The organism is Pantoea eucrina (genome assembly GCF_020079945.1).
Lineage (GTDB): Bacteria > Pseudomonadota > Gammaproteobacteria > Enterobacterales > Enterobacteriaceae > Pantoea > Pantoea eucrina.
This window is the reverse complement of sequence record NZ_CP083448.1, coordinates 1,150,605-1,265,947: the sequence shown is the minus strand read 5'-3', so window position 1 is coordinate 1,265,947 and position 115,343 is coordinate 1,150,605. Positions and strand designations below refer to the sequence as shown.

The 115,343-nt window shown below is 56.3% G+C and carries 97 protein-coding genes, 5 tRNA genes and 1 pseudogene (2 of these 103 cut by a window edge); 42 read left to right on the top strand and 61 right to left on the bottom strand.

The window, feature by feature from the left end:
• The 4 genes in view from LAC65_RS05895 to LAC65_RS05880 are tightly spaced (at most 11 nt apart) and all read right to left on the bottom strand, a layout consistent with a single transcriptional unit that may run on beyond the window.
• Positions 1–26, bottom strand: partial view of an efflux transporter outer membrane subunit gene (locus LAC65_RS05895; RefSeq protein ID WP_039383739.1) — the start only. 1,348 nt of this gene lie to the left of the window's left edge; the window shows 26 of its 1,374 coding nt (coding positions 1–26); its start codon is at positions 24–26; the stop codon falls past the left edge of the window.
• The gene (locus LAC65_RS05890; RefSeq protein WP_039383736.1) at positions 23–1,114 is read right to left on the bottom strand and encodes an HlyD family secretion protein; all 1,092 of its coding nucleotides are present in this window, start codon (positions 1,112–1,114) and stop codon (positions 23–25) included. The genes LAC65_RS05895 and LAC65_RS05890 overlap by 4 nt, the downstream gene beginning before the upstream one ends.
• An 11-nt stretch (positions 1,115–1,125) precedes the next feature.
• Positions 1,126–2,796: an MFS transporter gene (locus LAC65_RS05885; protein WP_039383734.1), complete on the bottom strand. Its 1,671-nt coding sequence runs from the start codon at positions 2,794–2,796 to the stop codon at positions 1,126–1,128.
• 2 nt (positions 2,797–2,798) lie between these two features.
• Positions 2,799–3,230, bottom strand: coding sequence for a MarR family winged helix-turn-helix transcriptional regulator (locus tag LAC65_RS05880; protein WP_039383731.1), 432 nt, complete (start codon positions 3,228–3,230; stop codon positions 2,799–2,801).
• 430 nt (positions 3,231–3,660) lie between these two features.
• Between LAC65_RS05880 and LAC65_RS05875 the strand changes: the two genes are divergently transcribed.
• Together LAC65_RS05875 and LAC65_RS05870 are read left to right on the top strand one after the other, a co-directional pair.
• Complete coding sequence (locus LAC65_RS05875) at positions 3,661–5,160, top strand: SulP family inorganic anion transporter (protein ID WP_039383728.1); 1,500 nt, start codon at positions 3,661–3,663, stop codon at positions 5,158–5,160.
• A gap of 176 nt (positions 5,161–5,336) precedes the next feature.
• Positions 5,337–5,507: a hypothetical protein gene (locus LAC65_RS05870; protein WP_039383726.1), complete on the top strand. Its 171-nt coding sequence runs from the start codon at positions 5,337–5,339 to the stop codon at positions 5,505–5,507.
• Positions 5,508–5,609: 102 nt separating this feature from the next.
• Here LAC65_RS05870 and LAC65_RS05865 read toward each other — a convergent pair whose 3' ends face one another.
• The 7 genes from LAC65_RS05865 to uvrY all read right to left on the bottom strand — a co-directional run bounded on the left by LAC65_RS05865 (position 5,610) and on the right by uvrY (position 12,406).
• Positions 5,610–8,405 carry a hypothetical protein gene (locus LAC65_RS05865; RefSeq protein WP_203025467.1) on the bottom strand — a complete coding sequence of 932 codons (2,796 nt, stop codon included), beginning with the start codon at positions 8,403–8,405 and terminating at the stop codon, positions 5,610–5,612.
• Positions 8,406–8,866: 461 nt separating this feature from the next.
• Positions 8,867–8,952, bottom strand: a tRNA-Leu gene (locus LAC65_RS05860).
• A gap of 11 nt (positions 8,953–8,963) precedes the next feature.
• Positions 8,964–9,037 (bottom strand) — tRNA-Cys (locus tag LAC65_RS05855).
• A gap of 42 nt (positions 9,038–9,079) precedes the next feature.
• A tRNA-Gly gene (locus tag LAC65_RS05850) sits at positions 9,080–9,155 on the bottom strand.
• A 149-nt stretch (positions 9,156–9,304) separates the two neighbouring features.
• Positions 9,305–9,853, bottom strand: a complete 549-nt coding sequence (gene pgsA / locus LAC65_RS05845; protein WP_039383718.1) for a CDP-diacylglycerol--glycerol-3-phosphate 3-phosphatidyltransferase — start codon at positions 9,851–9,853, stop codon at positions 9,305–9,307.
• Between the two features lie 68 nt (positions 9,854–9,921).
• Complete coding sequence (gene uvrC / locus LAC65_RS05840; RefSeq protein WP_039383716.1) at positions 9,922–11,754, bottom strand: excinuclease ABC subunit UvrC; 1,833 nt, start codon at positions 11,752–11,754, stop codon at positions 9,922–9,924.
• On the bottom strand, positions 11,747–12,406 hold the full coding sequence (uvrY, locus tag LAC65_RS05835; protein ID WP_224144846.1) for a UvrY/SirA/GacA family response regulator transcription factor: 660 nt from the start codon (positions 12,404–12,406) through the stop codon (positions 11,747–11,749). The genes uvrC and uvrY overlap by 8 nt, the downstream gene beginning before the upstream one ends.
• Positions 12,407–12,807: 401 nt before the next feature.
• Between uvrY and LAC65_RS05830 the strand changes: the two genes are divergently transcribed.
• On the top strand, positions 12,808–13,035 hold the full coding sequence (locus LAC65_RS05830; RefSeq protein ID WP_039383713.1) for a DUF2594 family protein: 228 nt from the start codon (positions 12,808–12,810) through the stop codon (positions 13,033–13,035).
• A 29-nt stretch (positions 13,036–13,064) separates the two neighbouring features.
• Here LAC65_RS05830 and LAC65_RS05825 read toward each other — a convergent pair whose 3' ends face one another.
• The 4 genes from LAC65_RS05825 to LAC65_RS05810 all read right to left on the bottom strand — a co-directional run bounded on the left by LAC65_RS05825 (position 13,065) and on the right by LAC65_RS05810 (position 16,823).
• The gene (locus LAC65_RS05825; protein WP_071668718.1) at positions 13,065–13,676 is read right to left on the bottom strand and encodes an acyl-homoserine-lactone synthase; all 612 of its coding nucleotides are present in this window, start codon (positions 13,674–13,676) and stop codon (positions 13,065–13,067) included.
• Between the two features lie 123 nt (positions 13,677–13,799).
• Positions 13,800–14,522, bottom strand: a complete 723-nt coding sequence (sdiA, locus tag LAC65_RS05820; protein WP_039383708.1) for an autoinducer binding domain-containing protein — start codon at positions 14,520–14,522, stop codon at positions 13,800–13,802.
• Positions 14,523–14,887: 365 nt separating this feature from the next.
• A protein-coding gene (locus LAC65_RS05815; RefSeq protein WP_223429336.1) for an IS1 family transposase occupies positions 14,888–15,585 on the bottom strand; the annotation gives its coding sequence in 2 pieces (ribosomal slippage) (positions 14,888–15,336 and positions 15,336–15,585; 699 coding nt in all).
• A 539-nt stretch (positions 15,586–16,124) separates the two neighbouring features.
• Positions 16,125–16,823: an extensin-like domain-containing protein gene (locus tag LAC65_RS05810; RefSeq protein ID WP_039385784.1), complete on the bottom strand. Its 699-nt coding sequence runs from the start codon at positions 16,821–16,823 to the stop codon at positions 16,125–16,127.
• A gap of 286 nt (positions 16,824–17,109) precedes the next feature.
• On the opposite strand from LAC65_RS05810, the gene cycA reads away from it, so the two are divergent.
• On the top strand, positions 17,110–18,501 hold the full coding sequence (cycA, locus tag LAC65_RS05805; protein ID WP_039383706.1) for a D-serine/D-alanine/glycine transporter: 1,392 nt from the start codon (positions 17,110–17,112) through the stop codon (positions 18,499–18,501).
• Between the two features lie 41 nt (positions 18,502–18,542).
• Here cycA and LAC65_RS05800 read toward each other — a convergent pair whose 3' ends face one another.
• Positions 18,543–19,517, bottom strand: a complete 975-nt coding sequence (locus LAC65_RS05800; RefSeq protein ID WP_039383703.1) for a metal-dependent hydrolase — start codon at positions 19,515–19,517, stop codon at positions 18,543–18,545.
• A 19-nt stretch (positions 19,518–19,536) separates the two neighbouring features.
• Positions 19,537–20,172 (bottom strand): HTH-type transcriptional regulator RutR, encoded by a 636-nt coding sequence (gene rutR / locus LAC65_RS05795; protein WP_203025468.1) that lies wholly within the window; start codon positions 20,170–20,172, stop codon positions 19,537–19,539.
• Between the two features lie 292 nt (positions 20,173–20,464).
• Here rutR and rutA point away from each other — a divergent pair, with 292 nt between their 5' ends.
• From rutA to rutG, 6 genes are read left to right on the top strand one after another with little or no spacing between them, the layout of a single operon-like run.
• Positions 20,465–21,556, top strand: coding sequence for a pyrimidine utilization protein A (gene rutA, locus LAC65_RS05790; protein ID WP_039383699.1), 1,092 nt, complete (start codon positions 20,465–20,467; stop codon positions 21,554–21,556).
• Positions 21,556–22,269: a pyrimidine utilization protein B gene (rutB, locus tag LAC65_RS05785; RefSeq protein WP_039383697.1), complete on the top strand. Its 714-nt coding sequence runs from the start codon at positions 21,556–21,558 to the stop codon at positions 22,267–22,269. The genes rutA and rutB overlap by 1 nt, the downstream gene beginning before the upstream one ends.
• Before the next feature lie 25 nt (positions 22,270–22,294).
• Complete coding sequence (gene rutC / locus LAC65_RS05780; protein WP_039383696.1) at positions 22,295–22,690, top strand: pyrimidine utilization protein C; 396 nt, start codon at positions 22,295–22,297, stop codon at positions 22,688–22,690.
• Positions 22,690–23,493, top strand: a complete 804-nt coding sequence (gene rutD / locus LAC65_RS05775) for a pyrimidine utilization protein D (RefSeq protein ID WP_039383693.1) — start codon at positions 22,690–22,692, stop codon at positions 23,491–23,493. Before rutC ends, rutD begins: the two co-directional genes overlap by 1 nt.
• 16 nt (positions 23,494–23,509) lie before the next feature.
• Entirely contained in the window at positions 23,510–24,031 is a 522-nt protein-coding gene (gene rutF, locus LAC65_RS05770; RefSeq protein ID WP_039383691.1) for an NADH-dependent FMN reductase RutF, read from the top strand.
• A gap of 45 nt (positions 24,032–24,076) precedes the next feature.
• Positions 24,077–25,402, top strand: a complete 1,326-nt coding sequence (gene rutG / locus LAC65_RS05765; protein WP_039383688.1) for a pyrimidine utilization transport protein G — start codon at positions 24,077–24,079, stop codon at positions 25,400–25,402.
• Here the strand turns inward: rutG and LAC65_RS05760 are convergent.
• Positions 25,399–26,313 (bottom strand): DMT family transporter, encoded by a 915-nt coding sequence (locus tag LAC65_RS05760; RefSeq protein ID WP_039383685.1) that lies wholly within the window; start codon positions 26,311–26,313, stop codon positions 25,399–25,401. The two genes, rutG and LAC65_RS05760, sit on opposite strands and share 4 nt — an antisense overlap.
• A gap of 269 nt (positions 26,314–26,582) precedes the next feature.
• On the opposite strand from LAC65_RS05760, the gene wrbA reads away from it, so the two are divergent.
• The 3 genes and pseudogenes from wrbA (at position 26,583) to LAC65_RS05745 (ending at position 28,857) form a co-directional block, all read left to right on the top strand.
• Positions 26,583–27,182 (top strand): NAD(P)H:quinone oxidoreductase, encoded by a 600-nt coding sequence (gene wrbA / locus LAC65_RS05755; protein ID WP_065649652.1) that lies wholly within the window; start codon positions 26,583–26,585, stop codon positions 27,180–27,182.
• Between the two features lie 18 nt (positions 27,183–27,200).
• Entirely contained in the window at positions 27,201–27,431 is a 231-nt protein-coding gene (locus LAC65_RS05750) for a YccJ family protein (RefSeq protein WP_039383674.1), read from the top strand.
• A gap of 53 nt (positions 27,432–27,484) precedes the next feature.
• Positions 27,485–28,857 (top strand): annotated as a pseudogene (locus tag LAC65_RS05745) (NAD-dependent succinate-semialdehyde dehydrogenase).
• Positions 28,858–28,906: 49 nt separating this feature from the next.
• Here the strand turns inward: LAC65_RS05745 and agp are convergent.
• From agp to LAC65_RS05730, 3 genes are all read right to left on the bottom strand, one after another.
• The gene (gene agp / locus LAC65_RS05740; protein WP_082032653.1) at positions 28,907–30,544 is read right to left on the bottom strand and encodes a bifunctional glucose-1-phosphatase/inositol phosphatase; all 1,638 of its coding nucleotides are present in this window, start codon (positions 30,542–30,544) and stop codon (positions 28,907–28,909) included.
• Between the two features lie 223 nt (positions 30,545–30,767).
• Positions 30,768–30,855 (bottom strand) — tRNA-Ser (locus LAC65_RS05735).
• A 34-nt stretch (positions 30,856–30,889) separates the two neighbouring features.
• Positions 30,890–30,977, bottom strand: a tRNA-Ser gene (locus LAC65_RS05730).
• 223 nt (positions 30,978–31,200) lie between these two features.
• Between LAC65_RS05730 and yccA the strand changes: the two genes are divergently transcribed.
• Together yccA and LAC65_RS05720 are read left to right on the top strand one after the other, a co-directional pair.
• Positions 31,201–31,857, top strand: coding sequence for an FtsH protease modulator YccA (gene yccA, locus LAC65_RS05725; protein ID WP_039383670.1), 657 nt, complete (start codon positions 31,201–31,203; stop codon positions 31,855–31,857).
• Positions 31,858–31,957: 100 nt separating this feature from the next.
• Positions 31,958–32,284 carry a TusE/DsrC/DsvC family sulfur relay protein gene (locus LAC65_RS05720; protein ID WP_039383668.1) on the top strand — a complete coding sequence of 109 codons (327 nt, stop codon included), beginning with the start codon at positions 31,958–31,960 and terminating at the stop codon, positions 32,282–32,284.
• On the opposite strand, the gene yccX is transcribed toward LAC65_RS05720, so the two are convergent.
• Entirely contained in the window at positions 32,285–32,563 is a 279-nt protein-coding gene (gene yccX, locus LAC65_RS05715; protein ID WP_039383666.1) for an acylphosphatase, read from the bottom strand.
• 85 nt (positions 32,564–32,648) lie between these two features.
• Between yccX and rlmI the strand changes: the two genes are divergently transcribed.
• Entirely contained in the window at positions 32,649–33,839 is a 1,191-nt protein-coding gene (rlmI, locus tag LAC65_RS05710; protein WP_039383665.1) for a 23S rRNA (cytosine(1962)-C(5))-methyltransferase RlmI, read from the top strand.
• A gap of 59 nt (positions 33,840–33,898) precedes the next feature.
• Positions 33,899–34,216, top strand: coding sequence for a heat shock protein HspQ (gene hspQ / locus LAC65_RS05705; protein WP_039383664.1), 318 nt, complete (start codon positions 33,899–33,901; stop codon positions 34,214–34,216).
• Between the two features lie 38 nt (positions 34,217–34,254).
• Here hspQ and LAC65_RS05700 read toward each other — a convergent pair whose 3' ends face one another.
• Entirely contained in the window at positions 34,255–34,671 is a 417-nt protein-coding gene (locus LAC65_RS05700) for a CoA-binding protein (protein WP_039383662.1), read from the bottom strand.
• 177 nt (positions 34,672–34,848) lie between these two features.
• Here LAC65_RS05700 and LAC65_RS05695 point away from each other — a divergent pair, with 177 nt between their 5' ends.
• Entirely contained in the window at positions 34,849–35,469 is a 621-nt protein-coding gene (locus LAC65_RS05695; protein ID WP_039383659.1) for a YccT family protein, read from the top strand.
• A gap of 28 nt (positions 35,470–35,497) precedes the next feature.
• Here LAC65_RS05695 and helD read toward each other — a convergent pair whose 3' ends face one another.
• Positions 35,498–37,552: a DNA helicase IV gene (helD, locus tag LAC65_RS05690; RefSeq protein WP_039383656.1), complete on the bottom strand. Its 2,055-nt coding sequence runs from the start codon at positions 37,550–37,552 to the stop codon at positions 35,498–35,500.
• A 123-nt stretch (positions 37,553–37,675) separates the two neighbouring features.
• On the opposite strand from helD, the gene LAC65_RS05685 reads away from it, so the two are divergent.
• Positions 37,676–38,119 (top strand): YccF domain-containing protein, encoded by a 444-nt coding sequence (locus LAC65_RS05685; RefSeq protein WP_039383653.1) that lies wholly within the window; start codon positions 37,676–37,678, stop codon positions 38,117–38,119.
• An 11-nt stretch (positions 38,120–38,130) separates the two neighbouring features.
• A complete protein-coding gene (yccS, locus tag LAC65_RS05680; RefSeq protein WP_039383651.1) occupies positions 38,131–40,266 on the top strand; it encodes a YccS family putative transporter in 2,136 nt (711 codons plus the stop codon).
• Between the two features lie 23 nt (positions 40,267–40,289).
• Here the strand turns inward: yccS and LAC65_RS05675 are convergent, their stop codons facing one another.
• On the bottom strand, positions 40,290–40,892 hold the full coding sequence (locus tag LAC65_RS05675; RefSeq protein ID WP_039385776.1) for a TfoX/Sxy family DNA transformation protein: 603 nt from the start codon (positions 40,890–40,892) through the stop codon (positions 40,290–40,292).
• A 221-nt stretch (positions 40,893–41,113) separates the two neighbouring features.
• Between LAC65_RS05675 and sulA the strand changes: the two genes are divergently transcribed.
• Together sulA and ompA are read left to right on the top strand one after the other, a co-directional pair.
• Positions 41,114–41,605, top strand: coding sequence for an SOS-induced cell division inhibitor SulA (sulA, locus tag LAC65_RS05670; RefSeq protein WP_039383649.1), 492 nt, complete (start codon positions 41,114–41,116; stop codon positions 41,603–41,605).
• A gap of 349 nt (positions 41,606–41,954) precedes the next feature.
• Positions 41,955–43,028, top strand: a complete 1,074-nt coding sequence (ompA, locus tag LAC65_RS05665) for a porin OmpA (protein ID WP_039383647.1) — start codon at positions 41,955–41,957, stop codon at positions 43,026–43,028.
• Positions 43,029–43,083: 55 nt separating this feature from the next.
• Here ompA and matP read toward each other — a convergent pair whose 3' ends face one another.
• Positions 43,084–43,548 (bottom strand): macrodomain Ter protein MatP, encoded by a 465-nt coding sequence (gene matP, locus LAC65_RS05660; RefSeq protein WP_139074201.1) that lies wholly within the window; start codon positions 43,546–43,548, stop codon positions 43,084–43,086.
• Positions 43,549–43,618: 70 nt separating this feature from the next.
• Here matP and LAC65_RS05655 point away from each other — a divergent pair, with 70 nt between their 5' ends.
• Together LAC65_RS05655 and fabA are read left to right on the top strand one after the other, a co-directional pair.
• On the top strand, positions 43,619–45,463 hold the full coding sequence (locus LAC65_RS05655) for an AAA family ATPase (protein ID WP_052246479.1): 1,845 nt from the start codon (positions 43,619–43,621) through the stop codon (positions 45,461–45,463).
• 67 nt (positions 45,464–45,530) lie between these two features.
• Positions 45,531–46,049, top strand: a complete 519-nt coding sequence (fabA, locus tag LAC65_RS05650; RefSeq protein WP_039383641.1) for a bifunctional 3-hydroxydecanoyl-ACP dehydratase/trans-2-decenoyl-ACP isomerase — start codon at positions 45,531–45,533, stop codon at positions 46,047–46,049.
• 60 nt (positions 46,050–46,109) lie between these two features.
• Here fabA and rmf read toward each other — a convergent pair whose 3' ends face one another.
• The 6 genes from rmf to rlmKL all read right to left on the bottom strand — a co-directional run bounded on the left by rmf (position 46,110) and on the right by rlmKL (position 54,056).
• Positions 46,110–46,277 carry a ribosome modulation factor gene (rmf, locus tag LAC65_RS05645; protein ID WP_071668711.1) on the bottom strand — a complete coding sequence of 56 codons (168 nt, stop codon included), beginning with the start codon at positions 46,275–46,277 and terminating at the stop codon, positions 46,110–46,112.
• Positions 46,278–46,544: 267 nt separating this feature from the next.
• On the bottom strand, positions 46,545–47,111 hold the full coding sequence (gene pqiC, locus LAC65_RS05640) for a membrane integrity-associated transporter subunit PqiC (protein ID WP_039383640.1): 567 nt from the start codon (positions 47,109–47,111) through the stop codon (positions 46,545–46,547).
• On the bottom strand, positions 47,108–48,751 hold the full coding sequence (gene pqiB, locus LAC65_RS05635; protein WP_039383639.1) for an intermembrane transport protein PqiB: 1,644 nt from the start codon (positions 48,749–48,751) through the stop codon (positions 47,108–47,110). Before pqiB ends, pqiC begins: the two co-directional genes overlap by 4 nt.
• Positions 48,723–50,009 carry a membrane integrity-associated transporter subunit PqiA gene (pqiA, locus tag LAC65_RS05630; RefSeq protein ID WP_039383638.1) on the bottom strand — a complete coding sequence of 429 codons (1,287 nt, stop codon included), beginning with the start codon at positions 50,007–50,009 and terminating at the stop codon, positions 48,723–48,725. Before pqiA ends, pqiB begins: the two co-directional genes overlap by 29 nt.
• A gap of 16 nt (positions 50,010–50,025) precedes the next feature.
• The gene (locus tag LAC65_RS05625) at positions 50,026–51,933 is read right to left on the bottom strand and encodes an ABC transporter ATP-binding protein (RefSeq protein WP_039383636.1); all 1,908 of its coding nucleotides are present in this window, start codon (positions 51,931–51,933) and stop codon (positions 50,026–50,028) included.
• A gap of 5 nt (positions 51,934–51,938) precedes the next feature.
• Complete coding sequence (gene rlmKL / locus LAC65_RS05620) at positions 51,939–54,056, bottom strand: bifunctional 23S rRNA (guanine(2069)-N(7))-methyltransferase RlmK/23S rRNA (guanine(2445)-N(2))-methyltransferase RlmL (protein WP_039383634.1); 2,118 nt, start codon at positions 54,054–54,056, stop codon at positions 51,939–51,941.
• Positions 54,057–54,152: 96 nt separating this feature from the next.
• Between rlmKL and LAC65_RS05615 the strand changes: the two genes are divergently transcribed.
• The gene (locus tag LAC65_RS05615; RefSeq protein ID WP_039383631.1) at positions 54,153–55,262 is read left to right on the top strand and encodes a YcbX family protein; all 1,110 of its coding nucleotides are present in this window, start codon (positions 54,153–54,155) and stop codon (positions 55,260–55,262) included.
• Positions 55,263–55,265: 3 nt separating this feature from the next.
• Here LAC65_RS05615 and LAC65_RS05610 read toward each other — a convergent pair whose 3' ends face one another.
• The 4 genes from LAC65_RS05610 to LAC65_RS05595 form a co-directional block, all read right to left on the bottom strand.
• On the bottom strand, positions 55,266–55,802 hold the full coding sequence (locus LAC65_RS05610) for a cell division protein ZapC (RefSeq protein ID WP_039383627.1): 537 nt from the start codon (positions 55,800–55,802) through the stop codon (positions 55,266–55,268).
• Between the two features lie 151 nt (positions 55,803–55,953).
• Positions 55,954–56,964 carry a quinone-dependent dihydroorotate dehydrogenase gene (gene pyrD, locus LAC65_RS05605; protein ID WP_039383626.1) on the bottom strand — a complete coding sequence of 337 codons (1,011 nt, stop codon included), beginning with the start codon at positions 56,962–56,964 and terminating at the stop codon, positions 55,954–55,956.
• A 120-nt stretch (positions 56,965–57,084) separates the two neighbouring features.
• Positions 57,085–58,083 carry a glycosyltransferase family 2 protein gene (locus LAC65_RS05600; protein ID WP_039383623.1) on the bottom strand — a complete coding sequence of 333 codons (999 nt, stop codon included), beginning with the start codon at positions 58,081–58,083 and terminating at the stop codon, positions 57,085–57,087.
• 2 nt (positions 58,084–58,085) lie between these two features.
• Positions 58,086–59,606, bottom strand: a complete 1,521-nt coding sequence (locus tag LAC65_RS05595; RefSeq protein WP_039383621.1) for a lipopolysaccharide biosynthesis protein — start codon at positions 59,604–59,606, stop codon at positions 58,086–58,088.
• A gap of 357 nt (positions 59,607–59,963) precedes the next feature.
• On the opposite strand from LAC65_RS05595, the gene ssuE reads away from it, so the two are divergent.
• Genes ssuE through ssuB form a run of 5 tightly spaced genes read left to right on the top strand, consistent with a single transcriptional unit; the run spans position 59,964 to position 64,227 of the window.
• The gene (ssuE, locus tag LAC65_RS05590; RefSeq protein WP_039383618.1) at positions 59,964–60,515 is read left to right on the top strand and encodes an NADPH-dependent FMN reductase; all 552 of its coding nucleotides are present in this window, start codon (positions 59,964–59,966) and stop codon (positions 60,513–60,515) included.
• A gap of 12 nt (positions 60,516–60,527) precedes the next feature.
• A complete protein-coding gene (locus LAC65_RS05585; protein WP_039383615.1) occupies positions 60,528–61,478 on the top strand; it encodes a sulfonate ABC transporter substrate-binding protein in 951 nt (316 codons plus the stop codon).
• Positions 61,479–61,492: 14 nt separating this feature from the next.
• Complete coding sequence (gene ssuD / locus LAC65_RS05580) at positions 61,493–62,638, top strand: FMNH2-dependent alkanesulfonate monooxygenase (RefSeq protein ID WP_039383611.1); 1,146 nt, start codon at positions 61,493–61,495, stop codon at positions 62,636–62,638.
• 9 nt (positions 62,639–62,647) lie between these two features.
• Entirely contained in the window at positions 62,648–63,439 is a 792-nt protein-coding gene (ssuC, locus tag LAC65_RS05575; protein WP_039383609.1) for an aliphatic sulfonate ABC transporter permease SsuC, read from the top strand.
• Positions 63,436–64,227: an aliphatic sulfonates ABC transporter ATP-binding protein gene (ssuB, locus tag LAC65_RS05570; RefSeq protein WP_039383607.1), complete on the top strand. Its 792-nt coding sequence runs from the start codon at positions 63,436–63,438 to the stop codon at positions 64,225–64,227. Before ssuC ends, ssuB begins: the two co-directional genes overlap by 4 nt.
• A gap of 43 nt (positions 64,228–64,270) precedes the next feature.
• Here ssuB and zinT read toward each other — a convergent pair whose 3' ends face one another.
• Both zinT and pepN read right to left on the bottom strand, forming a co-directional pair.
• Positions 64,271–64,912, bottom strand: a complete 642-nt coding sequence (gene zinT / locus LAC65_RS05565; protein WP_039383604.1) for a metal-binding protein ZinT — start codon at positions 64,910–64,912, stop codon at positions 64,271–64,273.
• Positions 64,913–65,093: 181 nt separating this feature from the next.
• Positions 65,094–67,709: an aminopeptidase N gene (pepN, locus tag LAC65_RS05560; RefSeq protein WP_039383602.1), complete on the bottom strand. Its 2,616-nt coding sequence runs from the start codon at positions 67,707–67,709 to the stop codon at positions 65,094–65,096.
• Between the two features lie 270 nt (positions 67,710–67,979).
• Between pepN and pncB the strand changes: the two genes are divergently transcribed.
• From pncB to LAC65_RS05540, 4 genes are all read left to right on the top strand, one after another.
• Positions 67,980–69,185, top strand: a complete 1,206-nt coding sequence (gene pncB / locus LAC65_RS05555; RefSeq protein ID WP_039385774.1) for a nicotinate phosphoribosyltransferase — start codon at positions 67,980–67,982, stop codon at positions 69,183–69,185.
• A gap of 212 nt (positions 69,186–69,397) precedes the next feature.
• Positions 69,398–70,798: an asparagine--tRNA ligase gene (gene asnS / locus LAC65_RS05550; RefSeq protein ID WP_039383599.1), complete on the top strand. Its 1,401-nt coding sequence runs from the start codon at positions 69,398–69,400 to the stop codon at positions 70,796–70,798.
• Between the two features lie 300 nt (positions 70,799–71,098).
• A complete protein-coding gene (gene ompC, locus LAC65_RS05545; RefSeq protein WP_071668705.1) occupies positions 71,099–72,208 on the top strand; it encodes a porin OmpC in 1,110 nt (369 codons plus the stop codon).
• 200 nt (positions 72,209–72,408) lie between these two features.
• Positions 72,409–73,599: an amino acid aminotransferase gene (locus LAC65_RS05540; protein WP_039383594.1), complete on the top strand. Its 1,191-nt coding sequence runs from the start codon at positions 72,409–72,411 to the stop codon at positions 73,597–73,599.
• 55 nt (positions 73,600–73,654) lie between these two features.
• Here LAC65_RS05540 and LAC65_RS05535 read toward each other — a convergent pair whose 3' ends face one another.
• The 7 genes from LAC65_RS05535 to cmoM all read right to left on the bottom strand — a co-directional run bounded on the left by LAC65_RS05535 (position 73,655) and on the right by cmoM (position 84,314).
• Positions 73,655–74,284: an MBL fold metallo-hydrolase gene (locus LAC65_RS05535; protein ID WP_039383592.1), complete on the bottom strand. Its 630-nt coding sequence runs from the start codon at positions 74,282–74,284 to the stop codon at positions 73,655–73,657.
• Positions 74,285–74,320: 36 nt separating this feature from the next.
• On the bottom strand, positions 74,321–74,872 hold the full coding sequence (gene mepK / locus LAC65_RS05530; RefSeq protein WP_039383591.1) for a peptidoglycan L,D-endopeptidase MepK: 552 nt from the start codon (positions 74,870–74,872) through the stop codon (positions 74,321–74,323).
• A 187-nt stretch (positions 74,873–75,059) separates the two neighbouring features.
• Entirely contained in the window at positions 75,060–76,871 is a 1,812-nt protein-coding gene (gene ldtD / locus LAC65_RS05525) for a L,D-transpeptidase (protein WP_039383589.1), read from the bottom strand.
• A gap of 154 nt (positions 76,872–77,025) precedes the next feature.
• A complete protein-coding gene (gene mukB, locus LAC65_RS05520; RefSeq protein WP_039383586.1) occupies positions 77,026–81,492 on the bottom strand; it encodes a chromosome partition protein MukB in 4,467 nt (1,488 codons plus the stop codon).
• Entirely contained in the window at positions 81,489–82,229 is a 741-nt protein-coding gene (mukE, locus tag LAC65_RS05515; protein ID WP_039383583.1) for a chromosome partition protein MukE, read from the bottom strand. Before mukE ends, mukB begins: the two co-directional genes overlap by 4 nt.
• A complete protein-coding gene (mukF, locus tag LAC65_RS05510; protein WP_039383581.1) occupies positions 82,210–83,532 on the bottom strand; it encodes a chromosome partition protein MukF in 1,323 nt (440 codons plus the stop codon). Before mukF ends, mukE begins: the two co-directional genes overlap by 20 nt.
• Positions 83,533–83,543: 11 nt before the next feature.
• Positions 83,544–84,314, bottom strand: a complete 771-nt coding sequence (cmoM, locus tag LAC65_RS05505; protein ID WP_039383578.1) for a tRNA uridine 5-oxyacetic acid(34) methyltransferase CmoM — start codon at positions 84,312–84,314, stop codon at positions 83,544–83,546.
• A 124-nt stretch (positions 84,315–84,438) separates the two neighbouring features.
• Between cmoM and elyC the strand changes: the two genes are divergently transcribed.
• On the top strand, positions 84,439–85,224 hold the full coding sequence (gene elyC, locus LAC65_RS05500; protein ID WP_039383576.1) for an envelope biogenesis factor ElyC: 786 nt from the start codon (positions 84,439–84,441) through the stop codon (positions 85,222–85,224).
• 64 nt (positions 85,225–85,288) lie between these two features.
• Here elyC and kdsB read toward each other — a convergent pair whose 3' ends face one another.
• The 10 genes from kdsB to serC form a co-directional block, all read right to left on the bottom strand.
• Positions 85,289–86,038, bottom strand: a complete 750-nt coding sequence (gene kdsB / locus LAC65_RS05495; RefSeq protein WP_039383573.1) for a 3-deoxy-manno-octulosonate cytidylyltransferase — start codon at positions 86,036–86,038, stop codon at positions 85,289–85,291.
• Positions 86,035–86,217 (bottom strand): Trm112 family protein, encoded by a 183-nt coding sequence (locus LAC65_RS05490; protein WP_039383570.1) that lies wholly within the window; start codon positions 86,215–86,217, stop codon positions 86,035–86,037. The genes kdsB and LAC65_RS05490 overlap by 4 nt, the downstream gene beginning before the upstream one ends.
• A gap of 62 nt (positions 86,218–86,279) precedes the next feature.
• On the bottom strand, positions 86,280–87,263 hold the full coding sequence (gene lpxK, locus LAC65_RS05485) for a tetraacyldisaccharide 4'-kinase (RefSeq protein WP_039383567.1): 984 nt from the start codon (positions 87,261–87,263) through the stop codon (positions 86,280–86,282).
• Positions 87,260–89,008: a lipid A ABC transporter ATP-binding protein/permease MsbA gene (msbA, locus tag LAC65_RS05480; protein WP_039383565.1), complete on the bottom strand. Its 1,749-nt coding sequence runs from the start codon at positions 89,006–89,008 to the stop codon at positions 87,260–87,262. The genes lpxK and msbA overlap by 4 nt, the downstream gene beginning before the upstream one ends.
• Before the next feature lie 34 nt (positions 89,009–89,042).
• Entirely contained in the window at positions 89,043–91,301 is a 2,259-nt protein-coding gene (locus LAC65_RS05475) for a DNA internalization-related competence protein ComEC/Rec2 (RefSeq protein WP_039383562.1), read from the bottom strand.
• 202 nt (positions 91,302–91,503) lie between these two features.
• A complete protein-coding gene (gene ihfB, locus LAC65_RS05470) occupies positions 91,504–91,788 on the bottom strand; it encodes an integration host factor subunit beta (RefSeq protein ID WP_010618275.1) in 285 nt (94 codons plus the stop codon).
• An 88-nt stretch (positions 91,789–91,876) separates the two neighbouring features.
• Positions 91,877–93,550, bottom strand: a complete 1,674-nt coding sequence (gene rpsA / locus LAC65_RS05465; protein ID WP_052246478.1) for a 30S ribosomal protein S1 — start codon at positions 93,548–93,550, stop codon at positions 91,877–91,879.
• Positions 93,551–93,671: 121 nt separating this feature from the next.
• Positions 93,672–94,352, bottom strand: coding sequence for a (d)CMP kinase (cmk, locus tag LAC65_RS05460; RefSeq protein WP_039383556.1), 681 nt, complete (start codon positions 94,350–94,352; stop codon positions 93,672–93,674).
• 198 nt (positions 94,353–94,550) lie between these two features.
• Positions 94,551–95,837, bottom strand: coding sequence for a 3-phosphoshikimate 1-carboxyvinyltransferase (aroA, locus tag LAC65_RS05455; protein WP_039383554.1), 1,287 nt, complete (start codon positions 95,835–95,837; stop codon positions 94,551–94,553).
• Positions 95,838–95,916: 79 nt separating this feature from the next.
• Positions 95,917–97,002: a 3-phosphoserine/phosphohydroxythreonine transaminase gene (gene serC / locus LAC65_RS05450; RefSeq protein WP_039383552.1), complete on the bottom strand. Its 1,086-nt coding sequence runs from the start codon at positions 97,000–97,002 to the stop codon at positions 95,917–95,919.
• Between the two features lie 312 nt (positions 97,003–97,314).
• Between serC and ycaO the strand changes: the two genes are divergently transcribed.
• The 4 genes from ycaO to pflA all read left to right on the top strand — a co-directional run bounded on the left by ycaO (position 97,315) and on the right by pflA (position 103,428).
• Positions 97,315–99,078 (top strand): 30S ribosomal protein S12 methylthiotransferase accessory factor YcaO, encoded by a 1,764-nt coding sequence (gene ycaO / locus LAC65_RS05445; RefSeq protein ID WP_039383551.1) that lies wholly within the window; start codon positions 97,315–97,317, stop codon positions 99,076–99,078.
• Positions 99,079–99,335: 257 nt separating this feature from the next.
• On the top strand, positions 99,336–100,196 hold the full coding sequence (focA, locus tag LAC65_RS05440) for a formate transporter FocA (RefSeq protein WP_039383550.1): 861 nt from the start codon (positions 99,336–99,338) through the stop codon (positions 100,194–100,196).
• A gap of 61 nt (positions 100,197–100,257) precedes the next feature.
• Positions 100,258–102,540 carry a formate C-acetyltransferase gene (gene pflB, locus LAC65_RS05435; RefSeq protein WP_039383547.1) on the top strand — a complete coding sequence of 761 codons (2,283 nt, stop codon included), beginning with the start codon at positions 100,258–100,260 and terminating at the stop codon, positions 102,538–102,540.
• A gap of 147 nt (positions 102,541–102,687) precedes the next feature.
• Complete coding sequence (gene pflA / locus LAC65_RS05430; RefSeq protein WP_039383546.1) at positions 102,688–103,428, top strand: pyruvate formate lyase 1-activating protein; 741 nt, start codon at positions 102,688–102,690, stop codon at positions 103,426–103,428.
• Positions 103,429–103,467: 39 nt separating this feature from the next.
• On the opposite strand, the gene LAC65_RS05425 is transcribed toward pflA, so the two are convergent.
• Positions 103,468–104,619 (bottom strand): MFS transporter, encoded by a 1,152-nt coding sequence (locus LAC65_RS05425; RefSeq protein WP_039383545.1) that lies wholly within the window; start codon positions 104,617–104,619, stop codon positions 103,468–103,470.
• A gap of 13 nt (positions 104,620–104,632) precedes the next feature.
• Here LAC65_RS05425 and LAC65_RS05420 point away from each other — a divergent pair, with 13 nt between their 5' ends.
• On the top strand, positions 104,633–104,779 hold the full coding sequence (locus tag LAC65_RS05420) for a hypothetical protein (protein ID WP_158249855.1): 147 nt from the start codon (positions 104,633–104,635) through the stop codon (positions 104,777–104,779).
• 158 nt (positions 104,780–104,937) lie between these two features.
• Here the strand turns inward: LAC65_RS05420 and serS are convergent, their stop codons facing one another.
• The 5 genes from serS to lrp form a co-directional block, all read right to left on the bottom strand.
• Entirely contained in the window at positions 104,938–106,230 is a 1,293-nt protein-coding gene (gene serS, locus LAC65_RS05415; protein WP_039383543.1) for a serine--tRNA ligase, read from the bottom strand.
• 96 nt (positions 106,231–106,326) lie between these two features.
• Positions 106,327–107,673 (bottom strand): replication-associated recombination protein A, encoded by a 1,347-nt coding sequence (locus LAC65_RS05410; protein WP_039383540.1) that lies wholly within the window; start codon positions 107,671–107,673, stop codon positions 106,327–106,329.
• A gap of 7 nt (positions 107,674–107,680) precedes the next feature.
• Entirely contained in the window at positions 107,681–108,292 is a 612-nt protein-coding gene (gene lolA / locus LAC65_RS05405; RefSeq protein ID WP_039383538.1) for an outer membrane lipoprotein periplasmic chaperone LolA, read from the bottom strand.
• Between the two features lie 178 nt (positions 108,293–108,470).
• A complete protein-coding gene (locus LAC65_RS05400; protein ID WP_039383536.1) occupies positions 108,471–112,049 on the bottom strand; it encodes a DNA translocase FtsK in 3,579 nt (1,192 codons plus the stop codon).
• A 119-nt stretch (positions 112,050–112,168) separates the two neighbouring features.
• Positions 112,169–112,663 (bottom strand): leucine-responsive transcriptional regulator Lrp, encoded by a 495-nt coding sequence (gene lrp, locus LAC65_RS05395; RefSeq protein WP_006118610.1) that lies wholly within the window; start codon positions 112,661–112,663, stop codon positions 112,169–112,171.
• A 519-nt stretch (positions 112,664–113,182) separates the two neighbouring features.
• Here lrp and trxB point away from each other — a divergent pair.
• Entirely contained in the window at positions 113,183–114,148 is a 966-nt protein-coding gene (gene trxB / locus LAC65_RS05390) for a thioredoxin-disulfide reductase (protein ID WP_039383533.1), read from the top strand.
• A 143-nt stretch (positions 114,149–114,291) separates the two neighbouring features.
• On the top strand, positions 114,292–115,343 hold the 5' portion of the coding sequence (gene cydD / locus LAC65_RS05385; RefSeq protein WP_039383531.1) for a heme ABC transporter permease/ATP-binding protein CydD. Its footprint extends 730 nt past the window's final position; the window shows 1,052 of its 1,782 coding nt (coding positions 1–1,052); the start codon lies at positions 114,292–114,294; its stop codon lies beyond the right edge, outside the window.

The window sequence follows — 115,343 nt, the reverse complement described above, 5'->3', positions numbered from 1 at the left end:
AGTGATAAAGGTAGCAGCGGCTTCACGGCGTCTCCTTCGCCGGCTCTGCGGCAGTATCGATGCTGACCTCCACTGACATGCCCGGACGCAGCAGCTGCTGCGCATCGGGATCAAGGCCGATCCGTACCGGAATGCGCTGCGCAATCTTCACAAAGTTTCCGGTGGCGTTGTCGGGGGAGATGGCGCTGAACTCTGAGCCAGCCGCAGGAGAGATAAACTCTACTCTGCCGCTGAAGCGCCGGCCATTAAGCGCATCAACGCTAAACGTCACCGGTAAGCCCGGGCGAATATGCGCCAGCTGCGTCTCTTTAAAATTGGCAATCACCCACTTTTTATCCGGCACCACCGAAGTGAGACGCGTACCGGCGGTAACATAGGTTCCTTTACGCACGGAGAGCTGTCCCAGCTGACCACTATCAGGCGCCACAATCCGGGTGTTAGCAAGGTCGATATTCGCCAGCTCCAGCGCCGCGCGTGCGTTAGCCACGTCAGCCTCCAGCGAAGCGCGGTTTACTACCACCGTTTGCAGATTCTGTTGCGCTACGGCAACCTGCGCTTCGGCCTGCCGCATCTGCGCCTGCGCCTGCGCATCCGCGGCACGCGACGCATCACGCTCGCGCACCGAAAGCGACCCATCCGACGCCAGATTTTCCACCCGTTTCAGGTCGAGCCCGCTTTTCTGCCTCTGTGCCCGGGCATTCTCCAGCGCGGCTTTATTGCTGAGAATGGTCGCTTCAGCGCTTTTTCGCTGCTGCTGATTATTTTTCAGTGCCGCCACTTTCATCTCCAGCTGCGCCTGAGCCTGATGCACGCGCTGACGATAGATACGATCGTCAATGGTCATCAGCAGCTCGCCCTGCTTCACCGGCTGCAGATCCACAACTTCAACGCCGGTCAGATAGCCGCTGACCTGCGGACTGATAAAGGTGATCTGACCGCGCACATAGGCGTTTTCTGTGGTCTGTACGCTGCTGGTAAACGGCCAGAGCTGCCAGGCATAAAGAATTACCAGCACACCCACAATCACAATTCCCGCGCCAGCGGCGATAGAAAGCGTGCGGCGGCGATGCGCACGTTCGCGCTCAGCCACCTGCAGATCATCCTGTTGACTCATCTCTTCTCCGTTTAGTTCGCTGAGGGCGCTGTCTGACGCGGCTCATCCTGATGATTTTTCGCCTGCCGCCACGCAAGATAACGCTGACGCGACAGCCGCCATAATACCCACAGCAGCGTGCACATCGCCAGGGCTGCCGTGAGCAGATAAGTGTCATTATACGCAAGGACGTTCGCCTGCAGCGTGGCGACGGTCTGCAGCTGGCTGCTGCTCTGGGCGCCCAGCAGCACGCTATCGGTCAGCTGACTGCGAAACAGCGCGCTGTACTGATCCAGCCGTTCCGTCACGTTAGGATCGAGCTGCGAAAGTTTGTCGGCCAGCAGGCTGGAGTGATACTTCTCCCGCCAGGTCTGAAACGTTCCGAGAATGGCTGAACCAATCAGCCCGCCCAGATTCTGGCTCATACCAAACAGCACCACAAAGCTGACCAGGTTTTTCGGCTGCGTCACCACGCTGCCGATCCCCAGCAGCATCGCTGGCGCCAGGAAAAAGGCGCTGCTGAAGCCCAGCAGGAACTGGCTGAAATAGAGGTTGTGCGCGCGCGTCAGCGGGTTTGACTGCGCGTCCATCAGCGAAGCCACAATCATAATCGCCAGCGAGGTCACAATTGGCCAGTTAAGCTGGCCAGGCTTGATGGTCAGCGCACTGGCGATGATGCCGCAGATGACGCCGGCAATAATGGCCAGCGCCAGGCCATGCAGCTGATCGTTAAGCAGCCCCAGCTGCTGCAAAAAGCCGATCGCCCCGGTGTTCTGCTCAGCCAGCACAATACGGATCATGATCATGGCGATACCCAGCCGGACAATCATGCCGCTACTCAGCCAGCGGGTGTTGATCAGTGGATTGGTCCGGTTATGCTCCACCACAACGGCTGAAACAATCAGCACCAGCGCCAGCACCAGACAGACGCCCAGCCACGGCGTGGTAAACCACCATTCGATGCGTCCCAGTGACAGCACACCGCACAGCAGCGCCATACCCGGTGCCAGCAGCAGAAACGTGACAAAATCGAGTTTTTCAAACGCTTTAATGCGGTCTCCCGGGGGCAGCCTGACCACCAGCACGCAGCCGAGCGCAATCAGCGCCAGCCCAAGCTCAAACAGATAGAGACCACGCCACTCCTCCAGCTGCAGCAGCTCGGTAGAAAAGAGTCGCGCCAGCGGGATCGCCAGCTGGGAAGCCGTGATACCGATCACCAGCGCTTTCAGCCGGTGTTTTGCCGGCCACGCCTGTACCTGATAGTAGATCCCCAGCGAACTGAGCGCGGCAGCCACCATTCCGTGTGCGGTGCGCACAATGATGGCGGAACTGAGATCGTTGGCGAACAGATGAAAAAACGCCACGATGACATACAGCACCAGAAACGCTTCGGTAAACAGCCGCAGGCCAAACTGCTGGCGAAATTTTACCAGCAGCAGGTTAATTGAAATGTTTCCCATCACATAAACCGCCGGCAGCCAGGCGATCTCATTGCTGTAAGCGGCAAACGTCCCCTGCAGATTGGTCAGGTTTGCCGTGACCAGCGCGTTGCTGAGCGCGCCGGTCAGCGTGATCAGCAAGCCAATCAGGCCAAACGCGACGCGCTTGCCTGGCGAATGCAGCGGCGTGGAGGGGGAGCCTGGCAGCATCGGCTTTTCATGCGGCAGCCATTCCCGCTGCGCGTAGGGATTACGTCTGGCCATGCTCAGGCGCTACCCAGACGATCGAGCAGCTGCTGCAGCACCGTCTCCGTGACAGCCAGCGCAGCGGGATCGATATCAGCCAGCAGCTGACTGCGCAGATCGTCTGCCTGCGCTTTGACCTGAGTAAACGCCTGCTCTCCCTGCGTCGTCAGCACCAGCAGACGCTTACGCCGATCTTCGGGCGTTTGCAGACGAGCCAGCAGCTGCTGCTTCACAAGCCGATCCACCAGTGGCACCACGCTCGCGTCCTCCAGACCCAGCTGCTGCGCCAGCGCTTTCTGCGTCAGCGGCTGACTGGCGGTGGCGACGCTGGCAATCGCCATCCAGCTGCTCATACTCAAATCGCTCTCTTTCAGCCGGCGATCGACCGCCAGCCGCCATGCGTGAGCCGTCTGATGTAAAAGCCGGGAAAAGGGCTGCGGGTAGTCGGTCAAGATTAGCCACCTAATGGTTAGATACCTAACTAAAAGAAGGCGTAATTATAATTCACGCCGCTATAAAAGGGAAAAGGTTGTATCGATTTGAGATAAAAACCTGTACATGTCAGACCACAGCCTGCCGTAACCCCCGCTAACCGGCTAATATCGCACAAAATGCTTAAGAAATTAGTTGTACACAAACCCTGTTTTTGTATAACTTTAGCGCCATGAATCGGCTGACGATTCAGTAACGAATGATGCTTTTGCGTCGCCTCTGCAGGTGTTTTTGGATTTCCACCTGCAGAGGTTATTTTTTTACCCTGCTGCTCTCTCTCTTTCGCTGGTCTGGGCCACCAATGACCGGTAACATTCGCACGCTAAACATCCTGTTTTTCTGCTGCCTCGCTGCCGCATACGCTTTATAACTTAAGAGTCCGCACACGTTATGAATTCACAAACCGATCGCAATAGTGCTGACGCGGGCGATTTAACGGTCGCCCGCGTTCTGCGTTCACCCGCCCTGCTTACCCGCGAATGCCTGGCCGGGGTGATCACCGCGCTGGCACTCATTCCTGAAGTTATCTCTTTCTCTGTTATTGCGGGCGTTGATCCTAAAGTCAGCCTGATCGCTTCGGTCGTGCTCTGTCTGACGCTCTCACTGCTGGGCGGGCGTCCGGCGATGGTGACCGCGGCGGCCGGTTCAGTGGCGCTGGTTATTGGCCCGATGGTTCATGCGCACGGCGTGGCCTATATTCTGCCTGCCGTGATTCTGGCGGGCATTATTCAGATTGTGTTTGGCGTCACCGGCCTTTCGCGCATGATGCGTTATATCCCGCGTTCGGTGATGCTGGGCTTTGTCAACGCGCTGGGCGTACTGATTTTCTTTGCGCAGGTGCCGCACGTCTGGGGCCACTCTGCGCTGGTCTGGGGCCTGTTTGCCGCCACGCTGGCCATTGTGCTGCTGCTGCCGCGCGTACTGAAAAGTGTTCCCTCACCGCTGGTTGCCATTGTCGTGGTTACCGCCGTCGCTCTGCTGCTCGGTTATCGCGTACCCAGCGTGGGCGATGAAGGTCCGATGAGCGCCGGGCTGCCCGGGTTTACCGAACTGCTGGTGCCGCTGAACCTGCAGACGCTGCAGATCGTCTGGCCCGCCGCGCTCTCCGTTGCGTTTGTTGGCCTGATGGAGTCGCTGCTGACGGCAAAGCTGGTGGACGATCTTACCGACACGCCATCAGGAAAACGGCGCGAATCCTGGGCGCTGGGCATTGGCAATATTCTCGCCGGTTTCTACGGCGGCATCGCCGGCTGCGCCATGATTGGGCAGACAATTGTCAACGTCGAGCTGGGCCGCGCGCGTACCCGGATTTCAACCATAGCGGCGGCACTGGTACTGCTGCTGCTGGTTACTGGCCTGAGCCATATCATGGCGCAGATCCCGATGGTGGTTCTGGCGGGCATTATGATGGTGGTGGCGGTGAAGACCGTTAACTGGCACAGCCTGCAACCCGCAACGCTGAAACGGATGCCGTGGTCAGAGACGCTGGTGATGGTGGTGACTGTCGCGATCACCGTCTGGACCAGCAACCTGGCGATTGGCGTGCTGCTCGGCGTGATTCTGGCCATGATGCTGTTTGCCCGGCGTATCGCCCATGTTATTCATGCCGAGCGCACGCTCAGCCCGGAAGGGGATCGGGTTCACTACACCGTACGCGGTCCGCTATTTTTCGCCAGCAGTAATGACCTGTTCGAGCACTTTGATTATGGCCACGATCCGAGCCAGGTCACTATCGATCTGACGCACGCTCAGATCTGGGACGCCTCCAGCGTCGCCGCGCTGGACGCTATCGAATACCGTTATCAGCGTCACGGTGCCACAGTTACCTTTACCGGTCTGGATAACCGCAGCAGCGATTTTCGCGATCGCCTGAGCGGCAACCTCGGTTAATCCGCCTGTCAGCAGGGCGCCTCTGAGCGCCCTGCCCGCGCGCTCCGCGCTGTTTCTGCCCGTCCTTATGTCTTAAATCTCCCGTTTCGCTTGCAAGTTAGCCCTTCAGCGGCTTTGCTTAACGGCGCAACGCGCTGATTGGCAGGCGTATAAAAGCAGTTTATTAAGGGGATTGTATGTCGTGGATTATGAAAGCAGGTCTGGTAGCGGTTACGCTTTTTTCACTGGCAGGCTGCATGCAGCATAGTGATGCCGTGGGTGCCGACGGTCGTCCGCACGCACCAAGTAACCAGCCGGTGCCAGGCGCCAGCGAAGGCGAAGGCCCGGTCGGCCAGCCGCAGGGTTAATTTTCGCTACCCGGCTGCGCCGGGTAGTTATTGCCCGTTCGGGGTATTGACAGGCTCTCTTTGCTGACAGTCCGCGTATGAAATCGGGGTTAGCTGTTAGCTTTACTCTTTGCCGACTTTGTCATAAGCAGACCGCGCAAGGGCTATTTTTTGCGGCTCTCTCTCAGCTCTTCTCTCCGATGACAGGTCCTGAAGCCCGTGAGTCCGGTTAATATCAGGGAGACGCTCTGTCATGACTTCCTGAGCTAATTGGCCTAACAACGTATCTACTTCTCTCTCATCCGGTCGCGCTACGGATACCTTTTTTTCTATCAGGCCTGCTACCTGATTGAACAGGTGCTGCTCTTCAGCAACCAGCTTTTCAGTAACCCTCTCCATGTCAGTCAGACGTTGCTTTAGCTCTCCCTCAGTGAGATTTTTCTGCAGAGCCCAGGTGAAAGCCGTAATAGCAGCGTCAGCTTCATTTCTTAACCGGTCTGCCGTACTGATAATCGGCCCCAGATTAGCCGGCACACTCATCTTACGCGCTGCAGCCGTTCCGGATTTGGCTGCCAGCGCTTGCAGTATGGCCTGCATTTTCTTCCCCATCTCTTCTCTTGTACTCTGCCAGGCATCCATGCGGGCATGATAATCCCGGCTGACACGGGCATCGATTTCGCTTCTCTCACGGGCATGTCTGGCCCTGAGATCCTGCCCCCCGGCAACCATATTATCAACGTGGCGATTGAAGGCGTTCCACGCCTGGCGGTCCGCTTCCCTGCGTTTTGCCCGATCTGCTGCTGCCTTAAGTGCCAGCCTTTCTCTGTCCTGCTGAATATTCCTGTCTCGTCGCGAAAGAAGCCCGGTCAGCCTCTGCTCTTTCTGTATAAAACCTTCACGAGTGCTCAGCTGGGTCAACTTTTCTCTGATGCGCTCAGCTTCAGGCGATGGCGCTGCAGACGATCCGGGCTTCCATGCCGTGCCGATGTCAGGATCCCGCTCCAGCTCCGCAGATAATGCGCGCGCAGCTCGCTGAGCCTGCGCACCCTTTCCTGCCGTACTCAAAGTGCGGATCAACCCATCATTCCAGGGGTGCATATTTTGCTGACCACGGTTTTCCAGCAGATGATCCTTTAGCGGGTTGAGCATTGAGGCCAGGGGGGGGTCGCCTGTCGGGTTTTCTTCACTTTTAAGGGTATCGTCTAGTGTCTCAAAGTAATCCGTCGCCAGAGCCTGGCTGAACTCACTGCTCATTTGTGAATAGCCGGCAGGGGAAATATCTTTATCTAAAATAGTCTCAAGCATCTCTTTACCCGGATGGCGCGCCACATCAGCCAGCTGCGGACCCAATTTAAGCAGGGCATTGAGTTCGCGCTGCCGATCCTGGTTCGGCATTCCGTGCTGATGTTTCAGCGTTGTCAGGGTTCTGATTGAGCGTAATTTCTTTATTTCAGGTGAGGCGATCTCAGAAGAGGGGTTATCCGGCGCTGAAGCGAGAACAGCATCGCCGGCCGGCAGTGCATCGGACCAGGCTTTTTTCAGCTGAGAAGCGGTGACCGCAAAGCCAGCCTCTTTTAAATCCTTTAATACCTGTTCTTCACTGCGGCGGGAGGGTAAATCAGTTTCCTTTAGCCAGGCGCTCAGTGCTGAGCGCGTTACCGCACCACTGCTGCTGCTCGCCAGTGAGGCTAAGGGCGTCGGCCTGTCCGGCAAGACGGTTTCAGCAGATTTTGCGAAGGCTGACGCATCGGGACAATGGTTGCCGATAACTCTGAAGTTGCTTTCGTTTACGTACTCAAGGCTATTTTTACTGACCAGAATATGGGACAACCGTATATCGGAGGTGTCAACCAACCGGATTGACGTATCCGGAAAAATCCTGCCTATGATTTTTTTTAACTTTGAGCGGGTATTTAACTCTTTATCAGACACGCCGATTTTATAAACAGAAAATGGAGAAGCGACAATAATCTCAATGGGTTTATTCGGGTTAAGCGCTTTTATTTCTTTCAGTACATCTTTAAGGGCGTTCTTATCTGTGGCTATTGTTAAGTGCGCTCCTGCTAAAAAATTTTCATGTCTGAAAGTAATCGTAAGGCAGCTGCTGACTCCCGGATAGCAGATACGATCGCGGGCTACGCCGGTTTTATCTTCTCTGAGCACCACGGCTGCCGCAACAGGCTCCTGGTCACGGGCCGCAACATGCGTAGTAACCGGCTGCGCCGCTTCACCAAAAGCCAGTTTATACGGGGGTAATTCGCCATATCGATAGCCATGAGGTTTACCAATATAAAAAAATTCACGCTCTCTGTTGTTGAGCTGATCGAGAGCAGAAAGCAGCGTTAGCTTGTCTATCTTTCCTGCTTTGAGCAATCGCCCGCCATGCTGCAGTATCAGTTGTGGTACGGAAATAAACTCGTTTTTATCCGCCTCACTATCAGCATCTACTTTGAGGAGGAGTTTCCCTTCTGCCATAAATTTTTTAGCTGTTTTCTCATGGCTACTGAAAGATAATATGGCTCCCTGGCTGCTGTGCCCGGCAGTATGCTCAAACAACTTTGCCAGATAATCATCAAAACATTCCTCCTCGTTTTCCTGCGTATTGCGGGTTACCCCCGCGCTCGTCACAGTATGCGGATCCGCATAGTGGGCACGATACAGAAACCCATCTTTTATAGCGTAATCGGCGTCTCTTATTTTCTGTTCAGAATCAAAACAGACATCCCGCTTATTAAAAATATTGCTTAACAGCGTTCCCGACTGGTTTTTTTTCAGCGTTGCCGCCAGCGCCAGGTGCTCTATGACATAGGGATCGCTAAAGAATGAGTCCAGAGATACACAGCCCTCTGGTGCCATGGTATCAGCCGGAGGCAGAGCAACAGGAACAGACTGCGCCGATGCTTTGTTAATAGTAAACATAGTAATCTCCATATCTTTACTGGCTTCGCGCCGGGATCCCTTCCGGCAGCAGCAATCACATTTTAAAGCGCAGACTTCTGACGTGAAAACCCGGAAAAATTGGGTTTATCGATAAGGTGGATGACTGGTTTGCCCGAAATCCGCGATGCGGCAAAAAGTATAGATGCGGCTTTTGAAGAACAACTTTCATAAATCGACCATTAACTACGCTATGCAGCGTTGCCAGCACCTGCCCGGTGCTTTATCAATTAATCGCAGGAAAAACATGAATCATGTCACCTGCGCAGGTTCTGTTTTGCAGTGAAAGATCAAAACGGCTGTTATCCAGGTATTATGATTTGGGATTGGTTATACAGGCACGCACGGTGGGGCGTCAGGAATGAAAAACAGCAGACACAAAAAAACCGCCTGAAGGCGGTTACGACATTACTTATAGTGCTTTTTTAATTCGGTGTTTTGTATGGTGCCCGGGGCGGGACTTGAACCCGCACGACCATAAGCCGAGGGATTTTAAATCCCTTGTGTCTACCGATTTCACCACCCGGGCAGGGTGTAAACTGGAGGCGCGTCCCGGAGTCGAACCGAGGTAGACGGATTTGCAATCCGTTGCATGGCCACTCTGCCAACGCGCCTTTATTCTGATGTGCAACCGGTCAGTGACCCATTGCTGAAACTGGAGCGGGAAACGAGACTCGAACTCGCGACCCCGACCTTGGCAAGGTCGTGCTCTACCAACTGAGCTATTCCCGCATAACTGCTGCTTTACCGAACTTGCTGTTTTTATTCAGCTTCTTGCAGCTGTGCTGCCGTTCGATGCGATGCATTCTACTTATCTCACGCAGTGAGTCAATAAAATTATCACCCACTGCGTCTGTTTGCTGCTTTTTGAATCGTATCGATCAGCTATCAAGCAGATCGCCGCGTGCTGCGCTCAGATACTGGAACATCGACCAGAATGTCAGCACTGCCGCGATATAGAGTGCGACCACGCCAACGCCTACGACCGTAGCATCAGGACGCCACAGCAGCGCAACCAGTGAGAGCATCTGCGCCGTGGTTTTGACTTTACCAATCCATGAGACGGCAACGCTGCTGCGCTTGCCAATTTCCGCCATCCATTCACGCAGCGCAGAGATAATAATCTCGCGGGCGATCATGGTGGCAGCAGGCAGGGTTATCCACCACGCGTGGAAATATTCCGCAACCAGCACCAGCGCCATAGCGACCATGACCTTATCAGCCACCGGATCGAGAAATGCACCAAAGCGCGTGGTTTGTTTCCAGCGACGCGCCAGAAAGCCGTCAAACCAGTCCGTTATGGCGGCAATAACAAAAATCAGCGCTGTCGCAAAAGGCGCCCAGTAAAACGGCAGGTAGAACGCCAGTACAAAAAAAGGAATCAAAAAAACGCGAAACAGGGTAAGACACGTTGGGATGTTATATTGCATATGCCAGTAACTGTCTGGTGTGTGTAGGGTTTAACGTATGTTCCTACATTGCCCCCCCTGTTTCAATGTTAGTGTTTCAGCGAGTGGTATATTTTTTCAGCCAGGGCAAAGGAGATACCGGGCACGCGGGCGATTTCATCCACGCTGGCGTTCATCAGCGGCTGCAGGCCTCCCATATACTTCAGCAGCTGCTGACGCCGTTTAGGTCCGATGCCTTCAATACTTTCCAGCGCGCTGGTGTTCTTCACTTTGGCGCGTTTTTTACGGTGGCCTGAAATTGCATGATTGTGAGCATCATCACGAATATGCTGAATGACATGCAGGGCTGGCGAATCCGGCGGCAGAGAAACGCCCTCACCTTCCGCTTCAAAAAACAGCGTTTCCAGTCCCGCCTTGCGATCGCTGCCTTTAGCGACACCAAGCAGAATCGGGTGCTGTTTATCCCAGCTGACATCCAGTTCCGCAAATACCTCTTTCGCCTGCGCCAGCTGACCCTTACCGCCATCAATCAAAATGACATCCGGAATTTTATCCTGCTCCAGCGCTTTGCCATAACGGCGGCGCAGCACCTGATTCATCGCCGCGTAATCGTCGCCCGGCGTGATCCCCTCGATATTGTAACGCCGGTAATCAGAACGCAGCGGGCCATCCTGATTAAACACCACGCAGGAGGCGATAGTCTGCTCACCCATGGTATGGCTGATATCAAAACACTCCATGCGCTGAATGCTCTCCAGCTTCAGCCAGGAAGCCAGCGCGGCAAGCCGCTGCTGAATAGTGGAGTGCTGCGACAGCTTAGTGGTCAGCGCCGTTGCCGCGTTGGTGCGCGCCAGCTTGAGATAGCGTGCCCGATCGCCGCGCGGTTTGGTCTGTATATTGACTTTGCGACCAGCCAGCGTACTGAGTGATTCAGCCAGCAGGTTGCGTTCTGCCAGGTTAAAATCCAGCAGGATCTCTCCGGGCAGGGTGCGCGCCTCGCTTCCCTGCAGATAAAACTGCCCGACAAAGGTCTGCACCACTTCCGTCAGCTCAGTGTCAGGCGGGACTTTGGGGAAATAGCTGCGGCTTCCCAGTACTTTCCCCTGGCGGATAAACAGCACGTGCAGACAGGCCATGCCCGCATCATAGGCCACGCCCATGACATCAAGATCGTCACCCTGATTTGAGACAAACTGTTTTTCAGTAATGCGGCGTACGGCCTGAATCTGATCGCGCAGCCGCCCCGCCTCTTCAAAACGCAATCCCTGACTTGCCGCCTCCATATGCGCTACCAGCTGGTTGATGACCTGATCATCTTTACCGGCCAGAAACAGCCGCACATAGTCTGTCTGCCGGGCATACTCCTCTTCGCTGACCAGACCGGCTACGCACGGACCGAGGCAGCGTCCAATCTGATACTGCAAACAGGGACGCGAGCGATTGCGATAGACGCTGTTCTCACACTGGCGAATAGGAAAGACTTTCTGCAGCAGGCCCAGCGTCTCGCGTACCGCATAACCATTTGGAAACGGACCGAAATATTCTCCTTTGGCGTGTTTGGCACCACGATGCATCGCCAGCCGGGGGTGCGTATCGCCGCTAAGAAAAATATATGGATACGATTTATCATCGCGCAGCAGCACGTTATAGCGTGGCTGGTAAAGCTTGATGTAGTTATGCTCCAGCAGCAGCGCTTCTGTCTCAGTATGCGTGACCGTAACGTCGATATTGCAAATATTACTGACCAGCACATCCGTTTTACGGCTGCCAGTCTGCGCACGAAAGTAGCTGCTGAGGCGTTTTTTAAGGTCTTTGGCTTTACCGACATAGATCACCGTACCGGCCGCGTCATACATTCGGTAGACGCCAGGCTGGCTGGTTACGGTGCTGAGAAAGGCTTTGGGATTAAAGAGTTCACTCACTACTTATTAATGGCTCCGCGTTGAACAGACCATGACGAATGGCCAGATGCGTTAACTCTACATCACCGCTGATGTTTAGCTTACTGAACATACGGTAGCGGTAGCTGTTAACGGTTTTCGGGCTCAGGTTCAACTGTTCGGATATCTCCGTAACTTTTTGTCCCCGGGTAATCATCAGCATAATCTGCAATTCCCGTTCCGACAAACAACTGAAGGGCGATTCCGCTTTCTGCGGCTCGATTTGGCTCAGCGCCATTTGCTGAGCGATATCTGAGGCGATATAGCGCTGTCCAGCGTGGACGGCGCGAATGGCGCTGACCACCTCCTGAGGCGCAGCGCCTTTGCTCAGATAGCCTGAGGCGCCCGCCTGCATTACCCGGGCCGGCAGCGGGTTTTCGGTGTGAATAGTCAGCATAATGATGCGAATATCGGGGTTGTAGCGGACAATTTTGCGCGTCGCTTCCAGTCCGCCGATACCCGGCATATTCATGTCCATCAGAACGACATTCACCGTGTGCTGACGGCACCATTTTACTGCATCCTCTCCGCACGCCGCTTCGCCGGCAATGACCAGTCCTTTGATATCTTCCAGAATGCGACGAATACCGGCACGTACCAGTGCATGGTCATCAACAAGCAGCAGGCTGATCAACGGGACATACTCCGCAGGTTAGAAAGGTAATTAAAAAAGAGCGTAATCTTAGCGTTTTTTATGCGCATTGAACATCAGACATACCAGAACAACCTGCGACGCAATGATCTAAATCAAATAATTAAATCTTTTCAGAAAAAAATCCATTTTCTGCAAACTAAACAGCTTTTTTATTTAACATTTCATTGAATAACAGCATGTTGTAATAAATCTGCCTGTTTTCTTTTTTTAAGCCGAAAAAGTATCAGGCGAGCCAAAACGGTCTGCACTGCCCTGCCTTTAACTGGATCGAATAATGATTTTTCTGGCCTCTGAATGAGAAAGCAAACCTATGATATACTCTCTGTTTTATGCACGGAAAGACAGAATCTGTGTAAATCGATACCACCAGGGAGTTGAAGATGAGTGATGAAGATTTCGTAACGTCGCGTGACACTCAGGCACTGGCTGATGAAGTTGCCTGCCTCAAAATGATGATTACTCTGATTCTCAAAGGCATGGGACAGGCAGACGCCGGTAAAGTAATTATCAATATGGAACGCTATGTGCAAAATGCGCTGGCTGATAAGCCCCAGGCTGAAGTATTCAGCAACACGATCCGTCAGATCAAAACCGCTTACCGTCAGTAAGCGGCCAGCCCCGTGCGCTGCACGGGGTATTAATTGTGCGCCTGCCAGTTAACGGAGACGCCGAGCGAAGGCAGCACCTCTTCCGGACTAAAGCGCCGCGTGCCGCGATATTTTTCCGCCAGTGCCGGCTGTTCAACCGGGATACGGATAGCGAACAGATTATCTTCCGACTGGATCAACCCTGGCGTCAGCGGTTCATAAACCACATTATGCTGTGCAAACATCTTCTCCAGCATCGGCGTGGCCGAGCTAATCAGATACTCCATGCCGCTCAGCTCTGCCAGCTGCACCGAGTGCCACAGGATATTCAGCGGTAATTCCGCATCCACCTCCAGCCGTGCTGAGTAGCGTGACATCTCCCAAACCTTATCCTGCGCAAACGGCAGAATAATACCTTCAGCCACTTCCGGTTCATGCCACGGCAGTAATCGCGCGCAGCCACAAATGCCTTTACGTGCATTCCAGGCGATAAGCCAGGTCACGTCTGAACGGTCGTAGCGATCGTACTCCTGCCCCGGTGTGCTCAGCCGCGGAGGAATTGACCAGCCTTCGCCACGCGCAAACACGCTATAACGATAGGTACCCAGTTCGGCTAGCAGTGAGGAAGGCATATCCTTTAGCTGTGTTTGAATTATTTTCATCATGCGCCTCTGACATCCCCATGTGTGCAATGATTTTTATCGTGCCAGCCTGGCTAAGTTTCCGGCGCAGGGTAGACAACTCAATACGGATAGGGAACTACCAGTATTAGTAGTTGCCTTTTGCTATATCAGACCTGTCGCTGCGGCATAACACGCTATCTGCGTTTTATTTGAAACGTTAAAACGTTTTTGCATGTTTTTTTGGTGAAAATTCACCGTATGTTCTGATATTGCCAAAATAAGCGAAATCTCTGCCGAGGTTTTTCCTTCAGCTGTCCATTTCAAAATTTCCAGCTCCCGCTCGCTAAATCCCTTAGCCAGCACCACCATTGAGCTATCTTTTAAGCGCTCAAGAACCCGTAAGCTCAGATCCGCCAGAAAGTTTATCTGTACCTCAAGCTCAACGGTGCGGTGCCTGGAGCGTCCGGGCTGACGTGATGCTATTGATAATATACCAATGGCACGATTTGATGCCATCGCTGAGCAAGAAAAGCCGCTCAGGAGTCCCGCTGCCTGCGCATCTGGCCAAAGATTAGCCGCCCCGGTGAAAATCTCAGCACACCACTCAATCCCTTTTCCGGGCTGCTGACAAAGCCGCAGTACAGGATCGACGGCATAGTAGTTATGCCGCTCATAATGCAGGATCCAGGATTCAGGGTAGGTGCTGAACAGGAAAAAACGCGGTCGGGTGAAGGGAACCGGCTGCTGCACAAAAAAGGCAAAAAAGTCGAATCCCAGAGCGACGATTTGCTTTTGCAACAGTGCTTTTAATTGCACCACCTCCGTCAACGCCTGAAACGCTTTTGCTGTTTCGGCTCGCCAGACAAAATAATTATCGGTAGTCATTATTATCCTGACGTATTTAACGTCTTTTATTAACCTGATGCTTGTCCGATTATATCGGTGAGACGTAATCTGAACAGAATGAATAAAAAGGCTCCTGCTGTAGATTGCGTTATACAGCCGGAAAGTTATCGAATTGTTGCCATAAAGCGAGCGCCGCAGTGACCTGACTGCCAGGCCTCAGGCGCATAAAGATACGTGAAACCAGCATAGGATTTTTCTGATAAAGTTTCAATCTTCCACCCATTAAAATTAATTATTAGATGGATAAAAGTTTAGCATCGATTTTAAGTAAAATAATGATTAGCAGAGACATTTACCTTCAGTTAAAAGCGCTAAATGATTTAGTCATGGGTAATGACTCCAACTTACTGATAGTGTTTTATGTTCAGATAATGCCCGATGACCTTGTCATGCAGCTCCACCGATTTTGAGAACGACAGTGACTTCCGTCCCAGCCTTGCCAGATGTTGTCTCAGATTCAGGTTATGCCGCTCAATTCGCTGAGTGTAACGCTTGCTGATTACGTGCAGCTTTCCCTTCAGGCGGGATTCATACAGCGGCCAGCCATCCGTCATCCATACCACGACCTCAAAGGCCGACAGCAGGCTCAGAAGACGCTCCAGTGTGGCCAGAGTGCGTTCACCGAAGACGTGCGCCACAACCGTCCTCCGTATCCTGTCATACGCGTAAAACAGCCAGCGCTGACGTGATTTAGCACCGACGTAGCCCCACTGTTCGTCCATTTCAGCGCAGACAATCACATCACTGCCCGGCTGTATGCGCGAGGTTACCGACTGCGGCCTGAGTTTTTTAAGTGACGTAAAATCGTGTTGAGGCCAACGCCCATAATGCGGGCGGTTGCCCGGCATCCAACACCATTCATGGCCATATCAATGATTTTCTGGTGCGTACCGGGTTGAGAAGCGGTGTAAGTGAACTGCAGTTGCCATGTTTTACGGCAGTGAGAGCAGAGATAGCGCTGATGTCCGGCAGTGCTTTTGCCGTTACGCACCACCCCGTCAGTAGCTGAACAGGAGGGACAGCTGATAGAAACAGAAGCCACGGGAGCACCTCAAAAACACCATCATACACTAAATCAGTAAGTTGGCAGCATCACCTAGTCATGGACGGTTTTTAATTCCACTGATAAATAAAGTTACCTCCGGCAATCGGCAACCCTGAGCTATCTGTATCCGCACCACGCTGATGCCTGCGCCATGCGCGACTACGCATTTTATCGGCATAAACTGCCTGCCGCAGTTGCATACGCTGTCATCAGCCGCTGGAATGAAAACAGAGTGAGGCGGATAACCAATATAATTCTGTTTTAACGCGATGATGTCCGCTGCAGATAGCCTGAACAATCTGACGCTGGCACCCGATTTTTCTTTTGGAGAGTAAATAAATTCACCGGAGATATCTCATTATTAAAACAGATGAGTGTTATTTAAGGCAGACTTATTTCAAACATAAAAATTAGTCGGGTAATGGTTCTCATTTGTAATCACGCCTTCTGCGTCTTTGAGGGACTGGATCTAAAATAGCGTTGGCGCAAATTAACTATTAAGCCTGCCCGGCTTTTAAAATTAACAGCCTGCCGCATCAGCGGCAGAATCCACCGCCGCGCATGCCCAGATGAAAGTGTGTGGTATGAGCTGCGTTGTAGTCTGGTCCCAGTGCGTTTCCAAAGCTGGCACAGCCGTTGCGCCAGAGTGCATGCAAACCCGCCGCGCTGCTGGCGGGCTGCTGCCAGTTTCTGGCGACCCGTAACCAGCGGCCATCGGCCAGCTGAAAAGCGGTGACATCCCACGCCTCTGCCGTAGCGTGTTCGCTGCGGCGTCCCTCCTGGCGATGATAGACGTTGCGGCAGGCGTAGCTGCCAACATGCTCAATACGCCGCAGCGGACTGGTGATACCCGCCTGCTGTAATGCAGCATTACTGCGCGTGACATACATCGTACTTGCCACGGCCATCGGACAGCTGGCAAGAAAACTGCTGCTGAGCGTAACCGGCCCAAACTGGCTGATACGAACCGGCTGTTCAATTGTGCAGTTACCCCGCACCGGAGGCGTCGTGCGAAAACTTACCCGTCCCTGCGCACTGGCGCGCTCCAGCACCGCCAGACAGGCGGCTGGATCGTGACGCAGTTTCTCCAGCTTGTAACGTGTTATCCAGCCTGGCGCATCCGTGACGTTAAGCGGAATAAACGGATTCCACTGCGCCGGAAGCTGCGATTTCAGCCAGGGCAAACTCCACCACCCCACCAGAGCAATTATTCCTGTCGCAATGAGTGCGCGCACCATCTCTGCCTTATCACTTTGTAAACCTGTGACTAAGTGTAGCTGGCCTGCCTCATCTGCCTGTTCTTCCGGGAAAAAGTGCTGCTTATTTACGCAAAGTGACTAAAAGAGCAACCATGTAAATATTTGCTGACAGAGCAAAAAACGCAAAAGGTCACAAAGGTTAAAAAACAATTACCAGACCCGGTGGCCTTTCCTCTATCTTATGCGCTCTTGCCCTGTGCAAAGGCACGTATTTCAACAGCCATCAGAGCTGACACAACATCAAGACAGGAAAGCTATCTTTATGGTTGATCAATCCAAAGCAGCCCTCAGTGAGGCTGAACAGCCGGAAAAACTCCGGCGCAACCTGCATAACCGTCATATTCAGCTTATTGCGATTGGCGGCGCTATCGGAACCGGGCTCTTTATGGGGTCAGGCAAAACCATCAGCCTGGCGGGGCCGTCGATCGTTTTTGTTTATATGATCATCGGCTTCATGCTGTTTTTTGTTATGCGCGCAATGGGAGAGCTGCTGCTCTCTAATCTGGAATATAAATCGTTCAGCGATTTCGCGGCCGATCTGCTCGGCCCGTGGGCGGGCTATTTTACCGGCTGGACCTACTGGTTCTGCTGGGTCGTTACCGGCATCGCTGACGTGGTCGCCATCAGCGCCTATTTTCAGCTCTGGTTCCCCGGATTCTCTATCTGGATGAGCGCGCTGCTGTGCGTCTTTGTCTTTCTGGCGCTGAATATTGCCACGGTCAAACTCTTCGGGGAAATGGAGTTCTGGTTCGCAATTATCAAAATTGTCGCCATTGTTGCCCTGATTATTACCGGTATTGTGCTGGTCAGTACGCACTACCCTTCACCCGGCGGCAGCACGGCATCGCTCAGCAATATCTGGCAGCATGGCGGGATGTTCCCGAAAGGGCTGAGCGGCTTTTTCGCCGGCTTCCAGATTGCCGTGTTCGCTTTTGTCGGTATTGAGCTGGTAGGCACCGCCGCGGCAGAGACCAAAGATCCGCACAAGGTCCTGCCCCGCGCCATCAATGCCATACCGCTGCGCATTATTATGTTTTACGTTCTGGCGCTGCTGGTGATTATGGCCGTTACGCCATGGAATCAGGTGATGCCGGATCGCAGCCCGTTTGTAGAGATGTTTGTGCTGATTGGCCTGCCCGCTGCTGCGAGCATCGTTAACTTTGTGGTACTGACCTCAGCGGCCTCGTCAGCCAACAGCGGCATCTTCTCTACCAGCCGCATGCTGTATGGCCTGGCAGAACAGGGGGTAGCGCATAAGGCGTTTGGTCGTCTCTCCGCGCGCGCCGTGCCCACCACCGGCCTGTTCTTCTCCTGTCTCTGTCTGCTGGGCGGCGTCGCGCTGATCTACCTGATCCCGGACGTGATGACGGTGTTTACCATGGTGACCACGGTATCCGCCATTCTGTTTATGTTTGTCTGGACCATCATTCTCTGCAGCTACCTGGCCTACCGTAAACAGCATCCGCAGCGTCACGCGTCGTCAACGTTTAAGATGCCGCTGGGCAAAATTATGTGCTGGGTCTGCATGGCATTTTTTGCTTTCGTGCTGGTGCTGCTAACGCTGCAGGAGGATACCCGTCAGGCGCTGATGGTTACGCCGCTGTGGTTTATGCTGCTCACTATGGGCTGGCTGCTGCGACGCCGTAAAGCCTGATCCCGTTCTGTTTAAGGCCCGCATCAGCGGGCCTTTTTCATTTATAACCGCTGCCGGAACTGATGCCAGGCACGCTGGAGTGACGGGCGTGCGGCCGTCTCACGCTGCGGCGCCGCTGCAGGCGCTTCCGGCCTGCCAAGATTAAAAGTAAAGGTGTAATCGGGCGCCTCACCCATACGCAAATCGCTAATCAGCGTATTGCCTGCCTGCTGACGCAGCGCGTAAAAACCGTGACTGAACCAGACAACGCGCTCCGTATGCCACTGCCCTTTGAAAGGTGTCAGCAGCGCCATCTGACGATCGTGCCACGCAATCTGTAACGGCCGCCGGGGTGAAAACAGCGACCAGTACGCTTCGCCATAGCGATCCGGCGTAATAATGACCGTACGCCAGACCAGCGTGTTGAACGCCGTCGGCGTGACCAGCAGCCGCTGCGATACAACGTGTTGCTGCGCCAGCTGCTGTTCAATCTGCCGCGTGGCAACACCCTGTATCACCATGCTCCAGCCCAGATAAAGCGTGCTGATTAACAGGCCCAGGCGGGTCCAGCGCACGCCGGTGGCATCACGCCGCCATAGCGCTACGCCCAGTGCGATAAGCAGCGGCAGCGTATAGAGCGGATCGACAATAAACATACTGCCGATGGCAAACGGATAGTCAGTGAGCGGCAGCCCAAGCTGCGTACCATACACGGTAGTGAGATCGAGCAGCGGATGGGTGATCAGCGCCAGCCAGAGGGCCAGGCACCAGCTGCGCCAGTGCGCTTTGCTGCGGGTGATCCCGGCGGCCAGCCAGCCAGCCAGCGGCGCCAGCAGCGTCAGGATCAGCAGCGCATGGCTCTCGGTGCGATGCAGCGTCATATTGCGTATTGCGTCGCCGTGATCGACGAACACATCCAGATCCGGCAGCGTGCCGGCGACTGCCCCCGCCAGGGCCGCCTGCCATACCGGTACCCGGCGGTTCATGACGGCAACGGTAACTGCAGCGCCCAGCGCCAGTTGCGACAGCGAATCCATGCTTCTCCTCCCTCAATCGTTAGCGCACGCGAATGCCTTCGATAATCATCCGCTCTACGTTCTGCAACGTCTGTGCAAAAAAGTCGGGATTCTGCAGCGTCTGCCCGGTGACCGCCTCAACCTGCGAGGCAAAGTCAGCATAGTGCTGCGTGGTGGCCCAGAGCATAAAAAAGAGATGCTGCGGCTGAACGGCAGCCAGCTGTCCGGCGCTGATCCACTGCTCGACTATTGCCGCCTTACTCTCTACCAGCGCTTTCAGGTCGCCCGCCAGTTCACCACGCAGCAGTGGTGCGCCCTGCAGCATCTCCAGACAGAACAGCCGCGATGCCTGAGGATGATCGCGGGAGACCTCAAGCTTCAGGCGAATATAGTGGCGAATGGCCGTCAGGGGATCCTGGTCGGCGCGCAGCGCGCGCAGCGGTGCCAGCCAGACATCCAGAATCTCTTTCAGCACGGCGACATACAACACTTCCTTTGAAGGGTAATAGTAGAGCAGATTCGTTTTTGACACCTCTGCTCCCTCAGCCACCCGGTCAAGGCTGGTGCCATGAATACCGAACTGGGAAAACAGCGCCAGCGCCGCCTGCAGGATAGCGGCGCGTTTTGCGGTCGCCGCCTGCGAACGACGGCGCGGTTTTTTCTCATCATTTTTCATGCTGTTACCTCTCCCTGTCGTGAATTCACATCATAACACAGCTGGCAGATATGGCGGGCTGCACCTTTTTTGCCCGACGGCTGCCTGATTGCTGTGCATTTGTTTTGACCAAATGGTCTGAAAATCGCGGTGCCGTCCCGGCTGGCCGATCGGCGGTTCATATCCTGATGATAAATATAAAAATTATTTATGTGGCACGCGACTTGCAATCAAGAGAGAGCGCCCCCCGCAGGATGCGTGCAGGAAGCAGCGCAGCGCGTGAAACCGTCCTATCAATGCAAAGAGGTGACATATGAAAATTGGTGTCTTTGTTCCGATTGGCAATAACGGCTGGCTGATCTCTACGCATGCGCCGCAGTACATGCCTACTTTTGAACTCAATAAAGCGATTGTGCAGCGCGCTGAGCACTATCACTTCGATTTTGCACTCTCAATGATCAAGCTGCGCGGCTTCGGCGGCAAAACGGAGTTCTGGGATCACAATATGGAGTCCTTTACGCTGATGGCCGGCCTGGCGGCGGTCACCTCGCGGATTGAGATCTACGCCACGGCTGCCACGCTGACGCTGCCACCCGCCATCGTGGCGCGTATGGCTGCGACCATCGACTCAATTTCTGGCGGACGCTTTGGCGTAAACCTCGTCACCGGCTGGCAGAAACCAGAGTATGAGCAGATGGGGATCTGGCCGGGCGATGACTATTTTGCCAGCCGTTATCAATACCTGACTGAGTATGTCACGGTGCTGCGCGATTTATGGGGAACCGGCCAGAGCGACTTCAAAGGTGATTTTTTCACGATGAACGACTGTCGCGTCAGTCCACGGCCGCAGAAGCCGATGAAGGTGATATGCGCCGGACAGAGTGATGCGGGCATAGCATTTTCAGCTCAGCATGCCGACTATAACTTTTGCTTTGGTAAGGGCGTTAATACGCCAGCCGCCTTTGCACCGACCGCAGCCCGCATGAAGCTTGCTGCTGAGCAGGCGGGCCGCGACGTCGGCTCCTACGTTCTGTTTATGATCATCGCCGCCGAGAGCGACGAAGCGGCCCGCGCAAAATGGGAGCACTACAAAGCTGGCGCCGACGAAGAGGCACTCGCGTGGCTCACGACTCAGAGCCAGCAGGATACCCGTTCAGGCAGCGATACTAACGTGCGTCAGATGGCTGACCCGACCTCCGCCGTTAACATCAATATGGGCACGTTAGTTGGCTCCTTTGCCAGCGTGGCACGCATGCTGGATGAAGTGGCTCAGGTTGATGGTACGCACGGCGTGCTGCTGACCTTTGATGATTTCCTGGAGGGTATTGAAGCGTTCGGCCAGCGCATACAGCCGCTGATGCAGTGCCGTCGCAACGTGATCGCTGCGGCGCAGGAGGTAGCATAATGAAAACCGTCACCTGCGCACACACCGGCACCACACCGCATATCACTCTGCCCGCCCGTCCGGAGGCGATCGCCCTGCCTCCGGCTCAGAGCGCGCTGATTGTCGTCGACATGCAGAATGCCTACGCCACTAAAGGCGGCTATCTCGACCTGGCGGGATTTGATGTCTCTGCCACCGAGCCGGTTATCGCCAGAATTCATCAGGCGGTCACCGCGGCACGCGCTGCCGGCGTACAGATTATCTGGTTCCAGAACGGCTGGGACAGCGATTACACCGAGGCGGGCGATGCGGGCTCCCCCAATTTTCACAAATCTAATGCGCTGAAAACCATGCGCCGCCAGCCTGAGCTGCAGGGCACCCTGCTGGCGAAAGGCACCTGGGATTATGCGCTGGTGGATGCGCTGACGCCCGAACCGGGCGATATCGTGCTGCCAAAACCGCGCTACAGCGGCTTTTTCAATACGCCGCTCGACAGCATGCTGCGCAGCCGCGGGATCCGTCATCTGATTTTTACCGGCATCGCCACCAACGTCTGCGTCGAGTCCACGCTGCGTGACGGCTTCTTTCTGGAATATTTCGGCGTGGTACTGGCTGACGCCACGCATCAGGCCGGACCTGATTTTGCGCAGCAGGCCGCGCTGTTCAATATCGAAACGTTTTTCGGCTGGGTCAGCGATACACAAACGTTCTGCGAAGCCCTGCAGGGTCAGTAACTTTTCGCTATCAGGAGATCAGACTATGCCCAAACGCGTCATTATCCCGGCTGGCAGCAGTACGCCGATCGCCCCGTTCGTACCCGGAACGCTGGCTGACGGCGTGGTGTACGTTTCCGGCACCCTGCCGTTCGATGCGGACAATAACGTGGTTCACGTCGGCGATGCGGCCGCGCAAACCCGCCACGTGCTGGAGACCATCAAAAACGTCATTGAAACCGCCGGCGGCTGCATGGCAGATGTCACGTTCAACTCTATTTTCATTACTGACTGGCAGCACTACGCTGCCGTGAATCAGGTCTATGCCGACTATTTTCCCGGCGATAAGCCCGCGCGCTTCTGTATTCAGTGCGGTCTGGTAAAACCTGACGCGCTGGTTGAGATTGCGTCTGTGGCGCACATCGGACAGGCGGAGGCGTAATGAAGCTGGATATCCACGGGTTGACCACTGCCGATGCGCCCACGCTGGTCCTCGCATCAGGCCTTGGTGGCGTTGCCGGATTCTGGCAGCCACAGCTGGCGGCGCTCAGCACCCGCTACCGCGTTGTCACATACGATCAGCGCGGCACCGGGCGCAGTGCAGCGCCGCTGCCTGAGGGTTACAGCCTGGCGATGATGGCAGCCGAGCTGGCGGAGGCGCTGGAACAGCATCAGATCGCGCGCTACAGCGTGGCTGGCCATGCGCTTGGGGGGCTGATTGGTTTGCAAATGGCGCTGGATCACCCCGATCGGGTTGAGCGCGTGGCGGTCATTAACGGCTGGCTGACGCTCAGCCCCCATACCGCTCGCTGTTTTAAGGTCAGAGAGGATCTGCTGCTGCAGGCGGGCACTGAAGCCTTTGTACGCGCTCAGCCGCTGTTTCTCTATCCTGCCGAATGGCTGGCGCAGCATCAGGCGCGCGCTGAGGCAGAAGAGAGGCATCACCAGCAGCACTTTCAGGGCGCAGAGAATCTGTTGCGTCGTCTGCACGCGCTGAAAACGGCAGATTTTCGTGCCTGCGCCGCGCGCATCACCCAGCCGGTGCTGGCGATCTGCAGCCAGGACGATCTGCTGGTGCCGTGGAGCTGTTCAGCACAGCTGGCGGCAGCGCTGCCGCAGGGCCAGCTGCTGACCATGCCGTGGGGCGGCCACGCCATGAGCGTGACCGATAGCGATAATTTTAACACGCTGCTGCTGCGCTGGCTGGCTGAGACCGCTCAGCCCGCCTGTCTGGCAGCGGGCTGAGATCAGGAGTCTGAACATGAGCCTACATGCCCTTCCGGATTTACCCGCAGTCGATCGCGACACCTTTCGCAACGCTATGGCGCAGCTGGGTGCAGCCGTTAATGTTATCACCACCGATGGCCCGGCAGGCGTGGCTGGCTTTACCGCCTCCGCCGTCTGCAGCGTGACCGACTCCCCGCCGACGCTGCTGGTCTGCCTGAACCGCTCCGCCTCAGCCTGGCCGGCGTTTCGCGATAACCGTGCACTCTGCGTCAATACCCTCTCGGCAGACCAGCACGCCCTCTCCACGCTGTTCGGGGGCAAAACCGCGATGGCGGATCGCTTTGCCGCCGCGCAGTGGCAGACGCTTGCCAGCGGTGCTCCGCTGCTGGAGGCCGCGCTGATCTCCTTTGACTGCGAGATAACACAGCGGGTCAGCGTTGGCACACACGATATTCTGTTCTGTACGGTGCTGGCCGTGGCCCAGGGCGAGGCGCGCCAGGGGCTCGCCTGGTTCGATCGCGGTTATCACACCTTCTCCCGGCAGGATGCCCGCTGATACCGCATAACGCGGCCTGTTCTACTCACTCTCAGGAGATGATCTATGGCGAGTACCTGGTTTCCACGCTGGCGCGTTAAGTCAGCAATGACCGACGACGGCTTGATTGCCCCGGACGAGACGCTGCCGCTCGGGCAGACGCTGGTGCTTGGGCTGCAGCATGCGGTCGCAATGTTTGGCGCAACGGTACTGATGCCGCTGCTGATGGGGCTGGATGCCAATCTCGCTGTGTTACTCTCCGGGATCGGTACGCTGCTGTTCTTTTTTATTACCGGCGGGCGCGTACCGAGCTATCTCGGTTCCAGCGCCGCTTTTGTGGGCGTAGTGATTGCGGTCACCGGTTTCACCGGCCAGGGCCTTAACACTCACCTCTCCGTGGCGCTGGGCGGCATTATCGCCTGCGGCGCGCTCTATACCCTGATTGGTCTGATTGTGATGAAAGTGGGTACCGGCTGGATTGAGCGCCTGATGCCGCCGGTCGTCACCGGCGCCGTCGTTATGGCGATTGGCCTGAACCTGGCGCCGATTGCGGTGCACAGTGTTTCTGCCACCCTGTTCGACAGCTGGATGGCGGTGCTGACGGTGCTCTGTATCGGACTGGTGGCGGTCATGACGCGCGGGCTGGTACAGCGCCTGTTGATCCTGGTAGGGCTGATCGTGGCCTGGGCGTTCTATGCGCTGCTGACCAATGGCTTCGGCCTCGGTAAACCGGTGGATTTCAGCGGCGTGGCGCACGCCGCCTGGTTTGGCGTGCCGCATACGACCGCCCCTGTGTTCGACCTGCAGGCGATAGTGATGATTGCGCCGGTCGCCATTATTCTGGTCGCTGAAAATCTGGGGCATATTAAAGCGGTAGCAGCTATGACCGGACGCAATCTCGATGCGTGGATGGGCCGGGCGTTTGTTGGCGACGGTCTGGCCACTATGCTCTCTGGCTCTGCCGGCGGCAGCGGCGTGACAACCTATGCCGAAAACATAGGCGTCATGGCGGTTACGCGCGTCTACTCTACGCTGGCGTTCGTCGCCGCGGCCCTGATCGCAATACTGCTGGGTTTTTCACCGAAATTTGGCGCACTCATCCATACCGTGCCAGCACCGGTCATAGGCGGCGCGTCTATCGTGGTATTTGGCCTGATTGCGGTGGCCGGTGCCCGTATCTGGCTGCAGAATCAGGTCGATCTCGGGCAGAACGGTAATCTGATCATGGTCGCTACCACGCTGGTTCTGGGCGCCGGCGATTTTGCGCTTAAGATCGGCAGCTTCACGCTCGGCGGTATCGGCACCGCGACCTTTGGCGCCATTATCCTGAACGCAATTCTGCAGCACCGTAGCCGCGCGCCGGCCGGTTCAGCTGCACAGCCACACGGTTAAGGCTTCTGCGGTGCCTCATCGGGCACCGCTTTCTTACGCCGCAGCCGCAGCTCACTGACAATCACGCCACAGACAATCAGCGCACCGCCCAGCAGCGCGGCCGCAGGCAGTCGCTCCCCCGCGAGACGCCCGACAATTCCCGCCCAGACCGGCTCTCCGGCATAAATTACCGTAGCGCGTACCGGTGACACACTGCGCTGGGCCCAGTTCATCGTCACCTGAATCAGGGCGCTGGCGGCGCCCAGGCCTGCAGCGCTCAGCACCAGCGGCAGAGAAAACGACGGCAGCGCTTCACCATTCGGGATCATAAACAGAAAGGCGCAAGCGGAGGCGACCAGCAGCTGCACCAGCGTTACCCGCCGCACATCCACCTGTCCGGCATAGCGGCTAATCAGAATGATCTCGGCAGCAATCGCCAGCGTGCTCAGCAGGGTCGCGCTCTCCCCGGCGCTGAGGGCGATGCCGCTCTGCTGCGGCCCCGCCACCAGCACCAGGCCGCTGAACGCCAGCGCAATGCCCAGCCATGCCATAATGCCAGGCGGCCGGCGCAGCACCAGCCACTGCAGCAGCGGCACCACCGGAACATAGAGCGCCGTCAGAAAGGCAGACTGGCTGCTGGAGATAGTCTGCATCCCCCAGGTTTGCAGGCCATAACCGCCCGCAATAGCCAGGCCAATCATTGTGCCCGCTCTGATTTCAAGCCAGGTCAGCGCGCGCAGATAGCGCCAGAAAAAACAGGCCAGCAGCAGTGACGCCGTGGCAAATCGCAGTCCGACAAAAAAAAACGGACCGGAGTATGCCATGGCGCGGTGCACCACCAGAAACGTGCCGCCCCAGACCATGGTGATGAAAATCAGCACCAGTTCCTGACGGGTAATGCGCAGATAAAGACGTGCAGGTAACGCAGACATAGAACACCTGATAAGTAGCCAGGCGTCATTCTGGCGTAACCCGGCCCGCAGGCGCAACAGCCGGCCGGGGTTATCTGCTCAGCGTGCAGCAATGTGATTCGCGTTCAGAATTACGACTCATCTGAAAAAATGCCATTTTAATACTAAAAATCATAACGTTAACTTTTTAAGCGTGCTAAATCTCAGCGGGCAGCAGCGCCATTTCCCGGCAGCCCGCGCATGCTCTTCTATACTCTTTTTACTTATCTTACCGGGAGGTTAGAACCACAATGGCAAAAGTTCTGGTGCTCTATTACTCAATGTATGGACATGTGGAAACCATGGCGCAGGCGGTTGCAGAAGGCGTGCAGCGCGTCAGCGGAGCCGAAGTGACTATTTTGCGCGTGCCGGAGAGTATGGATGCGGCGCGTTTTGCTGAGGTTGGTGGCAAGGTCGATCAGCAGGCAGCTGAGGCAACGCCGGACGATCTGACGCAGTATGATGCCATTATCGTCGGCACGCCGACCCGCTTTGGCAACATGTCAGGCCAGATGCGCAACTTCTGGGACCGTACCGGCGGGCTGTGGGCCTCGGGCGCACTGCACGGAAAACTGGCCAGCGTGTTTACTTCTACCGGTACCGGCGGAGGCCAGGAACTGACGATAACGTCAGTATGGACTACGCTTGCCCATCACGGCATGGTCATTATTCCAATCGGCTACGGCACTAAAGAGATGTTTGATATCTCACAGGTACGCGGCGGAACGCCTTATGGTGCGTCGACGCTGGCAGGCGGCGATGGTTCACGCCAGCCTACGCCTGAAGAGCTGCAAATTGCCCGCTATCAGGGTGAACATGTCGCCACTCTGGCGGTAAAACTCAAAGGATAAACTCAACAGGAGATCATTATGTCTACAGACCAGTCCAGAGCACATCGCGTCGGCGAATGGGCGAAAATTCGTCAGACGTCCCCGGAAATTGCCGAAGCGATCTTTGAAGTTGCCAATTACGATGAAAAACTGGCAGAGCAGATCTGGGAGCAGCAGGGCAATGATGATGTGCTGATGCGAGCGTTTGATAAAACCGATCAGGATGTTCTGACATGGGACAACGTCCCTGTCGAGCGCAAAAACGTGTGAGAACCGGCGGGCATGGCCCGCCTTTTTTATGGCAACACCAACAGGGGGACGCGATGACGGCTTACCAGAGCATCAATCCGGCAAATAATCAGCTGCTGAAAAACTGGGAGACACATGATGACGCCCGCGTGTACCAGGCGCTCGAAACCGCAGATGCGCTCTACCACTCAGCCTGGAGCAAAGGTGATATCCAGCCACGCCTCCAGGTGCTGAGCCGCCTGGCCGATCTGATGGAGCAGCGCAAAGAGGAGCTGGCCACCATAGCGAGTCGCGAAATGGGCAAGCTGATTGGTCAGAGCCGTGGTGAAGTCAGCATCTGCATCAGCATTGCGCGATATTACGCTGAGCATGCCGCTGCTTTTCTGCAGCCTCAGCCCTACGCCAGCGAAATCGGGGAAGCCTGGGTGGAATATCATCCGATTGGCGTTATCGTTGCGGTTGAACCATGGAACTTCCCTTATTATCAGCTGATGCGTGTTCTGGCACCTAATCTGGCGCTGGGTAATCCGGTGCTGGCAAAACATGCCAATATTGTGCCGCACTGCGCGGATATCTTTGAGCAACTGGTACGTGAAGCGGGTGCACCAGAAGGTGCCTGGAGTAACCTGTTTATCTCCAATGAGCAGGTGGCGGATCTTATCGCTGACGATCGCGTTCAGGGCGTGGCGCTGACCGGCTCCGAACGCGCCGGCAGTGCGGTTGCACAGCAGGCGGGCAAACACCTGAAAAAATCCACCCTTGAACTGGGTGGCAATGACGTCTTTATTGTTCTGGACGATGCTGACCTGGATGAAGCGGTACGCCAGGGCGTGCAGGCACGTCTGAGCAACTGCGGACAGGTCTGCACCGCTGCTAAACGGTTTATTGTGCATGCGCAGATCGCCGAGGCGTTCATGAGCAAATTCAGCGCCGCGCTGCAGTCCGCTGTGCCGGGCGATCCGCTGGATGAAAAAACCCGCTCGGACCGCTCTCTTCCCTTGATGCGCGTGACCGGCTGGCGCGACAGGTTGAAGAGGCGGTAGAGCATGGCGCAGAGCTGCGCTTTGGCGGGCGCATTATTGAAGGCGTCGGATGCTACTATCAGCCCACTCTGCTGACCGGGCTGACGCCCGATAATCCCGCTTATTATCAGGAGTTTTTTGGCCCGGTTGCGCAGCTCTATATTGCAGAGAGTGATGAGGCTGCCGTGGCGCTGGCGAACGATTCGCACTATGGCCTTGGCGGATCTATCTGGACGCGGGATATTGCGCGCGCGCGCCGGCTGGCGTCACAGATTGAGACCGGCATGGTGTTTATCAATTCACAGAGTGACACCGCAGCTGAGCTCCCCTTTGGCGGGATAAAACGCTCCGGTTACGGGCGTGAACTTTCCGATCTCGGTCTGAAAGAGTTTGCCAATCAGAAGCTGGTGGTTATTGCCGGCTGACGACCAAAAAAACCCCGCCAGAGCGGGGTTTTTTATAGCCTGCTGCCGGTTAACCTGCGGTAGCAGGTTGCTGAGCTGGCTTTGCCTCAGCGGCGGGTTTACCGGATGCCGCCTCCGGCTGCGCGTTTTGCGCTGCAGCAGCATCAGCTTTCGCTTTATCTTCTGCTGCTTTGTCCGCTTTCGCTTTATCAGCCGCCGCTTTATCAGCGGCTGCTTTGTCCGCTTTCGCCTTATCAGCAGCGGTTTTCTCTGCGGCAGCGTCTGCTTTCGCCTTATCTGCGGCGGCGTCTGCTTTCGCTTTATCAGCAGCCGCCTGTTCAGCTTTATCTTTAGCTTTAGCGTTATCGTCAGCCGGTTTCTCTGCGGCAGCTTTCGCGTCCGGCGCACTATCTGCAGCCTGCTGCGGCTTCGCTTCCTGCACGGCCGCAGGCTGCATAGGCGTCCCCTGCAGTGCGCTGTTCAGTGCCGCAGAGAACTGCTCCCAGCTGCAATAGCCATTGGCATCAGTATCACAGCCGGCAAGCTGCAGCGTGACACGTTTTGGCGGGTTTTTGAGGCTCAGCACATCTGCGTTACGCAGCTGATCGGCGGTCTGATAGACATACTCTATTTTCAGCAGATCTTTGTTATTTTTGCCATCGTGCCAGCGTTCAAATACAACCTGTCCGCCGATAGGGGTTTTCTCATCGTTGCCCGGCAGAGTGTAAGGCTTCACCTGCAGCGCGCTGAGCAGCGAGGCGATATTTGAATCATGCCCTACCATCAGCGTTACTTTAGGTGCGCTGGCCTTATCTTCATCAACCAGCTGGCTGCGGATGTAATCCACCAGCGGTGCAGCAACTTCACGCGCAACCTCTGGCGAGCTGAAGAGCGCATCCTGATAACCGTTTTTGACTGACGCCAGCTCTTTCCACTGCTCAGGCGTTTTAATCTGCCCCCAGGCAACCTGCTCTGCCGGGAAACCTTCGTAATATTGCAGCGTGAACGCATCAACAAGGGAATTACCGATTTTCAGCGGACCGCTGACGCCTGGCTCTTTGCCATTATCTGCGCTGAAAGTGTTATCACCGCTGTCCAGCGTGCACTGCTTTTTACCATTGCAGGCAGGCGACGATTTATAATCAACAATCTTTTCCAGACGCTGCAGCGCAGGCTTCAGTGCCAGCTTCTCATTCTCTGCCGTCATCGCCGCCAGCGCTTTTTTGTTAAACGCTTCGCTGTCATCGGTAATCACCGGATTAAAGATGGGATCCATCGTTCCCATGGCATCCTGATGCGTTACCGCAACGTCACAGCCAGGAAAGGCACCCGCAGCAAAAAACTGTGCGGTCGCAACGGTGCGCTGAAGGCTATTTGCATAAATGAAAACATCGCTGGTATCCGGGCAATTGCCGCCAGCCAGCAGCCCCTGCTGCGTCAGCCACTGACGGGTATATTTACCCATATAGACTTCCAGCACGCCACCTTTGGTGGTGAGTTCACCGCCCGGCACATCCCATTGCGGCCAGCTCTTTTTAGTGGATTGCTCCAGTGCGCTGCCGTTTGTCGCCAGCGGCGCACGCAGATTGTGACGGCTCAGCATCAGCACCTGCTGCAGCTGCATATCCCCTTCTGCTGCGGTCGCTGACAGGCTTACCGGAAGCGCCGCAACAACTGACAACGCGCAAAGACTCAGTTTTTTGATCATTGTGCCCATTCCATAATTCATCAGTGAAACACTCTGGCATTCAAACGATTAGCCCGCCAAAGAGCGAATTACCGCACAGTGTAACTCAGCTTGCTGACGAAAATCGCCCGCTGTTTATAAAAACTGTGAATGGACTATAGCAGCAAACGTCAGGGTTAGAGCAGCAGGAAGGGTCGGGGCGGGAAAAGCAAAAAGCCCGCATCGCTGCGGGCTTCTTTAAATTTGGCGGAGGAAGAGAGATTCGAACTCTCGGATGGTTTCCCATCGGCGGTTTTCAAGACCGCTGCCTTAAGCCACTCGGCCATCCCTCCGGATACAGATTGTACTTTATCTGCAGAGATAAAGTGGCGGAGGAGGAGAGATTCGAACTCTCGGATGGTTTCCCATCGGCGGTTTTCAAGACCGCTGCCTTAAGCCACTCGGCCACCCCTCCGCAATGAGGCGCACTATAAACATCCCCCAGGATGATGTAAAGCGATGAATGAATCGTTCGCCTGAAAAACAGCCAAATTTGTTTTTTTCGCCGTCAAAAACAGCATTCTGCTTACTGAAACAGCAATTTATCGCGTAAAGATGGGTAAAACGCCTTTGCTGTTCTGACCCCGCTGCGTATTCTCAGCGCATGTAAGGTGTCCTCTCTCTTTAAGGAGTAAATGATGGACAAAATTATCAGCTCATCACAGCAACAATCTCTGATCGGCACTCATAAAGTCCTGCGTAATACCTATTTTCTGCTCGGCCTGACACTGGCGTTTTCTGCAGTGACCGCCACGCTGAGCACGGTCTATGCACTCCCCTCACCCGGCCTGATCCTGATGCTGGTAGGTTTTTATGGTTTGATGTTTCTGACTTACCGTCTGGCAAATAGTCCGGCCGGAATAGCAGCAGCGTTCGCCTTCACCGGCTTCCTCGGCTACTGCCTGGGGCCTATCCTCAGTTCGTTTCTGAGTGCAGGCATGGGCGATGTTATCGCCATGGCACTGGGCGGCACGGCACTGGTCTTCTTCTGCTGTTCAGCCTATGTACTGACTACCCGGCGCGACATGTCATTCCTGGGCGGTATGATGATGGCAGGCTTTGTTGTTCTGCTGGTTGCGGTCGTAGCAAACCTGTTCCTGCAGCTGCCGGCCCTGCATCTGGCTATCAGTGCGCTTTTCATTCTCTTCTCTGCAGGGGCCATTCTGTGGGAGACCAGTAACATTATTCATGGTGGCGAGACCAACTATATCCGTGCGACCGTTGGACTCTATGTCTCTCTCTATAACATCTTTGTCAGCCTGCTGAGCCTGCTGGGTTTCGCTAACCGCGACTAACGCTGCAGCGCACAAAAAGCAAACCCCGCTCTGGCGGGGTTTTTGCTTTTTCAGGCGGCGGGAATTTACAATAAGCGCAGATTACAGATGAGGAAAACGCGTGATTGTTAACGGCAGTGAGATTGTAACGGATGCAGAAGGCTATCTGACTAACCACGCAGACTGGTGTGAAGAGGTAGCGCTGGCGATCGCCCGGCAGGAAAACATTGAGATGAGCGAGGCTCACTGGGAGGTCGTCCACTTTGTACGCGACTTCTACCGGGAATTTAACACCTCGCCGGCAGTGCGCATGCTGGTAAAGGCGATGGCGAAAAAGTATGGCGAGGAAAAAGGCAACAGCCGCTATCTGTTTCGCCTCTTTCCGGACGGCCCGGCAAAGCAGGCGACAAAAATCGCCGGCCTGCCTAAACCCGCGAAGTGTCTCTGATCAGCCAGTGGTAAAGCTGGCCGGACGTTCTGTCGGCTCACAGGGCTCAGTCACGAGGTTGTCCACCCGCGCACTGCGCGGCCCTCCTGCCTGAAGCCAGCTGATTAGCGTTTCGACCTGCTGTTCCGGACCGCAGGCCAGCACTTCGACGCTGCCATCGGACTGATTACGGGCGTAACCGGTCAGGCCCAGCGCTTTCGCCTGTTGCTGGGTGTGATAACGAAAGCCCACGCCCTGTACCATGCCATATACCCGGATTGTGCAGCTGCGTTCAGCCATAGTGCCTTTCCCCTATTCCGCGTTGCAATTTGGCGCCATCCGCCGGAAAATAGCGCCTCATTTTTTCAGGTAAGCATAGCAAACTATGACCGTTCGATTGATTCTCACCAAGGGACGTGAAAAATCCCTGCTCCGCCGTCATCCCTGGGTCTTTTCCGGCGCCGTTGCGCGCATGGAAGGAAAAGCGCAGTCTGGCGAAACTATTGATATCTGCGACAGCTCTGGCAAATGGCTGGCACGTGCCGCTTATTCACCAGAGTCGCAAATTCGCGCACGCGTCTGGAGCTGGCAACAGGATGAATCAATCGATATCGCCTTCTTTGTTCGCCGTTTAGAGCAGGCGCAACAGTGGCGTGACTGGCTGGCGACCCGCGACGGACTCGACAGCTATCGCCTGATCGCCGGCGAATCAGATGGTATGCCCGGCGTAACCATCGATCGCTTTGGTCATTTTCTGGTATTGCAGCTTCTGTCCGCAGGGGCAGAGTATCAGCGGCCTGCCATTGTCTCTGCGCTGCAGCAGTGCTATCCGGAGTGCGCTATCTACGATCGTTCCGACGTCGCCGTGCGTAAGAAAGAGGGGCTGCCGCTGGCACAGGGCCCGGTGAGCGGCGAACTGCCGCCTGCCCTGCTGCCTATTACCGAGCACGGTATGAAACTGCTGGTCGATATTCAGGGCGGCCACAAGACCGGCTACTATCTTGATCAGCGCGACAGCCGTTATGCCACCCGTCGCTATGCGCAGGACGCGCGCGTGCTTAACTGCTTCTCTTATACCGGCGGATTTGCCATTTCGGCGCTGCTCGGTGGCTGTCGCGAAGTGCTGAGCGTGGATACCTCACAGGATGCGCTGGACGTAGCAAAACAGAACGTTGAGCTGAACGGGCTCGACGTGTCGCGGGCACAGTTCCTGCGGGATGACGTTTTTAAACTGCTGCGCCGCTATCGTGATGCAGGCGAAAAGTTTGATCTGATTATTATGGATCCGCCTAAATTCGTTGAGAACAAAAACCAGCTGATGGGCGCCTGCCGTGGCTATAAAGATATCAATATGCTGGCGATGCAGCTGCTTAACCCAGGCGGTATTCTGCTGACGTTCTCCTGCTCTGGCCTGATGGCTACGGATTTATTTCAGAAGATTGTGGCCGATGCGGCGCTGGATGCCGGACGTGATGTACAATTTATAGAGCAGTTCCGTCAGGCGGCCGATCACCCGGTAATAGCCAGCTATCCGGAAGGTCTCTATCTGAAAGGTTTTGCCTGCCGCGTACTGTGACTTGAAAACCTGATCCCTGCCCCCATATTTAGTGGCAGGTAAAGTTTTGGGAGGTCGCAATGATTGCCAGTAAATTTGGAATTGGACAGCAGGTCCGGCATCGTCTTTCTGGCGTGCTGGGTGTCATCGTCGATGTTGACCCTGAGTATTCGCTGGATGAGCCGGAACTGGATGAAGTTGGTGCAACGGAAACACTGCGTGCCGCCCCCTGGTATCATGTGGTGATGGAAGATGAAGAGGGTGAACAGGTGCACACCTACGTTGCAGAAGTGCAGCTGGCGGGTGAAACGCTGTTCGAGCACCCAGAGCAGCCCTCTATGGATGAGCTGGCCGCCTCTATCCGGCAGCAGCTGCAGGCACCCAGCCTGCGACATTAATTATATCGGCGACGCAGGTCGCCGTTTTATTGTCTGATTCAGGCTGGCGTAATATTCAGACGCGGGATTTCAATCTTCGGACAGCGGTCCATAATCACCGTCAGGCCAGCATCACTTGCCAGCACGGCCGCCTGCTCATTGATAACGCCGAGCTGCAGCCACAGCGTTTTCGCGCCAATCGCAATAGCGTCCTGTGCCACCTCCCATGCCGCCTCAGCATTACGGAATACATCTACCATATCGACTTTACCGGGGATTTCTGCCAGTGAAGCGTAGGCGGTCTGCCCCATCAGCTGCTGCCCGGCCAGTTTAGGGCTCACCGGAATCACCTCATATCCCTGATCCAGTAAGTAACGCATCACGCCATAGCTGGGACGAGCCGGTTTGTCGCTGGCCCCCACCAGTGCGATACGACGGGTATTCATCAGCACATCACGAATTGTTTGATCGTTCATTCATTTCCCCTTCTCTTTATTGCCAGAGTGTAGCTGCCCTTTCCGCTCGCGGCGCAAGCCGCAAAGATGAAATGTTTGCGCCAGGGCACGAATAAATATGTTTAAATGTAAATTTAGTGCCATAATGAAATACTTTGCTACACATCACTGATTACCCGCCATATTTCGGGAGTAGAAATGAAGCTGTCACCGGCTGTCACAGGCATTATTGCGCTGCTTGTCACAGCATCCTGCCCCGCCATTACGCTTAAACTCGATCCGCAGATTGATTTGCTGGTGCTGGACGGGCGGAAAATTGCCGGCTCACTATTAAAAGGCGCAGACAGCCTTGAGCTGGAACAGGGGCAGCATCAGTTTCTGTTTCGCGTTGAGAAACCCTGTCCCGACGCAACCCATTTCCAGTCAGTGCCGATGATTGTCACATTTACCGCGGAAGCACACTCTGTGGCGATCCACCTGCCCTCGCTGAACAGCCGGCGTGAACGCAGCACGTTTAATAAGCTCCTGAACTTCAGGCTGATTGATGAGCGGGGCACAGAAATTGCCAGCCTGCGCGATCGTCTGCCGCAGAGCAGCAGCGGTGACATGATGCAGGCGATGATGGCTTATAACCGCGCAGCACAGACGGCATCCGTACTGCGCTTTGCTGCTCCTTCGGCGACAGCAGTAAGCGAAAACCCCGATTTTGCCTGGCAGGATGCCAGCGATTTGCCCTCAATACAGCGCTGGTTTAAACGCTTTGATGCAGCAACCCGGCAAAAGTTACTGAGCTGGATGAAAACGTTACGCACCAGCTAGCGCCTCACTTTTCCTGGCGCTGCCTGGCTCAGGCTTTACGCGCTACCGGTACACCCAGCTCACGCAGCTGTTCAACAAAGCGCGACGGACAGGCTTTATTAAACAGCAGCCACACCTGTTCACGTGCCCGCGTCATAGCCACATAAGCGAGGCGCCGCTCTTCCGCATCGGGAAAATCTTCCACGGGTGGCAGCAGCCCCTCCTCCAGCACCGACTCACGCGCCGGAGCCGGAAAGCCATCGGCTCCCTGATGGAGGCCGGTCAGGATGACGTACTCCGCCTGCTGACCTTTACTGGCATGGATTGTCATAAACTCCAGCTGTAATCCGGGCCAGCGCGTTTTTGCCCGGTCCAGCAGCGCCGGACGCAGATGATGGTAGCGCGCCAGCAGCAAAATCCTCTCTTCCGGTTTCGCAAATCCGCTGAGTTTGTCCAGCAGCCCCTCCAGCTGATCGTCCGGCAGCAGCGTTACCGCCTTTTTACTTCCTTTGCTCAGACTGGTGAGCATTTTTTTCAGCTGGTGCGGATTTTGCTGGATAAAACCATTGGCAATGTCAGCAATGCGGCTATTGAAGCGATAGGTGGTATCCAGCACGCAGCTGTCGCCGTCGCCAAAATAGTGGTGAAAAGCGGTGGTCAGATTGAGCTTAGCGCCGCTAAAACGGTAGATTGCCTGCCAGTCATCGCCTGCAGCAAACAGGCTGGTATGAGCATTCTGCGCGCGCAACGCCTTTAAAAGTGCGGCACGCTGCGGCGAGATATCCTGAAACTCATCGACCAGAATATGCTTCCAGGGGCTGATAAAACGTCTTTTTTCCAGCACCTCTGTCGCCTGCTGGATCAGGCCGGCAAAATCAACGGCGCCCTCCGCTTTAAGCGCACTTTTCCAGGCTTTCAGCAGCGGAGCCATCAGTTTTATCCGCTTACTGAAGCTATCGCGCCACGCTTCCGGAACGGCCGCGATTGTTTCCGCCTGATTACCGCTCTGCATCCGCAGCAGGCCCAGCCACTGCTCAAGACGCGGCGCCAGCCGCTGCGCGATAGCGCTATCCTGCCAGAATGCGCCGTCCGGCAACGTCCACGCCAGATCCTCCTCCAGCCACTGACGCCAGCCGCTGGCCTGCGCCTTTTTAGCCGCGCACTGCTCGCGCCAGCTCTCCAGCAGCAGCTGGCGACGGGCAGCGCTGTCACTCTCCAGCTGGCTGATAACCGGCGGCTTGCGGCCACTCTCGCGAATAATATGCAGCGCCAGCGCATGAAAGGTACGCGCCTGCAACGCCTTTACGTTAAGTTGCGTGTCCAGGCGTTGATTTATCTCTTCTGCAGCCTCCCGGCCAAATGCCAGCAGCAGTATCTGGTCAGGATGAGCCAGTCGCCGCTGCAGCAGCCAGCCAGCACGTGCCACCAGCACGGCGGTTTTACCGCTGCCTGCACCCGCCAGGACCAGCAACGTCTCTTCACCATTAACCACCGCTTCTGCCTGCGCACGATTAAGCGGTGAGCGCTCAACCGTGGCGAAAAAATCCGGATTTGCCTGAATCACCTGCTCGCTCCAGCGACGGTTACGCTGGCGAATTGTGGCTTCGCCCTGCTCCAGCCACTGCCGGCAGCGATGCCAGCGTTCACGACAGTTATCCAGCGCCTCCAGGCGCGCCAGCGGCAGCGGCAGTGCCGCAATCGTCTCGTTAACCCGGGCCAGGATAGCAGCCAGCTCACTTCGCTTCAGCCAGCGATCCTCTGCGGTCAGTTGCGAAATATGCTGCAGCAGCTCATCCAGCACGCCCGTACTGATATGGCTCATTTCAGCGCTCCACTGCTGCCAGGCGTGCTGCAGATAGTGATAAAAACGCTGCGTCTCCTGCCACTCGGTACCATGCAGCCGCACCACCTGATTCTCCGCCAGCAAAAACTCCAGCTCGCCCCATACCAGACCGCGTTTGCAGCTGATATCCAGCAGCTGATTAAACGGAATAAGGTATTCATGACGATCGCCGCTGACTTCAACACCGGCGGTCAGCAAACGCACCCGGTTGTAAGGATGCTGCGCCAGACGTTTACCCATTGCTGTTGCTTTCAGTTCCATGTCCGCATCATCAGGTGAAATTCAGTTATTGCGCAGTTTACCTGTCAGACACTTGGCGCTCCAGCCTTAAAACAGGCTAAACTTGGCGGCACATATTGCGGATTGCAAAAGGAAAAACGCGTTATGCGCACCGTTCTTAATATTCTGAATTTTATCCTTGGCGGCTTTCTCACTACGTTTGGCTGGCTCTTTGCCACGCTGGTCAGCATTGTGCTGATTTTTACGCTGCCGCTGACGCGCTCCTGCTGGGAAATCACAAAACTTTCGCTGGTCCCGTTCGGCAATGAAGCGGTTCACGTTGATGTACTGCGTCCTGACAGCAAAAGTGCGTTTCTTAACGCTGGCGGTACATTTCTGAACATCTTCTGGCTTATTTTCTTTGGCTGGTGGCTCTGCGTAATGCATATCTCAACCGGAATTGTGCAGTGCCTGAGCATTATCGGTATTCCCACCGGACTGGCGCACTTTAAGCTGGCTGCGATTTCACTCTGGCCGGTTGGCCGCCGGGTGGTCAGCGTGGAAGAGGCTCAGGCAGCGCGTGAAGCTAACGCGCGCCGCCGCTACTGAGGATCCGGTTTATGTCCGACGCTATGCCCGCCTGGCGCCGCTATCTGTTTAACAGCAGCCTGCGCTATCTGCTGCGTATTTTTCTGGCGCTGTCGGGCTGCGCTGCGTTTCCCTGGTGGCTGCAGCAGGTAGAGTGGACCATTCCGCTTACGCTGGGGGTGGTCGCTGCCGCGCTGGCCGATCTTGACGACCGCTGGACAGGCCGTCTGCGCAATCTGATCATCACCCTGTGCTGCTTCTGTATCGCGTCGGTCTCCGTTGAGCTGCTTTTCCCCAGACCCTGGGCGTTCACTGCCGGCCTGGCGCTCTCAAGCTGGGGATTTATCCTGCTGGGCGCGCTTGGCCAGCGTTACGCGACCATCGCGTTTGGTGCCCTGCTGATTGCGGTATATACCATGCTGGGTATCGGGCTCTTTCCACAGTGGTGGATGCAGCCCGCGCTGCTGCTGACGGGAGCACTCTGGTACAACCTGCTGACCTTTATTGGCCACCTGATGTTTCCGGTGCGACCCGTTCAGGAGCAGCTGGCGGCCAGCTTTTCCCAGCTGGCGCGTTATCTTGAGGCGAAAGCAAACCTGTTTGATCCGGACGGCGGTGAGCAGGATGATGCCGCTCTGATTGCCACCGCAATGGCTAACAGCCAGTTAGTCGCGCAGCTGAATCAGACTAAAAATACCATTCAGAGCCGGCTGCGCGGCGATCGGGGTTCACGCAGTACCCGCCGCAGCCTGCATTACTATTTTGTGGCGCAGGATATTCATGAGCGCGCCAGCTCTTCGCACATACAGTATCATCAGCTGCGAAATAACTGGCGTTACAACGAAATCCTGTTCCGTTTTCAGCGTCTGCTGAATATGCAGGCGCAGGCGTGTCGCCAGCTGACTGAAACGATCGTACTGCGCCAGCGCTGGCATCACAGCAGCCATTTCGAGCGTGCTTTTGCGCGCCTTGAGACGGCCCTTGAGCGCCTGCAGCAAAGCGACCCGGATGCCGGACATGCCGCCCCGCTCTCCTGGTTACTGCGTAATTTGCGTGCCATTGATGCGCAACTTGCTTCACTTGCTTCAGAACAGCAGCTGTTTGAGACGCCGCTGCAGAGTGAGCACCATCTTTCGCGTGACACGCTGCGTGGCTGGTCCGATATACGTCTGCGTCTGAGCCGTCACCTTACGCCCGCCTCTCCGCTGTTTCGCCACGCCATCCGAATGTCGCTGGTGCTCTGTATAGGTTATGCCTTTATTCAGATTACCGGGCTGCAGCGCGGTTACTGGATACTGCTTACCAGCCTGTTTGTCTGTCAGCCCAACTATAACGCCACGCGTCGCCGGCTGGCGCTGCGTATCGGAGGGACGCTGGCAGGTGTGGCAATCGGGCTGCCGGTGCTGTGGCTGGTGCCCTCGGTGGAGGGGCAGCTGCTGCTGATCGTCCTCAGCGGCGTGCTGTTTTTTGCTTTCCGTCAGATTCAGTATGCGCAGGCCACGCTGTTTATTACCCTGCTGGTACTGCTCTGCTTCAATTTACTGGGTGAAGGCTTTGACGTGGCCCTGCCGCGTATTGTTGATACGCTTCTGGGATGCGGACTCGCCTGGCTGGCGGTGGCGTTTGTCTGGCCTGACTGGCGTTTTCGCAAACTCACCACAATAGCCGATCGCGCGCTGAATGCTAACTGCCGCTATCTGGATGCCATCATGGAACAGTATCATCAGGGCAAAGATAACCGGCTGGCTTACCGGGTTGTACGCCGGGATGCGCACAACGCTGACGCCGAACTCGCCTCTGTGGTATCGAATATAAACAGTGAACGCCGGGCAGAGCAGACGCTGCGGGAGCACGCCTTCAGACTGCTCTGCCTTAATCACTCGTTTCTGAGCTATATCTCAGCGCTGGGCGCACATCGCACCCGCTTAACACCGGGGAAACTGCTCACGCTGCTTGATGACGCCGTCTGTTTTGTTGAGGATGTTTTACAGATTGAGTGCGTGACGAACGATCGGGTAGCCGCGATGCAACATACGCTTCAGCAGCGCATTGGCGAATTGAAAACCAGTACTGAAGCCCAGGCACCTTTGATTTTGCAGCAGCTCGATTTACTAATCACACTGCTGCCTGAGATCGCCCGCCTGCGCCGCGCCCTGGCGCAGGCCTGAAACAGTAACAGCGGCTCCCGGGTTTACCGGCGTAGCCGCTCCTGGTACCAGCTGCTCAGCGCCTCTTTTACGTCAGCCGGAAGCGCCGCCTGATGATGGCCAGAGATCGCCCCTTCAAGTGCCAGCAGCGTTTTCAACCCGACATGCTTGTTGACGCTGCGCAGCTTAAGCCAGCTCTGTCGTGACCCCATCTCCTGCAGCGATTCCACCGAGCTGATCCCCGCTTTATGCAGCATCAGCTCCATACGCAAACTGAGATTAGGAAGATCCTTGAGCCGCAGCGAAATATTTTTTACTGCGGCATCAGCCTGTGCCGCCTGCAGGGAGCTGGCTGACAAACGGATCAGCTGCCTCCTGTCCTGCCATAGCTGCTGATCAACTTTGAAGTAGCTCAGGGTGACAGGGATGCCGCGCTTGCGATAAACCAGCGGCTCCAGCGGCCGCTGAACGGCATAAAGCCGCAGCGCCTCACTGGCGCGCAGGTAGAGCGTGTCATTATCAATATAGGCGAACACCACGCGCTCAATAGCCAGTGCGTAGCCGCCAAACTGCGTACGCGACTCTATATCTCCCAGAACCGACAGGGCGTCGATCGATTGCTCTACTACCTCATTTTTTCGCTTCATCATGTCCCTTTTCCTCATTCCTTGTGCAGGGTATTTCCTATAAAACATCGACTATTCATTTAGTTAGAAGATAAAAAAAACGATTTACTGATTCAATGAATAAAACGCTTTTAATGCCATCTTCTGCCAGTTTTGAGAGACATTTTCAGAAAATGAAGTTGATCTCTGTTAATTTAAACAGTACTGTACATTCATCCAGTTCACTACTGAGCGAGTATATTATGCGCACGCATTTCTCTGGCCCTGTTGATCGTTCCTCCTGGTTAGCGCCTTCCACTGCAGTTCAGCCGTCAATGGGCGGTATAACGGAATTACGCTACAGTGAGCATCCTGGCATGATGCAATTGCTTCTGCTTCCGGTGCTCAAACAGCTGAGCGAACAGTCACGCTGGCAGCTCTGGCTGACGCCAGCGCATAAAGTCAGCCGCCGCTGGATCCAGCAGTCTGGTCTGCCGCTTGAGAAGAGTATGCATATTACTGAATCAGATCGGCTCAGTACGGTTGAGAATATGGTGAAAGCGCTGCGTACCGGAAATTACAGCGTAGTGCTGGCCTGGATACCCTGTGAACTGCAAGAGAATGAGCGTCAGATGCTGCAGCAGGCAGCAGAAGAAGGCGAAGCTTTGGGTCTGATTATGCGCCCGGAAGAAGCTGATATCATTTCTGCCAGACAACCCGGAAGCACAAAAATTCCCTCGGATTTGTTTCATTAAGTAAAAAGTGAGGTTTATCTCAGCTTTTTTTTCCGGCCTGTTGCCGCTAAGCTACTGATAATGTTCCCGCCAGTCAGGACAAGGGCTTAGCTGCAATTCTCTATTTACAGACCGAAAATTTTGCCCCGTCAATTGTTAAAATGTGTGTATTTACACCTGTTTTTTTACCTGCTCACCTCACATCATACTTGTAAGTTTTCAATCTCGTTGTAGACTTTAGCTCGCCAGGGTGCTCAATAACCTCCGTTTTTTCGGTAGAGTCATAAGCGAGCGTTCAGACCCGGCGAAGGATTACAACCAAGAGCAACCTTTTTGCTCATTGCCTATTTGGATGATAACGAGGCGCAAAATGAAAAAGACAGCTATCGCAATTGCAGTGGCACTGGCTGGCTTCGCTACCGTAGCGCAGGCCGCTCCTAAAGATGACACCTGGTACACCGGTGCTAAACTGGGCTGGTCTCAGTATCACGATACTGGTTACTACGGTAACGGTTACGCGAACAACGACGGTCCAACTCACGAATCTCAGCTGGGCGCAGGTGCTTTCCTGGGCTATCAGGCGAACCCATACCTGGGCTTCGAGCTGGGCTATGACTGGCTGGGCCGCATGCCTAACAAAGGCGACAACATCAACGGCGCATTCAAAGCGCAGGGCGTTCAGCTGGCAGCTAAACTGAGCTACCCGATTGCTGATGACCTTGACGTGTACACCCGTCTGGGTGGCATGGTATGGCGTGCAGATTCTACCCAGAACAACACTCTGACCGGCGAACGCCGCAGCGACCACGACACCGGCGTTTCTCCGCTGGCTGCAGTGGGTGTTGAATACGCAGTGACCAAGAACTGGGCAACCCGTCTGGATTACCAGTGGGTTAACAACATTGGTGATGCAGGTACCGTTGGCGCGCGTCCAGACAACGGCATGCTGAGCGTAGGCGTTGCATACCGCTTCGGTCAGGATGAAGCTGCTGCACCAATCGCTGCACCAGCTCCGGCACCAGCTCCGGTTGTTGAAACCAAGCGTTTCACTCTGAAATCTGACGTGCTGTTCACCTTCAACAAATCTACCCTGAAGCCAGAAGGTCAGCAGGCTCTGGATCAGCTGTACAGCCAGCTGAGCTCAATGGATCCTAAAGATGGTTCCGTTGTAGTTCTGGGCTTTACCGATCGCATCGGTTCAGACCAGTACAACCAGAAACTGTCTGAGAAACGTGCTCAGTCTGTTGTCGACTACCTGGTATCTAAAGGTATCCCGGCTAACAAAATCTCTGCACGTGGCATGGGCGAATCCAACCCGGTTACTGGCAACACCTGTGACAGCGTGAAAGGCCGTAATGCCCTGATCGACTGCCTGGGTCCAGACCGTCGCGTTGAGATCGACGTGAAAGGCATCAAAGACGTTGTAACTCAGCCACAGGCTTAAGTTATCGCGTAAAAAAAACCCCGCTCCGGCGGGGTTTTTTGTTTCTGCTATATGCTTACTTTTTGTTCTCTTCGCTGCCTAAGATGGCCTGCAGATCCTGCTTTAACGTAGACATCTGACTGGCATATTTCTCTTTCCGTTCGGCATCTTCAATCAGCTGTACAATTGTCTCAGAGAGCGTGCAGTGGCGACGCTGCGCCAGGCCCGCCAGCCGTTGCCACACAAGATATTCTAAATCGATAGATTTTTTACGCGTATGCTGGTGTTCAGCATTGAAGTGACGCTTGCGGCGGGCACGTATGGTTTGCTTCAGGCGATTTTCCAGACCCGGATGAATATGCTGCGCAATCCACTGGTTCACCTCAACCGGCGTATTTTCCAGCGCAAGCAGCGCGTCAACCGCAGCCTGTGCCGCGCTGAGCTCCAGATAGCGGGTGATTAGCTCCCCCTCCCGATGTTTTTTCACCAGGTATTTCCATTTCCATCCACTTTCCAGATTTTCAAGCTGCTGGTATTTCATCGGAATCCCACCGTGACCACGTAACAACTTAAGAATAACAGCTTTTTTGCGCGATGCAGCAACGAAAAACATGTTGCTCCTGTCACATTCACTACCGGAACTCGCCGTGATAAACCCGGTTGTATCCTGTATAATCACGCTTTTCCTAAATCAGACTAATGCGAATATTTTGACCAGCAACCAACTTACGTGGCAAGCCCTGCAGCCAGATAGCACCCCCTGGCAGACCCTCTTTTCAACGGTTTCACTGAAAGATAGCGATAGTCTTGCCGCGGTTCAGCCGCGTTTGCTGAATGCGCTGGCGCATTTACACCATCAGTCTGCGGGTTTTCCGCTGCTACTGTTACGCAGCCAGGAAAATAGCGACTATCTCGCCTGGATTGCCGAGGCCACGCGTCGTTTTCAGCCTGATGCCGGGCAGCTCTTTGGTGGTGACTATCATGTGATGGGCGACACCGTTACGCTGCTGCCGCCTTCAGACATCAACCGTCCTTTTACCAGTAGCGGCGGCGTGTTTTATGCTGACTGGATCGAAGCAGAGCAGCTGTTTGGCTGCGTGCGTCAGTATAAGGATCGCGTGATGCCTGAGCCCGGGCTGCTGCATCGCGCCAACGGCGGCACGCTGATCCTGTCTATCAATACGCTGCTGGCACAGCCCCTGCTCTGGCTGCGCCTGCGCCGGTGTATCGAACTGCAGCGGTTTGAGTGGTATTCGCAGGATGAGCGACAGCCCCTGCCGGTGACAATTCCAGCTCTGCCGCTCAGCGTCCGCCTGGTTCTGTGCGGCGATCGCGATGCGCTGGCCAGCTTTCAGGAGCTGGATGCCGAAGTGCACGAAATGGCGCTCTACAGTGAGTTTGAAGAGAACCTGCAGATTGCCGATGAGAGCGATATGCTCAACTGGTGTCAGTGGGTTCTGACGCAGGCAGCACGGGCAGACCTTAATGCACCGGAGGCTGATTTCTGGCCACCGCTGCTGACGGAAGCGGTACGTTTTTCCGGCGATCAGGATACGCTGCCGCTCTGTCCGCGCTGGCTGAGGCGACAGCTGCATGAGGCCGCCCTGCACGGCGACATCATTAATGGTGAAGCGCTGACGGAGGCGCTTGAAGCACGCCAGTGGCGGGAAAACTACCTTACTGAACGCATGCGCGATGAGATCCTGCTAAATCAGATCATGATTGAAACAGATGGCGAGGTTATCGGACAGATCAATGGCCTGTCGGTTATTGAGTTTCCGGGGCACCCGCGTGCCTGGGGTGAGCCGTCACGTATTACCTGTGTGGTGCACCCAGGCGATGGTGAACTCAACGACGTGGAGCGTAAAGCTGAGCTGGGCGGTAATATTCATGCCAAAGGCATGATGATTATGCAGGCCTATCTGATTGCTGAGCTGGAACTCGATCAGCCACTGCCCTTCTCCGCTTCGATGGTGTTTGAGCAATCTTACTCTGAAGTGGATGGTGACAGCGCCTCGCTGGCAGAGCTGTGCGCATTAATCAGCGCGCTGGCTAATCAGCCGCTGAGCCAGCAGATTGCGGTGACCGGCTCTGTTGATCAGTTTGGCAATGTGCAGCCGGTCGGTGGCCTCAATGAAAAAATCGAAGGATTCTTTCATGTCTGTCAGGCGCGTGAGCTGACCGGTAAGCAGGGTGTCATTCTGCCTGCCTCTAACGTGCGTCATCTCAGTCTTAGTCAGGAGATCGTTGACGCGGTGAAAGCAGGAGAGTTTCATCTGTGGGCAATTGACCGTATCGATGAAGCCCTGCCGCTGCTGACCGGCGTGGCGTGGCAGAGCGAGAGCGGTGAATCGCTGCTGACTATGATTCAGACCCGTATTACACAGTTTAACCAGCAGGAATCTGCACCCCGCCCGTGGCCGTTACGCTGGCTTAACTGGTTTAACCACAAATAGGGGCATTGCCCGGCGTACAACTGTTCGCTAATATTCGGGCTTCACTAAAAGAAGGCATATTGAGAACATGGTAGATAAACGCGAATCCTATAGCAAAGAAGACCTGGTTGCCTCAGGTCGCGGCGAACTGTTCGGCGAAAATGGGCCACCGCTGCCCTCTGACAACATGTTGATGATGGACCGTGTGGTCAAAATGACCGAAGATGGCGGTAACTTCGACAAAGGTTTTGTTGAAGCTGAACTGGATATCCGCCCCGACCTCTGGTTCTTCGATTGCCATTTCAAAGGCGATCCGGTTATGCCTGGCTGTCTGGGCCTGGATGCCATGTGGCAGCTGGTTGGTTTCTATCTCGGCTGGTTAGGCGCGGAAGGCAAAGGCCGTGCGCTGGGCGTGGGCGAAGTGAAGTTTACCGGTCAGGTGCTGCCAACAGCGAAAAAAGTGACCTATAAAATTCACTTCAAGCGCGTAATCAACCGCAAGCTGGTGATGGGTGTTGCAGATGGTGAAGTCTTTGTTGACGGTAATCTGATCTACACCGCTACCGATCTGAAAGTCGGTCTGTTTAAAGATACTTCTGCGTTCTGATCCTGCTTAACAAAACCTCCGCCGCGGCGGAGGTTTTCCCTTTGCTGACATCCGGCAGGGCTACGCCACCGCCGACCTGTCCTCCATGGCCTGACGCCAGCCTCCCAGCCAGTGAGACCGCGCATCGATCAGTTGATAGGGGCACAGCTCCTTAGAGCGGCCAGTAATGCCGGCCTGATAACCGCGTGAATGTGCACGTTCTAAACGGTCTCTCTTCTGTCTCTTCATACCGCGTTTCCCTCATTTCAGGTCTGGTGGAATCTGGTGGAAAGAAAGAGTGGCGAATTAATGTTCAGCCACAATAAAGTTCTAACCCCAATGCGCAGAAAAAGCAATGCGCAAAATTCACGCCAGCGTCACGATTTTGCCGTTAAAACGACATAAAGAAATGTCAAAGCAGTGTCTATGTTTCTGATTAGGCAAAAAAAAGCCCCTGATCTCCGGTGCAACGTTGCTACGAAGAATCAGGGACTTAGCAGTTATCTAAACCAATTCCTAATTTAGCGAAGCCACACTGTCTGCGATCTGCTGTGCGGTCTGCTGCCAGCCTGCAGCCAGCGTGCGGACCAGCGCATCATAACCATCCTCATTTTGCGGCAACGTCACACTAAAGCTGCGCTTGATAAGCTGATCCTGATGCTGCAGCAGCCATTCACCGCTGACCACGACCCGCCCGTCGTAACGTCCCTGAAAGCCACTTACGCTGACGTTGAGCGTATCGTAGCCCTCTCCATGCGGTGACGCGGCGACCACGCGGCCCGGCAGCGCCTGGCTCAGATTAGCAATCAGCGTCTGCTGCAGCTGCTGATCGAGCGGGCTGGCCCAGAGATTATTGGTGGCAATGACATACTTGACATCGCTGGTCTGATAAACCAGTCCGTTGCCTGCCAGATAGTCAGGCACATTCACATGTTCCACCCAGAGCATCGGCTGGCTGCTGCCCGCGCTGCTGGCGACGCGTACCGTACTGCTGCCTGCCGGCAGCTGATAGTAGGTGGTGTCGATGGTTGTGCTGCACCCTGCCAGCAGCAACATAGCTCCTGCGATGATGGCTTTTTTCACTGTTTCGCCCTCTTTGGCTGCGGATCCTGGCCTGGCTTCGCTTCAAATACCAGGGCATTGCTTTTCGCATTCAGCGTTTTCAGCACTGGCTGCAGCTCACGCAGCACCTGATCAAGCCGCTGCATATCTCCCACCAGTTTATTGTACGCTGGCGATCCCGGCTGCAGCCCTTTCATGCTGCGGTTGAGTTCACGCAGCGTCTGCTGCATATCAGCAGGCAATGTTTTCATTGCCGGACTGCCGGTAAGCTGGTTCAGATTATTCAGCGTATTCTGCAGCTGACGCAGCGTGCGCTGACTCTCTTTCAGCGTGCCGGTCGCCTCATTAATCATCGGATTAAGCGGCAGCGCGTTGATCTTATCCAGCGCCGCCATCAGCTTCTGCTGGATCTGGCTGAGACCACCGCTGACGGTAGGGATCACCTCAAGACCTGCTACGCTGTTCGGTCCTTTATAGGCTGGCGCTTTATCGTAGAAATCGAGATCGACAAACAGCGCGCCGGAGAGCAGGTTGCCGGTTTTCAGCGTGCCGCGCAGGCCACGTTTCTTCCCATCCTGCAGATGCTGCTCCAGATTAAAATCACTGCCCAGTCGTGCGGTAAAGCGATCGGGTTCGATGCGAATCAGCACCGGCACGCGATAATCTGTGTTCAGCGCCTGGTCCATACCCGGGATCATATAAGGCACCTGCGCGACGGTTCCCAGACGAATACCGCGGAACTCAACCGGTGCACCCACCTGCAGGCCGCGAATCGAATCACTGAAGAACATCAGGAAATCAGTGTGTCGGGTATAGAGTGAATCCTGAATGCTGCGCTGATCGTCATACAGATGATAATCCGCTTTGTTCTGTGCGACCTCACCCAGATCCCAGCCATCCGGTACGTCAAAGCTGACGCCGCCGCTAAACAGCGTGGTCAGTGAACCCATCTCCACGCGCATCCCCGAAGCAGACATATCAACGGCAATGCCGCTGTCTTTCCAGAAGCGCACATTCGTGGTCACCAGCCGGTCATAAGGCGCAGTGACAAACAGCTGATAGGTCATCATACGTTTGTCAGTATCGAAGGTGCTGGTTTCCACCGTGCCGACGCGATAACCGCGGAACAGCACCGGATCGCCCGGATTGAGCTGACCCGCTTTGTTACTGTCGAGCACAATGCGGACCCCTTTCGCATCCGGCGGCGCCAGCGGCGGTGAATCAAGCAGCTGATAATGCTCCGGCTGTTCGCCTTTTGCACCGGGCTGCAGCTCGATATAGGCGCCTGAAAGCAGTGTGCCAAGACCGGTGATCCCTTCGCGTCCAATCTGCGGTTTGACCACCCAGAACACGCTGTCTTTATAAAGCAGCTTCTCCATGCCGGCGTTCAGACGGGCTGTGATCTCGACGTGATGCAAATCGTCGGTCAGCACCGCACTCTCTACGGTGCCCACATCCACGCTGCGGCTTTTGATAGTGGTTTTACCCGCCACGATGCCTTCGGCGTTTTCGGTGATCAGCGTCACCAGCGGCCCCTGATGGCTGAAGTGATAAAAAAGGATCCACCCGCCGATCAACAGCGTAACGATGGGTACGATCCAGACTGGCGACCAGCGTTTGATCTGATCGACCTTAGCAGTCCCGTGATTGTTGTCCGTCAAGACGCGACTCCTTACGTTCAGTTTCCTGTTGGCGATCCCAAATCAGACGCGGATCGAATGTAATAGCGGCAAACATGGTCAATATCACCACCAGGGCAAACAGCAGCGCGCCCGGTGCGGGATAGACGTTCATCAGCTGTCCCATGCGCACCAGCGCAGAGAGCACGGCGATAACAAACACATCGATCATCGACCAGCGACCAACAAACTCCACCACTTCGTAGATCAGATGCATTTTTTCGCCATCCCGCTGGCCGCGCCCGCTGGCGTGCCAGCAGAGCCAGCCAATAGCGACCATTTTCAGCGAGGGCACCATAATACTGGCGATAAAAATCACCAGTGCAACGGGCCAGGAACCATCGCTCATCAGCAGGATAACGCCGCCCATGATCGTTGAGGGATACTGGGAACCCAGCGTCTCCGTCACCATGATCGGCATAATATTAGACGGAATATAGAGCATAACGGAGGTCAGCAGCAGCGCCAGCGTCCACTGCAGGCTATGCCTGCGGCGCGGTGCCGCTGCTACCCCGCAGCGATCGCAGCGCGGCTGCGTCACCGGCAGAATAGCCGTACAGCAGGGGCAGCTGCGCAGTCCCTGCTGCAGACCACTTTTCCCCGCCTGCGGCGTAAACGGCAGCGCGGGCAGCGCGTCGATTTGTTGCCAGACCCAGCGCCGATCCACACACTGAAACGCGCGCAGCTGCAGCAGGCAGAACAGGCACCAGGGCCAGAAGCTGCTGCCTAAGCCGATCTCACCATACGCCATCAGCTTGACGAAACTCACCAGCACGCCGGCCATAAAGATCTCTGCCATGCCCCAGCTGCGCAGCTGAAAAAGAATACGCGCCAGTCCCCGCCGCAGCGGGTGCGGCAGAGCAATCCGGTTGACCAGCAGCAAAATTGTCACCATGCAGAAAGCCGGAATACCCTGCACAAACAGCAGAAACAGGGAAGCCAGGCTGCGGTAATCCTCCCGCACCATGACGCGCGGGATCTCCGGCAGCGTAATGCGGCTGGAGAGACCGGCGACGTGCATATCGATAAACGGAAACAGATTGGCCAGCACCAGCATAAACAGCGCCGCCAGCGCATAACCGGTTGGACGCCTCCGCGGTTCATGCCAGTTAGCCAGCAGCTGCGTATGGCAGCGCGGGCAGCGGGCACGGCTGCCCGCCGGCACAGCGGGCAGCCTGACGGTTAAATCACACTGTGGACAGAGCATCCACTGCTGCGCCTGCGGCGACGTTGCGCACATGCCCTTTTCCTCTGTGTTATGCGCCGTTTTTCAGCGCTTCCAGCTCTTCCCAGCGGGCAAAGGCGGTTTCCAGCTCCTGCTCCGTCTGCGCCAGCGTATCCAGCACCGGCTGCGTTTTTTCATGCGGCTGACTGAAGAAATCGGGATGGCTCATCTGCGCCTGCAGCTCACCAATCCGCGCTTCCAGCTGCTCCAGCTTTTGCGGCAGCTGTTCCAGTTCACGCGTCAGGTTATAGCTTAGCTTGCCTGCGCTGCGTTTGGCGGTTTCATTTTTTTCAGCTGTTTTCACCGGTGCGGAAACCGTCGGGGCAACACGCGTCTGTTTGTACGCCGCGCGCTGCTGCTGCGCATCATGATAGCCGCCCACAAACGCGCCCACTTCGCCGTTACCTTCAAATATCCAGCATTCGGTAACGGTGTTATCCACAAACTGACGATCGTGGCTGACCAGCAGTACGGTGCCCTGATATCCGTCGACCAGCTCTTCCAGCAGCTCCAGCGTTTCAACGTCCAGATCGTTGGTCGGTTCATCGAGGATCAGCAGGTTGCTGGGCTTCAGGAACAGCCGCGCCAGCAGCAGGCGATTGCGCTCTCCGCCCGACAGCGCGCGTACCGGCGTCATGGCGCGTTTCGGATGGAACAGAAAGTCCTGCAGGTAACCCAGTACGTGACGGGGTTTGCCGTTGACCATCACTTCCTGTTTGCCTTCCGCGAGGTTATCCATCACGGTCCGGTCCGGATCGAGTTCAGCGCGATGCTGATCGAAATAGGCAATTTCAAGCTTGGTGCCGCAGTGCACCCGCCCGCTGTCCGCTTTCAGCTGCCCCAGCATCAGGCGCAGCAGCGTGGTTTTTCCGCAGCCGTTAGGCCCAATCAGCGCAATCTTATCGCCGCGCTGGACCTGGGCTGAAAAGTCTTTAACCAGCGTTTTGCCTTCCACGCCGTAGTTTACGTTCTCCAGCTCAAAGACAATTTTACCGGAGCGGGCCGCTTCGCCGACCTGCATATTGGCTTTGCCCATCACGTCACGACGCTCGGAACGTTCGCGACGCAGCGCTTTCAGTGCCCGCACGCGGCCTTCATTGCGGGTACGACGCGCCTTGATCCCCTGACGGATCCACACCTCTTCCTGCGCCAGCTTGCGGTCAAATTCAGCATTCTGCATCTCCTCAACCCGCAGCGCCTCCTCTTTACCCACCAGGAACTGATCGTAATCTCCCGGCCAGGAGACCAGCTTACCGCGATCGAGATCGACAATGCGCGTCGCCATATTGCGGATAAACGAGCGGTCATGCGAAATAAACACGATGCTGCCGGTAAAGGTTTTCAGGAACGTTTCCAGCCAGTCGATGGTTTCAATATCGAGGTGGTTAGTAGGCTCATCCAGCATCAGCACGCGTGGGTTACTGACCAGCGCACGGCCCAGGGCCGCTTTACGCAGCCAGCCGCCGGAGAGCGAAGAGAGTTCTGTATCAGCCTGCAGGCCAATCTGCTGCAGAACATCGTTGATACGGCTGTCGAGCTGCCAGAGATTCTGGTGATCGAGAATCGTCTGCAGCCGGCCCATTTCATTGAGGTTTTTCTCGCTCGGATCCTCCATCACTTTGTGCGAAATGGCGTGATAGGCTTTGAGATGCTCCGCCTGCTCGGCCACGCCCTCAGCGACAAAGTCATACACCGAACCGGTAATGTTACGCGGCGGATCCTGCTGCAGGCGCGAAACGATCAGGTCCTGCTCATAGATGATACGCCCATCATCCAGCGGCTGTTCGCCGTTGATGATTTTCATTAATGTGGATTTACCGGCACCGTTACGGCCCACCAGACAGACGCGTTCGCCCTCTTCGATGTGCAGTTCGGTATTATCCAGCAGCGGTGCATCACTGAATGAGAGGTAAGCACCATGGATACTGATCAACGACATATAAATTATTCCTTACCGGCGTGGCTGACCAGCCAGCAGTTGTGAATTTGACGATTACGGGCAAAGTCCTGTGACAGGGTTTTTTGCGTGATCTCCTGCGCCTGCAGGCCAAGCCGTTGCAGGCCCTCCAGATCCATTTTGAAGCCGCGCTTGTTGTTGGAGAACATAATGGTGCCGCCGCGACGCAGCATGCGCTTCAGGTTTTGCAGCAGCATCAGATGATCGCGCTGCACATCAAAATCCGCCTCCATACGCTTGGAGTTGGAGAAGGTCGGCGGATCGATAAAAATCAGGTCAAACTGCTCGTCGCTTTCACGCAGCCAGCTCAGGCAGTCGGCGTGCAGCAGGCGATGCTGACGGCCGGTCAGACCATTAATACGCAGGTTGCGCTCCGCCCACTCAAGGTAGGTGCGCGACATATCAACCGTAGTGGTGGATTTTGCCCCGCCCAGCCCGGCGTGCACGCTGGCGCTGCCGGTGTAAGAAAACAGGTTCAGGAAGTCTTTACCTTTACTCATCTGGCCGAGCATCTGCCGCGCGATACGGTGATCGAGGAACAGGCCGGTATCAAGGTAGTCAGTAAGATTAACCAGCAGCCGGGCATTGAACTCCTGCACTTCAAAGAATTCGCCCTTTTCTCCCAGCTTCTGATACTGATTTTTGCCCTTTTGCCGCTCGCGGGTTTTCAGCACCAACCTGTTAGCCGGGATCTCCAGCACGCTGAGCGTGGCGCTGATAACATCAAACAGCCGCTGGCGCGCTTTGGTCGCGTCGATGGTTTTTGGTGGCGCGTATTCCTGCACCACCACCCAGTCGGCGTAGCGATCCACTGCGACATTGTATTCCGGCAGATCGGCATCATAGAGGCGATAGCACTCAATGCCCGACTGACGCGCCCATTTCTCCAGCTTCTTCAGGTTCTTGCGCAGGCGGTTTGCGAAATCTTCCGCAATCTGCGCGCTGCCAGCCGCACCGGACGCCGCCAGCTGATAATTTTTCTGCACGCACTCCAGCGGGCCATTTTTCGCTTTAAACTGGCGCTCCGCGCGCAGCTGCAGGCAGCTCAGCAGATCGGGTGAGGCGCTGAACAGCGACAGATTCCAGCCGCCAAACTGCTGCTTCATAATGCGGCCCAGCTGGCTGTGCAGCGCAATCAGCGCCGGCTCGCTCTCCAGACGCTCACCATAAGGCGGGTTACTCAGCACCGTTCCGGTCACGCTTTTATCGTCAAGCGGATTACTCAGCTTCAGCACATCCTGCTGCGCAAAGGTAAAAAGCTCAAAGACGCCGGCACGACGCGCGTTAGCGCGCGCCCACTCCAGCACGCGGCCATCGTTATCATAACCAAAGAAGCGTGCCTGGGTGGCCGCAGTGCCAGCCCGCGCGCGCTGCAGCGCTTCGCTGCGCAGCTCCTGCCATAGCGCTGCGTTATGCTGCTTCCAGCGGCTAAAGCCCCAGTGGCTGCGCAGCAGACCCGGCGCGCGATCGCAGGCAATTAAGGCCGCCTCAATCAGCAGCGTGCCGGAACCGCACATGGGATCCAGCAGCGGCGTTTCCGGCTGCCAGCCGGAACGCATAACAATGGCAGCCGCCAGATTCTCTTTCAGCGGCGCCTGACCGGTCTGCTGACGATAGCCGCGCTGATGCAGCGCGGTGCCGCTGAGATCCAGTGCGATGCTGACGCGATCTTTATTCAGCCAGGCGTTAATGCAAATACCCGGCTGCTCGCGATCCACGCTGGGGCGCGGCAGATCCTGACGGGTAAAGCAGTCAACGATCGCATCTTTAATTCGCAGCGCGCCAAACTGGCTGTTGCGGATGACGTCGTTGGTGCCGCTGAAATGGATGGCAAAGGTGGTTTCGCTGTCAAACAGCTCAGCCCAGGGGATACTCTGCGCGCCGACATAGAGATCGAGGTCACTCCAGACACCGAATTCTCCCAGCGGCAGTAAAATACGTGAAGCCAGACGGCTCCACAGCAGGCTTTGATACATTACGCGATCGTCGGCACGGAAGTGGACGCCGCCCTGCACCACCTGCAAATCCTGCGCGCCCAGCGCGTCCAGCTCAGTTTTCAACAGCTCTTCGAGCCCACGCGCCGTACTGGCAAACAGAGAATTCATATCGTCACTTATACTCTTGCTAAAATTGCTGCGCATTATAGCGAATCAGCGTCCTATGTCATAAAGTTAGCTTCTTTTTGTCTGCAAGGAGCGATGATGATTACCTTATCCCGTCTTTATATTCACCCGGTCAAATCGATGCGCGGCCTGCAGCAGTCGCATGCACAGGTGCTGCAGAGCGGTCTGGCATTTGATCGCATCTTTATGATCACCGAGCCTGACGGAACGTTCATCACCGCCCGGCAGTTTCCGCAACTGGTGCGTTTTACGCCGGTTGTGCTGCCGGATGGCCTGCTGATTAACGCGCCGGACGGTCAGCAGGCGCTGATCCGCTATGCCGACTTTGCAGCAGAAGAGAGCGAAACCGTTGTCTGGGGCAACACCTTTACTGCCCGCATCGAGCCGGAAGCGATTAACCGCTGGCTGAGCGACTATTTTCCGCGTCCGGTACAGCTGCGCTGGACAGGTGAGACGCCGACGCGGCGCGTAAAGCGCTTTGACGCCGTGCCGCTCGGCTTTGCCGACGGCTATCCGTTTCTGCTGGTCAATATGGCGTCGATGCAGGATCTGCAGCAGCGCTGCCCGGCTGGCGTACGCGTGGAGCAGTTTCGCCCTAACCTGGTGGTCAGCGGTGCCCCCGCCTGGGATGAAGATAGCTGGAAGCGGCTGCAAATCGGTGACGTTGAGTTTGTCGTGCCGAAACCGTGCAGCCGCTGCATATTTACCACTATCGGGACAGAGAACGGAGAGAAACATCCGGCGGGTGAGCCGCTGACCACGCTGCAGGGCTTTCGCAGCGCGCAGGATGGCAGCGGTGATATCGATTTTGGCCTCAATATGATAGCCCTGAACAGCGGGCTGATCCGCAGCGGGGACAGCGTGACGATTCTGGAACGCCATACCCCGCGCGTCTATGGTGCCGGCAAAACAGAAGCTTCGCTGACAGCAGAGCCAGGTGCGCCTGCCAGCGTCACCATTACCTGTCAGGGCCGGCGTTTTGAGGGAGATAATCAGCAGGTATTACTGGAGCAGCTGGAGATGGCCGGGTTTCGTATTCCCTACTCCTGCCGGGCCGGGCTGTGCGGCAGCTGTAAAGTCACGCTGGTCGCCGGCACCGTCAGGCCGTTAAAGCAGAGCGCCGTACGTGCTGACGGCACTATTCTGAGCTGCAGCTGTATTCCAGACAGTGATATTGAGCTGGGATAAAATCTAAACCGCGCGCGCGTACCATGTCGCCAGCTGCAGCGGCTGCAGGCGATCGTTCATGATTTTGATCGCATCGCCAAGCTGCATGCTTTTTCCCGCCATGCTCAGTGCCGGCTGCGCCACCAGACAGAGCGCCGCGTTTTCACTGCTTTCTACTACCAGCAGCTGTGCCTGCTCACCGCTCTCAGCCAGCGTAGCCGTGACCATATCGCCCGCGACCGGCTGCCAGCTATGTTTATGGCTGATGAAGTGCCAGCTTTTTGGCATCAGCGGCTTGAGGAAGCGGCTTGCCACCAGCGCATTCAGGATCAGCTCGGCACGCTGATGAGCAGATAATTCACTTTCACGACAGCGGTCGTCGAAACTAAAATAGAGTGCGGCATCATCGACGCAAAATCCGCTGCTGTTAAAAGCGTCGGGCGTCAGCATTTTGCGGGAGAAGCGGGAGCGGAAGAGTGTGCCATCAGCCAAATCAAGCATCATACGGTCATGCTCGGCGTCATAATACCAGCGCCAGTTGTCATCGGGTTTGATTTTCATGATGTGCCTTGTGGGATTCTGCTGCGCTAAATGGCGCCTAAAAAATAAAATATCGCTTTAAGCAAAAAGCTGAAAAATAGAACAACAGGGGAAAATATAAACGAGCCAGAGGGAGAAATAAACCCCCTGGCCGGGGAAAGTGAGATATGTCTTAGAGGTGGGTCACGATATCTTTAATTAAAGCCGGTCCCTGATAAATAAATCCGGAGTATATCTGCACCAGGGTGGCGCCCGCGGCAATTTTTTCCCGTGCGGCGATGAGTGAATCTATTCCACCGGCACCAATAACAGGTAAGCGCCCCTGCAGCTCCTGCGCCAGCCGGCGGATTACCTCTGTGCTGCGCGTCTGCACCGGGCGTCCGCTCAGGCCGCCCGCTTCATCTGCATGTTTAAGTCCGCTGACCAGCGTACGATCCAGCGTGGTATTGGTTGCAATCACACCATCAATCTGGTGACGCACCAGGCTGTCAGCAACCTGGATTAATTCCTCCTCAGACAGATCCGGCGCAATCTTTACGGCCACCGGAACATATTTAAGGTGTCGCTGCTGTAGTTCCTGCTGTTTTAATTTAATCGCCACCAGCAAATCGTCCAGCGCATCGCCATATTGCAGCGTACGCAGACCCGGCGTGTTAGGTGAAGAGATATTTATCGCAATATAACCCGCATGGGCGTAGACCTTCTCCATGCAGATCAGGTAATCCTCTTTCCCCTGCTCAACCGGGGTATCTTTATTCTTGCCAATATTGATCCCCAGTACGCCTTTAAATCGCGCTTTTTTGACGTTCTCTACCAGATGATCAACCCCGTGGTTATTAAATCCCATGCGGTTAATGATGCCGCCCGCCTCAACCAGACGGAACATACGCGGTTTATCATTTCCGGGCTGCGCACGCGGCGTTACCGTACCGACTTCAATAAAACCAAACCCCATCGCGCCAAACGCATCAATGCACTCCGCGTTTTTATCCAGCCCGGCCGCCAGACCCAGCGGGTTGGGAAACGTCAGGCCCATACAGCTTACCGGACGCGCCGGCAGCGACTGCCGAATCAGCCCCTCCAGCGGCGTACCGCTGATAAAACGCAGCTGCTGGAAAGTGAGTTCATGCGCGCGCTCGGGATCGAGTTTAAACAGGGCGGGCCGGACGATGGGATATAACATGCACTCTCCTGAATGGCAGTAAAGGAAGAAACAGCGGGTGCACGGGAAGACGTGCGCCAGAATGGTAAGGTGCTCTGGCGCAAAAGTAAATTAGTGACGAACCTCAGAACAGGATCGCGATCAACGGCGGGATGAATAACGACTCAGGCGATTACGGCACGCCTGCAGACCGTGATAGAGCGGCGGACAATACCAGAGCAGTTTCAGCCGGGTATTATGCCGTAATACGCGCCGCACCAGACTGTTTACCCGCGGCTGCCACTCGGCAGGTACTTTAATGCGGTGTTTACGGATCTGTGCCAGGCAGCCATGCATAATGGTCTGATAGTAGTCATCCAGTAATGCCTCATCCTGCGGCAGCTGATGCTCTCGCAAAAACGCTTCGCTGCTGTCGCGGGCGATAAAGTAATTTTTTATCCAGGAGAAGTCGCGGGTGCTTTGCGACAGCGAACTCTGCATAAAGCGCTTGTAGTAGTAGCTCTCGCCGGTGCAGTAGAAACTGTGCGCCTGCATATAGAGCGCGAACATAAAAGGCGCATCTTCATGATTCTGAATCGGCAGGAAACTCAGCCCCAGCCGCTCAATCAGCTGCCGGGAAATGATGCTGCTCCAGATCACCCGGTGCGCCGACTGATGCTGGATCAGCGTGCGCAGACTTTCGCTGCCGCCGGAGAAAAGGCCGCTGACGTGACGCTGATGAATCGTCTGATAGTGGCGCTGCGGTTCCGGGACGTCGAAAAACATTTTTGCGCCGAAGCAGAACAGCTCAAGTCCGGTATGCTGCGCCTGCGCGCGCCGGAAATCGGCAAACAGAGTGGCGGAGATAAAGTCATCGGCATCCATAAAATAGAGGAAATCGCCGGTGGCGACCGCCAGCCCTTTCATCCGCGCTGCGCTGACGCCGCCGCGGTTGCCGCTCAGCAAAGTGACCTGCGGATGCGCCTCAGCGAACGCCGTAAGCCAGCTCACGCTCTCATCCGTTGAGCCGTCGTCAATGATAATAATCTCATCTGCCGGCGACGTCTGCTGCAGCAGCGACTGCATCGTCTCCGGCAGCCACGGGGCGCAGTTCCAGTTCGGAATAATGACCGATATAGTCGGGACGGAGCGCGACGTCATACTTATCCTCTTTCTTCAGCATTAACAACGGGTGTACGGCGCAGGCGCTTCAGCACCAGGCTATGCAGCAGACAGCAGACGCCGAGATTCACGGCACCAATCAATGCCAGCCAGAGCAGATTAATCCAGCGATTCTGATTCCACTCAATAGGCAGCAGCGTGCTCAGGCCGGCAATCAGGCCCGATACCGCCCAGATCAGCGCCACGTCGCGCGTCAGCCAGCTGAAGTGGATACCCGGCGCAAAACGACGGTGTACCAGCCATGCCCAGCCAACCAGGTAGAAAATGTTCTGCGCCAGCCACAGCCAGCCGGTTCCCAGCGCGCCGTAGTGAATCGCACACCAGATGTTAAGCGGCACCAGCAGAATGGCAAACAGGGTAAAGCCCTGCATATGGAGTTTTAGGTTGCCATTCACGTACTGCAGGTGATAGAGCAAGCCACAGATCGCCTGAATTCCGCTGCCTAAGGCGTAAAGCGTCAGGACAAAAGCCATCTCATCGACAATCTGCGTTTTTTGCGTCCACGCCCAAAGCAGCGGACCAGAATAGCAGGCGATAGTGATACTGAGCGGGGCCATAAAAATGGCGACTGCCTGCGTGGTGTAACGGTAGAGACGCAGAGATTCCGCATCGCCCTGCTGCCGGGTTTTCATGCCGGTCATGCGCGGCACAATCGCCTGCATAATCGGGCTGCTGAGCAGCAGGATACCGGTCGCCGCCGTTGCCACGACGGTAAAGGATCCGTACTCGCTCAGCGGCAGGGTTTTAGACAGCACCAGACGGTCAATCTGCGAGATAAACGTCCAGATTGCGCTGGAGAACGCGGCGCTCAGCGCAAAGCGAATAAAAGGCCTCAGCACCTCTTTCAGGTCGCTGCGCTTCTCTTTGCGCGCGGCGCGCGGGATAAGCTGATACGCCTTCCAGATGCAGCAGCCCGCCTCGGCGATGGAGACCAGCAGCTGCCAGATAAAGAATGTCAGCACGGCGTTGGCGAAGAGCTGGATCACCAGCACCGCACCAAAGGTGCGCAGCGTGGTAATAGTCAGGTTAACGCCATTCAGCCAGACCTGATGTTCAAAGCCGATGATCACGCTGCGATAGGGACTGGTGCGCCAGCGAATGGCCGCGGTGATCACCATAATTGCCACGGCGATAACCACATCGCCGGCCGGCAAATGACGCGCATCCAGCCAGTGTGTCGCTATCCAGGGCGTTGCCAGCCAGCCCAGCACCACCAGCACCAGCGTGGAAAAAAGGAAAAAGCGCGTCAGGGTGGTAAACAGCGCCGGAAACCAGACAAATTCTTCCTGATTAGCGCGGTAGCGCGCCGCTTCACGCATCAGCGTGGTGGAGACGCCCGCATCCAGCAGCTGCAGCCAGGTCAGTAATATAGAAAAGAAGCCAACCAGGCCATACGCTTCCATCCCCAGATTCTGAATATAGAGCGGCACCACTAAAATACCTGACAGCGTCAGGTAGATCTGCCCGACATAGTTGGCAATCGCATTACGTTTGATAGACATAAAAGTATGGGGGTCTGGGTATTTTTCTCAATGTCTTCAAGCGTGACACAAAAATGTGACAGCGCCCACAGGAGTAATTCTTAAAAACCACCTGGCATTCACGCCGCAGCTTTTTCTTAAATTCATCAATAAAAAACAGAGATCGGGCCATTTTATCCGCCGCTGCTCTGTGAGCCCGACTGGCAGCGCAGGCAGTAGCGTTTCGCAGGCAGCAGATCGGCAGCGGGATCCGTTTGCCGTTTTAAAGCTTTTGATTGCCGGATAAATCATTTACCCCTTTTCCGGCGCTCTGGCAGGATTAAGACAATCAGTTCTCAATTAAACATTATCGATAACTTTTTGTTATAAGGAGCAGGTATGCGGATCCTAACGCTGGCGGGCAGCCCCCGTTTCCCTTCACGTTCGACGGCGCTGCTGACGCTTTGCCAGCGCCAGCTGGAAGCCCGGGGCGCCGAAGTTACTGCGTGGAATATTCACAATTTTCCGCCGGAAGATTTGATCCATGCCCGTTTCGACTCCCCTGCCCTGAATGCGTTTAAAGCTGACATCGCCAGCGCGACCGGCGTCATTATTTCTACTCCTGTCTATAAAGCGTCATTTGCAGGTGCGCTAAAAACTGTCCTGGATCTGCTGCCGGAGCGGGCGCTGGAAGAAAAAGTCGTACTGCCGCTGGCAAGTGGCGGCAGCGTGGCACATATGCTGGCGCTTGATTACGGGCTTAAACCGGTACTGAGCGCGCTGAAAGCGCAGGAGGTGTTACAGGGAGTGTTTGCGCAGGATCTGCAGATTACGCATTACGACCGCCAGCCGGAATTTGCCAGCGATCTCACTTCCCGTATTGATGATGCGCTGGAGAACTTCTGGCTCGCGCTGCAGCGCCGTCATCTGCCTTTTGCCCGGGCTGTCTGAGGAGAGACTATTGTGAAACGACTTATAACGGCTCTGCTGCTCCCGGCGCTGGCTGCCCTGTTTACCCTGACGGCCAGCGCAGCGGACGCGCCTTCTCAGATCCGTATCGGCTACCAGAAAGGCTCGGTCAGCATGGTGCTGGCAAAATCGCACCGGCTGCTGGAGCAGCGTTTTCCGGCGATGGCAATTAAGTGGATTGAGTTTCCTGCCGGCCCGCAAATGCTGGAAGCGCTTAACATCGGCAGTATCGATTTAGGCAGCACCGGGGATATTCCTCCGCTCTTTGCGCAGGCCGCCGGCGCCGATCTGCTTTATGTCGGATCGGAACCCGCGAAACCTAAAGCAGAAGTGATCCTGGTACCGCAGAACAGCCCCATCCACAGCGTGGCCGATCTGAAAGGCCGCAAAGTTGCTTTTCAGAAAGGCTCCAGCTCGCACAATCTGCTGCTGCGCGCGCTGCAGCAGGCGGACCTGAGTTTCGCTGATATTCAGCCGGTCTATCTGACGCCAGCCGATGCCCGCGCGGCGTTTCAGCAGGGTAACGTTGACGCCTGGGCGATCTGGGATCCTTATTACTCAGCCGCTCTGCAGCAGGGCAACGTGCGCGTCCTCACTGACGGCAGCACGCTGAACCTGACCGGCTCTTTCTATCTGGCGACCCGACAGTTTGCTGAAGCCAGTCCCGATACCCTCAGCCAGGTGCTGGCCACCTTCAGCGAGGCGGATGCGCTGACGCAGAGCCAGCGGACGCAGAGTATTGACCTGCTGGCGCAGGCGATGGGCCTGCCAAAACCGGTCCTGGCGAGCTATCTCGATCATCGTCCGCCTACCACGATTACCCCCGTCAGTGCACGCACCGCCGCCGCGCAGCAGCACACTGCCGATCTGTTTTACGCCAGCCATCTGTTGCCGGTAAAACTCACCATCGCTGACCGCATCTGGCAACCCCGGACGGCCCATTAATAAGGAACAACACAATGAGCATATCTGTTTTCTGGTTTCTTCCCACGCACGGCGATGGTCACTATCTGGGAACCGCCGAAGGCGCCCGTCCGGTGGATCACGGTTATCTGCAGCAGATAGCACAGGCCGCTGACCGGCTGGGCTTTGGCGGCGTGCTGATCCCGACCGGCCGCTCCTGCGAAGATGCCTGGCTGGTCGCTGCCTCACTGATTCCGGTAACGCAGCGCCTGCGCTTTCTGGTGGCACTGCGTCCCGGCGTGATCTCGCCGACCCAGGCAGCGCGTCAGGCGGCAACGCTGGATCGCCTCTCTAACGGTCGTGCGCTGTTTAACCTGGTGACCGGTGGCGATCCGGAAGAGCTGGCGGGCGATGGCGTTTTTCTCGACCATCGCGAACGCTATGCAGAATCGGCGGAATTTACCCGCATCTGGCGACGTGTTTCTGAAGGCGAAACGGTGGACTATGAGGGCAAACACGTCAAAGTGCGCGGTGCGCGCCTGATGTTCCGTTCGGTACAGCAGCCGCGTCCGCCACTCTGGTTCGGCGGCTCTTCTGATGCCGCGCAGGATCTGGCTGCTGAACAGGTTGACGTCTATCTCACCTGGGGAGAGCCGCCCGCGCTGGTTAAAGAGAAGATTGAGCAGGTGCGCGCCAAAGCCGCAGCGCAGGGGCGCACGGTGCGCTTCGGTATTCGTCTGCACGTGATTGTGCGCGAAACGAACGAAGAGGCGTGGCAGGCCGCGGATCGGCTTATTTCACATCTGGATGACGCCACGATTGCCAAAGCACAGGCGGCGTTTGCGCGCACGGATTCGGTCGGACAGCAGCGGATGGCTGCCCTGCACGGCGGCCAGCGCGATAAGCTGGAGATCAGTCCGAACCTCTGGGCTGGGGTTGGCCTGGTACGCGGCGGAGCCGGTACTGCGCTGGTCGGCGACGGGCCAACTGTCGCAGAACGTATGCGCGAATATCAGGCGCTGGGCATTGAGACCTTTATCCTTTCTGGCTATCCGCATCTGGAAGAAGCGTACCGCGTTGGCGAGCTGCTGTTTCCCCATCTTGACCTGGCCGCGCCGGAAGTGCCTGCACCGCGCATCGTGCAGGCGCATGGCGAAGCTGTGGCCAATGATTTTACGCCACAGAAAGTTGCGCAAAGCTAAGGAGTCACCATGTCTGAGCAGATAAAAACGCTGCGCAATGCGCTGCTGCCCTGGCTGCTGCCGGCGGGAATAGTGGCGATATGGCAGCTCGCTTCGTCGCAGGGCTGGCTCTCCACGCGTATTTTACCGGCGCCGGAGAAAATTGTGACCGCCTTCTGGCAGCTGACCGCCAGCGGTGAACTGTGGCAGCACCTGGCCATCAGCAGCTGGCGCGCACTAATCGGTTTTGCTATCGGCGGCACGATCGGGCTGGCGCTCGGACTCATCACCGGTACATCGCGCACCGGTGAGCGTCTGCTGGATACCTCGCTACAGATGCTGCGCAACGTGCCGCATCTGGCGCTGATCCCGCTGGTGATCCTCTGGTTTGGCATTGATGAATCGGCCAAAATTTTCCTGGTCGCACTCGGTACGCTGTTTCCGATCTACCTCAATACCTATCACGGGATCCGCAATATCGATCGCGGGCTGATAGAGATGGCGCGCAGCTATGGCCTCTCCGGCTGGTCGCTGTTTGCGCAGGTTATCCTGCCTGGCGCCCTGCCCGGCATCATGGTCGGGGTGCGCTTTGCGCTGGGTCTGATGTGGCTGACGCTGATTGTGGCTGAAACCATCTCGGCCAACTCCGGTATCGGCTATCTGGCGATGAACGCGCGCGAATTTTTGCAAACTGACGTGGTCGTGGTGGCCATTATTCTTTATGCCCTGCTGGGCAAACTGGCAGACGTGGCGGCGCAGCTGCTGGAGCGTATCTGGCTGCGCTGGCACCCGGCCTGGCAACTGAAGGAGAGCAACGCATGAGCAATGCCGTACAGAACCCGGCGCGCCTGATCAGCGGCACGCCGGTCGCCATCAGTAACCTCTCTAAGCACTATGGCAATCGTACTATTCTTGACCAGGTCAGCCTGCATATTCCGGCCGGGCAGTTTGTTGCCGTGGTCGGGCGCAGCGGCTGCGGTAAAAGCACCCTGCTGCGGCTGCTGGCCGGACTGGAAGTCGCCAGTCAGGGTGAGCTGCTGGCAGGCAACGCGCCGCTGGCCGCGGCGCGCGACGATACGCGACTGATGTTCCAGGATGCGCGTCTGCTGCCGTGGAAAAAAGTGATCGATAACGTCGGACTCGGCTTACGCGGCCGCGAATGGCGCAGCGCCGCGCTGGAGGCACTGGAGGCCGTGGGGCTTGCCGATCGCGCAAATGAGTGGCCTGCTGCCCTCTCGGGTGGACAGAAGCAGCGCGTGGCGCTGGCGCGGGCGCTGATCCACCGTCCTGGCTTACTGCTGCTGGATGAGCCGCTGGGCGCGCTGGATGCTTTAACCCGCATTGAGATGCAGGGACTGATTGAATCACTCTGGCAGCAGCACAATTTTACGGTACTGCTGGTGACGCATGACGTCAGCGAGGCGGTGGCGCTGGCCGATCGGGTGTTACTGATTGAAGAGGGGAAAATCGGGCTCGACCTGTCGGTCGATTTGCCGCGTCCGCGCCGCAAAGGCTCGGCGCGGCTGGCGGAGCTGGAAGCGAGCGTACTGGATCGGGTGATGACGCGCAGCGCCGCTGAGCAGCCGCTGCGCTTTGCCCGGCAGCGTTAACTGCCCTGCCCGCTGGCGGGTCTGTCCGCCAGCGGGCTGTGCATCAGTGATGCAGCAGGTCATCCACCACCTGCGCTTTACTTAGCTGGTAAGGGAAGAACGTGGGCCAGTTTTCCAGTTCATCAAACAGCGCAGCCTGCGAGACATTACCCGTAAAGATATGAAAGTGGGATGACTTACGCGGGCTGATAATGTGATCGCTGAACTGTACAAAGTGCGGCGCTTTACTGGCTTTATCAGTGCATTCAAACAGATAACGCACCCCTCTTTTACCGGAAACGTAGTTGAGCACCTTGTAACCTTTATAGGCATATTTACAGCTGCTGACCGCGCCTTTTTCGGTAAATTCCATCACGTCGTTTTCAATGCCGATGTCAGTAATATCGCTGGCATAGCCGGTGAGATAGTACTGTTTAATGTCGCTGAACGAGCGCGTTTTATCGGCTGCCGCTTTTTTTTGAAATACCGGATCCAGTGAGCCATCTCTGGCATAGGGATAAACGGACTGCCATACCCCTTCCCAGTCGGAAAGCGGCCGATCTTTCACATCGTCATCGGCAAAGATGCCGCTGGCCGCGCGCACCTCTTTTTCACTCAGTGGAGCACCGTGCGAATGACCGCCGTGTGCAAATACCGTTGAACTGCAGGCCAGCCCCAGAAATAGTGTCCAGTACGCTACTTTCATCTTGATATACTCACGCCTTGTTTTATTGATGTTATAACATAACATATAAGTCAGCGTAACGCACCCTGCCGGATTAGCGGCCAAAGTGGTGATTTATGAGAAGGTTTGGCGCGCCATACTGTAGTATCCGCATGGCCGCAAAAGGGCAGCCGCAACCGGTGACGGTTGCGGTTGCGGAGGATTACGCGTTCAGCGCTTTGGTGATTTTCTCATAGAGATCGCCGGAAAGATTATCCAGCCCCTTTAGCTGCTGCAGTGCCTGACGCATTAACGCCTGACGTCCTGCATCATAGCGCTTCAGGCGGATCAGGGGTTCAATCATGCGCGCGGCCACCTGCGGGTTACGCGTATTGAGATCGGTCAGCATCTCAACCAGGAACTGATAACCGCTGCCATCCTGCGCGTGAAACGCCGCCGGGTTACCCGCCGCGAATGCGCCAATCAGCGCCCGGATGCGGTTAGGGTTACCCATGGTGAAGGAGCGATGGTTCAGCAGCGCACGCACATTGCGTAACACTTCTGGCGCCGGGCTGGTCGCCTGCAGCATAAACCATTTATCCATGACCAGACCGTCCTGATGCCAGCGCTCATCCCAGGCGGCCAGCAGCGCGTCGCGGCACGGCAGCTGTGCCATCACCGCTGCCGAGAGCGCCGCCAGCGCATCAGTCATATTCGTGGCGTGCGCATACTGCGCCTGAACCAGACGATCGGCCTGCGTCGTATCCCCCAGAGCCAGATAGCTCAGGCAGACATTCTTCAGCGCGCGCCGGCCAATTTCCGCATGATCAACGCGATATTCGCTGCTCTGGCTGGCCAGATAGAGCGCATAGCACTCGTCGTTCAGCTCGTTTGCCAGCGTGCGCATCAGCGCATGGCGTACGGCGGCAATCGCCTGTGGATCGATGATGTCGAACAGCTCTGCTATCTCATTTTCTGATGGCAGGGTCAGGATCAGCGCCATCAGCGCCGGATCGCCCTGCTCATCCAGCAGCACCGCCCGGAAAGCGTCAGCAACGTGCAGAGGCAGCGACAGCGGCTGGCCCTGCTGGTAGCGCGCGACGTTGAGACGAATATAGGTTGCGAGCAGACTCTGCGCCGCATCCCAGCGGGAAAACTCATTGCTCGCGTGACGCATCAGGAAGGTGAGCTGTGCGTCGCTCCACTTATAATCGAGTTTTACCGGTGCAGAGAATTCACGCAGCAGTGACGGCACCGGCTGAAAATAGACGTTATCAAAGACAAACGTCTGGAACGCCTGCGTCACGTTCAGCACGTGATGTACCGGCTGGCCGTTATGCTGCAGGGGGATCACTTTGCCTTCATTATCGTAGAGTTCGATATCCAGCGGAATGTGCAGCGGCAGCTTCTCCTGACCATCTGCGGTTGGCGGCGTATGCTGGGTCACGTGCAGGGTATACTGCTCCAGCTCCGGATTATAGTCATCGCGCACGCTCACGACCGGCGTGCCTGACTGGCTGTACCAGCGACGGAACTGGGTTAAATCGACGCCAGAGGCATCTTCCATCGCCTGGACAAAATCGTCGCAGGTTGCCGCACTGCCGTCGTGACGTTCAAAGTAGCACTGCATGCCCTGCTGAAACTTCTCTTCACCCAGCAGCGTGTGCATCATGCGGATCACTTCCGATCCCTTCTCGTACACCGTCAGGGTATAGAAGTTATTCATCTCTATAACCTGATCCGGCCGGATCGGGTGCGCCATCGGGCTGGCATCTTCGGCAAACTGCGCACCGCGCATCACCCGCACGTTATCAATACGATTCACCGCGCGGGAGCCGAGATCGGAGCTGAACTCCTGATCGCGGAATACCGTCAGACCCTCTTTCAGGCTGAGCTGAAACCAGTCGCGACAGGTGACGCGGTTACCGGTCCAGTTATGGAAATATTCATGGCCGATCACCGCCTCGATGCCGAGATAATCTTTATCCGTCGCGGTTTCCGCTTTTGCCAGCACATATTTGGAGTTAAAGACGTTGAGGCCTTTGTTCTCCATCGCGCCCATATTGAAGAAATCCACGGCGACAATCATAAAGATATCGAGGTCATATTCGAGACCAAAACGCTCTTCATCCCACTTCATGCTGGCTTTCAGCGAGGTCATTGCCCAGTCGGCACGATCGAGATTACCGCGGTCAACAAAGATCTCCAGCGCGACGTCGCGCCCTGAACGGGTGGTAAAACTGTCGCGCAGCACATCAAAATCACCTGCCACCAGCGCAAACAGATAGCAGGGTTTCGGGAACGGATCCTGCCACGTCACCCAGTGACGCCCGTCGTCCAGCTCGCCGCTCTTTAGCTTGTTACCGTTGGAGAGCAGATACGGGTAGCGCACCGGGTCGGCCCGGAGCGTGGTGGTAAAGCGCGCCAGAACGTCAGGACGATCCAGGTACCAGGTGATGTGCCGGAAACCCTCCGCCTCACACTGGGTGCAGAGCGCCTCGCCCGACTGATACAGCCCTTCCAGCGCGCTGTTTTTAGCCGGATGGATCAGGTTTACAATGCGCAGCGTGAAGTTGTCAGGCAGCTGACTGAGGATCAGCGCCCCCGCCTCTTCGCGATAGTGCGGCCAGGGCGCGCCATCTACCGTCAGCTCAACCAGCGTTAACGCTTCACCATCAAGATGCAGATCGGCGTCTGCTGCGCCGAGACGTTTGACCTGACTGATGGCTGTTACGCGTGTTTCTGTTGCATCCAGATCAAACGTCAGGTCGATATCCGTAATGGTGTAATCAGGCGCCCGGTAGTCGTGGCGATATTTAATGTGCGGCTGTTGCGTCATATATCCTTCTCGCATCGTTGTTATGTTGAGGCCATCCTGTTGCGGTGGCGCAAATATCTCAAAGTCTAAGCGGCCTGACGGCGAGTTGCCATGCGCAATGCGCGCTGGCGCAGAAAAGGCTACAATTCAGTAACAATGGCACAATTGCCCCTCGACCCGCCACCTGCAAATGTGGTGTGATCGCAGAGATTACTGTTTTATACTCCTGCGTCTTTAGGATTTTGTTAAACACCGGGCTCTGCTCCGCGGAAGAGGATGCTGAAACGCACCATGACTGGACACGCTTCCCCGATTTTGACCACGCTGCTTGATACCGATGCGTACAAGCTTCATATGCAGCAGGCCGTATATCATCGTTACTACGATGTCCCGGTTACCGCAGAATTTCGCTGTCGCAGCGATGAACAGCTTGGCCGGTATGCCAGCGAGATTCGCGCGCAAATTGATACTTTGCAAGATCTGACCCTGAGCGACGATGAGTTTGCCTGGCTCAGTAACCTGCCTTTTTTCCAGCACGACTATCTGACCTGGCTACGCGCCTTTCGCTTCAATCCGGCGCAGGTTGAGGTACGGGACGAGCGGGGCCAGCTGCGCATCCAGATCCGCGGCCCGTGGCGTGAGGTCATTCTGTGGGAAGTGCCGCTGCTGGCGCTGATCAGTGAAGTGGTACATCGCCACCGCACGCCGCAGATCGCCGCAGAGCAGGCGGTCGCGCATCTGCAGCAAAAACTTTCAGCCTTTCAGACGCAGGTTGCCGATCTCGATATGTCGCGCTTTCAGCTGATGGATTTCGGCACGCGCCGCCGCTATTCACAGGAGGTGCAGGAAGCGATTGTCAGTACGCTGAAAGCGGAGTTTCCGTGGCTGGTGGGCACCAGTAATTACGATCTGGCGCGTCGTCTGCAGCTGACGCCGGTCGGCACCCAGGCCCATGAGTGGTTTCAGGCGCATCAGCAGATCAGCCCGGTGCTGGCCAACAGCCAGCGCGCGGCGCTGCAGTCGTGGCTGGATGAGTATGATAACCAGCTGGGCATTGCGCTCACGGACTGCATCACCATGGACGCCTTTTTGCGCGATTTTGGTCCCGGCTTTGCCCATCGCTATCAGGGACTGCGCCACGACTCCGGCGATCCGGTTGAGTGGGGCGAGAAAGCCGTTGCGCACTATGAGCGGCTCGGTATCGATCCGCGCAGCAAAACGCTGGTGTTCTCTGACAATCTCAACCTGGATAAAGCGCTGGCGCTCTATCGTCACTTTGGTCAGCGTGCCAACGTGGTGTTTGGTATTGGCACGCGCCTGACCTGCGACATTCCGGGCGTAACGCCGCTTAACATCGTGATTAAACTGGTCAGCTGCAATGGCAAACCGGTCGCTAAACTCTCTGACAGTCCGGGTAAAACGATTTGTCAGGATAAAGCCTTTGTGCGTGCACTGCGCAAAGCATTTGACCTGCCGCTGGTTAAACGCGCCAGCTGACCTGCCCCGGGCGGGGTTCACTCCCCTGCCCGCCGCCATTAAAATCACTCACTTCCCGCAATTTTGCTTGTTTCCTGATGGCTCGCAAGTAACATAGCAACACCCCTGAACGTGGGAGAATTGGCTGTTTCTGTCAGCACCGTACGTCACCTGTGACGATAGCGAGATGCGACGGGACACCCGTTATTTCATCTATATATAGAGAGATTTTTATGAGCGTAGTGCCTGTAGCGGATGTACTGCACGGCCGGGTCGCGGTTGACAGTGAAGTCACCGTACGCGGCTGGGTGCGTACCCGAAGAGATTCCAAAGCCGGTCTTTCCTTTATCGCCGTTTATGACGGCTCCTGCTTTAATCCCGTTCAGGCTGTCGTCAATAATTCTCTGAATAATTATCAGGATGAAGTGCTGCGTCTGACCACCGGCTGCTCGGTCATTGTTACCGGCACCGTAGTGGAATCACCGGGCCAGGGCCAGGCATTTGAGCTGCAGGCCACCCGTGTTGAAGTGACCGGCTGGGTTGACGATCCTGACACTTACCCGATGGCTGCCAAACGTCACAGCATCGAGTATCTGCGCGAAGTGGCTCACCTGCGCCCGCGTACTAATCTGGTTGGCGCCGTCGCGCGCGTGCGTCATACCCTGGCGCAGGCGCTGCATCGCTTTTTCCATGAGAACGGCTATTTCTGGGTTTCCACGCCGCTGATCACCGCATCAGATACGGAAGGCGCAGGCGAAATGTTCCGCGTATCGACGCTCGATATGGAAAACCTGCCGCGCGATCCGCAGGGTAAAGTGGATTATGACAAAGATTTCTTCGGTAAAGAGGCGTTCCTGACCGTATCAGGCCAGCTGAATGCTGAAACGTATGCCTGTGCGTTGTCAAAAGTCTACACCTTTGGCCCAACGTTCCGTGCGGAAAACTCCAACACCAGCCGTCACCTGGCGGAATTCTGGATGCTGGAGCCGGAAGTGGCGTTTGCCACGCTGGATGACGCCGCAGCGCTGGCTGAAGCGATGCTGAAATATGTCTTCAAAGCTGTACTGAATGAACGTGCCGATGACATGGCGTTCTTCGCCGAGCGCGTGGATAAAGATGCCATTGCGCGCCTTGAGCGTTTTGTTACCACCGATTTTGCACAGGTAGACTATACCGACGCAGTTGACATATTGCTGAAAAGCGGCCAGAGCTTTGAAAACCCGATTGCATGGGGTGTGGATCTCTCTTCTGAACATGAGCGCTATCTGGCCGAAAAACACTTCAAGGCGCCGGTGGTGGTGAAGAACTACCCGAAAGATATTAAAGCGTTCTACATGCGTATGAATGATGACGGTAAAACCGTAGCGGCAATGGACGTGCTGGCACCGGGCATTGGTGAAATCATTGGTGGATCGCAGCGTGAAGAGCGGCTGGATGTGCTGGATGCCCGTCTGGCAGAGATGGGGCTGAATAAAGAGGATTACTGGTGGTATCGCGACCTGCGTCGTTACGGCACCGTACCGCACGCCGGCTTTGGTTTAGGGTTTGAACGTTTGATCGCCTATGTCACCGGCGTACAAAATGTAAGGGACGTTATCCCCTTCCCGCGTACCCCGCGCAACGCTAATTTCTGATTTCTGCAATTAAATATAAGAAATTCATATATATACCGAGGTCGGCACTGCCGGCCTTTTTTTATTTTTGTAAATCTTGAGATATCTCACAAAGTTCCGTAATTATTACAAATTGTCACACAATTTTTCTTTTTGATACTCAATTAGGAGATTTGAATCATTTTCGGGCTAGAAATAGCAACTGCGGAGTGAAAAGATGCGTGCAGACATATGAGACACCAAACTTCTTTCAGGGTTCCTGTAAAGTTTTCCTGACGGCAGTGGCAGGTGTCCAGATAACTCCAATGAGGGTAATAAATAATGATGAAGCGCAACATTCTTGCAGTGGTTATCCCTGCTCTGTTAGCTGCCGGTGCAGCAAATGCAGCAGAAATCTATAACAAAGATGGCAACAAACTGGACCTCTACGGAAAAGTTGACGCACGCCACACATTCTCTGACGACGCTGGCAACGATGGCGACGCCTCTTATGTGCGCTTTGGTTTCAAGGGTGAAACGCAGATTACCGACCAGCTGACCGGCTACGGCCAGTGGGAATACAACATCCAGGCAAACGTTGCTGAATCTCAGGGTACTGAAGGTTCCAAAACCCGTCTGGGCTTTGCCGGTCTGAAATTTGGCGACTACGGCTCATTCGACTACGGTCGTAACTACGGCGTAGGCTACGATCCACTGGCGTGGACCGACGTTCTGCCAGTATTCGGCGGCGACTCTGGCCGTTCTGACAACTTTATGCTGGGTCGTTCTAACGGTCTGGCGACCTACCGCAACAGCAACTTCTTTGGTCTGGTTGATGGCCTGGCGTTCGCTGCTCAGTATCAGGGCAAAAACGAAGAGTCCGCCAATGGCCGTAGCGCAGATCGCGCAAACGGCGACGGCTGGGGTACTTCTTTAACCTATACCTCTGAGATCGGCGTAGGCATCTCTGCTGCGTACACCTCTTCTGACCGTACCAACGGCCAGCAGGCTAACTTCTACGGTAACGGCAGCGAGAAAGCTGACGCCTGGTCAACCGCGCTGAAATATGACGCGAACAACGTGTACCTGGCTGCGATGTACGGTGAGAGCCGTAACTCAACCTGGATCAGCACTGCTGCTAACGGCGCGACCCCGGCCCTTGCTGGTGCAGTAAACAAAGAGCAGAAGTTTGAAGCCGTTGCTCAGTACCAGTTCGACTTCGGTCTGCGTCCATCCCTGGCTTACGTCCAGTCTAAAGGCAAGGATATCGAGACCTGGGGCGATCAGGACCTGTATAAGTACGTTTCAGTGGGTACTTATTACTACTTCAACAAAAACATGTCTACCTATGTTGACTACCAGATCAACCTGATGGATGACAACGACTTTACCCGCGCAGCTGGCATCACTACTGATGACACCGTTGGCGTAGGCCTGGTTTACCAGTTCTGATTCTGCGAATCAGCACGGTTTAACCACGTAAAACGGAGCCTGATGGCTCCGTTTTTCTTTTCAGTGATCTACCTCGCAATTAGCAGTGCTTATATCCGCCACCGGCACAATTCTTTTTGAGATGGCCGGTTGGCAAGCCTCGCGTCTGACGTTAACCTGATAGCTCATTTCGCTAAAGTTCACCCAAACGGAACTGACTCATGTTTGAATCTATCTCTGCCGCACCTGCCGACCCTATTCTGGGGCTGGCCGATCTGTTTCGCGCTGATGACCGTCCGCATAAAATTAATCTGGGCATTGGCGTATACAAAGATGAAACCGGAAAAACGCCGGTGCTGACCAGCGTGAAAAAAGCTGAGCAGTACCTGCTGGAAAATGAGACGACCAAAAACTATCTGAGCATTGACGGCCTGCCCGATTTTGCCCGCTGCACTCAGGCGCTGCTGTTTGGCAACGACAGCCCGCTTATCGCCGCAGGCCGCGCCTGCACGGCGCAGACGCCAGGCGGCACCGGTGCCCTGCGCGTGGCGGCGGATTTTCTCGCCACGCAGACCAGCGTTAAACGCGTCTGGATAAGCAATCCAAGCTGGCCAAACCATAAAAACGTGTTTAACGCTGCCGGCCTCGAGGTGTGTGAATATCAGTACTACGACGCCGCAAACCACACGCTCGATTTCGACGGCATGCTGGCAGCGCTGCAGCAGGCGCAGGCGGGCGACGTGGTGCTGTTCCACGGCTGCTGCCATAACCCGACCGGCATCGACCCGACGCGCGAGCAGTGGCAACAGCTCGCAACGCTGTCACAGGAAAAGGGCTGGCTGCCGCTGTTTGACTTCGCCTATCAGGGTTTTGCACGCGGTCTGGACGAAGATGCTGAAGGCCTGCGCATTTTTGCCGCAGCCCACCAGGAGCTGCTGGTTGCCAGCTCCTACTCTAAGAACTTTGGTCTCTATAACGAGCGCGTCGGCGCCCTGACGCTGGTAGCGGCCAGCAGCGACGCGGCTAAAACCGCGTTCAGCCAGGTGAAATACAGCATCCGTGCCAACTACTCCAATCCGCCGTCGCACGGCGCTGCCGTTGTCGCCACTATCCTCAGCAATGAGGCGCTGCGGACTATCTGGGTACAGGAGCTGACCGATATGCGTCAGCGTATTCAGCGTATGCGTCAGCTGTTTGTGAACACGCTGGCAGAAAAAGGCGCGCGCCAGGATTTCAGCTTCATCATCAAACAGAACGGCATGTTCTCATTCAGCGGCCTGACCAAAGATCAGGTCGTGCGTCTGCGTGATGAATTCGGCGTGTACGCGGTAAACTCAGGTCGCGTTAACGTGGCAGGCATGACGCCGGATAATATGTCGGCGCTGTGTGAAGCGATAGTCGCAGTACTCTAAGCGAAATGCGTGAACAGGCGGCGGGTGAGGCTCTCACCCGCCGCTTTTTTTATGGCTACTGCAGGAAAGGATTGGTCAGACGCTCACGTCCCAGCGTGGATACCGGCCCGTGCCCGGGTACAAACGCAATGTCGTCGCCCAGCGGCAGCAGTTTGGTTTTGATGGCGTTGATCAGATCGCTGTGGCTGCCCTGCGGGAAGTCGGTGCGCCCGACGCCGCCGCTAAAGATCACGTCTCCTGAGATAAGCAGCTTTCCGGCGCGATCGAAAAAGACAATGTGCCCCGGGGTATGACCCGGACAGTGCAGCACCTCCAGCGCCACGTTGCCCAGCTCTACCACATCACCCTCTTCCAGCCAGCGATCCGGCGTCAGCGGTGCACACTCCGGCAGCCCAAACATCCGGCTCTGCGTGGGCAGATTATCGAGCCAGACTTTGTCCAGCTGATGCGGGCCGGTCACCGGTATCTGGAAATGGGCCGCCAGCTCAGCCGCCGCGCCGGCATGGTCGAGGTGGCCGTGCGTCAGCAAAATCTGCGACGGCTTCAGGCCGCGCTCCGCCAGCGCCGCTTTGATGGTTTCCGCATCGCCGCCAGGATCGACCAGGGCTGCAATGCCCGTCTCTTCATCCCAGATAGCTGAACAGTTTTGCGAAAAGGCGGTAACCGGAATAATGTGATAATTCATAACGCTCCATGACCGGCACACGCAGCGCTGCCGGCATCAGGACCAGTGCCTTGCAGGCCCGGTATCTATGTGTACGAAGTTGCTGCGTGGATAATATCCTACACCACCCGCGCGCATAGATAACGCCGCTTTACGCACGTTACTCAGGGCAATGCCCTCAATATGGAAATCCATCGCCTGGCCTTTGGTGTGATAGCTATGCTTCGCCACGCCAGGGCCCGATTCGCGCAGCATGTTGTTGGTCGACAGCGTACGATAACCTGAGATGAGCTGTACCGGTTTACGGGTATCCAGCAGCGCCTGCAGGCGGTAGAGCTGATCAAACAGATGGGGATCGATGCTTTTCACTTTATTTGCGCGGTAGTCGCGGAAAAAGTGATTAAGACGCGCCAGTTCGTCGCGATCGTAGCTTTTACCGTTGAAAAACTCGGTTTTGAGGGTTTCACCGGTATGCATGTTGCTGAGCGTCAGAATACGCGGACGTGAGGTCGACACAGAGGCCAGCGCTGAGCCGGGGAGCAGGGAGAGGCCTGCTGCTGCGCCGCCAAGCAGCAGTAAGCGGCGGCGCTGAGAATCGATATTAGCCATGAAACGAGGTTACCTGAATAAAACACATTGAATGTGTAAAAAGTACACAAGGCCGCACAGTAACGGCAGCATGGATATCAGTCAACCCGGAATCTGTCTCAGAATGTGCAAAACCCGACCAGAAGCAAATTTCTGGCCGGGTTTCAGGGGCGTTTCGCTTATCAACAATCTGGCGAAAATCAGCACGCTACAGCAGGAGCTGTCCTGCCCGGGCCAGCACCTGGCTGCCGGAGCGCGCCGTATTATCATAATTGTAAATATCTGTACGATATTGCGCCTGCCCGTCATCGCTGACCCAGGCGGTCAGATAGTACAGATTGACCGGGATACGATGCCGAATCGGCACATAGCGCGTGTCACCCTGCTTCAGCGTGCTGGAAATACGGCTGTCGTTCCAGCCAGCATCCTGCAGCAGCAGGTTAGCCAGATCGGAGGCTTTATTTACGCGTACGCAGCCGGAGCTGAGTGCGCGAATATCGCGCTGAAACAGGCCGTGGTTTGGCGTATCGTGCAGATAGATGGCGTCTGAACTGGGCATATTAAACTTATAACGTCCCAATGAATTGGTGGCGCCCGGTGCCTGACGGATGCGATACGGGAAGCTGGCAGCAGAAACCATCTGCCAGTTGATCATCGTCGGGTCGATCACTTCAGCGTCAGCGCTCCAGCCTGACAGCAGCGTATAGCCGTGCCGGTAGAGATAACCAGGATCCTGTTTCACCTTCGGCACAATATCCTGACGCACCAGCGTGGTTGGCACGTTCCACGGCGGATTGAGCACCACGTTGTTCAGCGCACTGCGCATAAGCGGCGTTTTGCGATCGGGCCGTCCGACAATAACCCGCGATGAGAGCACCGTGCTGCCGTTGTTATAGTAGGTCAGCGAATAGTTGGGAATATTCACCATTATCCCGTTATGCATATCATCCGGCAGCAGCCGCAGACGCTGAATGTTCAGCGCCAGCAGTGAGGCGCGCATCTGCGGGGAGACATTGAGCCACTCGCGGGTGCGCGGGCCAATTGCGCCGTCATCCGCCAGCCCCTGCCAGTGCTGAAAGCGCTTCACGCCCTCAACCAGCGCAGTGTCATAGATATTGCCGGCTGCAGAAGGCGATCCGGCCAGTATATTTCCTGCCGGCTGCGGCGTCGGGGCCGGAAGATCGGTGACGCTGGTGGCGGAAGGACTTACTGCCACCGGCTGGCTTTCAGCAACCGGCACGGCGCCCGCCGGCACTGCATCTTCATCCGGTGCAGGCGTAGTGGCGTGGTCAGATGCGGTCAGCATACCGGTGCGCTGAAGAATTTCCCGCAGCGCCGGCACATCATCGCTGACCTGCCCCGGACGCAGCGTCGCTTTGTCACGCAGCTGCGGCCAGGGACGATTATCCGTCAGCAGCGTCTTCAGCGCCGCATGCATCGGCTGATACTGCGGATGCTGCGGCTGCAGTGAGGCCACAAACGCGCGGCTGCCGCCAGCGTTAACCGCGTTCTGCCACTGATTGATTGCTGACAGCGACGGCATGGTAAGCCTGTAAGGCACATTGCCATAAAGCCAGGTTTCACCCTGCGCCGGTACGCCCGCCACAAACTGCAGGTAACCCAGCATGGCATCGCTCAGCACCACGTCGCGCGCAAAGCCTTTAATGTCCGGATCGGTCAGCCGCTCAACCCAGCGGCTGAACTGTGGCTGCACGCCTGAAAGCGCGACCTCAGCCAGCTGCTGCTGAAACGCCTGCACCGTATCGCGGTCCTGCCAGAGCGGCGCCATTCCGCGCGCGGCATAAAGACCCGCCAGACCCGGCAGGTAAAAAGGGCGATCGCTGGCGCTGAATGCCTGCAGGATCTGCTGCTGGCTGGCCGCCACTGACGTGGTGCCGTGCCCGCCGGCTGTCATGCTGGCGGTTTGTGCAGCCTGCCCCGCGGCCAGTGGCAAGCCTGCCAGCACGACACTAAACACCAGCGCCATGCGATTAAATCTGAACGTTTTACTCAGCAACATCCCTGCCCCCTGTTACCTGAGACGCAGCCTGCCCTGTGCGCTGCGTACAACCTGACTTTCATGATGAGTATATAAAGAAAAAACGGCATTCGCCTCTCAGGGCCAATGCCGTTTACAGATTAACGCTGGTTGCGCGGTTTAACCAGTCAGGCGCTTAGCTATTTTGCGTTTCCAGCCCCTGCTCGCTTTGCGCCGTTTTTACCGGTGCCGGATCGGCGGAAAAACCACGCAGGCCCACTACGTGCACATGCTCCGTATTGTTAAATACTTTACGAACCAGTTTATAAGTGGTGCCTTTTTCCGGACTGATATTTTCCGGCGCGGCGATCACCAGCTGCATCTCCAGACGCTCGCAGAGTTCAAACAGCGTCGCGATTGAACGGGCATCCAGACGCGCCGCTTCATCAAGGAACAGCAGACGGCACGGTGAGATATCTTTGCCGCGCAGACGACGCGACTCCTCTTCCCAGCTCTGCACCACCATCACCAGAATTGACATCCCGGTACCAATCGCCTCGCCGGTTGAGAGCGCCCCGCTTTCCGCGCGCAGCCAGCCGTCGGAGCCGCGATTTACTTCAACTTCCATTTCCAGATAGTTGCGATAATCCAGCAGCTCCTCACCGATGGTCTGCGGCGTACGCTGGCCCATATCAATCTGCGGGTTAAGACGCTGATAAAGTTTGGCCAGCGCTTCCGAGAATGTCAGCCGGTTACTGGTAAAGAGATCCTGATGCTGTTCGTGCTCTTCGGAGAGCGTATCCAGCAGCGTGGCGTGTGTCTCACGCACGTTGACGTTAAGCCGTACGCTCTTCACCTGACCAAAACTCACCGTCTGCAGCCCCTGGTTCAGCTGCCGGATGCGGTTCTGTTCGCGCTGAATAGTCTTGCGAATAATATTGGCCGCACTGCGTGAGCTGATCGCCAGCGTCTGCTCGCGCGCCGTCAGCTCTTCGGTCAGACGGTTCAGCTCAATCTCCATCTGCTCAATCGCCTCGACCGGATCGTCAGTGCGGATAATATCCTGACGGATACGCTCGCGCAGATGCTGATAAACGGCGATAAAGAACTGAATTTTACGCTCCGGGCGCTTGGGATCTTCCGACATGCGCAGAACATCACGCAGATGTTCATTATCCGCCACCGCAAGGCGCAGCGCGCCCAGGGCTTTATCAGACATTGAGCGCAGTTCGTCACCGCTCATATAGGCCAGCTCGCGCCGGTGCAGCCGTCGTTCCACGCCGTTGTCTTTCACCAGACGCAGTACGGAGCACCAGCCCGCCTTGGCACTGACCACCTGCTCACGCAGGATGCGATAATCGCGCTCCAGCTTACGCAGCTTTTTCTGCAGGCTGTCCATTTCTGCTTCGCAGAACGTCAGCTGTTTCTCCAGCTGGTTACGCCGCGCCCGGTTATGGCTGAGCGCGGTATAGAGTTCATCGCGCCGGATACGCGCCCGCTCTTCCGCGCTGGCATCGGCGTGAACGCCGATATCCTGCATCTCCTGCTGCAGCTCTTTCAGCATGTCGCGTTTGGCATCGTGCGAACTGCGCAGCGAGGCCAGCACCTGCGAGTACTGCGTCAGCTGCGCCTGATGTTCACGCAGGCGTTCACGGGCGCGGCTGCGCTCGCCTTCAGCCTGCTCCAGGCGCTGCCGTAGCTTATCAGAGAGATCGCTGTTACCGGTCAGCATCCCGGCTGAATCGCCATAGCTGAAGTGGGCGCGGCGCTGTACCACCTCCGTCAGCGCAAATGCCTGCTGGCGCGCGCTGAGCTGCTGCGCCTGCGCCTGCTGGTAGTCGCGCTGCAGCTGATCGTGCTGCTGCGGATCGTTCTGCAGCACCGCCACCAGCGACTCCAGCTTGCTGAGTTTGCTGCCGTGCTGGTGCAGGAAGCGCGCCGCCTCCTGCGCCTCTTCCACCCGCTCACGGATCTCTTCACAGCGATCCGGCAGGGTGTCATCCAGCAGCAGGTTAACGCGAGGCAGCAGGCGGTTAAGCTGGGCGACGCCGTCGCGCGCCTGTTCAAACTGTGCACGCTGCTGCTGATTATTACTCTCATGCTGCGCCAGACCGCGCTCCAGCTCACTGCGCCGGCCGTTAAGCTGGCGGATTTGCGCTTCCGGATCCTCATCAAACGCTACCGCCAGATGACTGCCGATAAAGCGGCTGAAAGACTGGTGCAGACGCTGCGTTTTCTGTACGTCAAAAGAGAGCGTCGCATAACGTTCTGCCAGCCTGTCACGTTCAATACCCAGCAATTCAAGCTGATTTTCACGTGCGGCGCGGCCAAACAGCGGCACCTTAGGAAAACGCGAATAGCGCCACTGACGCTCTGCGACTTTGACCACGACGGCTTTATCCAGCTCATCTACGCTGAAGACGCTGTCATCAAAGGATTGCGGATCGCCCTCAATCAGATAGAGATCTTCCGGGCACTCTTCCAGCCCTTCGAGCTGTTCGCGTATCAGCGCCAGATCCGGCACCACGATGGCGTGGCGCGAAGGTCCATAGAGCGCAGAAAAATAGGGGGCATCGTCCAGCGTGACATCATCATAAATTTCGGAGAGCAGCACACCGCCAAAGCGCTCTGCCAGCTGCGTGAGGCGCGCATCTTCTGCGCCGCCTGGCTGGCTGAGGCGTTCAATCTGCTGCTCAACGTCGCGTTTACGCGCCGCAATTTCATCTCGCTCTACGGTGGTTTCACGCTCGCGCTCCAGCAGCTGCTGCATAAAGGCGGTCACCTGCTGACTGCTGCTCAGCTGCTCACCTGTCTGTTCGCTAAGCTGCGTCAGGATCTCCTGAGCGGCCAGCCAGTGCGGGGCGCGTGCCGTCAGCGTTGCGATACGTTCGCGCAGCTGTTCCAGCTCCTGACGCATCTGCATGCGCTGTTCACCGGCATCGGCAACGCTGGCGCTGAGCTGCTCAATCTGCGCTTCCAGCTCGCGCTGCAGCCCTTCCAGCGCGTCTGCTTCATAGTGCTGGCCCTGACGTTTGCAAAACTCTGCCAGCAGGCGTTCAGCCTCATGCTGCTCGCGCAGGCGACCTTCTGATTCGTTAAGACGCAGCCGCAGTGACGCCAGCTGATCGGCATAGTGACGCTGATTCGCGGCGTCGCGCAGCAGCTGGCGACCCACCTGCCAGGCGTCCTGACGGCTGACCTCACCGGCAATGCTGGTTACCAGCGCCAGCGCCTGCTCAAACTGGCTGTGTGCGGCTTCCGCCATACTCAGTTTCTGCTCCAGCCGCAGCAGCTGGCTGGTCGCCTCTTCGTCGCGTGCCTGGAACGTCTCCAGCCAGTCAGCGGCGTTATCAATCGTCAGGTCCGGCAGCTGGCAGCGCGTACGGGCTTTCTCCAGTGCCTGCAGCGCCTGCTGATACTGAATAGAGCGCGTCTGCTGAACATCCAGCGCCTGCTGGAAATCGGCCAGCTGACTTTTCAGCTCATCCACTTCAATTTCAGCGGCTTCGGCACGCGCCTCATTCTCTTCCTGGATCTCACGCGCTTCAGCTACAACCTCATTCTGCTCTTCCAGCCGGTAGCTCAGCTCTTCAAGATCGGCATCATAACGCGCGATTTTCTCCTGCTGGCGCATTGCGGTCTGCACCAGATTAAGATGATCGCTGGCCGCCTGATAATCAATCTCCAGATCGCTTTCAGCGGCGCTATGCTCAGCCAGCTCACGCGCCATTTCCACGTGACGATACTGCTCCGACACCAGCTGGTTGCGGCTGCTGAACAGCTCATTGCGCAGCTGAAGCGCCCCGTCCAGATGTACCCGCCGTTCGTTCGCATGACGCATATAGTCAGCTGAGACGTAGCTGGTCGCCTCAGAGATCAGATGCTTGAACAGATCGCGATCGGACTGCGTCACGCGAATCGCTTCCAGCGTCATGCGGTTCTCACGCAGTGCCGCTTCCATATCCTGAAACGCTTTACGCACGCCGCCGTTTTCCGGCAGCAGATAGTCGCGCAGCGAACGGGTGATGGCGCTGGAGATACCGCCGTAGAGCGACGCCTCAATCAGCCGGTAGAATTTACTGCGATCGCTGGCTGAACGCAGGCGACGCGGCACCACGCCGAGTTCAAACAGCATGGCGTGATAGTCAGTAATGGAGCTGTACTGGCGGAACTGCACGCCTTCCTGTGCTTCAACGCGATCTTTAACCTCTGTCAGCGGCAGTACACGCGCCTGACGGCTGTTAAGGATCTCGGTCAGCATGTCAGTGGGCAGCGCATCCGCGGGCAGGCCATGAATACTGAACGGTTTAATATCCACTTTCTTATCGCGCCCGGCCACCTGCTGCAGACGCACCCCGACCACAACGCGCTGATGGCGTGAGTTGACGACATCCAGCACTGAATAGCAGACGCCAGCGCGCAGTTTACCGTGCAGACCCTTATCGCGGGAGCCTGACGTGGCGCCTGCTTCCGTGGTATTACGGAAGTGCAGCAGGGTTAAATCGGGGATCATCGCCGTAACAAACGCGGCCATGGTGGTGGATTTACCGGCACCGTTACCGCCTGAAAGCGTGGTAACCAGTTCATCGAGATCAAAGGTGCGGGCAAAAAAGCCATTCCAGTTGATCAGTGTCAGCGAACGAAACTTACCGCGTTCAATCATACCTGCTTCTCCTCCGCGTTATCAGTCGCATCACTGCTCTCCGCATGTTCACTCTCCTGCTCCGCCTCATCGGCTGTTGCAGAAACGGCAGCCTCTTCGGGTGTCATCGCTTCACCCACGCGGATCAGACGCAGCTGCGCCTCACGCGGATCGTCGCCGCTGCGCACGTCAGCACCAAAGCGAAAGACTGATTCCATAATGCGAAATTTGCTGCTGTCATTACCCATAAACCACACCATTCCCAGGCGGCGCAGACGGCTCAGTGAGGCGCGCATCTTCTCCTGCAGGCGGGTGCGATCGAGATCGGAACCGGTTGAGCGCTGATTGACCAGCTTAAGCAGCTTGTGTTCATCCGCCAGCGACAGCAGCTCATCATAGAGCTCCTGCTGGGTAAAAATACCCTCGTTTGCCAGACGCTCCGGGCTCAGATAGAGGTAGCAGAGAATTTTGCCTACCATCATATCCAGCTCAGAGAGCACCGAGCGTGGGATCAGCGTGGTTGAGCGCGGCCGCAGGTAGAAAAAGCCTTCTGGCGCGCGGATCAGCTCCACGTTATAGCGGGCATAAAACTCTTCAAGATAGGTTTGGTAGTCCATCAGAAAAGCGTGATTATCCAGCTCTTCGATACCGATATGCCGGCCCGCGCGCAGCTGACTGTCGAGCGCCGGAAAAAGGGGATTGGCCAGCGCCAGTGCCAGTTTAACCGGCATCACTTGTTCAATATTTGTCGATGACATGCGCCTGCACCTTGGCTCCGTAATCATTAATGGTCTGCCATTCTGCTGGCAAACCGGCTAAATCTGCTTCAGCAACGCCCAGCCGCACCGCCTGATCGATCACGATACGCGCCAGATCGAAATGGCGCGCGCGCGGATATTGCGCCAGGTATTCGCGCATGACGGTGGCAAGGTGCAGCGGTTTTTGCTCGCGACGATACACAGCCAGCGCCTCTTCAATCATGGCGGCCAGCTGCTCGCGGATCTCGTTAAACTCTTCATACTCCATTTCCGGCGGAAGCTCGCCCATGACCTCATCGTTACGCAGCGTCATCTCTTCATCGCGCATATCGAGCAGGCGGTCAGCGCTGGCGTAAGTCAGCATCCACGGCTGATCAAAATAGTTCTGTACCGACTGACGCAGCCGCTGTGCAAAGACCCGGTTCTTATCCATATCAATCGCGGTACGGATAAACTTGTGTACATGACGGTCATAGCCGATCCACAGATCAATCGCCTGCTGGCCCCAGCTGATAATGCGATCGAGTTTGTTCTGCAGGTCATAAACCAGTTTGTCGACGAAACCGAGATCGGGACTGCTCAGCGTGGCATCCTGAATGCGCAGCAGGTTAGCCTGCAGCTTATCCCCCGCCGCTTCCAGCGTATCCTGCAGTTCACGCAGCGTGCCGGAGGTCTCAGAGAGCAGCAGTTCACAGCTGGAGATCGCGGCGCGCCAGTCTTTGTTGAGCAGCGCGGCGATATCATTTTTTACCGTCTGCTGCTGCTCATCCATCAGGCGCTGCGTCATATCGATGCTGTCAAAAATCTCAGCAACCGAATATTTCAGCGGAGCAAATACGTTGCGGTGCCAGTGAAATTCATCGCCATCTTCTTCAGCGGCGTCAGCAGCGCGCTTCAGCTCCTGACCCACAATTGAGAGCTGCATTGAGAGGCGCAGCGTGGAGAATTCGCGCTGGCGGATATAGTAGTCGGTGATGCCAATTCCCAGCGGCGTCAGGCGGTAGATAGCGTGCCCTTCAGACACCTCGCTGGTAAACCGGTTAAGCAGCCGCTGCCGTACCAGGTCGTTAATCGCATTGTTCGCACGCACCTGTACGGTTTCATGCGTCTGTTCAAACGCTTTGCTGACGTGACGAAAGGCGTCGGTCAGCTCACCTTCACTCATTTCACCGTCCATGCGCTCACCGTTAAGGGTAGCGATGGCCAGCAAAAAGGCCAGACGTTCTACCGGCAGCGCAAGCGAGAAATCGTTTTTGCGTGCCCAGGCCACCAGTTCTGGCACCGTCTGGGAAAAATCGCTCATAGTTGATCCTTTTACCTGGGTTTGCGCGCCGTCACATGGATATAACGCCCTAAGCTTAAAAAGGGCTCCTGACGACAGTAGCGCCGCTCCATTTCAATAATCTCTTCCACGCTCTTACCTGCACCGGGCTGCGGTTTCATGTAATCACTGAACACGCGAACACCGGTGCGCTGCTCAATCACAAAACCGCACTGCGTCAGCCATTGATAGACGTCCTGCGGTTCGCGCGGAAAATCGGGCGACAGGGTACGCTTTTTGCGTTTGGTCATATTGGCGCGCAGGTAGCCGAAATTACCCAGCGTAAGCGTGCGAAACGTCAGCCCGTGCGCGTTGTAAAACATCAGCGACAGCACACCGCCTGGTTTCAGCGTCTGCCACAGCGCCTGCAGCACGGCCAGCGGATCGGCCACCCACTCCAGTACCGCGTGAAACAATACCAGATCGACTGGCGTATCCAAATGCTCGCCTACCTGCTGAGCGCTGACTTGCCGGAACTGCATATTGTGGCTGACGCCGGTTTCCCGTGCGTGGTCCGCCGCCAGTTTCAGCATTTCACCGGAGAGATCGCAGAGCGTGACCTGATGCCCGCGGGCAGCGAGTCCGCTGGAGATTTGCCCCACGCCGCCGCCAGCATCCAGCACAGAGAGCGGTCCGGCAGGCAGTGACGGCAGCAGCGCCTCCAGCTCATCCCACAGAATGGCCTGACGCACCAGCCCTTTGCGGGTGCCGTAAATGTTTTGCGAGAATTTATCCGCCAGATCGTCGAAATTACGATCCTGCATGGTGTGCGCTCCGGTTTGCGGCAGTTAACTTGTGCTATTTTGTCACAGGCTCACCAGGAATGAACCTTTCACGCTGCAGTAACTGTCTGGCTGCTGTTTTTTCAGACAAAAGGAGTAAAAAAGGATGTTATTTGCCTTAAAAAAAGTCATTGGCGGCTTGCTTCTGCCTTTGCCGCTGCTGTTACTGCTGATGGCAGCCGGACTTTTGCTGCTCTGGCTGACGCGCTGGCAAAAAAGCGCCAAAGTTTTACTCTCCGTCAGCTGGCTGCTGCTGCTGCTGCTGAGCCTGCAGCCGGTGGCCGACCGCCTGCTGCTGCCGCTGGAAAACCGCTACCCGACGTGGAACGGTACAACGCCGGTGGCCTGGATTGTGGTGCTGGGCGGCGGTTATACCTGGAACCCGGCCTGGGCGCCCGGCTCTAACCTGATTGGTAACAGCCTGCCGCGCGTGACGGAGGGCGTAAGGCAGTGGCGACGCAACCCGCAGGCCAAAATGATTTTTACCGGTGCGGCGGCAGGCCAGAATCCGCGCAGCAACGCAGCGGTTGCCGCCGACGTCGCGATGAGCCTTGGCGTACCGCATAGCGCCATCATTACGCTTGATTCGCCGAAAGATACCGCTGAAGAGGCGCAGGCGGTAAAACAGATGACGGGCAATAGCGCATTTCTGCTGGTCACCTCCGCCAATCATCTGCCGCGTGCGATGGCTTTTTTTCACCACGCCGGGCTGGCACCGATCCCCGCGCCGGCAAATCAGATGGCGATCGTCTCGCCGCTTAACGGCTGGGAGCGTGCGCTGCCCTCGTCACTCTGGCTGAGCCACAGTGAACGGGCTATCTATGAGACGCTGGGACAGATCTGGCAGCACCTGCGCGGTCAGTCGGGCAGCCGTGATGATGCTGCGCCCTGATGTCAGAAAGAGAAAGTGTCAGACAGAGCCAGCGGCGTTGCGCCTGCTGGCCTGACAGAGAGAGTTAACGCTGCATCGCCGCGCGTACGCGCGCCAGATCGTCTGGTGTATCCACGCCCACGCTCGGGATAGTTGTGGCAACCGCCACATGAATTTTTTCGCCATACCAGAGCACGCGCAGCTGCTCCAGTAGCTCAATCTGCTCCAGCGCGCAGGGTTGCCAGGCGACGTAGCGGCGAATAAAGCCGGCGCGGTAGGCATAAATACCGATATGCCTCAGCAGCGTATCTCCCGCCTGCTCGCGCGACTGCGCATAGCGCTCGCGATCCCAGGGAATGGTGGCCCGCGAGAAATAGAGCGCGTAGCCCTGCCGGTCGGTTACCACTTTAACCGCGTTCGGATTAAACGCCTCATCGGCATCAGCGATCGGCACCGCCAGCGTGGCCATGCCAGCCTCTGCCGCGGCGAGATTGTCCGCCACCTGACGCACGATACCGGCCGGGATCATCGGCTCATCGCCCTGCACGTTGACAATGATAGTGTCATCGTCAAAGTTGCAGGCTTCAATGACTTCAGCCAGCCGCTCGGTGCCGGACTGATGATCGGCCCGCGTCATACAGACTTCACCACCGGCCGCAGTTACTGCTGCAGCGACTTCGGGGTGATCGGTTGCGACGATTACGCGATCGGCTCCCGACTCCCGCGCACGCTCCATGACGTGCACGACCATGGGCTTACCGTGGATATCGACCAGCGGTTTACCCGGCAGACGCGTCGAAGCGTAGCGCGCCGGAATGATAGCAACAAAACTCATGGATGGATCTCTTCAGCCGTCAGCGTTCGCGCCTCGGTTTCCAGCAGCACCGGAATGCCATCCCGCACCGGGAATGCCAGTCCGTCAGGCTTGCAGATAAGCTCCTGCTGCGCCTTGTTGAAGTAGAGTTTTCCGTTACAAACCGGACAGGCCACAATCTCAAGTAAACGGTGATCCATACTTTTCTCCTTTCAGGATCGGGGTCAGTTAGTCAGCATACCATAGCGGTTGCCAGACTCTATTACGCGCCGCGGGCCAGCCGGGTGATATCGTCGAGCAGCGGTGCCACTGCCGCACCGGAAAGCTGCGCCTCTACCGGCAGATACCACCAGTTGTCGCGCGCAAACTTACGGCACTTCACCGCATCTTTCTCCGTCATCAGCAGACATTGTCCGCTCAGCGTCAGGCCGGCAAGCTCCGGCTCGCTGTAAGCGTGATGATCGGCAAACGCGATTTCCGCTACCGTTTTAATGCCCTGCTGCTGCAGCGTGGTGAAAAAGCGCGGCGGATGGCCAATACCGGCCATCGCCACAATATCTGGCAGCGCACTGAGCGCAGCGGTTTCGCCCGATAGCAGGTTAACCGCCCGACCCGGCTGCAGCGTCATGGCAATTTCCGGACTGGTGGCATTGCCACCATTAACGATCACTGCATCCACCTGCTGCAGCCGGTGCGCACGCTCCCGCATAGGCCCGGCGGGTAACCACCAGCCGTTGCCAAAGCGGCGCACACCATCCACCACCACAATTTCGCGATCGCGCTGCAATGCATAGTGCTGCAGTCCATCATCCGTGATGATGATGTCCAGCGAATGCGCCGCCAGCAGCGCTTCGATAGCCTGACGGCGCCGGGGCGCCACGGCAACCGGTACGCCGGTGCGTTGTGCAATCAGCACGGGTTCATCCCCTGCCTCGGCCGTTGAGGTTTCCCCGGTCACCAGCAGCGGATAGTGTGCCGCTTTCCCCCCGTAGCCGCGTGACACCACGCCCGGACGCAGCCCGCGCGCCTGCAGCGCTTCTGTCAGCCAGATCACCACCGGCGTCTTACCGTTGCCGCCTGCCGTCAGGTTACCGACCACCACCACCGGACACGGTGCCCGCCAGCTCTGCTGCCAGCCACGCTGATAGCTCAGGCGAATCAGCCAGGTGATAGCACCATACAGCAGGCTAAGCGGCCACAGCAGCAGCCACAGCGGCGAGCGCCCGCTCCAGATGCGTTCAATCATTGACCGAACTGTAACTTATGCAGCTGTGCATAAGCCCCTTTCTCCGCCAGCAGCAGTTCATGCGTACCGCGTTCAACAATACGGCCATCCTCGACCACCACGATCTCATCTGCTTTTTCAATGGTAGAGAGACGGTGTGCGATCACCAGCGAGGTCCGGTTTTTCTGCAGCTCATCCAGCGCCGACTGAATGGCGCGTTCTGACTCCGTATCCAGCGCAGATGTCGCCTCATCCAGAATCAGAATCGGGCAGTCGCGCAGCAGCGCGCGCGCAATCGCAATACGCTGGCGCTGACCACCGGAGAGCAGTACGCCGTTTTCACCGATAACCGTATCCAGGCCTTTATCCATTTTGTTAATGAAATCCATAGCGTGCGCCATGGTGGCGGCCTGTTCAATCTGTGCCCGGCTATAGTCACCGTTACGCGCATAAGCGATGTTATTGGCGATGGTGTCATTAAACAGATGCACATTCTGCGATACCAGCGCTACCTGATTACGCAATGAGCGCAGGGTATATTCACGCAGATCGTGCCCATCCAGCAGAATTTCGCCGGAATCGATATCATAAAAGCGCGTCAGCAGGCTGGCCATAGTCGATTTGCCCGAGCCGGAGCGGCCGACCAGTGCAACCGTTTTACCCGCCGGCAGCGTCAGGTTAATATCGCGCAGCGCCGGGATCTCACGCCCCGGATAGGTAAAGGTCACGTTGCGAAACTCAACGTCGCCTTTAGCCCGTTCAACCGTGCGCGTGCCGTTATCCACTTCCTGCTCACTGTCGAGGATGGAGAACAGCGTCTGGCAGGCTGCCATACCGCGCTGAAACTGGGCGTTAACGTTAGTCAGCGATTTCAGCGGACGCATCAGGGCAATCATGGAAGAGAAGACCACGGTAATGGTACCGGCGGTCAGCGTTTCCATCACGCTGGGGAAGCTGGCGGCATAGAGTACAAACGCCAGCGCCAGCGAGGCGATAAGCTGAATCACCGGATCGGAGATGGAAGAGGCAGAAACCAGTTTCATCCCCTGCTGACGCATTTTATTGCTGACCTGAGAGAAACGTTCCGCTTCCACTTCCTGACCGCCAAAAATCAGCACTTCTTTGTGCCCTTTCAGCATCTGTTCTGCGCTGGTGGTGACCTGTCCCATGGTGTTCTGCATGTTTCGGCTGATGTTGCGGAAGCGCTTTGAAACGGTGCGGATAGCGAACGAGACCAGCGGTGCCAGCAGGATCAAAATCAGTGAGAGCTGCCAGCTGTAGTAGAACATCATGATAAACAGGCCGATGATCGAGGCGCCCTCGCGCACCACGGTTACCAGAGCACTGGATGAGGAGGAGGCCACCTGTTCTGAGTCATAGGTAATACGCGACAGTAGCGTGCCGGTAGACTGCTGATCAAAGAACGCCACCGGCATTCCCATCATGTGTCCGAACAGACGACGACGCATGTTCATCACCACATTACCTGACACCCAGGAGATGCAGTAGCTGGAGATATAGCTGGTGACGCCACGTATCAGCATCAGGCCCATGACAGCCAGCGGCATCCACAGCAGAACAGATTTGTCCGCTTTACCGAAACCATCATCCAGTAAAGGTTTCAACAGGGAGAGCATTAGGGTGTCGCCTGCCGCATTCAGCACCAGTGCCACGGCGGAGACGATAAGGCCAGCCTTGTGCGGCGCAATCATTGGCCAGAGCCGGCGGAATGTCTGCCAGGTTGAGAGATCTTTGTCTTGATGCATTATTTATTCACGCTGTTTGAAATAGCCGCTCATTCTACCTGGAATCATCTTTTACGCCAAACCACTGATGATACCAGCGCGGCTTTATTTGCTCGCGCAGTCCCTGCATCTGCCAGCGGCCCTGGCTGACACGAATGCGAACCTGCCCCGAGCGTGCGGTATCTGCCCAGCGATAGCCCTGCTCCTGGTAACGCTTTACCACTGAGCGGGCGGGCATACGCCAGGCGTTATAGCGCGCCACAGAAGCCACCGCCGCTTCGCCCGATATATGCCGGAGAAACAGGGGCGTAGAGGAGGTCCGGCTGCCGTGGTGCGGCACCTGAAGCAGTGTAGCCTGCAACTGACCCTTTTCCAGCGCTGCCAGTTTGCGTTCCCCCGCCTGCTCCAGATCGCCAGTCAGCAGCAAACTGACCTGGCCATCATCCACCCGCACCACGCACGAATCATTATTGTGCCCCGCTACCGGCAGTGCTGGCGGCCACAGGGCGGTAAAACGCAGCCGCCCCCACTGCCACTGCTGGCCACGCACACAAGGCAGATGGCCGGGTTCTCCCAGCGCGCTGCGGATCGCCAGCGCCGGGCGGGCACGTAGCAGCGCGTTCAGCCCGCCACGGTGATCGAGATGCCGGTGACTCAGTATGACGCCCTGCAGCGTGCGTCCGGTGTAGTTCAGCCAGGGCAAAATAGTGCGCTCGCCGGCATCGCCCTGCTGCCACGCCGGCCCGGTGTCATACAGTACCACCTCCCTTCCCTGCGTGATCGCAACCGCCAGACCATGACCAATATCGAGAAAATCGATTTGCCAGTCGCTCTGCTGCGCGTCAGTGCGCCCCAGCAGCAGTGCCAGCAGCAGGCTGGCGAAGCGGACCGACGTACGGGCAATCAGCCCGCTGCGCCACAACAGCAATCCGCCCCAGATTACTATGACAGCGGGCAGCGTCTGATGCAGGCTCAGCCAGCCGGCGGGCAGCCACTGGAGCGCCTGCATCAGATAGTCCACTGAACGATCGGCTAACCACCACAGCGGCTGTGCCGCCTGTTGCAGTGGCACCAGCAGCGCCAGCAGCAGCAGCGGCACCGTAATAAATGAGATAACCGGCACCGCCAGCAGGTTGGCCAGCAGCGCAGTCAGGCTGATGCCCTGAAACAGAAAGATCTGCAGCGGCGCCATCAGAATCATCATGCCGAGCTGCAGGTGCAGTAGCTGCAGCGGCAGCCAGCGACGTTGCGTACGATAAGGATATGGCAGGGCAAACCAGCTGAACCAGATAATCAGCATCGCTACCGCCAGGGCCGAGAGCCAGAAGCTCTCCGACAGGACCGCCAGCGGATCAAACAGAAGCAGTGTGCCCACGCACAGCAGCCAGATTTGCCAGGCACTAAGCTGCCAGCCCGCTGCGCGTATAGCGCTCCAGAGCGTCAGCGCAAGCATGGCACGCTGTGCGGGCGCATGGCTGCCGGCGATCCAGCAGTAGAGAGCAGCGGTCAGCCAGCTGACGATCAGCGGAAATCGCCAGCTGATATAGCGGGCAGGTAACGCAAACTGTATCGCACGCGCCAGCAGCCAGCCACCAGTGGCCGCCAGCGCAATATGCATTCCGGAAATGGCCATCAGGTGCGCGGTGCCGGTATCGCGCAGAAGCTGTCGCAGCGGCGCCAGCATCTGCGATCGATCGCCAAAAGCCAGCGCCTGCAGAATTGCCGGCTGCTTAAGCTCCGCGAGCGCGGCCTGATAGCGAGCCACCAGGGTTGCCCGCAGGCTGCAGCGTTCTGACATCTGCTGCTGATGCATGATACGCCCCTGCAGCGGCATATGATTTGCAACCCGCACGCGCTGCAGATCGTATCCGCCTTCATTCAGGCGACCATGTACTGCCCGCAGCCGCAGCCGCATGTGCCAGCGCTGCCCTGCGCACCAGTTTTCTGTGTTATTCACATTACTGATTTGTACAAACAGCGGCGGAAACTGCAGCCGCCCGTCAACGCGGATCAGCCTGACCAGCAGCAGGTTTTGCCGGGTATCTATCGCGCTGACGCTGACCGTGGCGTCAACCGGCCGTCGGGTGAGCAGCTCCATCGCATTCAGCAGGCTGCGCGCTTCACCCTGTGCCCAGCACGCCACCAGCAGCGTTATCCCTGCCAGCACGGCAGCTTTGTGTGACCGATGCAGTAAAAAAATAGCGATGAGAGTCAGTACGGCCAGCGTGGTGCCGGATGGGATCTGTGGCAGCAGCAGCAGAGGCAGGGTGGCAAGAATGGCGATCCCTGCGCCAGTGGTCCATGTAATGTGCATATTTCTCTCCGTCAGACAGCGCCATTGTGCGGCAGTCAGTGAGAGAAAAAAGCTTACGTCAGATAGATTTGCGTCAGCGCGCCGGTACTTTTTCAGGTGCAGTGATAGGCATTACAGCGCGGCGGGATCGCGCTCGCAAATCACAGAGTGGCAGCAAAAAAAAACGACACCCGGAGGTGTCGCTTTATGGTTCGGTAACGGCTTAGCCGTAGATATTTGCACGGTCACGCAGTTCTTTGCCTGGTTTAAAGTGGGGAACGTATTTACCTTCCAGTTCCACTTTGTCACCCGTTTTCGGGTTACGACCAGTGCGCGGTGCGCGGTAGTGCAAAGAAAAGCTGCCGAATCCCCGGATTTCGATGCGCTCACCCTGTGCCAGCGTAGTGGCCATGTGCTCGAGCATCTCTTTGACCGCATCCTCAACGACTTTCGCCGGAATATGAGTATGCTGGCCAGCAAGTCTTTCAATCAGTTCTGACTTGGTCATGAATCCTCCGGTTAATCCCTGTTTGGAAAGGTATGACAGCTTTTACCGAAACCGGACGATATGATTATCGTCCGGTGCTTCGGGTCGATTACTCGCCTTTAGCCGCTTTGAACGCTTCAGCCATTGCGTTAGAGAAGTTGCTCTCATCCTGTTTGGTGTTAACAGTGTTGATAGCTTCTTTCTCGTCAGCCTGGTCTTTTGCACGTACAGACAGGCTCACAACGCGGTTCTTACGGTCAACGCCGGTGAATTTAGCTTCAACGTCGTCGCCTACGCTCAGAACCTGAGTCGCGTCTTCGATGCGATCCAGTGAAGCTTCAGAAGCGCGCAGGTAACCCTCTACGCCATCAGCTAATTCTACTGTAGCACCTTTCGCGTCAACTGCAGTGACTTTACCAGTCACGATAGCGCCTTTCTTGTTCAGGGTGATGTAGTTGTTGAATGGATCTTCAGCCAACTGCTTCACGCCCAGAGAGATGCGCTCGCGCTCTGCATCAACCTGCAGTACAACGGCAGCGATTTCGTCGCCTTTCTTGTACTCGCGTACGGCTTCTTCGCCGGTTGCGTTCCAGGAGATGTCAGACAGGTGAACCAGACCGTCGATACCACCGTCCAGGCCGATGAAGATACCGAAGTCAGTGATTGACTTGATTTTACCTTCAACGCGATCGCCTTTGTTGTGGGTCTCTGCGAACTGCTGCCATGGGTTAGATTTGCACTGCTTCAGACCCAGGGAGATACGACGACGCTCTTCGTCGATGTCCAGAACCATAACTTCAACAACATCGCCCACGTTAACAACTTTAGATGGGTGAATGTTCTTGTTGGTCCAGTCCATTTCAGAAACGTGTACCAGACCTTCAACGCCCTCTTCGATTTCTACGAAGCAGCCGTAATCAGTCAGGTTGGTTACACGACCGGTCAGGCGGGTGCCTTCCGGATAGCGCTTAGCGATAGCAACCCATGGATCTTCGCCCAGCTGTTTCAGGCCCAGAGATACGCGGGTACGCTCGCGGTCGAACTTCAGCACTTTAACAGTGATTTCGTCGCCCACGTTGACAATTTCGCTTGGATGCTTAACGCGTTTCCATGCCATGTCGGTGATGTGCAGCAGGCCATCAACGCCGCCCAGGTCAACGAATGCGCCGTAGTCAGTGAGGTTCTTAACGATACCTTTGACTTCCATGCCTTCCTGCAGGTTTTCCAGCAGCTGATCGCGCTCAGCGCTGTTTTCAGATTCGATAACGGCACGACGTGAAACCACGACGTTGTTACGTTTCTGATCAAGCTTGATTACTTTGAATTCAAGCTCTTTGCCTTCCAGATGCAGAGTATCGCGAACCGGACGCACGTCAACCAGTGAACCTGGCAGGAACGCACGAATACCGTTCAGCTCAACTGTGAAGCCACCTTTAACTTTGCCGTTGATAACACCGGTAACAGTTTCAGCGTCTTCGTAAGCTTTTTCCAGCGTGATCCAAGCTTCATGACGTTTAGCTTTCTCACGGGACAGCAGGGTTTCACCGAAGCCGTCTTCTACTGCGTCCAGAGCAACGTCAACTTCGTCGCCCACCTGGATTTCCAGTTCGCCAGCTGCGTTCTTGAACTGCTCTGCAGGAATTGCAGATTCAGATTTCAGACCCGCATCAACCAGCACGACGTCTTTGTCGATAGAGACAACAACGCCACGAACAATGGAACCCGGACGGGTTTCGATTTCTTTCAGGGACTCTTCAAAGAGTTGAGCAAAAGATTCAGTCATATTGATAATCTTAGGATTCTTCAATTTAACGTCCACCTGACGTCACTGTCGGATGGGGTTGTTTCACATGCCCTGCACCGGTTCCGTGGTACAGGGTTACAGCAATTCTGTCACCGAAAGATTATACACCCAGTTTTTGCCGGGCGTAATCAAGTGCCTGCTCAATCACCTGCTCAATCGACATGCTGGTTGAATCCAGCACCAGAGCATCAGCGGCAGGCACTAAAGGGGCGATAGCGCGATTACGATCGCGGTCGTCGCGTTCCTTTATCTCGGATAAAAGGCGCTCAAAGTTAACATCAATGCCGCTTTTCTGCAACTGCAGCATACGTCGCTGAGCACGTTCTTCCGGGCTGGCATCAAGGAAAATCTTCACTGGCGCATCGGGGAAAACCACCGTGCCCATATCACGCCCGTCGGCAATCAGGCCAGGTTCATCACGGAAAGCGCGCTGGCGACGCAGCAGCGCTTCGCGCACGCGCGGAAAGGCTGCAACGCGCGAGGCGGTGTTGCTTACCTCCTGCGTGCGGATCGCGCTGGTCACATCCTCACCTTCCAGCACCACCTGCATCTCGCCGTCAGTCGAAAGAAAACGCACGTCAAGATGAGCGGCCATAGGCACCAGCGCCTCTTCGGATTCAATATCTACCTGGTGATGCAGCGCGGCGAGCGCCAGCACGCGGTAGATCGCGCCAGAATCGAGCAGGTGCCACTGCAATGACTCCGCCATCGCTTTGCATAATGTCCCTTTGCCTGCGCCGCTTGGGCCATCGATAGTAATTACCGGGGCGATTACCGTCATCGTTCTCTCCTGTTACAGCCTGCTTATTAACAGTCTCTTAGACCGTCTGAATTGCGCAGTAGTATACGCTGCCTGCGGCCGGTTAGTTACCCCCGCACACCGACAGCGGTGACAGTTTGCGCTTTTTCAGATGAATTTCTGTGCAGAAAGACCAGCGAAGTACAAAGCGATCCGGCGCCAGCGCGCCGGATCGGGCTATCAGGAGGCGTGGCTGACTTTTGCCAGCTGCTGGAAATAGTCCGGAAACGTTTTGGCCGTGCAGCCTGGATCGAGAATTGTCACTGGCGTATCGGACAGTGCGACCAGAGAAAAGCACATCGCCATGCGGTGATCGTTATAGGTGCCGATATCCGCATGCCGGAGCTGCGCAGGCGGAGTAATCCGGATAAAATCGCGGCCCTCTTCGACTTCTGCACCCACTTTACGCAGCTCAGTTGCCATCGCCGCCAGCCGATCGGTTTCTTTCACGCGCCAGTTGTAAATATTACGCATCAGCGTTGTGCCCTGCGCAAACAGCGCCGTCGTCGCGATAGTCATCGCGGCATCCGGAATGTGGTTCATATCCATGTCGATGGCGTTCAGTTCACCACGCGTACAGGCGATGTAGTCATCCCCCCACTCAATAACCGCCCCCATGCTTTCCAGCACGTCAGCAAAGCGGATATCGCCCTGTACGCTGTTGCGACCAATGCCGGTAACCCGTACGGTGCCGCCACGAATAGCTGCTGCGGCGAGAAAATAGGAGGCTGAAGAAGCGTCACCTTCCACCAGGTAATCGCCCGGTGACTGGTACTGCTGCTGGCCTTTCACAATGAAGCGCTGATAATTCTGGTTTTCAACCTCTACGCCAAAGCAGCGCATCAGATGCAGCGTGATATCGATGTACGGTTTAGAGACCAGCTCGCCTTTGATCGTGATACAGGTATCCTGCTGCGCCAGCGGTGCCGTCATCAGCAGCGCAGTCAGGAACTGGCTGGAGACGCTGCCGTCTACGCTAACGTCGCCGCCACTGAATCCGCCATTCAGGCGCAGCGGTGGGTAATCACTCTGTTCCAGATAATCAATTCTGGCACCGCCCTGACGTAGCGCATCGACCAGGTGACCGATAGGACGCTCTTTCATGCGCGGCTCACCGGTTAACACCACGTCGTGATCGCCCAGGCAGAGTGCAGCAGCCAGTGGACGCATAGCGGTACCCGCGTTGCCGAGAAACAGCTCCAGCGGCTGTTGCGCATGAAGGGCGCCACCGTTGCCTGTGACTTCGCATACGGTGCGGTCAGGAGAAAGCGTATAGCTGACGCCCAGCGCCTGCAGCGCAGTAAGCATGTGCTTTACATCATCGCTGTCCAGCAGGTTAGTCAGACGCGTTGTGCCGTTAGCCAGCGCGGCCAGCAGCAGGGCACGGTTTGAAACGCTTTTTGAACCCGGCAGGTTGACCGTGCCGTCGATGCGGGCAATCGGTTGAAGAGTGAGGGAGTCCTGCATGTGAAACGAAATCTCCAAAAATACGAAACCCCGTCTGGTGACGGGGCCTGATACCAGACAAGCTGGCGTGAAACACAGATTAGCCGTGGCGACGCTCGAACTCTGTCATAAATTCAGTCAGCGCCTTAACGCCTTCCAGCGGCATGGCATTGTAGATAGACGCGCGCATACCGCCTACGACACGATGGCCCTTCAGCGCATGCAGGCCTGCTTTCAGCGACTCTTCCAGGAACAGTGCATCAAGTGAGGCATCCGCCAGCTGGAACGGCACATTCATACGCGAGCGGTTTGCGCTGGCAACCTCATTACGATAAAAACTGCTGTTATCAATGGTGCCATAGAGCAGTTCAGCCTTTGCCTGATTCAGCTTATCCATCTCACCAATCCCGCCCTGCTCCTTCAGCCATTTAAAGACCAGACCAGAAAGATACCAGGCGAAGGTGGGCGGCGTGTTAAACATTGAGTCGTTTTCTGCCAGCACGCTGTAGTCAAGAATGGAAGGAACATGGCGCTGTGCTTTGCCCAGTAGATCCTCACGTACCACCACCAGCGTCAGTCCTGCCGGACCAATATTTTTCTGCGCACCGGCATAAATTACGCCATAGCGGCTGACGTCGATCGGCCGGGAAAGAATGGTAGAAGAGAGATCGGCAACCACAATTTTGTCGCCAAAATCGGGCTCTTCATCAATCGCCAGACCATCAATGGTTTCGTTAGGGCAGAAATGCACGTAAGCAGCACTGTCGCTCAGCTGCCAGTCGCGCATCGGCAGCAGCGCGCGCTTGCCGTCCAGCGTGGTTTTGATGTCGATCGCGTTTGGCGTGCAATATTTTTCTGCTTCTTTAATTGCACTGTGTGCCCAGTAGCCGCCATCGATATAATCAGCAGTGGTCGCTTCACCCAGCAGGTTACCCGGGACAGCCGCAAACTGCGCGCGAGCGCCACCGTGACAGAATAAAACTTTGTAGTTGGCCGGGATTTTAAGCAGATCGCGAAAATCCTGTTCCGCCGCTTCCGCCACGGCCATAAACTCTTTACTGCGGTGGCTAATCTCCATCACTGACGTGCCTAAACCATGCCAGTTGGTCAGCTCCTGCTCTGCGCGACGAAGTACTTCCACCGGCAGCATTGCCGGGCCGGAGCTAAAATTGTAAACCTGCGTCATGTCCCCTCACCACTCTCAGCTTGAACGGTTATGAATCTCTCCCCGGTTTTATCATTGCCTCCGGGCGGCTGCAATCATTTATCCGGCCGCGATCACATTTCTGGCGCCCGCTCCGCCGCAGCTTATATTACAAATGTAACGCACTGCGGGATATTGTGAGGCGGGCTGCACCAGGCCTGCGCGGCAGCGGCCCGCTGCTGTCCGTACCGGCGTCATGCAGAGAGAAAATGCCGGCGATGATAGCGCCACTGCGGTAAAACCCGTATTATTGCGCGCTTTACGCCCACCTTATCGACTTGAGAGAGCGCCACTATGACGCAAACGTTTATTCCAGGAAAAGATGCTGCGCTGGAAGACTCCATCGCCCGTTTCCAGCAGAAGCTGCAGGATCTGGGTTTTAATATTGAAGAGGCTTCATGGCTGAATCCGGTTCCGCACGTCTGGTCCGTACATATTCGCGATCGCGATTGCCCGCTCTGCTTTACCAATGGCAAGGGCGCGAGTAAAAAAGCGGCGCTGGCTTCCGCGCTGGGTGAATATTTTGAGCGTCTCTCAACCAACTACTTTTTCGCAGACTTCTGGCTGGGCAAATCCATCGCGAATGGCGATTTTGTTCACTATCCCAATGAGAAGTGGTTTCCTCTGCCGGCTGATGAAAGCCTGCCTGAAGGCATTCTTGATGCGCGCCTGCGTAAGTTCTACGATCCGGACGACAGCCTGAGCGCCGCTGATTTAATCGATCTGCAGTCCGGTAATACAGAGCGCGGCATTTGCGGCCTGCCGTTTACGCGCCAGTCCGATCAGCAGACTGTTTATATCCCGATGAACATCATCGGCAACCTCTATGTCTCCAACGGCATGTCCGCAGGCAATACTGCTAATGAAGCGCGCGTACAGGGGCTGTCTGAGGTTTTTGAGCGTCATATTAAGAACCGTATTATCGCTGAATCTATCAGCCTGCCAGAAATTCCGGCTGAGGTGATGCAGCGTTATCCTGATGTCACTGAAGCTATCGGACGACTGGAAGCGGAAGGCTTTCCTGTCTTCGCTTATGACGCCTCTCTGGGTGGCAACTATCCGGTTATCTGCGTGGTGCTGTTCAATCCGGCCAATGGCACCTGCTTCGCCTCATTTGGTGCCCATCCTGACTTTGGTGTCGCGCTGGAGCGTACCGTTACCGAACTTCTGCAGGGTCGGGGTCTCAAGGATCTCGATGTCTTTACGCCACCGACTTTTGACGATGAAGAAGTGGCTGAACATGCCAACCTCGAGACGCACTTTATCGATTCCAGCGGCCTGATCTCCTGGGATATGTTTAAAGATGAGGCAGACTATCCGTTTGTAGACTGGAGCTTTGCCGGCACCACTCAGGAGGAGTTCGCTACGCTGATGGCGATCTTCGCTGCGGAAGATAAAGAAGTCTATATCGCAGATTACGAACATCTGGGCGTGTATGCCTGCCGCATTATCGTACCGGGCATGTCTGATATCTATCCGGCTGAAGATCTGCTGCTGGCGAATAACAATATGGGCGCTTCACTGCGTGAAACCCTGCTGGCGCTGCCGGCCAGTGAGTGGCAACCTGAGGAGTATCTGGCACTCATTGAACAGCTGGATGAAGAGGGTCATGACGACTTTACCCGCGTACGTGAGCTGCTGGGCCTTGCCACCGGTAAAGATAATGGCTGGTACACGCTGCGTATCGGTGAGCTGAAAGCGATGCTGGCGCTGGCGGGAGGCGATCTCGATCAGGCGCTGATCTGGACGGAGTGGACCATGGAGTTCAACCAGTCTATTTTCAGCGCGGAGCGTGCTAATTACTACCGCTGTCTGCAGACGCTGCTGCTGCTGGCCATGGAAGATGAGCGTGAACCGGTGCAGTATCATCGTGCGTTTGTCCGGATGTATGGTCAGGCGGCGGTTGATGCCGCATCCGCTGCGCTGAGCGGTGAAGCGCCGTTTTATGGTCTGCAGGCCATTGATGAAGATCTCCATGCGCTGCCTGCCCACCAGGCGCTGCTGGCAGCCTATGAAAAACTGCAGGCGGCAAAACGTCGCTACTGGTCCGCTGCATAACCGCTGCGCCAGCGTGATTTGCTGACGCATCTGAAACCGGTATGGCCAAGCGGTCATACCGGTTTTTTTAACCGTATGAAATGCTGATTAAAATAATAATGTAAAGTTTAAAATTATTTTTTTATAATATATTCATTAGCTTAAATGATTTTAACACTGCATTCCTTCTCCTCTTCCGCTCAAAGATGATCCATATCAATTCCGCTGCTCACCCGCTTTGTTAGCATCTCCTCAGACCTGTTACGGAGAGCGTAAGCGTGAAAGCTGACAACCCCTTTAATGCTTTACTGCCTGCGGCAATGGCTAAAGTTGCTGAAGAAGCGGGTGTCTATAAAGCGACTAAACATCCCCTGACAACCTTTTTCCTTGCCATTACCGCCGGCGTCTTTATCTCAATCGCATTTGTGTTCTATATCACTGCAACCACCGGCAGCGCGCCGCTGCCCTGGGGCATAGCCAGGCTGATCGGGGGCATCTGCTTTTCACTGGGTCTGATGCTGGTAGTGGTATGCGGGGCCGATCTTTTTACCTCAACGGTGCTCATCGTCGTGGCTAAAGCCAGCGGGCGTATCAGCTGGCTGCAGCTGGCCCGTCACTGGCTCAATGTCTACATCGGTAATCTGTGCGGCGCGCTCTTTTTCGTCATGCTGATCTGGCTGGCGGGTGAGCATATGGTTGCCGGGGGTGCCTGGGGTCTTAATCTGCTGCAAACCGCCGATCACAAGATGCATCACAGTTTTATACAGGCCGTTGCGCTGGGTACGCTGGCCAATCTGCTGGTCTGCCTGGCCGTCTGGATGAGCTATTCCGGCCGCAGCCTGACTGACAAGATGATTGCCATGATTCTGCCGGTGGCGATGTTTGTTGGCAGCGGCTTCGAGCACAGCATCGCCAACATGTTTCTGATCCCGATGGCCATCCTGATCCGCGATTTTGCCGCACCGGAATTCTGGCAGCTCACCGGCGCCACTGCCGCTCAGTTTCCGGCACTCAATCTCAGCGACTTCGTTTTCAACAATCTGATCCCGGTTACGCTCGGCAATATTATTGGCGGTGGTGTGCTGGTTGGATTGACTTACTGGGTTATTTATCTGCGCGGCTCCGCGCCGGCAGCGTGATTGCGGCCGGGGGCAGCGATGCGTCCGGCAAGAAAGTCTCCTTACATAAGGCAGGTATATCATGTCCGAACTGAATGAAAAAATGGCAGCAGCCTGGAAAGGATTTAAGGCCGGCGAGTGGCAAACCCGCGTTAACGTACGCGACTTTATCCAGCTAAACTATACGCCGTATGAAGGCGATGAGGCATTTCTCGCAGGTGCCACCCCCGCCACAACGGCACTGTGGAACCGCGTGCTGGAAGGGATCAAAATTGAAAACCGCACGCATGCACCGGTGGACTTTGATACCGATCTGGCTTCAACCATTACCTCGCACGACGCAGGTTATATCGATAAATCTCTGGAAACCATCGTTGGGCTGCAGACTGAAGCACCGCTGAAACGCGCCATTATCCCTTTTGGCGGCATCAAAATGGTGGAAGGCTCTTGTAAGGTCTATGGGCGCGAACTCGATCCGGCGCTGAAAAAAATCTTTACGGATTACCGTAAAACCCATAACCAGGGGGTATTTGATGTCTATACGCCCGATATTCTGCGCTGCCGTAAATCAGGCGTCCTGACCGGCCTGCCTGACGCCTACGGCCGTGGTCGTATCATCGGCGATTACCGTCGCGTTGCGCTCTACGGCATTGACTATCTGATGCAGGACAAAGTGGCGCAGTTCACATCGCTGCAGCACGATATGGAAAACGGCGTGGATCTGGAAGCCACTATTCGCCTGCGCGAGGAGATCGCTGAACAGCATCGCGCGCTGGGCCAGATCAAAGCGATGGCGGCAAAATATGATTGTAATATCTCGCTGCCGGCTACCACCGCACAGGAAGCGGTACAGTGGACCTACTTTGGTTATCTGGCGGCAGTAAAATCGCAAAACGGTGCCGCCATGTCGTTTGGCCGCGTGTCTACTTTCCTCGATATCTATATTGAACGTGATATGCAGGCTGGCAGGCTCACCGAAGAGCAGGCGCAGGAGCTGATAGACCATCTGGTCATGAAGCTGCGCATGGTGCGTTTCCTGCGCACGCCGGAATATGATGAGCTCTTCTCAGGCGACCCTATCTGGGCGACCGAATCACTCGCTGGTATGGGCGTTGACGGGCGCACCCTGGTGACCAAAAATACGTTCCGCTTCCTGAACACGCTGTACACCATGGGTCCCTCTCCTGAACCCAATATGACCATTCTCTGGTCCGAGAAGCTGCCGCTCAACTTTAAGAAATATGCGGCTAAAGTCTCCATCGATACCTCGTCGCTGCAGTATGAAAATGACGATCTGATGCGTCCTGACTTTGATAATGACGACTACGCTATCGCCTGCTGCGTCAGCCCGATGATTGTCGGCAAGCAGATGCAGTTCTTTGGCGCACGCGCCAACCTGGCTAAAACGCTGCTGTACGCTATCAATGGCGGGGTTGATGAAAAACTCAAAATGCAGGTCGGACCGAAAGAAGCGCCGATTACTGATGAAGTACTCGACTTTGACACGGTCATGGCGCGTATGGATCACTTTATGGACTGGCTGGCGAAGCAGTATGTCACCGCGCTGAACATTATCCACTTCATGCATGATAAATACAGCTATGAAGCTGCGCTGATGGCGCTGCACGATCGCGACGTTTATCGCACCATGGCGTGTGGTATTGCCGGGCTATCAGTGGCAGCGGACTCCCTCTCCGCCATCAAATATGCACGGGTAAAACCGGTGCGTGATGCGGATGGGCTGGCCACCGACTTTGAGATTGAGGGCGACTATCCGCAATTTGGTAATAACGACCCGCGCGTAGACGATCTGGCCTGTGACCTGGTAGAGCGGTTTATGAAGAAAATTCAGCAGCTGCAAACCTATCGTAATGCCGTGCCGACCCAGTCCGTGCTGACCATTACCTCAAATGTGGTATACGGTAAAAAAACCGGTAATACCCCGGATGGCCGCCGCGCCGGCGCGCCGTTTGGTCCGGGGGCTAACCCGATGCACGGACGCGATCAAAAAGGTGCCGTGGCTTCGCTGACCTCGGTGGCTAAACTGCCGTTTGCCTATGCAAAAGATGGTATCTCCTACACCTTCTCTATCGTGCCCAACGCGCTCGGCAAAAATGATGAGGTACGAAAATCGAACCTGGCGGGCCTGATGGATGGCTATTTTCATCATGAAGCGGCGCTGGAAGGCGGTCAGCATCTGAATGTTAACGTCATGAATCGCGATATGCTGCTGGACGCAATGGCGCATCCGGAAAATTACCCGCAGCTCACCATACGCGTTTCAGGTTATGCGGTACGGTTTAACTCACTGACCCGGGAGCAGCAGCAGGATGTGATCACCCGGACCTTCACTGCCTCACTCTGATGATAAACAGGGCTCCCTGACAGGAGCCCTGCTTCAGAATCCGTTTTGCCAGCGTGCTGACGCGGGAACGCTGGCAAAACGGACTTCCCTGCTGAGCACAACAGAGATTGTGCTGCCTGAAACAGACCAAACCGGAGAACCATCGCTATGTCTGCTGTCGGTCGCATTCACTCTATTGAATCCTGCGGGACCGTTGACGGTCCTGGCATCCGTTTTATCACCTTTTTTCAGGGCTGCCTGATGCGCTGCCTCTACTGCCATAATCGCGATACCTGGGATACTCACGCAGGTAAAACAGCGACGGTTGAAGAGCTGATGCGGGATGTGATCGCCTGTCGCCATTATATGAACGCGTCAGGCGGTGGTGTGACCGCCTCCGGCGGAGAAGCGATTCTGCAGGCTGAATTTGTGCGCGACTGGTTCCGCGCCTGTAAGCAGGCGGGCATTCACACCTGCCTTGATACCAACGGCTTTGTGCGGCGCTACGATCCGGTAATCGATGAGCTGCTGGAGGTCACCGACTTAGTGATGCTCGATCTGAAACAGATTAACGATGAGATCCATGAAATTCTGGTCGGCGTTTCCAATCACCGCACGCTCGATTTTGCCCGCTACCTGCAGAAGAAAAACAAACGCACCTGGATCCGCTACGTGGTTGTGCCGGGCTATTCAGATGATGACGACTCTGCACACCGCCTCGGCAGGTTTACCGCTGACATGCAGAATGTGGAAAAAATAGAGCTGCTTCCCTATCACGAGCTGGGCAAGCATAAATGGGAGGCTATGGGGGAAACGTACCAGCTGGCTGGCGTCAGGCCACCAGCCAGAGAGACGATGGAGCGGATTAAAGCGATTCTGGCAGGCTACGGGCACAGCGTGATGTACTAAAACCCGCGCGCGCGACCTGCTCTCTGATATTTACACCTGTCAGGCGTGCGCCACCGGCGTCGCATGATGATCGGCTTTGCGCAGCAGCATGACCAGATAGACCAGTGCCACCGCAGCAATCATCACAAACAGCAGCTGGTCAGAGTAACGCTGCATCAGCATTGAAGTCATTGCCGGCCCCACCAGGCTGCCCACGGTATAGCTGAACAGCAGCGCTTGATTCATCGCCACCAGCTCATGGTGCGCAACGGTTTCACAGGCCCATGACATGGCAACCGGATAGAGCGTAAAGCCTGCCAGCCCCAGCACAAACAGCGCCGGCGCCATCGCCGTATCGCCCAGCATCGCCACGGCGCCGAGGATCACGACAAACACCTGCACGCGCAGGACCATCAGGCGTCCAAAGCGATCGGCCAGACGCCCGACGGGCCACTGTCCGATAATACCGGAACTCACCAGCAGCGCCATCCAGTAGCCTACTGAGGCGTCACTCATACCGCGATGCGACAGATAGAGCGGCATCAGTCCATAGAGCGAGCCCAGCACAATGCCGGAGATGATGCAGCCATTGATGCCCAGACGTGAACTGCGGCGGCGCAGCATGCTCCAGATACGCGTAGTGGACGCCTCTTCGCTCTCTCCGGCCGTGCTCACCTGCACAAAAAGCAGTGGCAGCATAGCGCAGACAATCAGTGCCGTGACCCAGGGGATCACGTGCAGCAGTTCAGTGGACACGCTGCTGACCAGCAGCTGCCCGGCTACCGTACCGAGATAATAGACAATCATATAGGCAGCCAGCAGCTGACCGCGGTTACGCACCGTACCGCTGCAGAGCAGAGCGCTTTCAACCACTACCCAGATCAGCGCGCAGCCCACGCCGGCGCTGAAGCGCAGCAGCGTCCAGCTGGAGAAGCCTTCCAGCAGCACCATTCCCATCGTCGCCAGAGCAAACAGCACGCTGGCGAAATAGAAGCAGCGATTAAAGCCGTAGCGCGCAATCAGCCAGCCAGCCAGCAGCGTACCCGCCAGATTCCCGGTGTAATAGGCGGAACTCGCCATCCCTACCTGCCAGGTAGGCAGCTGCTCATGGGCAAGCCAGAGCGGCACCAGCGTATTAAGCACAGCGATAGAAACCGTCATCAGCATTAAGCCGCAGAGCAGCAGCAGGACGGGGCGCGACCAGGTAAGCATAAGGATAGAACCAATGGAAAGAAGCGAGAATTGCGCGCAGTTTGCCACTGGAAAATGGAAAGTCAACGAACAGAAAAACAGCACCGCACAATTTGCTGCTGAACAATTTATTTTTTTTATCTTCAGGAGGTTAGAAGCATCATCGCCAGAGCAGAATTAAAATCTATCGCTATGAATTTACAGATTTTTAGCGCTTAACCGCTGCTTCTCTTCGATAACGTTTATTTGTGATAGCTTTGCCGCAAAATCGGATTGCTGCGCACGGCATCGCCCATAAAAAAACCCGGCCAGAGCCGGGTTCTTTTAATCAGCGGACAATCAGCCGATATACTCCAGACCGCCCATATAAGGACGCAGTACGTCCGGTATGGCAATGCGACCATCTGCCTGCTGATAGTTTTCCAGAACCGCGACCAGCGTACGCCCCACCGCCAGACCCGATCCGTTCAGCGTGTGCAGCAGACGCGGCTTTTTATCGCTCTTGCTGCGGCAGCGTGCCTGCATACGACGCGCCTGGAAATCCCACATGTTGGAGCAGGAAGAGATTTCACGATAGGTATCCTGCGCCGGCAGCCAGACTTCGAGATCGTAGGTTTTAACCGCGCCAAAGCCCATATCGCCGGTGCAGAGCAGCACTTTACGGTATGGCAGATTAAGCAGCTGCAGCACTTTCTCCGCATGACCGGTCAGCGCTTCCAGCGCATCCATAGAGGTTTCTGGCGCCACAATCTGCACCATTTCCACTTTATCAAACTGATGCATACGGATCAGCCCGCGCGTGTCGCGGCCGTATGAACCCGCTTCAGAGCGGAAACAGGGCGTGTGTGCGGTCAGCCTGATCGGCAAACTCTCTTCTTCAACGATTTCATCACGCACCAGATTGGTCAGCGGCACTTCCGCGGTAGGGATCAGCGCATAGTTGCTGCTACCCGCTTCTTCACCCAGCGGTTTGGTGTGAAACAGATCTTCGCCAAATTTTGGCAGCTGCCCGGTGCCATACAGCGTATCGTGGTTAACCAGATACGGCACATAGGTTTCCAGGTAGCCATGTTCCTGCGTGTGCAGATCGATCATAAACTGGCTCAGAGCGCGATGCAGACGCGCAATCTGGCCCTGCATGACGATAAAGCGAGAGCCGGTCAGTTTAACAGCGGCGGCAAAATCGAGCCCCCTGACAGATTCACCCAGCTCTACGTGATCTTTTACCGGGAAATCAAACTGGCGCGGCTCGCCCCAGCGGCTGATTTCCAGATTCTCACTGTCATCTTTACCCAGAGGAACGTCATCAGCTGGCAGATTGGGCAGCGCCAGCGCAAAATCGCGGATCTCATTTTGCAGCACATCCAGTTCCGCTTTTGCCGCATCCAGACGTTCACCCAGCGTATTCACTTCCTGACGCAGCGGCTCGATATCTTCCCCACGGGCTTTTGCCTGGCCGATGGATTTGGATCGGGCATTACGCTCAGCCTGCAGATTTTCGGTTTCGACCTGCAGTACTTTGCGGCGCTCTTCTAAGGAGCGCAGCGTATCCACATCCAGTTTAAATCCCCGGCGTGCCAGTTTTTCTGCGACTGCGTCTGGCTCGTTACGCAGCAGATTGGGATCGAGCATGCTTATCCTGTGTAATAAAAGGTTGATTGAAAAATGAGGGGTTGCATCCCACTGGAATGCAATGAATTCCTTACTCACCTTACCGTAACGCGTTTATCAGCGGTAGCGTTTTATCGGGCTATTTTCATCCTGCTCAGCCAGCCAGACGAGTTTTTCACCGATCTTTCCTTCCAGTCCGCGCGGCACAGGATGGTAATAGCGGACATCGCGCATTTCCGGCGGGAAAAAGACTTCGCCGGCCGCATAGGCGTTGGGTTCATCATGCGCATAGCGATAGCTTTTACCCAGCCCCATCTCTTTCATCAGCTTTGTCGGCGCATTACGCAGATGATCCGGCACATCGTAATCAGGATGCTCGCGCGCATCGCGCAGCGCCGCTTTGAAAGCCGTGTACACTGCGTTGCTTTTCGGCGCACATGCCAGATAGACAATCGCCTGCGCAATCGCACGCTCGCCTTCTGCCGGCCCGACGCGCGTAAAGCAGTCCCAGGCTGAAATGGCTACCTGCATGGCGCGCGGATCGGCATTTCCGACATCTTCCGAGGCGATAGCCAGCAGACGCCGTGCGACATAGAGCGGATCCCCGCCGGCGGTAATAATCCGGGCGTACCAGTAGAGCGCCGCGTCGGGCGCAGAGCCGCGCACCGATTTGTGCAGCGCCGAGATGAGATCGTAAAAGCGATCGCCCTGGTTATCAAAGCGCGCCGCACGCTCGCCAGCCACTTCGGTCAGCAGCTGCGGCGTCAGCTCCCGCTTGCCCTGCGCGCTGACATCTGCCATATCCGCCATCATTTCCAGCGTATTCAGCGCACGGCGCGCGTCACCGCTTACCAGTTCGGCAATCATCCGGCGCGTGGCGTCAGGCAGCACGATATCACTGTCACCATAGCCGCGAGTGCTGTCTTCCATCGCCTGCGTCAGCACCTGCTCAATCTCCTCTGTCGTCAGTGATTTGAGCAGATAGACGCGCGCACGCGACAGCAGCGCAGAGTTGAGTTCAAACGAAGGGTTTTCCGTGGTAGCACCGATAAATGTGATGGTGCCATCTTCGATATGTGGCAGGAAGGCATCCTGCTGGCTTTTATTGAAGCGATGGACCTCATCCACAAACAGGATAGTGCGGCGGCCGGCGTGGCGGTTTTGCCGGGCGCGCTCAATTGCCTCACGAATATCTTTTACGCCTGACGTGACCGCTGAGATGCGTTCCACATCAGCATTACCGTAGTGCGCGATGATCTCTGCCAGCGTGGTCTTGCCGGTGCCCGGCGGTCCCCACAGAATCATCGAGTGCAGCTGCCCGGCTTCAATCGCCCGCGGCAGCGGTTTGCCAGGGGCCAGCAGATGCTGCTGGCCGATATACTCCTGAAGCGTCGTAGGCCGCATTCTGGCGGCCAGCGGTTTAAACGCATTTGAAGGGGCAAAATCCAGAGAGAGATTACTCAACTCAACCTCACTGACGCTGGTCGTCTACCGTTACCCCTTTTGGTGGCGTAAAGGTAAATTTATCGGGACTGATAGCACCATTTTTCTGGCTCTTCAGCTGGTAGCTGCTGCGCTGGCCATCCTGCTCAACCGCGCTGAACTGATTGATAGTGCCCGATGACGATACGTTGATGGTGAACTGTTTCAGGTTGCCGTCGCTGTTTTTTGGCGTCAGCTCAAAGCTGTCACCCTGCTGTTTGATGTTGTACTGCTTCCAGTCGCTGGGCTGATTGCGGGCAATAAGCATAAATGGCGTATTGCTGGTGGCATTCTGCAGCAGGCTCACGCTGGCCTGTTCAACAAACGGATTGTAGAACCACAGGTTTTTACCGTCGGAGACAATAACGCTCTCATCCGGCGCCGTCATGTGCCAGTTAAACAGGCTGGGACGCTTAACCCACAGCTCGCCTTCACCATCCTGCACATTGGCACCGCTGCCGTCGGTGACTTTCTGGCTAAAGCTGGCATGGAAACTGTTTACTTTGTTCAGGCGCTGCTGCAGGTCGCCGGAGGCATCCGCCAGCGCTGATGCTGAAACAAAACCGGCCAGCAGGCCACAGGCAATAACGCGTAATTTCATCTGATTCGATTCCTTATTCACTGTTCCTGATACTCACTGCTATTAAACGTAGTTGCCGTATTGTCTCTTCGACAGAAGAAAAAGCCGAAAGGTCCCAAAGATATGGGGATTGCGCAACAGATAAACAATGGGCCAGTTGTTAACTGGCCCATCAGGAAAGTTGTGCTGTCAGCCGGCGTTACATTTCATGTGGCGGCGGCGAAAGCACCTCGCGGTTACCGTTATGGCCCGGCTCAGAAACAATCCCCTGCGCTTCCATCTGCTCAATGATACGTGCCGCACGGTTATAGCCGATACGGAACTGACGCTGTACACCAGAGATAGAGGCGCGACGTTTCTCAACCACAAAGGAGACGGCCTGATCGAATAGCGGATCGAGCTCTTCATCACCATCCATCCCGCCTGCGCCGCCTTCGCTCTCCTCGCCCGCGGTGATGCTGTCGATATACTGCGGGCGTCCGCGCGCTTTCCAGTCCTGCACGACAGCATGAACTTCCTGATCGCGCACGAATGCGCCGTGCACGCGTACCGGCATTGAGGAGTTAGGTGGCATATAGAGCATATCACCCATTCCCAGCAGCGATTCTGCGCCGCCCTGATCGAGGATGGTACGCGAGTCAATCTTACTTGATACCGTAAAAGCGATACGCGTAGGAATGTTGGCTTTAATCAGACCGGTAATCACGTCAACCGACGGACGCTGGGTTGCCAGCACCAGGTGAATACCGGCAGCACGCGCTTTCTGCGCCAGACGCGCTATCAGCTCTTCTACCTTTTTACCCACCGCCATCATCAGGTCGGCAAACTCATCCACCAGCACAACGATATAGGGCAGCTTCTCGAGTACGGGCGGCGTCATGTCCATGCTGTCACCCGGCTTCCAGAACGGATCGGGAATCGGACGGCCCATCGCCGCAGCCTGCTCAATTTTTTCGTTATAACCGGCGAGGTTACGTACGCCCAGCGCAGACATCAGTTTGTAGCGACGCTCCATCTCCACCACGCTCCAGCGCAGCGCGTTAGCAGCGTCTTTCATGTCGGTGACCACCTCGGTAAGCAGGTGCGGGATCCCTTCATAAACTGACAGCTCAAGCATTTTCGGGTCGATCATGATAAAGCGCACCTCTTCCGGGGTCGCTTTATAGAGCATACTGATGATCATGGTGTTAACGCCAACCGACTTACCGGAACCGGTGGTACCGGCAACCAGCAGGTGTGGCATTTTTGCCAGATCGGCGACAACAGGCTGTCCGGAGATATCTTTACCCAGCACCACTGACAAAGGAGAAGGATTATCGCGGAACTTATCGCAATCCAGCACTTCACGCAGATAGACCGTCTGACGATGTTTGTTCGGCAGCTCAAGTCCAACGTAAGGTTTACCGGGGATCACCTCTACCACACGCACTGCCACGGCTGATAGTGAACGCGCCAGATCGCGGGAAAGGTTTGAGATCCTCGCCGCTTTAACGCCCGGCGCCAGATCGAGCTCAAAGCGGGTGATCACCGGACCCGGAGAGATCCCTACCACTTCCGCTTTTACCCGGTAGTCAGCCAGACGCGCTTCTACCAGGCGCGCCGTCTGTTCCAGAGCAAACATATCCACCGGCTCTTCTTCTTCCGGAGGAGCCGTCAGCAGCTCAAGTACCGGAAGCGGCGTGGACGGTTTTTCCAGCGGTCGTTCATGACGCACCAGGAAAGGATGAAACAGACTATCCTGCGCCGGTACGGCCGGTGCTGCGGCAGGCTCTGCTGCCGGTGCAGCTGGCTGCTGCCACTCTGCGGCTGGTTCTGCTGCCGGTGCGGCTGGCTGCTGCCACTGCGCGGCTGGTTCCACAGCAGGTGCAGCTGGCTGCTGCCACTCTGCGGCTGGTTCCGCTGCCGGTGCGGCTGGCTGCTGCCACTGCGCGGCTGGTTCGGCTGCCGGTGCGGCTGGCTGCTGCCACTGTGCGTCTGGTTCTGCTGCCGGTGCGGCTGGCTGCTGCCACTGTGCGTCTGGTTCTGCTGCCGGTGAAGCTGGCTGCTGCCACTGCGCTTCAGGCTCCGGCATTGCCGCAATAGTAAACAGCGGTTCACTCGGCGTATCATCAACCAGATCTTTCATCGGCGAGAAGTCAAAAGCAGCTGAGGTATCCAGATTAAACACCGGCGCTTTTTCTTCCTGCGGTGCGCTGTAGCGCTGCTGCTGCTGCGCCGCAAACTGGCTCGCCAGCTGCGCCTGATGCTGCGCTTCCTGATCGTCCTCTTCAGTATGCGACTCCCAGCTTTCACCATAGCGCTGCTGCTGCTGTGACTGGAATGCATCACGCAGCTGCGCTTCCTGAAGCGTAGCCTCTTCCTCATACTGCGGCTGATGCAGCGTGGCACTCACGTCGGGCTGTTGCTGCTCTGCTTCTTCGCGCGCTTTCTCCTCTGCCATACGCTGTGAAGGCAGTTTGATTCCATAAGAAGCGAGTTCACGTCGGGTGGGCAGTTTAACTTTGTTAGGACGCGGCAGCTCCGGACCAATCCCCTGTTTTACCTGCGGGTTGCGATCGCGCTCAGGCACAATGTCAAAAACAGGCGACAGCGACGCTTCCGCACGCTGTACGGCAGCGGTAGCAGCACCTGTGGCCGCGGCGGCCGTGAATGCAGGGGCGGCAGCAGAGAAGCGATCGGCACTTTGCCAGTCACCCATGCGCGGACCCTCTTCATCCGGTGCAGCAGGCGACGCGACAGGCTCTGCCGGCAGTTCAAAATGATAAAGCGGTGGCGTCTGCGGTGCTGGCGTGGCGGTCACAACCGGTTGAGATGTAACCGGTTGCGGCACGGCAGCCTGTGTAGATGTGACCGGTTGCGGTACGGCAGCCGCAGCCTGCGTAACTGCCGGCTCCGCTGTCAGTGCAGGTTCTGCTACGGCAGCCGAAGCGGGCGGTGCCTGACGGGCAGCTTCACTGACTGCAGAAAGCGCCGCAGCGGTTGCGCTGGACGCTTTGGCCAGCAGCGGTTCGCTGGCCAGCTCAGCAGAGAGTGCAGGCGCAGGCGCGCGCGGCGCAGCCAGCAGAACATCTTCTTCGTCCGCAGCCTGAGACGCTACAACCGGACGCAATGGGACATCCGCTTCCTCTTCATACTCATCCTCTTCCCAGCGATCGTCATGACGAGAGCGGTTGCTGGCAAAAGTCAGCACGCCCATTACCACGCTCCCGATTTTTTCAGCGATAGCGAGCCATGACCAGCCGGTATAGAGCGTGATACCTGCGGCCCAGATACAGAGCAGCGTCAGCGTGCCGGTTGCACCATGCAGCCACGGCGCCATGGCATTACTGACCAGACTGCCGATCACCCCGCCTGAGGCAAAGTACCAGATATCATCAACGTTCAGCGCAGCCAGTCCGCAGGTGGTCACCACCAGTGCCAGCACGCCTATCAGACGCAATCCAACGGCAAAATAGTCGATATAATCCTGCCGATCGCGCTGCCGGAAAGTGATCCAGCACAGTCCCAGAATAACGGGTGGAATGGCATAGGCCATCACGCCAAAGATAAACAGCAAAGTATCTGCCAGCCAGGCGCCTGGGCTACCCCCGATATTGTGGATAGGTTCATGCCATGCGGTCTGAGACCAGCTGGGATCGGAAGGGTTAAAACTGACCAGTGACACCATCAGATAGATGGCGAACAAGGCTACAAGGATGAGCAACGCCTCGAGCAGACGACGTCCACTGCTCAGCGATTGTAACGAAACATCTTTATCTTCTGTGTATTCCTGGCTCAAGAGAACTCTCCAGGTGCCTGTAAAATAAGAAGGCAACAGCGCCGGAAGAGCCCGACGCTGGTCCTGTATGAATTCACAGGAGTGTACCTAAATCCTGCACGCTTTGCACCTTCCCTGCGTTAGCGGGTTTTAATAACCAGCCGGTTACTCTGTTTCACCTCTTCCATCACGACATAGGTACGGGTGTCGTTTACGCCTGGCAGGCGCAGCAAGGTTTCTCCCAGCAGTTTACGATAGGCAGACATATCAGGCACGCGGGTTTTCAGCAGATAGTCAAAGTCACCGGAAACGAGGTGACACTCTTGAGTTTCCTCAAGTTTTTGCACTGCGGCGTTAAATTGCTCAAACACGTCAGGGGCACCGCGATTCAGAGTAATCTCAACAAACACCAGCAGAGATGCATCAAGGTAGTGCGGGTTGAGCTGAGCGGTGTAGCCAAGGATAAAGCCCTGTCGCTCCAGACGGCGAACACGCTCAAGGCATGGCGTTGGCGAAAGGCCTACGCGCTTGGAAAGCTCAACATTGGAGATACGGCCATCTTTTTGCAGTTCATTCAGGATATTTCTGTCGATACGATCCAGATCTTTTCCGGGGCGCTTTTTATTGTCTACCATTATTATTGTCTCTCTTAATTCCTTCCCTATGCCTGCCACAACCCTGAAAAATGCGTATTTCAGGGCCTTACTGATTGAAGACCATAAGCCTGTGCAGTCGCGCACCATCCGTATGACGCATGCTGTCTGTCCACATCATGCGTCATTACCAATGTCAGGCTGAGATTTTCTGACGCCACCGCGCAAAACAGCAATGAATTACCGTTCTGAACCGCCAGAGACTCTCTGCTTCTTCCAATGTTTTCGCAAATGCGCAGGCGATTGTCAAAGTAAAACATCTAAATTCAGTACAAGATGCCAGATACCGTGCTGGAGCCCTGTTTTTAAATGATATTTTCAGGGTGGTGATGCCTTTTATTTACTCAGAATGCACTCTTTTAGCGCAACGCTGCAGCAAAGATGCGTTTCATCGTCTACGCCGCTTGCAGCAATTGCTAACAAAATGGTGCAAAGCTTTTTTTGCTGTCCTAATTTCCCTACAATCAAAATCACTGTTGTCAGAAACACACTGAGGAATGCATGAGTACGGCCAAACACAGCAAACTGCTTATTCTGGGCTCAGGCCCAGCCGGTTATACCGCTGCAGTTTATGCGGCACGCGCTAACCTGAATCCGGTTCTGGTTACCGGTCTGGAAAAGGGCGGCCAGCTTACGACGACCACCGAAGTTGAAAACTGGCCAGGCGACCCGCATGACCTGACCGGGCCGTCGCTGATGGAGCGTATGCATGCGCATGCCGAAAAATTCAACACCGAAATTCTGTTCGATCATATTCATACCGTTGACCTGCAGCAGCGCCCTTTTCGTCTGACCGGTGACAGCGGTGAATATACGGCGGACGCCCTGATTATTGCGACGGGTGCATCTGCACGCTATCTGGGTCTGCCTTCTGAAGAGGCATTTAAGGGCCGTGGCGTCTCTGCCTGTGCGACCTGCGACGGGTTTTTCTATCGCAACCAGAAAGTTGCGGTGATCGGTGGAGGCAATACTGCTGTTGAAGAGGCGCTGTACCTTGCCAACATCGCGTCTGAGGTACACCTGATCCACCGCCGCGACACCTTCCGCGCAGAGAAGATTCTGATCGACCGGCTGATGGAAAAAGTGCGCAGCGGCAATATTGTGCTGCATACGCATCGCACGCTGGAAGAAGTGACCGGTGACCAAATGGGTGTGACCGGCGTGAAGCTGCTGGCAACTAACGGTGAGCCTGCAGAATCGCTTGAGGTCGCAGGCCTGTTTGTCGCCATTGGCCACAGTCCAAACACCGCCATTTTTGAGGGCCAGCTCGCGCTGGAGAATGGCTATATTAAGGTGCAGTCCGGCCTGCACGGTAACGCCACGCAGACCAGTATTCCGGGCGTCTTTGCCGCAGGCGATGTGATGGATCACACTTATCGTCAGGCGATCACCTCTGCCGGTACCGGCTGTATGGCAGCGCTGGATGCAGAGCGCTATCTGGATGGTCTGGTTAAAACCGATCGGTAATGTGTTAATAACCTGATCATAATCATAGTGAGGCGGCCTGTTCAGGTCGCCTTTTTTATGTACCGCGTGCTAAAGTGCTGCCGACCGCAATAACCGGATACTTTATCCGGTTTTCGCTTTGTTTCAGAAGAGCAGACGACAGTATGAATAGATCACGGCAAAAGCGCCTGCTGAGCTGGTTACGGCAGCAGCGAGCTTCCGGCGCTACCGCCCTGCGGCTGGCTGCGCTATGCGGCTTTGCCTCCGCACTCGTCCTTATCGCCCAGGCGTGGCTGATGGCTACGCTACTGCAGCAGCTGGTCGTCTCCGATCGGCCCCGCTCGTCGCTGGTCACTCAGTTTCTGCTGTTGCTGTTCTGTTTTCTATTGCGTGCCGGCTTTAACTATGGCCGGGAGATGGCAGGCTTCCGCGCCGGTCTCGCCATCCGGCGGGCGCTGCGGCGCCAGCTGCTTGATCGCATCGATGCGCTCGGACCGGCCTGGATACAGGGCAGACCTGCCGGCAGCTGGTCAACGCTGCTGCTTGAGCAGATTGAACAGCTGCAGGAATATTATGCGCGTTATCTGCCACAGATGACGCTGGCGGTTGCTATTCCCTGCGCAATTTTGGTAGCTGTGTTTCCCGTTAACTGGGCTGCAGGGCTGATTCTGCTGGTCACGGCTCCGCTGATCCCGCTGTTTATGGCGCTGGTGGGCATGGGCGCAGCGGATGCCAGCCGGCGTAACTTTCTTGCGCTATCGCGCCTGAGCGGCGATTTTTACGATCGTCTGCGCGGACGCGACACGCTGCGGCTGTTTCACCGTGCAGCGGCTGAGAAACAGGCTATTGCCGCCAGCACCGATAGCTTTCGGCAGCGGACAATGGAAGTACTGCGCCTCGCTTTTCTCTCGTCGGCGGTGCTGGAATTTTTCGCCTCGCTGGCGATTGCCGTTGTCGCCGTCTATTTTGGCTTTTCTTACCTTGGCGAATTTGATTTTGGCCATTACGGTACCGGCATAACGCTGTTTGCCGGCTTTCTCGCGCTAATCCTTGCGCCGGAGTTTTTCCAGCCACTGCGCGATCTGGGTACCTTTTATCACGCCAAAGCGCAGGCGGCAGGCGCAGCAGATGCGCTGGAAACATTCCTGCAGGCGACCCCCGACGCCCGGCCACAGGAGCCGGTTCGCCCGTGGTGTGACGAGGCTCCCCTGATGCT

Coding starts and splice junctions, on each gene's coding strand:
- trxB (WP_039383533.1), top strand. CDS start 113,183: ATGAGTACGGCCAAACACAGCAAACTGCTTATTCTGGGCTCAGGCCCA.
- pncB (WP_039385774.1), top strand. CDS start 67,980: ATGACTGGACACGCTTCCCCGATTTTGACCACGCTGCTTGATACCGAT.
- LAC65_RS05750 (WP_039383674.1), top strand. CDS start 27,201: ATGTCTACAGACCAGTCCAGAGCACATCGCGTCGGCGAATGGGCGAAA.
- rutG (WP_039383688.1), top strand. CDS start 24,077: ATGGCGAGTACCTGGTTTCCACGCTGGCGCGTTAAGTCAGCAATGACC.
- msbA (WP_039383565.1), bottom strand. CDS start 89,008: ATGCATCAAGACAAAGATCTCTCAACCTGGCAGACATTCCGCCGGCTC.
- ompA (WP_039383647.1), top strand. CDS start 41,955: ATGAAAAAGACAGCTATCGCAATTGCAGTGGCACTGGCTGGCTTCGCT.
- lrp (WP_006118610.1), bottom strand. CDS start 112,663: ATGGTAGACAATAAAAAGCGCCCCGGAAAAGATCTGGATCGTATCGAC.
- asnS (WP_039383599.1), top strand. CDS start 69,398: ATGAGCGTAGTGCCTGTAGCGGATGTACTGCACGGCCGGGTCGCGGTT.
- elyC (WP_039383576.1), top strand. CDS start 84,439: ATGTTATTTGCCTTAAAAAAAGTCATTGGCGGCTTGCTTCTGCCTTTG.
- cycA (WP_039383706.1), top strand. CDS start 17,110: ATGGTTGATCAATCCAAAGCAGCCCTCAGTGAGGCTGAACAGCCGGAA.
- LAC65_RS05830 (WP_039383713.1), top strand. CDS start 12,808: ATGAGTGATGAAGATTTCGTAACGTCGCGTGACACTCAGGCACTGGCT.
- serS (WP_039383543.1), bottom strand. CDS start 106,230: ATGCTCGATCCCAATCTGCTGCGTAACGAGCCAGACGCAGTCGCAGAA.
- LAC65_RS05595 (WP_039383621.1), bottom strand. CDS start 59,606: ATGTCTATCAAACGTAATGCGATTGCCAACTATGTCGGGCAGATCTAC.
- lolA (WP_039383538.1), bottom strand. CDS start 108,292: ATGAAATTACGCGTTATTGCCTGTGGCCTGCTGGCCGGTTTTGTTTCA.
- LAC65_RS05655 (WP_052246479.1), top strand. CDS start 43,619: ATGTTGCTCCTGTCACATTCACTACCGGAACTCGCCGTGATAAACCCG.
- zinT (WP_039383604.1), bottom strand. CDS start 64,912: ATGAAAGTAGCGTACTGGACACTATTTCTGGGGCTGGCCTGCAGTTCA.
- LAC65_RS05890 (WP_039383736.1), bottom strand. CDS start 1,114: ATGAGTCAACAGGATGATCTGCAGGTGGCTGAGCGCGAACGTGCGCAT.
- LAC65_RS05475 (WP_039383562.1), bottom strand. CDS start 91,301: ATGCACATTACATGGACCACTGGCGCAGGGATCGCCATTCTTGCCACC.
- aroA (WP_039383554.1), bottom strand. CDS start 95,837: ATGCAGGACTCCCTCACTCTTCAACCGATTGCCCGCATCGACGGCACG.
- LAC65_RS05675 (WP_039385776.1), bottom strand. CDS start 40,892: ATGAAGCGAAAAAATGAGGTAGTAGAGCAATCGATCGACGCCCTGTCG.
- yccS (WP_039383651.1), top strand. CDS start 38,131: ATGTCCGACGCTATGCCCGCCTGGCGCCGCTATCTGTTTAACAGCAGC.
- LAC65_RS05685 (WP_039383653.1), top strand. CDS start 37,676: ATGCGCACCGTTCTTAATATTCTGAATTTTATCCTTGGCGGCTTTCTC.
- LAC65_RS05425 (WP_039383545.1), bottom strand. CDS start 104,619: ATGCTTACCTGGTCGCGCCCCGTCCTGCTGCTGCTCTGCGGCTTAATG.
- LAC65_RS05540 (WP_039383594.1), top strand. CDS start 72,409: ATGTTTGAATCTATCTCTGCCGCACCTGCCGACCCTATTCTGGGGCTG.
- rlmKL (WP_039383634.1), bottom strand. CDS start 54,056: ATGAATTCTCTGTTTGCCAGTACGGCGCGTGGGCTCGAAGAGCTGTTG.
- LAC65_RS05825 (WP_071668718.1), bottom strand. CDS start 13,676: ATGAAAATAATTCAAACACAGCTAAAGGATATGCCTTCCTCACTGCTA.
- yccX (WP_039383666.1), bottom strand. CDS start 32,563: ATGGCTGAACGCAGCTGCACAATCCGGGTATATGGCATGGTACAGGGC.
- kdsB (WP_039383573.1), bottom strand. CDS start 86,038: ATGAGTTTTGTTGCTATCATTCCGGCGCGCTACGCTTCGACGCGTCTG.
- rutA (WP_039383699.1), top strand. CDS start 20,465: ATGAAAATTGGTGTCTTTGTTCCGATTGGCAATAACGGCTGGCTGATC.
- ssuB (WP_039383607.1), top strand. CDS start 63,436: ATGAGCAATGCCGTACAGAACCCGGCGCGCCTGATCAGCGGCACGCCG.
- lpxK (WP_039383567.1), bottom strand. CDS start 87,263: ATGATTGAACGCATCTGGAGCGGGCGCTCGCCGCTGTGGCTGCTGCTG.
- mukB (WP_039383586.1), bottom strand. CDS start 81,492: ATGATTGAACGCGGTAAGTTTCGTTCGCTGACACTGATCAACTGGAAT.
- ihfB (WP_010618275.1), bottom strand. CDS start 91,788: ATGACCAAGTCAGAACTGATTGAAAGACTTGCTGGCCAGCATACTCAT.
- LAC65_RS05600 (WP_039383623.1), bottom strand. CDS start 58,083: ATGACGTCGCGCTCCGTCCCGACTATATCGGTCATTATTCCGAACTGG.
- helD (WP_039383656.1), bottom strand. CDS start 37,552: ATGGAACTGAAAGCAACAGCAATGGGTAAACGTCTGGCGCAGCATCCT.
- rmf (WP_071668711.1), bottom strand. CDS start 46,277: ATGAAGAGACAGAAGAGAGACCGTTTAGAACGTGCACATTCACGCGGT.
- LAC65_RS05865 (WP_203025467.1), bottom strand. CDS start 8,405: ATGTTTACTATTAACAAAGCATCGGCGCAGTCTGTTCCTGTTGCTCTG.
- rutD (WP_039383693.1), top strand. CDS start 22,690: ATGAAGCTGGATATCCACGGGTTGACCACTGCCGATGCGCCCACGCTG.
- fabA (WP_039383641.1), top strand. CDS start 45,531: ATGGTAGATAAACGCGAATCCTATAGCAAAGAAGACCTGGTTGCCTCA.
- LAC65_RS05700 (WP_039383662.1), bottom strand. CDS start 34,671: ATGAACGATCAAACAATTCGTGATGTGCTGATGAATACCCGTCGTATC.
- pyrD (WP_039383626.1), bottom strand. CDS start 56,964: ATGTTATATCCCATCGTCCGGCCCGCCCTGTTTAAACTCGATCCCGAG.
- ompC (WP_071668705.1), top strand. CDS start 71,099: ATGATGAAGCGCAACATTCTTGCAGTGGTTATCCCTGCTCTGTTAGCT.
- rutC (WP_039383696.1), top strand. CDS start 22,295: ATGCCCAAACGCGTCATTATCCCGGCTGGCAGCAGTACGCCGATCGCC.
- ssuC (WP_039383609.1), top strand. CDS start 62,648: ATGTCTGAGCAGATAAAAACGCTGCGCAATGCGCTGCTGCCCTGGCTG.
- LAC65_RS05615 (WP_039383631.1), top strand. CDS start 54,153: ATGATTACCTTATCCCGTCTTTATATTCACCCGGTCAAATCGATGCGC.
- ssuE (WP_039383618.1), top strand. CDS start 59,964: ATGCGGATCCTAACGCTGGCGGGCAGCCCCCGTTTCCCTTCACGTTCG.
- LAC65_RS05535 (WP_039383592.1), bottom strand. CDS start 74,284: ATGAATTATCACATTATTCCGGTTACCGCCTTTTCGCAAAACTGTTCA.
- LAC65_RS05885 (WP_039383734.1), bottom strand. CDS start 2,796: ATGGCCAGACGTAATCCCTACGCGCAGCGGGAATGGCTGCCGCATGAA.
- pqiA (WP_039383638.1), bottom strand. CDS start 50,009: ATGTGCGCAACGTCGCCGCAGGCGCAGCAGTGGATGCTCTGTCCACAG.
- LAC65_RS05760 (WP_039383685.1), bottom strand. CDS start 26,313: ATGTCTGCGTTACCTGCACGTCTTTATCTGCGCATTACCCGTCAGGAA.
- rlmI (WP_039383665.1), top strand. CDS start 32,649: ATGACCGTTCGATTGATTCTCACCAAGGGACGTGAAAAATCCCTGCTC.
- matP (WP_139074201.1), bottom strand. CDS start 43,548: ATGAAATACCAGCAGCTTGAAAATCTGGAAAGTGGATGGAAATGGAAA.
- LAC65_RS05870 (WP_039383726.1), top strand. CDS start 5,337: ATGTCGTGGATTATGAAAGCAGGTCTGGTAGCGGTTACGCTTTTTTCA.
- pflB (WP_039383547.1), top strand. CDS start 100,258: ATGTCCGAACTGAATGAAAAAATGGCAGCAGCCTGGAAAGGATTTAAG.
- yccA (WP_039383670.1), top strand. CDS start 31,201: ATGGACAAAATTATCAGCTCATCACAGCAACAATCTCTGATCGGCACT.
- serC (WP_039383552.1), bottom strand. CDS start 97,002: ATGACGCAGGTTTACAATTTTAGCTCCGGCCCGGCAATGCTGCCGGTG.
- LAC65_RS05695 (WP_039383659.1), top strand. CDS start 34,849: ATGAAGCTGTCACCGGCTGTCACAGGCATTATTGCGCTGCTTGTCACA.
- ycaO (WP_039383551.1), top strand. CDS start 97,315: ATGACGCAAACGTTTATTCCAGGAAAAGATGCTGCGCTGGAAGACTCC.
- ldtD (WP_039383589.1), bottom strand. CDS start 76,871: ATGTTGCTGAGTAAAACGTTCAGATTTAATCGCATGGCGCTGGTGTTT.
- sdiA (WP_039383708.1), bottom strand. CDS start 14,522: ATGACTACCGATAATTATTTTGTCTGGCGAGCCGAAACAGCAAAAGCG.
- mukF (WP_039383581.1), bottom strand. CDS start 83,532: ATGAGCGATTTTTCCCAGACGGTGCCAGAACTGGTGGCCTGGGCACGC.
- cmk (WP_039383556.1), bottom strand. CDS start 94,352: ATGACGGTAATCGCCCCGGTAATTACTATCGATGGCCCAAGCGGCGCA.
- agp (WP_082032653.1), bottom strand. CDS start 30,544: ATGATCAAAAAACTGAGTCTTTGCGCGTTGTCAGTTGTTGCGGCGCTT.
- rutB (WP_039383697.1), top strand. CDS start 21,556: ATGAAAACCGTCACCTGCGCACACACCGGCACCACACCGCATATCACT.
- LAC65_RS05420 (WP_158249855.1), top strand. CDS start 104,633: ATGGAAAGAAGCGAGAATTGCGCGCAGTTTGCCACTGGAAAATGGAAA.
- LAC65_RS05610 (WP_039383627.1), bottom strand. CDS start 55,802: ATGAAAATCAAACCCGATGACAACTGGCGCTGGTATTATGACGCCGAG.
- sulA (WP_039383649.1), top strand. CDS start 41,114: ATGCGCACGCATTTCTCTGGCCCTGTTGATCGTTCCTCCTGGTTAGCG.
- rutR (WP_203025468.1), bottom strand. CDS start 20,172: ATGAAAAATGATGAGAAAAAACCGCGCCGTCGTTCGCAGGCGGCGACC.
- ssuD (WP_039383611.1), top strand. CDS start 61,493: ATGAGCATATCTGTTTTCTGGTTTCTTCCCACGCACGGCGATGGTCAC.
- wrbA (WP_065649652.1), top strand. CDS start 26,583: ATGGCAAAAGTTCTGGTGCTCTATTACTCAATGTATGGACATGTGGAA.
- LAC65_RS05625 (WP_039383636.1), bottom strand. CDS start 51,933: ATGTCGTTGATCAGTATCCATGGTGCTTACCTCTCATTCAGTGATGCA.
- LAC65_RS05875 (WP_039383728.1), top strand. CDS start 3,661: ATGAATTCACAAACCGATCGCAATAGTGCTGACGCGGGCGATTTAACG.
- LAC65_RS05490 (WP_039383570.1), bottom strand. CDS start 86,217: ATGGATCACCGTTTACTTGAGATTGTGGCCTGTCCGGTTTGTAACGGA.
- rutF (WP_039383691.1), top strand. CDS start 23,510: ATGAGCCTACATGCCCTTCCGGATTTACCCGCAGTCGATCGCGACACC.
- rpsA (WP_052246478.1), bottom strand. CDS start 93,550: ATGACTGAATCTTTTGCTCAACTCTTTGAAGAGTCCCTGAAAGAAATC.
- pepN (WP_039383602.1), bottom strand. CDS start 67,709: ATGACGCAACAGCCGCACATTAAATATCGCCACGACTACCGGGCGCCT.
- pgsA (WP_039383718.1), bottom strand. CDS start 9,853: ATGCAATATAACATCCCAACGTGTCTTACCCTGTTTCGCGTTTTTTTG.
- mepK (WP_039383591.1), bottom strand. CDS start 74,872: ATGGCTAATATCGATTCTCAGCGCCGCCGCTTACTGCTGCTTGGCGGC.
- mukE (WP_039383583.1), bottom strand. CDS start 82,229: ATGTCATCGACAAATATTGAACAAGTGATGCCGGTTAAACTGGCACTG.
- pflA (WP_039383546.1), top strand. CDS start 102,688: ATGTCTGCTGTCGGTCGCATTCACTCTATTGAATCCTGCGGGACCGTT.
- cmoM (WP_039383578.1), bottom strand. CDS start 84,314: ATGCAGGATCGTAATTTCGACGATCTGGCGGATAAATTCTCGCAAAAC.
- hspQ (WP_039383664.1), top strand. CDS start 33,899: ATGATTGCCAGTAAATTTGGAATTGGACAGCAGGTCCGGCATCGTCTT.
- LAC65_RS05800 (WP_039383703.1), bottom strand. CDS start 19,517: ATGGATTCGCTGTCGCAACTGGCGCTGGGCGCTGCAGTTACCGTTGCC.